Below are 115,343 nucleotides of genomic sequence, written 5' to 3' on the forward strand. Positions count from 1 at the left end.
CAGTTCACCCCCGACCTGCTTCCCAGCGACGTCACCGGCGTCAGCGTCTACAACCAGGAGACGCACGACTTCGAGTTCCGCCCCGGCGCGGTCTTCGCCAACCTGGTGGTCGGCGACGAGATCAACCGGGCCTCGCCGAAGACCCAGTCGGCGCTGCTGGAGTGCATGGAGGAGCGGCAGGTCACGGTCGACGGGGTCACCTACCAGTTGCAGACGCCGTTCATGGTGATCGCGACGCAGAACCCGATCGAGATGGAGGGCACCTACCCGCTGCCCGAGGCGCAGCGCGACCGGTTCACCGCCCGCATCGCCATGGGCTACCCGGACCCGCGCGCCGAGCTGGCCATGCTCGACGGGCACGGCGCCACCGACCCGCTGCCGGGGCTGCGGCCGGTCTCCGACGCGGCCACCGTCCGCCGGCTGATCGGCCACGTCCGGCAGGTGCACGTCGCCGACGCCGTCAAGCAGTACGCGATCGACCTGGTCACCGCCACCCGGGAGGCGCCCGACCTGCGCCTCGGCGCGTCCCCCCGGGCCACGCTCCAGTTGCTGCGCACCGCCCGCGCGGTGGCCGCCCTGGAGGGCCGCGACTACGTCCTGCCGGACGACCTCCAGGTCCTCGCGGTGCCGGTGCTGGCGCACCGGATCATCCCGACCGCCGACGCGCAGCTGGCCCGGCGCACCACCGACGCGATCGTCTCCGAGCTGGTGCACCGCCTGCCGCTGCCGCACGACCGGCAGCGGTCGCCGTACGACACCCGCCCCGGCGGCGGCAACAACGGCCGCGGGCCGTACGAGCCGCGGAGGCCGTGACGTGCGCGACGGCCTGCGTGGGCTGACCACCCGCGGCCGATCCTTCCTGGCGGCCGCGGTGGCCGCCGCGATCTCCGCCGGCATCCTCGGCGAGAAGGACCTGCTCCGGGTGGCGGTCCTGCTCGCCGTGCTGCCGCTGCTGGCCGCCGCATACGTCGGGCGCAGCCGGTACAAGCTGGCCTGCAACAGGTCGCTGGAGCCGCACCGGGTGCCGGTCGGCGCCAGCTCCCGGGTGGTGCTGCGGCTGCAGAACCTGTCCCGGCTGCCCACCGGCACGCTGCTGCTGGAGGACCGCCTGCCGTACGCGCTGGGCAGCCGGCCCCGGGTGGTGCTGGAGCGGCTCGGCGCGCACCAGGCCAGCTCGGTGGCGTACACGGTCCGCGCGGACGTGCGCGGCCGCTACGAGGTGGGGCCGCTGGTGATCCGGCTGACCGACCCGTTCGGCCTGTGCGAGCTGACCCGGTCGTTCCCCAGCACGGACCACCTCACGGTGATCCCGCAGGTCACCCCGCTGCCGTCGGTCCGGCTGCCCGGTGAGTACGCCGGCAGCGGCGACAGCCGGGCCCGCTCGGTGGCGGTGCACGGCGAGGACGACGCCGCCACCCGGGAGTACCGGATGGGCGACGACCTGCGCCGGGTGCACTGGAAGTCCACCGCCCGCACCGGTGAGCTGATGGTGCGCCGCGAGGAGCAGCCGTGGGAGAGCCGGGCGACGGTGGTGCTGGACACCCGCGCCGCCGGGCACCGGGGCGAGGGCCCGACGGCCAGCTTCGAGTGGGCGGTCTCGGCCGCCGCCAGCATCGCCGTGCACCTGCGCGAGGCCGGCTACAAGCTCCGGCTGGTCACCGGCAACGGCGCCGACGTCGGTGCCGCCGAGGCAGGCGGCGAGGGACTGCTGCTCGACCACCTCGCCGACGTGCACCTGGACCGGCGCGGCGAGATCACCACGCTGGTGCAGCAGGTCCGGCAGCGGGCCGACGGCGGTCTGATCATCGCGCTGCTCGGCACGCTCGGCACCGCCGAGGCGGAACTGCTGGCCGGGCTGCGCGGCAACGGGGCCACCTGCGTGGCGTTCCTGCTCGACAGCAACACCTGGCTCAACCTGCCCCCGAACGCCCGGACCGAGGCGGAGCGGGCGCACGGCGCCGCCGCGCTCGCGCTGCTGCAGAGCGGCTGGCGGGTCATCGGGGTGGAGCACGGCACCCGCCTGCCGATGCTGTGGCCGCAGGCCGGGCGGGGCTCGCAGGGCTTCGCGCTGCGGGCGGCCATGGCCGAGACGGTGGCCGGCGGACGACGATGACCGGAGGGATGGTCCTGTGACCCCGCACCGCAACATCGGGTTCGTCGCCGCGGCGGCGACGCTGCTGGCGGCGGCCCCGCTGTCGGCGATCTTCGAACGCTGGACCTGGCTGATCCAGGCCGCCGTCGTGGTCGCCGTGGTGGCCGGCTCGGCCGCGTTGAGCCGGCTGGGCCGGATGCCGCTGTGGGGGCAGGTGCTGGCCATGCTGGCCGGGCTCACCCTGGGCCTGACGTGGGTCTTCCCCGGCGGCACCGAACTGCTCGCGTTCGTACCGACCCCGGCCACGTTCGCCCACTTCGGCGACCTGCTCCAGACGTCGTTGCAGGACATGCGCTCGTACGGCGTGAAGGTGCCGGACGTCGACTCGCTGCTGTTCCTCGCGGTGCTCGGCATCGGCGCGGTCGCTGTGGTGGTGGACGTGCTCGCGGTCGGGTTGCGCCGTCCGGCGCTGGCCGGCCTGCCGATGCTCGCCATCTACTCGGTGCCGGTCGCGGTCTACGTGGACAGCGTCCCGGCCACCCCGTTCGTGGTGGGCGCCGCCGGTTACCTCTGGCTGCTGGTCACCGACAACGTCGACCGGGTACGCCGGTTCGGCCGCCGGTTCACCGGCGAGGGCCGCGACGTGGACGTCTGGGAGGCGTCCCCGCTGGCCGCGGCCGGACGGCGGCTCGCAGTGGTCGGCGTGATCGTGGCGGTGGCGCTGCCGCTCGCAGTGCCCGGGATGACCGGCGGGCTGCTGAACAACGTCGGCGCCGGGCCCGGCGACGGCAGCGGGCGGCCGGGCCAGGGCGGCAGCTCCGGCCGGGTCGACCTGTTCGCGGCGCTCAGCGGCCAGCTCAACCAGAGCGAGGAACTCGATCTGGTCAAGGTCAGCACCAACGAGACGACGCCGTTCTACCTGCGCCTGGGTGTCGTCGACGACCTGCGCCCCAGTGGCTTCCAGGCACGCGTGCCGACCGGGCGGCCGATCACCCGCCCGCTGCCCGACCCCGGGGAACGCGCCCCGCGCGGCGTCGACCAGCAGCGCTACCGCGCCACGGTCGAGGTGACGAAGAACCTGAACATGCCGTTGATGCCGGTCTACGCCGAGCCGGTCAAGACCGACGACCTCAACGGCAACTGGCTGTACGACCCGAACCAGCAGGTCGTCTTCTCCAACCGGGACAACGCCCGCGGCAAGAGCTACTCGTTCGACTACGTACGGTCCACATTCAGCCCGGCGGCGCTGCGCGCGGCCCCGTCGCTGCCCTCGGACAGCCCGGTGATGCGGCAGCAGACCGAGCGGCCGTCCGTCCCGGCCGTCGAGGAACTGGTCGCGCAGCTGGTCAAGGGCAAGTCGAACGACTACGACAAGGTCCGGGCGATCTACGACTACTTCTCCGTGGAGAACGGCTTCACCTACGCGCTGTCCACCCGCAACGGCAGCAGCGGCGAGGACATCACCGACTTCCTCGCCACCAAGGTCGGCTACTGCCAGCAGTACGCCGCGGCGATGGCCTGGCTGGTCCGGGCCGCCGGCATCCCGGCCCGGGTCGCCGTCGGGTTCACCAACGGCAGCAAGGCCGACAGCGGCACGTACGTGCTGACCAACCGCAACCTGCACGCCTGGACCGAGGTCAACTTCAGCGGGATCGGCTGGGTGCCGTTCGACGCCACCCCGGCGGCGGCCGTGACGGGCTCGGTCCGCTCGGCCTGGGCGCCGGACATCGACGCCCCCGAGGAGGTCACCCCCTCGACCGGCAGCACCAGCGCTCCCGACGCGGCCGGCCCGTCGGCCGGGCCGAACGAGGCGGACCGGCTCGACAAGGACACCGACCAGGGCCTGACGCTGAACCAGGGCGGCCCGGCCGAGGAGAGCCCGGTCTGGCCGTGGTGGCTGGCCGGCGCGCTGGCGCTGCTGGCGCTGCTCGCCGTACCGGCCCTGCGCCGCTCCGCCCTGCGCCGCCGCCGGCGCGTCCGGGCGGTCACGCCCGCGGCCACCGCGCTGCCGGTGCCGGGCCAGCGCGGCGAAACACGGCAGGTCGTCGTCGGTGTGGACGCCGAGGCGGCCCGCGCCGACGCGCACGCCGCCTGGGACGAGCTGCTCGACACGCTCGTCGACTTCCACGTCCGGGTGGACCGCACAGAGACCCCACGGGCCACCGCCGAGCGGCTGGCCCGGGAGGCGCTCGCCGAGAGGGGGGACGCCGCAACGGGGGTACGCCTGCTCGGCCGCGCCGAGGAACGAGCCCGTTACGCCCGTGACCCGCTGACCGACACGGAGTTGCAGCCGGCGCTGCGTACGGTCCGGGGCGCGCTGGCGGCGGGCGCGGACCGCCGTACCCGGCTGCTGGCCGCGCTGCTGCCCCCGTCGGTGCTGCAGCGTTGGCGTACCGGCCTGGCCGAGCGGTCGGCGAGGGTGGTCACCACGAGCGGCCAGGTCCGGCAGCGCATGTCGCGCTGGAGCCCGCGCCGCCTCCTGGCCCACCGCCCCGCCCGCCCCTCCCTGCCCTCCCCGTCCCGCCCCGTCCCGCCCCGCCCACCCCCGCGGCGGTGATCAAGGAGTTTGTGTCCAAATCCAGCCCTGCTGAAGACACAAACTCCTTGATCACCGCTTCTGGGCCGGGTGCGCACGAGATCTTGGTACGAAATGGCCCCCATAGGGGCGCTTTCCTTCCAAGATCTACGGCGGCTCCCGGGATACGGGAAGCGCATCCCGCCTGCCGAGCGAGCATGGCTGATCAGGCGAGCTGGGCACCCGCCCCGCCTCGGCGATCTTGCAGTTTGTGCCCAGGTGAACGGGACATCCCGGGCACCGCTCTGGCCGAAAGTGCAAGATCGCGGGTGAGGGCGGGTGTGCGCCTGCTGGTGAGCGGCGGGGAGGTGCTCGCCGTGCGCTGAGGCGGGGAGGCTTGGGCACAGGGGGTGAGCTGCCCCGCCGCGACCCGGGCGCGGTGCACATGCTCACGTGCGGGGCGACCCGGCGCGGTGCACACGCTCACGTGCGGCGCGACCCGGGCGCGGTGCACATGCTGACGTGGCGGGGCGACCCGGGCGCGGTGCACACGCTCACGTGCGGGGCGATCCGGGCACCATGTGCTGACGGAGGCGCCGGCGGTGTGCAGAGGAGGCGGACCGCCGGGGGCGCGCCGAGCGGCGGTCCGGACGGCGAGTGGCGGGACGGTGGGACCGATTACGGGCATGGCTGAGCGCGGGCTCTCGCCCGCGTTGCCACGGCGACCGGCAGCAGGTCACCCCGGCGGCGCTTGCCGGCCTGTTACGGAGGCGCCGCCGGTTCCCCGCCCCGGGTCAGGGGCGGGACGCGGTCAGCGGTGGCCCTCCGGGCGCTGCCGCCAGCGGTCCTCCATCCGGTCGAGGAAGGAGCCCCGGCGACCACCACCACTGCGGCCACGGGGACGACGCCGGCTCGTTGTGCCGCCGACCACGTGCAGGTCGGGCGACTGGGATCGGCGGTGCGACTGCACCGCGTAGCCCAACGAGCCCAGCATGACGACGAAACCCGCCACGGCCACCGCGGGAATCTTGATCACGGCACCGTAGATCAACAGGGCCAGACCAGCGACGACCACGCCGGCAGCGACGAGCACGCGACGCCGCGCGTGGAAACGCGGGTCGCTGGCGCGCACGGCCGAGGCGAACTTGGGGTCCTCGGCAAGCGACCGCTCGATCTGCTCGAACAGCCGCTGCTCGTGCTCCGAGAGCGGCACGGCACTCCTCCCCGGTCACGTTGGTCGGCCCGGGCGGGCCGACAGACCGTGGCAGCCAACCGGCTGCTTACCCGCAAGTCTACGAGGGCCCCCGCGCGTCGGAAAGCGGGACGACCTACGGCCGGGTCGGTTTTTCGACTTGTCGTGTATCACGACGGCCGAGAAGACTGGCCGGACCTATGACGGACCGCCCGAATCGGGCAGCCGCCGCATCGGCCGCCGCCTCCGCCTCGCGCCAGCCTCGCTCGGGCGCACCCAGGGTGAGCTGCTGCGGGGTCTCCCCTGCGGGGGCGAGACCTTCCATCCGGACCCCGACCAGCCGAACCGGCTCGCCGGGGGCCAGCGCGCCCCACAGCGCCCAGGCCGTGTCGAACATCTCCCGGGCGGTGTCGGTGGGCACGGCGAGCGTGCGGGAGCGGCTGATCGTCCGGAAGTCGGCGAAACGGACCTTGAGCGACACGGTACGGCCCACCTGCCCGGCCGCCCGCAGCCGAGCGCCGGCCTTGTCGGCGAGCGCGAGCAGGGACCGCCGGATCTCGTCCGGGTCGCTCACGTCGGTGTCGAACGTGACCTCCGCGCCGATCGACTTCTCCACCTGCTCGGGCGTGACTCCGCGCGAGTCACGCCCCCAGGCCAGCTCGTGCAGGTGGGCGGCGGACGCCTCGCCCACCGCCCGGCGCAGCAGGCCGGCCGGTGCCTCGGCGAGGTCGCGCACGGTGCGCAGACCGAGGCGGCGCAGCGCGTCCGCGGACCGCTCCCCCACGCCCCACAGCGCGGACACCGGCAGCGGGTGCAGGAACTCCAGCACCCGGGCGGCCGGGACCACGAGCAGGCCGTCGGGCTTGGCCCGGGTGGAGCCGAGCTTCGCCACGAACTTGCTCGGCCCCACGCCCACCGAACAGGTCAGCCGCTGTTCCTCGGCGACCCGGCGGCGGATCAGCGCGGCGATGTCGGCGGGCCGGCCGAACAGCCGTCGGGCGCCCGCCACGTCGAGGAACGCCTCGTCCAGAGACAGCGGCTCGACCAGCGGCGTGACGTCCCGGAAGATCCGCATGACCGCCCGGGACGCCTCGGTGTAGGCGGTGAAGTCGGGCGGGAGGTAGACCGCGCCGGGGCAGAGCGCCCGGGCGCGGGCGGTGGGCATCGCGCTGCGGACGCCGTACCGCCGGGCCTCGTAGCTGGCGGAGCTGACCACGCCGCGCGGGCCGACGCCACCCACCACCACCGGCCGGCCGCGCAACTCGGGACGGCGGCGCACCTCCACGGAGGCGTAGAACGCGTCCATGTCGACGTGCAGGATGGTGCAGCCGGTGTCGTCGGCGTCCGGCCCGAAGCGGGGGTCACCGCCTCGGGGCAACGACTGGCTGCGGCCCATGCCAGCAGGCTAGCCCGCCGGTCCGACAACCCCACCGCCCGCCGACCCCGCACGAGGCGGGGCCGACCCGGACCCGCGGCCACCAGCAGGGACGAACCGGGATCAGCCCCGGACCACCAGCAGCGGGACCGTCATCTCGGCGGCGGTGTCCGCGCCGTGATACGCCACCAGCCGCGACGCCATCGGCGGTTCGGAGCGGGTGGCGACCACCGCGTACGTGTCCCGGCAGACCACCACCACGTCGCCGATCCGGGTCAGGTGTGCCTCGGGCACCGGCCCGAACCAGCCGGTCGCCACCGCCTCGGCCCGGGTCAGCACCTGCGCGGCCGGGCCCAGCACCTCGGCCCAGGCGGCCACCACGTCGGCCTCGGCGCCCGGCTCGACGTGCAGGTAGCGGACCCGGGGCTCACCGGCGACCACCCGTACCCCGGCGCGCAGCCGGGGGTCGGTGTCCAGGTCGATCCGGTGCCCGGCGGGCACGTCGAGCTGGCCGTGGTCGGCGGTGACCAGCAGCGCGGCGTCCGGCGGCAGCCCGTCGACGAGCCGGGCCAGCAGTACGTCCACCTCGGCGGCGGCGGTCCGCCAGGGCGCGGAGTCGACGCCGCTGAGGTGCCCGTGCCGGTCCAGGTCGGGGTGGTAGCCGGAGACCAGTGCGGGACCGTCCCCGGCGGCCAGCGCCGCCAGCATCCGGGCGGCGAGCGCGTCCACGCCTGCCGCACCCCGGTAGTCGCCGCCCCGGTTGGCGGCGAGCGTCAGGCCGCTGCCGGCGAACTCGGGACGGCTGACCACAGTCACCGCGACCCCGGCGGCGCGCGCCCGCTGGTACCAGGTGGGCACCGGCTGCCAGCTCGCCGGGTCCGGGTCGCCGGTCCAGTCGACGTGGTTGAGCACCCGATCGGTGCCGGGCACCCGGACCGTGAAGCCGAGCACGCCGTGCGCGCCCGACGGGGTGCCGGTGCCGAGGCTGACCAGGCTGGTCGGGGTGGTGGACGGGAAGCCGGTGGTGAGCGGCCGGCCGACGGTGGCGGCCAGGCCGGCGAGCGTCGGGGCGTACGGAGCGGCGGTGGGGATCTGGTACCAGCCGAGGCCGTCGACGAGCAGCACCGCGATCCGGCGTACCCCGGCCAGGCGCGGGGCCAGGCCGAGCCGGTCGGTCGCGCCCGGTACGCCGAGCAGCGCCAGCGCGCTGGGCAGCACGTCGATCATGCTGCCGCCGTCGTAGCGCGGTGCCACCCGGTCGAGCGGGCCGGGCGTCGGACCGGGCGTCGGATCGGGAGCCGGGCCGGTCATGCCGGGCGGCGGGCGAACAGGTGCAACTGGGCGGCGAGATCGCGGTACGGGGACCGGGCGGCGAGGGCACGCTCCAGCTCCACCAGTGCGGCCTGCTGGCCGTCGGCCACCGCGGCCGGGAGCAGGTCGGCGAGCACCCGTACCCCGTGGATCTCCTCCACGACGAGGCCGGCGGCGGTGAGCAGCGCGCTCGCGTCGGCGGCGTCGTAGCGGCGGCGCAGCGTGTCCCGTCCGCCGGTGGTGCCGTGCGGGTCGGCGGCGAGCGCGGCGGCGGCGTCCAGTTGCCCGTTCATCGCCCGGCCGAACACGGCGGCGGCCCGGCCGGCGACCAGCACACTCGCCGCGCCATCCGGGCGCAACGCGGTGACCAGCGCGGACATCACCGGTTCCGGGTCGTCGACCACCTCGAGGACGGAGTGGCAGAGCACCAGGTCCACGGTGGCCGGCTCGACGAGTCCGGTGAGCGCGTCGGCGTCGCCCTGCGTCGCGCGTACCCGATCGGCGACCCCGGCCTCGGCGGCCCGGCGGGTCAGCGCGGCGAGCGCGTCGGGGCTGGCGTCGACCACTGTGACACGGTGACCGGCCTCGGCGAGCGGGACGGCGAAGCCGCCGGTCCCGCCGCCGACGTCGAGCACGGAGAGTCGTTCGCCGGCCCGCCGGTCCAGCTCGGCCCGGAGCACCGACCAGATGACGGCGGTGCGGGGGGTGAGGGTTCGGATCTGCTCCACGCGCCGAGCCTAGTCACCCCCCGGCCCGGGTTCAGGACTCGCCGCCGCCGGCGGGGTCGTCCTCGGCGCGGCAACGCTGGTGGTTGGCCACCGGGCCGTCGGTCACCTGGTATTCCCGCGGCTCGGCCTCGTGGGTGGGCGCCCAGTCGGCGCCGAGGCGGGTCCGTCGGGCGTTCGCCACGCCACCGGCGTTCGTACGGTGAAAGGTCATCGGTTCATCCCCCATACCCCGGGTGGGCCACTCTGCCCACCCGCGTCGGGAGTCTCCCGCCTCCGGCTCGGAGAAACCGTAATGTGGATCACTCCATCAACGGAAATCCCTGGATGCCGGTGTGACGGGGGGCTCGATCGCGTCCAGCCGGTCCGCGGTGAGGTTCGTGACGCCCTCGTGCCGCTGCAGCCGGCCCCGCACCACAAGTGCTCCGCTGGTGCGGGCGACTCGACGGTATCTCTGCCACAACCCCGGGGAGCAAGTGACATTGAGCATCCCGGTCTCGTCCTCCAGGTTGAGGAACGTGACGCCGCCGGCGGTCGCCGGGCGCTGCCGGTGGGTGACGATCCCGCCGACCCGGATCCGCTGTCCGGGTGGCACCTGGCCGAGGCGGGCGATCGGCACCGCGCCCAGTTCGTCGAGGCGGTCCCGGATGAACCGGGCCGGGTGGCTCTCCGGGGACAGGCCGGTGGCCCAGACGTCGGCGACCAGGCGGTCCACCGCGGCCATGCCGGGCAGGGTGGGCGGGTCCGCGCCGGTCACCGTGCCGGGCAGCCGGCCGGGCCGGTCCTGAGCCGCCGCGCCGGCGGCCCAGAGGGCCTGCCGCCGGGTCAGCCCGAAACAGGCGAACGCGTCGGCGGTGGCCAGCGCCTCCAGCTGCGCGGCGGTGAGACCGACGCGGCGGGCCAGGTCCGGCATGTCCCGGTACGGCCCGTGCGCGGCGCGTTCCGCCTCGATCCGCTCGGCCACGTCCTCGCCGAGGGTACGGACGCTGCCCAGCCCGAGCCGTACCGCCGGGCCGCCCAGTCCCCAGGCGTGCGGCGGCTCGCCCGGCACGCTGCCCCACCGGGTCTCCGGCGTGGACTCCAGCACCGCCTTGGCGCCGCTGGCGTTGATGTCCGGCCGGCGTACCTCGACGCCGTGCCGGCGGGCGTCGTCGGCGAGCGTCTGCGGCGAGTAGAAGCCCATCGGCTGGGCGTTCAGCAGCGCGGCCAGGAACGGGCCGGGGTGGTAGCGCTTAAGCCACGAGCTGGCATACACCAGGTAGGCGAAGCTCATCGCGTGGCTCTCCGGGAAGCCGTAGCTGGCGAACGCGGTGAGCTTGCGGTAGACGTCGTCGGCCAGTTCGCCGGTGATGCCCCGCTCGGCCATCCCGGCGTAGAGCCGGTCGGCGATCTGCGCCATCCGCTCCACCGACCGCTTCGCCCCCATGGCCCGGCGCAACTGGTCGGCGCCGGCCGCGTCGAACCCGGCCAGGTCGATGGCGAGCTGCATGAGCTGCTCCTGGAACAGCGGTACGCCGAGCGTCTTCTCCAGCGCGTTGCGCATCAGCGGGTGCGCGTACGTGACCGGTTCCTGGCCGTTCTTGCGCCTGATGTACGGGTGCACCGAGCCGCCCTGGATCGGGCCGGGCCGGATCAGCGCCACCTCGACCACCAGGTCGTAGAACTCGCGCGGCTTGAGCCGGGGCAGCGTGGCCATCTGGGCGCGGCTCTCCACCTGGAACACGCCCACCGAGTCGGCCCGGCAGAGCATGTCGTAGACCTCGGGGTCGTCCAGCGTCATGTCGCCCAGGTCGAGGCGGGAACCGATCAGATCGTAGCCGTAGTGCAGCGCCGAGAGCATGCCGAGACCGAGCAGGTCGAACTTGACCAGGCCCACGGCGGCGCAGTCGTCCTTGTCCCACTGGAGCACGCTGCGGCCGGGCATCCGGCCCCACTCCACCGGGCACACCTCGATCACCGGCCGGTCGCAGATCACCATGCCGCCGGAGTGGATGCCCAGGTGCCGGGGGAACGTCTGCAGCTCGTTGGCGTACGCGACCACCTGCTCCGGGATGTCCGCCACGTCGACCGCGGCGACCGAACCCCACCTGTCGATCTGCTTGCTCCAGGCGTCCTGCTGGCCGGGTGAGAAGCCGAACGCCTTCGCCACGTCCCGCACCGCCGACCGGGGCCGGTACGAGATGACGTTGGCGACCTGGGCGGTGTGTTCCCGGCCGTAGCGGGCGTAGACGTGCTGGATCACCTCCTCCCGGCGGTCGGACTCGATGTCCACGTCGATGTCGGGCGGGCCGTCGCGTTCCGGGGCGAGGAACCGTTCGAACAGCAGCCGGTGCCGGACCGCGTCCACGTTGGTGATGCGCAGCGCGTAGCAGACCGCCGAGTTGGCCGCCGAGCCCCGGCCCTGGCAGTAGATGTCCTGCGCGCGGCAGAACGCGACGATGTCGTAGACCACCAGGAAGTAGCCGGGGAAACCGAGGTCTTCGATCATCCGCAGCTCGTGTTCGAGCTGCGCGTACGCCTCCGGATGCGCCTCGGGCGGGCCGTAGCGCTCGCGGGCGCCGTCCATGGTCAGCCGGCGCAGCCAGCTCATCTCGGTGTGCCCGGGCGGCACCGGGTACGCCGGCAGCCTCGGCGCCACGAGCTGAAGGTCGAAGGCGAGTTCCGCGCCGTACTCGGCGGCCCGCGCCACAGCGCCCGGGTACGCGGCGAACCGCGCCGCCATCTCCGCGCCGCTGCGCAGGTGGGCGGTGGCCGCGGCGGGCAGCCAGCCGTCGATCTCGTCGAGGCTGCGCCGGGCCCGGACCGCCGCCACGGTGGTGGCCAGCCGACGCCGTCCCGGGGTGGCGTAGTGCACGTTGTTCGTGGCGACGGTGGGCAGCCCGGCCGCGGCGGCCAGGTCGGCGAGCGCGTCGTTGCGGTCGGCGTCGACCGGATGGCCGTGGTCGGTCAGCTCCACCGCCACCGTCTCCGCGCCGAACAGCGCGGTGAGCCGGTCCAGTTCCCGGGCCGCCGCGTCGACGCCCTCGGTGAGCAGCGCCGCGGGCACGTGCCCCTTGCGGCAGCCGGTGAGCACCAGCACGTGGTCGCGCAGCTCGGCGGCGAGTTCCTCCAGCTCGCCGTAGACCGGGCGGCCCTTCTCCCCGCCGCGCAGCTGGGCCCGGGAGATGGTGGCGGCCAGGCGCGCGTACCCCTCGTGGCCGTGCGCGAGCACCAGCAGGTGCCGGCCGAGCGGGTCGGGTTCGCCGTTCTGCGGGCCGGGCAGCCCGAGGGACAGCTCCGCGCCGAAGATCGTCGGCAGCCGCAGCGCGCGGGCCGCCTCGGCGAAGCGCACCACGCCGTAGAAGCCGTCGTGGTCGGTGACGGCGAGCGCGGTGAGCCCGAGCCGGGCCGCCTCCTCGGCCAGTTCCTCCGGGTGGCTGGCCCCGTCGAGGAAGCTGAAGTTGGAGTGCGCGTGCAGCTCCGCGTAGGGCACCACGCCGTCCGGGCGGGCCAGCTCCGGCGGCCGGTACTCCTGGCGCTTGCGGCTCCAGGCCGGTGAGTCGCCGCCGTCGGCGTCGACCGCGAGCGGGTCGACCACGTGCAGGTGCCGCTCGCCCCCGGCCCGGCCGGAGAGCACCTGCTCCAGCTTCGACCAGGGCATCTTCGGGTTGTGGAAGCTCACCCCGCGCTCCCCCGGCGCTCAGTCATAGATCGCCTCCACCAGCCACTGCCCGCCCTCGACCGCGAGCAGCAGGGCGGCGCCGTCGGCCAGGCTCACCTGGAACCGGGCCCGGCGGCGCGCCTCGGCCGGCGCCCACCAGCGTTCGTCCACCGGCCACGGGCCGGCCCACCCGGTGATCTCGGCCGGGCGGCCGTCGCCGACTGTGAGCCGGGCCGGCGCCGCGCTGACCGCCAGCCGGGCGCTCACCACGACCGGCTCCCCGGCGGCGTCACGCACGTCGGCCGGCAACGGGGTGGGCAGCACCACGGCCGGCGACGGTGGCGGAATCCGCCCCGGCCACGGCGGCTCGGCCACCGCCCGGCCCCGCCCGGCCCGTCGCCCCGCACCACCCCCGGCGGGTACGACGACAGGGGCGGACACGGCACCCGGAGCGGCCCCGGCGGGCGGCAGGGGTGGCGGGCCGGGACGTGCGGGCGCCCGCTCGTCGCCCCACGGGACCAGGCGCACCTGGTCGGCCGGGGACCGCCCGCCGCCGAGCACGGCGGTGACCACCGCCTCGGGGCCGAGGATGCCCTGCACCCGGCTGAGCGCCCGGTGCGCCCGCTCCCGCTCCTCACCGGTCTCCCCCCACAGCCCGGGTTGCAGCCCCGCCTGGGCGAGCACCCCGTCCGGCACCAGTCGCAACCGGACGATCCCGGCGGTGGGCCGGGCCGGACGCGTCCCGCCCCGGCCGTTGCTGCCGGAGAGCCAGCCGTCGAGCTGCCAGCGGACCCGGTCGGCGATGGCCGCGGCGGTGAGCAGGCCGTCGTGCCGCCAGACCCGGTGCAGCTCCTGGCCGTGGGCGGTGACCGCCTCGATGCCGAGGCGGGTGCAGGCCAGCCCGTACCCGGCCAGCCGTTCGTGCAGCCGCTCGGCGAGCATGCGGGCGGCGAACGCGGCGGCGTCGACCCGGTCGACCGGCTCGTCGTAGTCGGCGGTGACGGTCAGGTCGGCGGGCGGCTGCCGGACCGCCAGCGGACGGTCGTCCCGGCCACCGGCGAGCCGGTGCGCCAGCGCCCCGTCGAAACCGAACCGGGCCAGCACGTCCCCGGCCGGCAGCGCCGCGAACTCGCCGAGGGTACGGACGCCGAGCCGGCGCAGCAGGTCGGCCAGCGCGGGCCGGCCGAGCGCCTCGACCGGCCGGGCGGCCAGGAACTCGCGGGTGCCGCCGGGGGTCACGATCCGGCCCTCCCGGGCGGCCAGCCCGGCCGCGAACACCCCGTCGGCGATGCCGACCTGGCTCTCCACCGCGCAACTCTGCGCGACGTGCTCCACGATCCGCTCGGCCGCCGCCTCCTCGCCGCCGAGGTAGCGGCTCGGCCCCCGGGCCGCCGTGGCGCAGGCGCCGGGCCGGATCACCTCGACGCCGGCGACCACCTCCTCCACGGCGGCCACCACCGGCTCGAACGCCCGCACGTCCCGGCCGGGGTCGTGGTCGACCACGGTGAGGTGCGGGCAGCGCCCCTGCGCCTCGCGGCGGCGCAGCCCGCGCCGGATCCCCTCGGCGCGAGCCCGCTCGGAGCAGGCGATCACCCGGTTGGCGTGCAGCACCACGACCGGGTCGGTGGCGGGCACCCCGTCGACGATCTCGGCGGCGAGGACCGGCCAGTCCGGGCACCAGAGCAGCAGCGTCCGCTGCGGTTCGCCGCTCACGCCGGACCGGCCGCGGCGAGCGTACGGGCGGGTGGGGCGACCACGCGCAGCCGGCGCGACGGCGCGGCGGACGGGGCGCCGAGCCCGGCCGAGCGGGGGATCACCCGGGTCAGCTCGTCGCCGGGCAGCCACACCTTGATCTCCTTGGGACGGGCGGCGGCGCCCCGGCCCCGGGCCGAGACGGTCACCTCGCGGCGGCGCAGCCGCCCGCGACCGGCGCCGAGCCCCTGCCAGACGCCCCGGACCACCTGGAGTGTGACGTCCGCGCCGTCCCACCGTCCGTACGGGACGAGCACGCTTCCGCGCTGCCGGGCGCGGGCGGCCAGCCGGGTGGCGACCGAGGCGGAGACGGTGGCCGGCACGGCGGTGACCACCACGTCGACCCCGTCGATGAGCGCGGCGACCACCGTGGGCCACTCCGGGCCGGGGTCGGGCACCAGGGCCAGCCGGTCCAGGGCGATGCCCGCCTCGGCCGCGGCGCCCGCCCCGAATGTGGGTACGCCGACCACCGCGCACCACGAGCCGGCCCGGGACGCCTCGGCGAGCAGCGCGAGGATCAGCGAGGTGGCGCCGCTGCGCCGGGGCTGGCCGGCGCCGACCGCCACGGTGCTGCCACGCCGCAGACCGCGGTTGGGCAGCAGCCCGGTCAGCTCGGCCCGGACGGGCAGCACCCGGTGACCGCCGGCCGGGTCGGGCGCGCTCGCCGGACGGACCAGATCGGCCAGGGCGGCGGAACCGACCACCATGCGGCCCGCCATCGGACCAACCCCCCGTCGTGTTTCGCCACGGGCCTCGCCCGTGGATGGTGCTGTGGATCGTGTCGTGCGCGGCACGCGTGTGCCGTGGGTGCGGCGCCCGGCCACCCGGGGTCCCGCCGGTGGTGGCCGGGCGCCACGAATCAGGCGGCGGCTGCTCCGGGGCGGGGCGGTGAGTCGGAGGCGCCGAGCCGCAGCGGGCGGGGCAGGCCGTCGAGTGCCGGCTGGTGCGCCAGGCCGAGGGCGGTCTCCACCACCGTCACGAACTCCTCGGCGGCGCGCAGCAGGTCGTCGGCCTCCCGGGCGGTGACCACGCGGGGGATGCCGGCCTCGGCGGCGGCCCGCTTGCTCGCGCCGGCGGCGAAGTAGGCGGCCCACTCGTCCAGCTCGGGGGCGACGGTGGCGAGCAGCACCCAGACGCTGGTGATCCGGTGCCGGCGGGTGGGCGCGGGACGGGCCCGGGCGGCGAGCACGGCGGCGGCGGCGCGCAGCGCCGCCAGGTGGGCGGCGGCGTACCGGAGGCCGTCGGGGCGGGTGCGGGCGGCCTCGGCCAGCCCGTCGCGGGCCACCGCGAGCAACTGGGCGGGGGTGCGGTGCGGCAGCACGTGCGCGGGCACCGTGGGCGCCTGGGCCGGACTGGTCGGCATGGGTCTCTCCTCCGCGTGTGGCCGGGGCGGGCGGTCGCGCGACGGGGAACGTCGCCCGGTCGCCCGGAGCGGTCGGTGCGGAGGAAGACGCACCTTTCAGGTGGCGGCCGGCCGGATGTGGACGCTTCCCCACACCCACACCCGGCCGGCGTGCCGGCGGGTCCGTCGCCCGCCGCCCGGGGGTCGTGGGCGGCGGGCGACGACCTGCCTGACGGGCCCGGACTCGCGACTGTCCGAGACCCGGTGCGGCCCGCGGTGCCGCACCTCCCGGAAGCCGGTGCCGCGAAACACCGCTTCCGGAGCGTTCGACGAGTGCGCGACCGGCTCGGATCAGGCCGGGCCAGCCGGGGAGCTGAGCCGCTTGCCGTTCGGGTCGAACCGAACGTCGAGCGAACCTGACTTCGAGCCGGAATCGAACACTCGTTCTAACTACCCTGACAGTACACCTCCCCACCGACGAAAACGCAACGTGTGACGCGCCGGGGACGCACGGGAGGGCGACGGCCCCCGGGCGGGGCCGTCCCGGGGTGGGGGAAGAATGGGTACATGCAGCCACACCCGAACGTGCAGGCGGTGCAGCGCGCGCTCGACGACGCGGGCGCGCGGAACGGATCGGGCGAGGCCAGCCTCGTCCGACTGCTGCCCGACGCGGTGCACACCGCCGCCGCGGCGGCCGAGGCGCTCGGTGTCGCCGTCGGCGCCATCGCCAACTCGCTGATCTTCGACGCGGACGACGCGCCGCTGCTGGTGCTCACCTCCGGCGCGCACCGGGTGGACACCGCCGGGCTGGCCGCCACGCTGGGCGTGACCCACCTGCGCCGGGCCACCCCGGAGTTCGTCAAGCAGCACACCGGGCAGGTGATCGGCGGCGTCGCACCGGTCGGCCACCCCGCTCCGCTGCGCACCGTCGTGGACACCGCACTGGCCGGGTACGACGAGGTGTGGGCCGCAGGCGGCGTACCCCGGGCGGTGTTCCCCACCACGTACGCGGAACTGCTGCGGATCACCGCCGGCACCCCGGCCGAGGTGGCGTGAACCCCGGACTCGTCACGCTGCACGTGTGGCGTGTGCCCCGCCGGGCCGTACCCGGTGTGCTGGGCCGGATGGCCACCCACCCGGCACGGCTGCGCCGGCTGCCGGGCGTCCGCTTCGCCAAACTGCTCGGCACCGGGACCGGCACCGGCTTCGGCCCCGGCGACGCCGACCTGACCCGGTGGGCCGCACTCGTGGTCTGGGACTCCCCCGCCGACGCGGCCGGCTTCGACGCCTCCCCGGTCGCCCGCTCCTGGGCCCGGATCGCCCGCGCCGCGGTACGGGTGGACCTGCGCCCGCTGACCAGCCGCGGCCGGTGGTCCGGCCGCGAGCCGTTCGGCACGCCGTCCGGCGGACGGGTCACCGGGCCGGTGCTGGCGCTGACCCGGGCCCGGCTGCGGGCCCGCCGCGCGGCCACGTTCTGGCGGGCGATCCCGCCGGTCGCCGGCGCCCTGCACGCCGCATCCGGCCTGCTCGCCCGGTTCGGCGTCGGCGAGGCGCCGCTGGGCTGGCAGGGCACTGTGAGCGTGTGGCGCGACCCGGCGGACCTGGTCGCGTTCGCGTACCGTTCCCCGGAGCACCGCGCCGCGATCACCCGTACCCCCACCGAGGGCTGGTACGCGGAGGAACTGTTCGCGCGGTTCGCGGTGGGCGACGTGGTCGGCGACCGTACGGTGCTGGGCTGGGCCGCCGAGGGCGCCCCGGAGACGGCGAGAGGGCACGCATGAGGCTGGTGCGGTGGACACCGGAAGACCTGGTCCGGCGGCTGGACGACGTGGTGGCCGTCTACGGCGAGGCGATGGGCTACCGGCCCGACCTGCTGGAGGCCCGCCGCGGCTACATCGCCACCCACGTCCGCCGGCCCGGCTTCCGCGCCGTCGCCAGCCTGACCAACGAGGGACACCTGGCCGGTTTCGGGTACGGCTACCGGGGCGCCACCGGGCAGTGGTGGCACGACCAGGTGCACCGGGCGCTGAACGCGCAGGCCCGGCAGCGCTGGCTGGCCCACCCGTTCGAGGTGGTGGAGCTGCACGTCCGCCCGCCCGCGCAGGGGCACGGCCTGGGCGCCCGCCAGTTGCGCGCGCTGCTCGCCGTGGCCGAGGGCGACACCACGCTGCTGTCCACGCCGGAGGCCGACGAGGAGAAGTCCCGGGCCTGGCGGCTGTACCGCCGGTTCGGCTTCGTCGACGTCCTGCGCCACTTCCACTTCCCCGGCGACGAGCGGCCGTTCGGCGTGCTCGGCCGGGACCTGCCGCTGCCCCCACCGGATGCCCCGTGAGCGCGAGGAGTGAGCCGGGTTTGCGAGCCCCGCAGTCGCGAACGAAAGGGCGACACCGTGAGCGCGAGGAGTGAGCCGGGTTTGCGAGCCCCGCAGTCGCGAACGAAAGGCGGCACAGTGAAAGCCGCCCGGCTGCCCTGGGCGCTGCTGGCCGTGCTGGTGCTCGCCCAGATCTGCTACCCGCTCACCGGCGGCGCGACCCGGGCCGGGCTCACGGTGGCCACCGTGGTCCTCGGCTGGCTGCTCTCGGTCGGCCACGCGCTGCTCACCCGCGGCGTCCGTACCGCCGTCGCGCTGGTCGCGGTCGTCACCGGCGGCGGGTTCGCGGTGGAGGCGATCGGCGTGGCCACCGGGTTCCCGTTCGGCAGCTACGACTACTCCGGGGAGCTGGGCCCGAAGCTGGCCGGGGTGCCGCTGATCATCCCGCTCGCCTGGACCTGGATGGCCTGGCCGGCCTGGCTCACCGCGGTCCGGCTGGTCCGTTCCCGCATCGCGCGGATCGCGCTCTCGGCGGTCGGACTGGCCGCCTGGGACCTGTTCCTCGACCCGCAGATGGTGGCCGAGGGCTACTGGACCTGGCTCGACGCCACCCCGGCGCTGCCCGGGCTACCCGGCATCCCGGTCAGCAACTACCTCGGCTGGCTGGGCTTCGCGGTGCTGCTCGCAGTCGCGCTGCGCCCGCTCGCCGGGCCGTCGGCGGACCGGGTCGACGGCCGGGACGCCCCGATGTTCGCGCTCTACCTCTGGACGTACGCCTCCAGCGTGCTGGCGCACGCGGTGTTCCTGCGGCTGCCCGCGTCGGCCCTGTGGGGCGCGGCCGGGATGGCGGTGGCGGCGGTGCCGCTGGCGGTGACGCTGTGGCGGGCCCGCCAGCGGGACCGGGCCGGCGCGCCGGAGCCGGCGTCGCGCGTCGACGCCCCGGCATGATCGCCGCCCTCGCGCTGGCCGTGGCGGTCGCCGCGCTCACCGGGCACACGCTCGTCAACGCGCTCGCCTGGCTGCGCCGCCCGGCCACCGGCCCGGCCGAGGTGGACGAGCCGGTGGCGGTGCTGCTGCCGCTGCGCGACGAGGCCGAACGGGTCACCCCGTGCCTGCGCGCGCTGCTGGCCCAGCGCGGCGTACCGGACCTGCGGATCGTGGTGCTCGACGACGGATCGACCGACGGCACCGCCGACGTGGTCCGCGCGGTGGCCGGTGACGATCCCCGGGTCACGCTGCTCACCGGCGTCGCCCCGCCGCCGGGCTGGCTGGGCAAGCCGCACGCCTGCTGGCAGCTCGCCACCCGTACCGGCCCGGAACCGGCAGTGCTGGCCTTCGTCGACGCCGACGTGGTGCTCACCCCGTACGCGGTGGCGGCGGCCGTGACCGAGTTGCGCGCGGCTGACGCGGCGCTGCTGTCGCCGTATCCCCGGATCGTGGTGCGGACGGTGGGCGACCGGCTGGTGCAGCCGCTGTTGCAGTGGTTGTGGCTCACGTTCCTGCCGCTGCGCGCGATGGAACGCTCGCGGCGGCCCTCCCTCGCGGCGGCGGGCGGGCAGTTCCTGGTCGTGGACCGGGCCGGCTACCTGCGGGCCGGCGGGCACGCGGCGGTGGCCGACAAGGTGCTGGAGGACATCGAGCTGGCCCGGGCGGTGAAGCGGGCCGGCGGGCGGATCGCGCTGGCTGACGGCTCCCGGCTGGCGTCCTGCCGGATGTACGACACCTGGCCGCAGCTGCGCGACGGCTACACCAAGTCGCTGTGGGCGACGTTCGGGCACCCCACGGCGGCGGCGGCCGTGCTGGCGCTGCTGGTCGCGCTCTACGTCGCGCCGCCGCTGCTGGCCGCCGGGGCGCTGATCGCCGGCGCGCCGGCGGTGGCCGCCGTGGCGTTCCTGGCCTACCTGGCCGGCGTCGCCGGGCGGGTGGTCAGCGCCCGCGCCACCGGCGGGCGGGCGTGGCCCGACGCGCTGGGCCACCCCGTGTCGGTCGTGGTCCTCGGTTGGCTGACCGTCCGGTCGTACCATCTGCGGAAGCGACGCCGGCTCACCTGGCGGGGTCGCCCGGTCACCTAGGAGGGGCACGCCATGGCGCGCATCGTGGTCATCGGCGCCGGGGTGGGCGGGCTCGCCACCGCCGCCCGGCTCGCGGTCACCGGGCACGAGGTCACCGTCCTCGAACGGGCCGGCACGGTCGGGGGCAAGCTCGGCCGGTACGCCCACCACACCCCGGAGGGGGTGTGGCACTTCGACACCGGGCCGAGCCTGTTCACCCTGCCGCAGGTCTTCCACGACCTGTTCGAGGCGACCGGGGCGAAGCTCGACGAATACCTCGACCTGGTCCCGCTGGACCCGATCGTGCGGCACGTCTTCCCCGGCGGCGGGCAGGCGCTCGACTCCTGCGCCGACCCGGACGAGTTCGCCGCCCGGATCGGCGCCGCGTTCGGGGACCGGTCCGCCGCCGACTGGCGCGGGCTGTGGCGGCGCGCCGACCGGGTGTGGGCGGCCTCGCACCGGGACATCCTGCGCCGTACCGTCGACTCGCCCCGCGACCTGGCGGCGCTGGCCTGGCGGCTGGGCGACCTGGCCGCCATCGGCCCCGGCCGCAGCCTGCGCGGGCTGGGCCGCCGGCACCTGTCCGACCCGCGGATGCGGATGCTGCTGGACCGGTACGCCACGTACACCGGCGCCGACCCGCGCCGCGCCCCGGCCGCGCTCGTCGCCGTCCCCTACGCCGAGCTGGCGTACGGCGGCTGGTACCTGCGCGGCGGACTGGGCACGCTCGCCGACGCGCTGCTGTCGCGCTGCCTGGACCTGGGCGTGGTGGTGCGCACCGACGCCACCGTCACCCGGATCGACGCCGCGGGCGGGCGGGTGCACGGGGTACGCGTGGCCGGGGCGGCCGCACCGATCCCGGCCGACGTGGTGGTGGCGAACGTGGACGCGCTCACCGTCTACCGGGACCTGCTGCCCGACCCGCGCCGCCTGGCCGCGCTCACCGACCGCAGCCTGGCCGGGTTCGTGCTGCTGCTGGGCGTACGCGGCGACTCCGGGCTGGCCCACCACACCGTCTTCTTCCCCCGCGACTACGACGCCGAGTTCGACGCCGTGTTCGGTGACCCGGGTCGCGGGGTGCGTGCCCGCCCGGCGCCCGACCCGACCGTGTTCGTCACCGCCGCCGACGACCCGGCGGTCCGCCCGGACGGCCACGAGGCGTGGTTCGTGCTGGTCAACGCGCCCCGGCACGGCACCGCCGCGAGCGCCGTGAACTGGCGGCGGCCCGGCCTGGCCGAGGCGTACGCGGACCGGATCCTCGACGTGCTGGCCGAACGCGGTGCCGACGTGCGGGACCGGCTGGTGTTCCGGGAGATCCGCACCCCGGCCGACCTGGACGCGGCCACCGGCGCGCCGGGCGGAGCGATCTACGGCACCGCGGGCGGGCTGCTGCGCCCGGCCAACCGGGGTCCGGCGGCCGGGCTCTGGCTGGTCGGCGGCTCCAGCCACCCGGGCGGCGGGCTGCCCATGGTCACGTTGTCCGCGGAGATCGTCGCCGAGGCGGTCGGCCCGGCCTGGTGAGGGTGTAAGGAGGGGGCCCTTCTTAACGCCTCCGGTAGAGGAAGGGCCCCTTCTTAACACGGGCTGACCGCCGCGCCCGCTCCCCGGCTACGCGGGCGCGGGCGCGGCGGTCAGCCGGCGTCGACCAGGGCGCGGCGGACGGCGGAGAGCAACTGTCCCAGGCCGAACCCGGCGAGCAGCACCCAGACCGTGGTGGCCATGGTGATGGTGCCGGCGGTCAGGTCGGCGTCGATCAGCCCGGTGAGCCCGGCGACCAGCAGCCCGACCAGCGCGACGCAGACCCGGGTCGGCCGCTCCCCCACAGTCACCGCGCCGATCTCCCGCATCCCGGCCGAGACCGCGCGCGCCCGCACGTACTCGTGCAGCCAGGACAGCCCACCGGCCGCCGCGACCAGCGCGCCCGGCGCGCCGAGCAGCCAGAACGCGACCAGCCAGGCCACCTCGCCGAGCCGGTCGGCGACCGAGTCGTACACGTAGCCCAGCCGGGTGGTGCGGCCGGTCGCCACCGCCACCGCGCCGTCGACGCTGTCGGCCACGGCCGCCAGCAGCACGAACAACGCGCCCAGGAACGGCCCGTTGCCCGGCCGCTCCACGAACAGGGGTACGCAGAAGCAGAGCAGCACCCCGAACACGGTCACCGGGGTCGGGCCGACGCGCAGCCGGCCCAGCACGTAGCCCACGTGGTAGGCGAAGCGCAGCCAGGCGCGCACCACCGGCGCGGCGGTACGCGGATCGAAGCCGCCGTGCAGCCGCGCCCACGCGGTCGCGTACTGGTCCCAGTTCAGCTGTGTGCCCACCACGGATCAACCGTAGAAGCACGGCGCGGGTGTCGTGTGGCGGGTGGTCACACCCGTGCGGCGGCGCGCAGCCGCTGCCACACCTCCCGGGTCGCAGTGGACCGGTTGAGCGTGATGAAGTGGATCCCCGGCACGCCCTCGTCGAGCAGCTTCTCGCACATCTCGCTCGCCTGCTCGACGCCGAGGCGGCGGACCGCCTCCGGGTCGTCGGCCACCTGCTCGAACCGCTCGGCCAGCGCCGGCGGGAACGGCGCGCCGGACAGCTGCACCGAGCGTTCGATGGTGCCGATCTGGGTCACCGGCATCACCCCGGCCAGGATCGGCGTGTCGCAGCCGGCGGCTGCGACCCGGTCGCGCAGACGCAGGTAGTCGTCGGCGTCGAAGAACATCTGGGTGATCGCGAACTCCGCGCCGGCCCGGCACTTGCGGACGAAGTGCGCGGTGTCGCTGTCCACGTCCGGCGAGCGCGGGTGCTTGTACGGGAACGCGGCCACGCCGACGCTGAAGTCGCCGCTGTCGCGGACCAGCCGGACCAGGCCCTCGGCGTACCGGACACCCTCGGGGTGGGCGATCCACTCGCCGCCCGGGTCGCCCGGCGGGTCACCCCGCACGGCCAGCACGTTGCGCACCCCGACCGAGGCCAGCCGGCCGATCACGTGCCGCAGCTCGGCCACCGAGTGGTTCACCGCGGTCAGGTGCGCCATCGGCAGCAGCGTCGTCTCGGTGGCGATCCGCTCGGTCACCGCGACAGTGGTGTCGCGGGTCGAGCCGCCCGCGCCGTAGGTGATCGACACGAACGAGGGCCGCAGCGACTCCAGCTCGCGGATGGCCTGCCAGAGCAGTTTCTCCCCGGCCGGGGTCTTCGGCGGGAAGAACTCGAAGGAGAACGTGGGGCGGCCGTCACGGATCAGCTCCCCGATGGCCGGCTGGGGATTGGGAAGGACCGAGGGAAGACCGAGCGCCACAGACCGACTGTAACCGGGACGGCACGCCGCATCGGGAATCTTCCCAGCCCGCGAACACCTGTCCCGGCGCGACGTCGTACCCCGGGGGTAGAAATGCGGCAGCGCGGTGGGGCGGCCGACGGCCGTTCCGGGGGCCCGCGCGGGGGTCGCCACGACGGCGACGCGCCGGCGCCACCACTGGCCGGGCGTCCGCGTCGCCATCCGCGCCGTCGCCCCGGAGGTTCCGATGATCCCGTCCCCGCCGCCGGGCCCGCGCCTGCTCGGGCCGCTGCTGGCCGAGTTGCGGGCCGCCCGTGGCTGGAGCCAGCAGCGGCTGGCCGCCGAGCTGTGCGCCGCCTCCGGCGTGCCCACGCTGACCCGCAACGAGGTGTCCCGCTGGGAGCGCCAGCTGCGGCTTCCCGGCGACTTCTGGTCCGCCTGGCTGGCGACGGTCCTGGGGGTGCCGGGCGAGGTGCTGGCCGAGGCCGCCGCGCGCAGCCGCCGGCTGGGCGTGGCGCCTGCGGTGGTCGACCCGGCCGGGTCCAGGGCCCGGCTGGCCCTGCTCACGCTCGCGTACCGCTGGGCGGCCGACCCGGGCGGCCGCACACCGGCCGGTCCGTTCGCCGCCACGCCAACGCCGCTGCCCGGCCGTCCCGGACGGGACGACGAGCACCGGACCGGCCGTCCCGCCCCGCGCATGTCCGTCGCGGACGAGTCCGGGCCGCTCGGCGTCCACGTCCTGCGCGGGCCGGACGACGAGCCCACCGGTTCCGGTCGTGGTCACCCGGCGGACGGGGTGACGCTCGCCACGCTGCGGCGCTGGGACGACATGCTCGGCGGCGGCGACCTCGCCGGGCACGGCGCCCGCCGGCTGCGGCAGGCGGTCCGCGGCTACCGGCGCGCCGGGCCCGCCGGCCGTCGCGCGATGCTGCCCGCGCTCGCCGAGTCGGCGCAGCTCGCCGGGTGGCTGGCCGCCGACGCGGGCGACCTCGGCGGGGGCCTGGTCGCGTACCGGCTGGCGCTGCGGGCGGCGGTGGCCGCCGGGCAGGCGCCGCTGGCCGGGCACGTGCTCGCGTCGGCCAGTCACCTGCTGGCCGACGCCGGCGACCCGGCCGGCGCGCTGGTCCTGGCCCGGATCGGGTACGCCGCCGGCCGTGCCACCGCCTCGCCCGGCCTGCGGGCGCTGCTGCTGCACCGGGTGGCGCTCGCCGCCGCGCTCGCCGGGCGTCCCCGCGCGGCCGGGCAGGCGCTGGCCGGTGCCGATCGGGCCGGCACGCCGGAGCCCGGCCGGGAGCCGCCCTGGCTCTACTGGCTCGACGCGGCCGAACTGGCGGCGATGACCGGGCGCACGCTCGTCGCGCTGGGCCGTCACGCCGCCGCAGTGCCGCTGCTGACGCCGGTGGTGGGCGCGCGGGGCCGCCCGCGCCGGTCGGCCGTGTACGGCGGCTGGCTGGCCCGCGGGCACCTGGGCCTGGGCGCGGTGCCCGAGGCGTGCGCGGTGGCCGGCGAGGCGCTGCTCGACGCGGTCCGGTCCGGATCCCCGCGGGCCGTCGGCCAGCTCACCGCGTTCCGTCGCGGCCTGGCGCACGCGCCGCCCGGTCCGGCCACCCGGGGGTACGCGCGACTGGTCACCGCGGCCCGCCCCTACCTGCCGTCCGGCGTGCCGCGCCACCTGCGCGACAGTCCGCGCCGGTGAGCCACGAGGCACGCCGGGGCGGGGGCGCGGCGGGAACGGGTGCGAACCGCTAGCGTCGTGGCGTGACCCACGCTGCTCCCGTATCCCCCGTCGACCGTGCCGGCCTGCGCCAGCGGATCGACAAGGCGCTCACCGAGTTCCTCGCCGGCCAGCGCGGCTGGCTGACCGCCGTCGACGACGGCCTGCTGCCCGTCGCCGAGGCGATCGAGGCGTTCGTGCTGGGCGGCGGCAAGCGGCTGCGTCCGGCGTTCGGCTACTGGGGTTACCGGGGCGCCGGCGGGGTCGACTCCGACCAGGTCGTCGCCACCCTTGCCGCACTGGAGTTCGTGCAGGCCAGCGCGCTGATCCACGATGACCTGATGGACCGGTCGGACACCCGGCGCGGCGAGCCGGCGATGCACAGGCGGTTCGCCGCCCGGCACCGCACGGCCGGCTGGGGCGGCGACGCGGACTCCTTCGGCGACGCCGCGGCGATCCTGCTGGGCGACCTGTGCCTGGTCTGGTCCGACGAGCTGCTGCACTCCTCCGGCCTGCCGCCGGCCACCGTGGCCCGGGCCCGGCCGGTCTTCGACGAGATGCGTACCGAGGTGACCGTCGGGCAGTACCTGGACGTGCTGACCCAGGCCACCGGGGACACCTCGCTGGACCGGGCCGCCAAGGTGGCCCGGTACAAGTCGGCGAAGTACACGGTCGAGCGTCCGCTGCTGCTCGGTGCCGCGCTGGCCGGCGCGCCGCCCGAGGTGCACGCCGCGTACTCGGCGTACGGGCTGCCGCTGGGTGAGGCGTTCCAGCTCCGCGACGACGTGCTGGGGGTGTTCGGCGACCCGGAGCGCACCGGCAAGCCGGCCGGCGACGACCTGCGCGAGGGCAAGCGGACGTACCTGGTGGCGGCCGCACTGGAGGCGCTCGACCCGGCCGGCCGGGAGGCACTGCTGGCCGGTCTCGGCGTACCGGACCTGGACGCGGCCGGGGTGGACCGGCTGCGTGAGCTGATCACGACGAGCGGCGCGCTGGATCGGGCCGAGCGGCACATCACCGCGCTCACCGAGAGCGCCCTGGCCGCGCTCACCGCTGTCGACCTGGACACCGAGGCCCGCCAGGCCCTGGTCGACCTGGCCATCGCCGCCACCCGCCGCCCCGCCTGACCGCCCCCTCGCCCCCCCACCCCCCGCCCCACACCCGCCCCCGAAGCGGTCGATCATGAAGTTGGCGGCACTTTCGGAGATCGACTCCGCCGCCAACTTCATGATCAACGAGAACGGTGAGGCGGTCCTCGGGGTTAGAAGGCGACTGCCTGGGCTCGGCGTTTCACCTCTCGGGCCAGGTCGCCGCCGAGGGCTACGGCGGGGGTGCCGGGAAGAGTGGGGTCCTCCCGGTAGAGCCAGCGCAGCGCCTCCTCGTCGTCGTAACCGGCGTCGGCGAGCAGGTTGAGCACTCCGGGCAGGTGCTTGAGCACGGTGCGGTTGGCCACCAGGTCGGCCGGGATCCGGCGGACGCCGTCGCGGCGCACCGCGATCAGCTCACGGTCGCGGATCATCTGGTGCACCTTGCTGATCGACAGGTCCAGGCGCTCGGCCACGTCGGGCAGCGTCAGCCATCCGGCCGGGTCGGCCGGTCCGGCCAGCTCGGGGCCGGTCTCGGCGGGTACGGAATCGGTCACCCGACCACCCTGCCACGTGCCCGCCGGACCCGGTGCACGGCACCCCGCACCGCCGCCGGGAGCGCGGCGGTCCCCCCTTGTCGCAACCCGGCGGTAGCATCCTGTTCTACCTTCATCCCTCCGACACATAGACTGCCTGCCGATGGACACACAGGTCGCCGACACGTTGCTGGGCTCGCTGATCGAGGGGCGCTACCGCATTCGCGGGCGCGTCGCCCGTGGCGGCATGGCGACCGTGTACACCGCCACCGACGAGCGCCTGGAGCGCACCGTGGCGGTCAAGATCATTCACCCGACCCAGGCGCCGCAGGCCAAGGCCCGGATGGCCGGCTTCGTCGAACGCTTCACCGACGAGGCGAAGACGATCGCCCGGCTCACCCACCCGAACGTGGTGGCGGTCTACGACCAGGGCATCCACGCCGGCCTGCCGTACCTGGTGATGGAGTACGTCCGCGGCCGCACACTGCGCGACGTGCTCGCCGAGCGCCGCCGGCTCAACCCGGACGAGGCGCTCGCGATCACCGAGCAGATGCTCGCCGCGCTCGCCGCCGCGCACCGGGCCGGCCTGGTGCACCGCGACGTCAAGCCGGAGAACGTGCTCGTCGCCGAGGTGCCCACCGGCGGGAGCCGCAACCTCGTCGACAGCGTGGTCAAGGTGGCCGACTTCGGGCTGGCCCGGGCCGTCGAGGCCAGCGCCGAGGACGAGAACGGCAACCAGCTCATGGCGACGGTGGCGTACGTGGCGCCGGAACTGGTCACCCAGGGCCACGCGGACCCTCGCACCGACGTCTACTCGGCCGGCATCGTGCTGTTCGAGATGCTCACCGGCCGGGTGCCCTACGACGGCGACCGTCCCGTGGAGGTCGCGTGGCAGCACGTCGACCGGGACGTACCGGCGCCGTCGACGCTGGTGCCGACGCTGCCGCCGGCTCTCGACGCGCTCGTCGCCCGGGCCACGCGGCGCGATCCGGCCGGCCGCCCGGCCGACGCCGCGGCGCTGCTGAGCGAGGTGCAGGCGGCCCGCGAGGAGTTGGGCAACCCGCACGCGCACACCACTGTGCTGCGGCAGCTCAGCGACGACACGGCGGTCCTGAGCCAGCCGACCCAGGTGGTGGCCGCGCTCCAGCCGGTCGAGCGCCCGGCGTGGGCACGGCTGCCCGAGAGCGGCGCCGCGCAGCGCCCGCACCGGCGCCGCGCCGTCGAGGAGGACGGCCCGGGGACCGGGTTCGCCGCCCTGCGTACCCGGATCATGGGCTCGCCGCGCGGACGGCTGGCCGTCGCCGCGGCGGTCGTGGTGCTCGGCCTGGTCGCCGCGGTGGGTGGCTGGTGGTTCGGCGTGGGCCGCTACACGGTGGCGCCGCAGATGGTCAGCCTGACCAAGGCCGACGCGGAGGCGCAGGCCCAGCGCGGCGGCTTCACGCTGAAGTACGCCACCCCGCGCCACGACGAGAACGTCCCCAAGGACACGGTGCTCGGGCAGTCCCCCGGCTCGGCCGCGCGGATCGTCAAGGGCGGCACGATCACGCTGACCCTGTCGCTCGGTCCGGAGCGGCTGCCGGTGCCGGACGTGGTGGGCAAGGACTACGCGCTGGCCCAGGCCGAGCTGGAGGGCGCCAACCTGGTTGTGGCCAAGGGCTCCTCCCGGTACGACGACACGCTGCCCGCGGGTGTGGTGCTGGCCACCGACCCGAAGGTGGGCACGGTGGTCAAGCCCGGGGCGAAGGTGACGGTGATCCTCAGCAAGGGTCGCGCGCCGGTGACGGTGCCCAACCTGGTCGGCAAGAGCCTCGCCGAGGCGCGCACCATCCTCGCGCAGCTCGGGCTGAAGCCGGTGGAGAACGTCAAGGACTCCGACAAGCCGAAGGACGAGATCCTCGGCCAGAGTCCGGCCGACGGCACCGGCGTGGAGAAGGGCGCCCAGGTCAAGCTGGAGATCAGCAAGGGCCCGCCGCAGGTGGCCGTCCCCCGGGTGGTCGACATGCCCTGCCAGCAGGCCAAGCAGACGCTGGAGAGCCAGGGCTTCCCGGTCAACGTCCAGCTCAACCCGAACGGCATCGTCCGGATCCAGAACCCGGTCGAGAACACGCCGGTGCCGCCGGGTACGACGATCACTGTGACGTGCCTGTGAGCGGATGTGACGGACGCCGGCGGGTGGGGTCGCACACCCCCACCTCCGGCGGTCTGGCCCGGGCGGCCCTGCCGTACGCGGACGCGGCCGAGTCCGAGGTGGTGCAGGTCTACGTCTCGAACTCGCGCGGCTGGGCGCTGCCGGCCGGCGACCCGGCGCAGGACGCGTTGTTCCGCGACGGGTGCGGCGAGCGCGGGCTGCCCGTGTTCATCCACGCCTCGCTGCTGGTCAACCTCGGCTCCCCCACCCCGGCGACCGTGACCCGGTCGGCGGAGACGCTGGCGCACGCGCTGCGGCGGGGCCGGGCGATCGGTGCCGAGGGCGTGGTGTTCCACGCCGGCAGCGCTGTCGACGCCGGTCACGCCGAGGCGGCCCTGCGGCAGGTCCGCGCGGCGCTGCTCCCGCTGCTCGACGAGATCGCCGCCACCGGCGGGCCGATGCTGCTGGTCGAGCCGAGCGCCGGGGGCGGCCGGTCACTGGCGTCCCGGGTCGAGCACCTCGGCCCCTACCTGGACGCGGTCGACCGGCACCCGATGCTCGGGGTCTGCTTCGACACCTGTCACGCCTGGGCGGCCGGTCACGACCTGGCCGCCGAGGGCGGCATGACCGCCACGCTCGACACGCTGGTCGCCACGGTGGGCGCGGACCGGCTGCGGCTGGTGCACGCGAACGACTCGAAGGACCTGTGCGGCTCCACCCGGGACCGGCACGAGAACATCGGCAAGGGCACCATCGGCGAGCCGGCGTTCGCCGAGCTGATGCACCACCCGGCGACCGCCGGGGTGCCCGTGCTGGTGGAGACCCCCACGGAGAAGCACATCGGCCACGCCGCCGACATAGCCGCCCTCAAGCGCCTCCACCCCTGACGGGTCCGCCCGCTCCCTCCCCCCTCGCGGGGAGCGCGGGGCGCAGTGGGGCCGGGGGTCAGGCGCGCAGGGCGGTGTTCAGGATGGTGGCGGCGCGGTCGATCTGCGCGTCGGTGACGTCCAGGTGGGTGACCAGCCGGGCGGTACGCGGGCCGAGCACCGAGATCAGCAACCCCTCCGCCCGCGCGGCAGCCGCCAGCGCGTGCGCGTCCAACGGGTGCTTGGTCAGGTCCAGCGGCACGATGTTGGTCCGCACCACCGACGCGAGCACGCCGTGCGGGGCGACCGCCTCGGCCAGCCGGGCCGCCTTCACGTGGTCGTCGGCGAGCCGCTCGACGTGGTGCGCCAGCGCGTACCGGCCGGCGGCGGCGAGGATGCCGACCTGCCGCATGCCGCCGCCCATCCGCTTGCGCAGGAACCGCGCCCGGGCGATCTTCTCGGCACTGCCCACCACAAGCGAGCCGACCGGCGCGCCGAGGCCCTTGGAGAGGCACACCGAGAGCGTGTCGAACAGCACGCCGTACTCGGCCAGCGGCACCCCGTCGGCCACGTGCGCGTGCCAGATCCGCGCGCCGTCGCAGTGCAGGGCCACCCCGTGCTCGTCGGCGACCTCACGCATCCGGCGCAGCGTCGGCAGCGGGATCACCCCACCGCCGCCCCGGTTGTGGGTCTGCTCCACGGCGATCGCCCGCGTGGGCACCGCGAAGTAGCCGTCCGGCCGGATCATCCCGGCGACCACGTCGGGGTCCAGCTCCGCGCCCACCGCGGGCCAGGTCCGCGAGGAGATCCCGCCGTACGCGGCGGCGGCGCCGACCTCGTACGTGACGACGTGCGCGTCGGCGTCGCAGAGCAGCTCGTCGCCGGGTGGTACGTGCAGCTGGAGCGCGATCTGGTTGGCCATCGAGCCGCTCGGGGCGAACAGCGCCGCCTCGTGGCCGAACAGCGCGGCCACCTCGGCCTCCAGCGCGGTGACCGTCGGGTCCTCGCCGTAGACGTCGTCGCCCACCTCGGCGGCGGCCATCGCCTCCCGCATCCCCGGCGTCGGCCGGGTCACGGTGTCCGTCCGCAGATCGATCAGTTCGGGGCTCGCAAGCTCACTCCTCGCGTCAGCCACGGAGCATCTCCGCCACCAGGAACGCCAACTCCAGCGACTGCTGGGTGTTCAGCCGGGGGTCGCAGGCGGTCTCGTACCGGTCGGGCAGGTCGAGATCCTCGATGCCCTGGGCACCGCCGAGGCACTCGGTGACGTCCTCGCCGGTCAGCTCGACGTGCAGGCCGCCCGGGTGGGTGTCCAGGCCCCGGTGCACCTCGAAGTAGCCGAGCACCTCGTCGACGATCCGGTCGAAGTGCCGGGTCTTGTAGCCGTTCGAGGACTCGTGCGTGTTGCCGTGCATCGGGTCGCACTGCCAGACGACCTTCGCCCCGGCGGCGGTGACCTTGGCGACGATCGGCGGCAGCGCGTCCCGGACCCGGTGGTTGCCCATCCGGCTGATCAGCGTGAGCCGGCCGGGGATGTTGTCCGGGTTGAGCTTCTCGCAGAGCTCGATCGCCTCGTCCGGGGTGGTCGTCGGGCCGAGCTTGACGCCGATCGGGTTGGCGATGCGGGAGATGAAGTCGATGTGCGCCCCGTCGATCTGCCGGGTCCGCTCACCGATCCAGAGGAAGTGCCCGGACAGCCCGTACGCCTTGCCGTTGGAGATCCGGGTCAGCGCCCTGTCGTACTCCAGCGCCAGCGCCTCGTGCGAGCAGTGCAGCGTGACGGTGCGCAGCGCCTCGTCGTCGGTCATGCCGCAGGCGCGGATGAAGGCCAGCGCCCGGTCGATCTCGCGGGCGATCGCGTCGTAGCGCTCGCCGGCCGGGGACCGCCGGACGAAGTCCTTGTTCCAGTCGTGCACGGCGTGCAGGTCGGCCAGCCCACCGGCCAGGTACGCCCGGAGCATGTTCATCGCGGCGGCCGAGTTCGCGTACGCCCGGATCATGCGCTGCGGGTCGGCGACCCGCGCCTCCGGCGTGGCCTCCAGGGAATTGATCATGTCGCCGCGGTAGGCCGGCAGGCCCCGGGCGTCGGTCGGCAGCGACCGGGGCTTGGTGTACTGGCCGGCGACCCGGGCGACCTTGACCACCGGCAGCGACGCGCCGTAGGTGAGCACGATGGCCATCTGGAGCAGCGTGCGGGCGTTGGCGAGCAGGTGACTCTCGGTGTTGTCGGCGAAGGTCTCCGCGCAGTCACCGCCCTGGAGCAGGAACGCCTTGCCCTCGCAGACCAGCGCGAGCCGCTGCCGCAACTGGTCGACCTCGTAGGGCGCGACCACCGAGGGCACCGTGTCCAGCACCCGGCAGACCTCGGCGACCTGGGCCGGGTCGTCCCAGGGTGGGGTCTGCGCGCGCGGCAGCTCCCGCCATCGGTCGAGGCCGAGGGCCGCGTCCTCGGCGGAGTCGGCGGTCGGGCGGCTGGTCTGCAGACCAGGGCTGCCCACGGCGGGGTGACTCAGCTGATGCCACTCATGGCGCATGAAGGAAAGCGTACGGCGACCGTCGCGATCACTCACCGCCGAGGGGGATGGTTCCGGTCACTGGGAGGACACCGGCGAGGGCGCCATCGCCGGCGGCGGCGGCCCCGCCGGGTCGGCCGTCGGCTCGACCGCGCGCTTACCGGGCGCCTCGCCGGAGATGCACCAGTCCGCCCCGTTACGGGTGACGGTGAACAGCAGCGACCGGGCGGCCTTGCGCGAGCCGGCGGCAACAGTGATCGAGGCGCTGACCTCCTGACCGTTCGGGCCGGAGCGGACCTCGGTGATCGTCGCCTCGGGCACCGTGAAGTGGTCGGCGAAGTCGCCGTTCGGGCCGGTGGCGGCGGAGTCGAAGGCGGCGTGCATGGGCGCGCAGAGCTGGCTGCGGCCGGCGGCGGCGTCGCGGGCGGTCAGCGCGTCCAGGTACGCCTGCACCCGTTCCCGGCTCTTGGCCGCCGCCTCCTCGGCCGGAGCCTTCCCGGTGGGCGGGGTGTCGCCGCTCTGGCCGCCCGAGCCGCAGGCGGCCAGGGCCGCCGGCAGGAGCGCGAGGAGCGCGAGGAGCGCGAGCCCGGTGAACCGGCCCCGGTGGCTGCGACCCATCTGTCCTCCCGTCGCGTGGACTCGTCGAGCGGCGAGTGTGCCACATCCGGCCCGAGCGGCCGGTTGACTCCCCATCCTGACCCGGATCGGCGCGCTCGGCCAGGACGGCACGCGGGCGGGGAGGGGCCGGTGCGGCCCCTCCCCGCCGGGTGGGTGGTGCGTCGGCCCTCGGCTCAGCCGAGACCGCCCTTGATGGCGCCGATCAGCTCACCGTTGCTGGTGTCACCGGAGAGCTCCCAGAAGAACGCGCCACCGAGGCCCTGGCTGTTGGCGTAGCTCATCTTCCCGCCGATGGTCGACGGGGTGTCGTAGCTCCACCAGTTGCTGCCGCACTTGGCGTACGCCGTGCCGGCGACGGTGCCGGTGGCCGGGCAGCTGTTCTTGAGCACCTTGTAGTCCTCGATGCCCGCCTCGTAGGTGCCCGGGGCCGCGCCGGTGGCGCTGCCGCCGGGTGCGGCCTGGGTCACGCCGGTCCAGCCGCGTCCGTAGAAGCCGACGCCGAGCAGCAGCTTGCTGGACGGTACGCCCTTGGACTTGAGTTTCTGGATCGCCGCGTCCGACCAGAAGCCCTGCTGCGGGATGCCCGCGTAGGAGTAGAGCGGCGAGTGCGGCGCGGTCGGTCCCTGGGCGTTGAAGGCGCCGAAGTAGTCGTACGTCATCGGCATCAGCCAGTTGAGGTTGTTCGCGGCGCCGGCGTAGTCGGTGGCGTCGATCTTGCCGCCGTTGCTGCCGTCGGCGGTGATCGCCGCGGTGACCAGGAAGCTGGAGCCGAACTTGCTCCGCAGCGCCGAGACCACGTTCTTGAACGCGTTCGGGCCGCTGCTGTCGCACTGGAGGCCGCAGGCGTTCGGGTACTCCCAGTCGATGTCGATGCCGTCGAAGACGTCCGCCCAGCGCGGGTCCTTGACCAGGGAGTAGCAGGAGTCGGCGAACGCGGCCGGGTTCTGCGCGGCCTGGGTGAAGCCGCCGGACCAGGTCCAGCCGCCGAAGGACCAGAGCACCTTCAGGTTCGGGTACATCTTCTTCAGCTTGCGCAGCTGGTTGAAGCTGCCGCGCAGCGGCTGGTCCCAGGTGTCGGCGACGCCGTCGACGCTGTCCGCGGCGGTGTACGCCTTCTCGTAGTCGGCGTAGCTGTCCCCGATGCTGCACCGGCCGCCCGTGGTGTTGCCGAAGGCGTACAGGATGTGGGTCAGCTTCGCGGCCGAGCCGCTCGTGTGGATGTTCTTGACGTGGTAGTTGCGGGCGTAGACGCCCCACTCGGCGAAGTAGCCGACGATCTTCTTGCCGCCCGGCGGCGGCGTGGTGGGCGGCTGCGTGGTCGGCGGGGCGGTCGTCGGCGGCGCGGTCGTCGGCGGTGCCGTGGTGGGCGGCGCCGTGGTCGGCGCGGTGGTCGTCGGCGTGCCGCCGCCGGTGCAGGAGCCGCCGTTGATCGTGCAGCTCACCGGCGCCTTGTACGCGCCGGTGCCGTTGTAGCCCCAGCTGAAGCTGGCGCCCGGGGCGAGCGTCGCGGCCCAGCTCTTGTTGACCGCCACGTAGCGGTCACCGCTGCGGGTGATGTCGGCGTCCCAGGAGCTGCTAATCGAGGTGCCGGAGGGCAGCGTGAACTCGATGCGCCAGCCGTTGAGGGTGGAGCTGGTGCCGTTGGTGACGGTCACCCGTCCCTCGTGGCCGGTCCCCCAGTCCTGCACCTTGGCGAACGTGGCGGTGACGCTGCCGGCGGCCGACGCGGTGGTCATGGGCACCGCGGCGACCGCGAGCGCGACCACGGCGCCGGTGGCCCACAGGGCCCGGCGGAGCGATCTCTTCATACGGCGTCCCTCCAATAGTTAGGAAACCTTCCAAATTGATTGCTGAGACGCTACTCACGCCGTCACCACTTCGTCAAGATGTAGATGCATCGATTTCACGGGTGACGCGGGACGGTGGGCGCGAGGGCCCGTAGCCTCGTCCCATGACCGTTTTCGACGTCCAGATCGACGCCCTCACCGGCGGCCCGGCCGACCTCGGCCGCTACCGCGGCCGCGCCCTGCTCGTGGTCAACGTGGCCTCCCGCTGCGGCCTCACCCCGCAGTACGCGGGCCTTCAGGAACTCGCCGACACGTACGCCGGACGCGGGCTGACGGTGCTCGGGGTGCCGTGCAACCAGTTCGCCGGCCAGGAGCCGGGCAGCGCCGCCGAGATCGAGGAGTTCTGCCAGGTCAACTACGGCGTGACGTTCCCGCTGACGGAAAAGGTCGACGTCAACGGGCCGGACCGGCACCCGCTCTACGCGGAGCTGGTGTCCACGCCGGACGCCGAGGGGCACACCGGCGACGTGCGCTGGAACTTCGAGAAGTTCCTCGTCGCGCCGGACGGCACGGTGGCCGCCCGGTTCGGCCCGCAGGTCACACCCGAGGATCCCGAGCTGCGCGCGGCGATCGAGAAGGTCCTGCCGGCCTGACCGGCGCACCCGCCGCCGGGCACGGCGAAGCGGCACGCCCCCCGGGGAGGCGTGCCGCTGCCGCGGATCGGGTCAGCCGGCGGCGGCCCGGAACACCGGGTAGTAGCCGCCGGACTGCCCGGCGGCCGTCGGGTGGTACGACTTGCTCAGGCTCAGCACGTTGAGCGCGTGCAGCCACTTCGTCCCGTAGCTGCACAGCTGGTGGCCGACGAAGATGGAGCGGACGTCGGCGAAGGTGAAGCCGGCCGAGACGGCGGCCGTGCGGGTGATGTCGTCGAGCAGGTTGATGCCCTCGTTGATCTTCGCCCGGGACGTCGCGCTGAGCCCGACGCAGGGAGTGCCGAGCTGGTAGAAGACCGGGTAGCCGACCACCACGACGCGGGCCGAGGGCGAGCGGCTCTTGATGCCGTTGTAGACGTTGGCGAGCCGGCCCGGCATCGAGGTACGGGCCACGTTCATGGCGGACTGCACGGCCGCCACGCACTGGGTCTCCCCCTGGAGCACGCAGGTGCTCATGATGTTGGCGAAGCCGACGTCGTTGCCGCCCACAGTGACGCTGACCAGCGTGGTGGTCGACGAGAGCGCGGAGAGCTGACTGTTGATGACGTCCGCCGTGGTGGCGCCGGAGCAGGCGACCGAACGGTACGACGCGGGCTTGATGTTGGTGTTGTAGAGCGCCGGGTAGGCGTTCGTGCTGCGTAGACAGTTACCGCTCTCGGAGGTGTAGCTGTCGGCGCCGACGCCGGAGGCGTACGAGTCGCCGAGCGCGACGTAGCGGTCGGACGGGGCCGCCTGGGCGGGGGCGGCCAGAGACAGAGTGACCCCGACCGAGGCGGCCAGGGTCAGGGCGAGGGTGGCAAGACGGGATCTCCGCACGTCGCACTCCTGGGGGCGTGAAGTGGTGGTGAGAGATAGATATCAACAAGATCACAGGGTATGGAAGATCACCGATTTGCGGTCCGGCGCGTATAGCGACTTACGCCTACAAATCGCTGCCGGTTTCGCGGAGCGGGCTGAAGGATTCCGCCAGTGGGGGCAGATCGACGCAGATCAGGCGCGGACGGGTCGACTCAGACCGGGCGGCGGCCCGCTCAGACCGGACGGCGGCCGGCGAAACCGCACTCGACCCGGTGATACCACCGGATGTCGGTGTCGCCCTCCAGCCAGCACCAGAGCACCGCCCGGCCGTCGCGCTCACCGGGGAAGTCGAGCAGCACCGGGGCGATCCCCTTGACCGCGATCTCATGCTGGTGGAACTCGTCCACCACCACGTGCAGCCGCGCCTCCAGCGCCTTCACCTCGGCGAGCCCGCCGAGCGCGCTGACGCCGTGGTCGGCCAGGTCGACCCGCAACTCGGCCAGGTCGGCCCGCAGCCGGATCAGCTCGTCGACGCGCGGCCGCAGCGTGGCCACCAGGTGACGCGCCTGGGCGAGAGTGAACACCGGGCCAGTATGCGGCACGACCGTCCAGAGGGAAGCTTCCACACGGCACACGCCGCACCTCGATGCACGTCGTCAAACGCCGGGGCCTGGGCGTCACCGCCGCAAACCGGCGCCGGGTATCGGGCATGGTCGCGCTCGGGTATACAGATGGTTCCTCCCGGATCGGCCATCGGCTTGCCCGGACGCCCCTCGCCCGTCGTCGGAGGCTCACTGGCATGAGCGATCGTTCGCCCAGCTCCAGCACCCCGGACCCGCGGTACCTGTTCCGGTACCGGGACCTGGTCGCCGACACCCTGCCCGAGCATCGCGCCGTCCTGCAGGAGCGTGGTTGGTGCTGGTGGGGCTGGTGGAAACGACCCAACGAACCCGGCCGGCTGGAGGTGTGGAAGGCGCTCGAACGCGAGACGCTGGAGGGACGTCGGGTGCCGATCGGGCTGTTCCACTCCGGGACGGGCCTCGTTCATCCCGCCATCGTCGAACGCGTGATCCTGCCGCAGCCGGACGAACTCGGGGCCTTCACCTCGCTCAGTCCGCCCGACGCCGAACGGGACGGCGTTCCACCCTATTATCGGGCGAGTCGGCACAGCCGGGGCTGGCTACGGCTGGTGGCCCTGGCCGAGGAGCCGATGGAATTCTTCGGGAGGTTCTCCTTCGCCTCCGCACCGCCGTTGCCCCATCATCCACGGAGCCAACTGGAGCGGCTGGTGGGTAAGCGGATCCTGGACGCTGACGAGCTGCGCGCGATGGACACCACCATCTGGGAGATCCGGCCGGCCCAGCCGGCTGACTCCAGCGAGCGGTTCCTGACAGCGTCGCCACGCCAGGACGGCGCGCTGTCTCCCGAGCCGATCGCCTGCCCGGGGCCGTGGCTGCTGCACCTCACCGATCCGCACTATGCGGCGGGGCGGTTTCGGTCGGAGCATCAGTGGCGGCTGGAGACCGAGGACGGCGCTACCCGCCCGACCATGGTCGACGCGATCTCCGATGCCCTGGCTCGTGACCAGCGGTCGGTCGGAGCGGTCCTCGTCACAGGCGATCTCACCTATGTCGCCCACCGCGACGAGTTCGCGGCGGCGCGGGCTGGCCTCTTCAAGCTCACCAATGGGCTGCTCGGGCTGGGCATGGAGCACCTCGTCGTCATACCCGGCAATCACGACATCGCCTGGACCCGCGGTGACTCGTACGAATATGGAGCACCGGTCGAGGTGGCTCCGGCGGCGGCAACGGCCAACTACCGGGAGTTCTTTCGAGCGCTCTACGGATACCCGGCCTCGCCCCACCTCTCGATGGCTCGCCGTTTCATCTTCCCTGGCGGCAACCTTGTCGACATCGCCGCGGTCAACTCCAGCTCACTGGAACAGGGGCAGTCGTTCCTGGCGGGCATGGGCCGGGTGCAGGAGTCCGCGTACCGCGAGGTGACCAGCGCGCTCGCCTGGTCGAACCCTGGATCAGCCCTGCGCGTGCTCGCGCTGCATCATCATCTCGCGCTGACCGAGGACCTCGAATCGCCCGACGAGTACGCGACCGGTTTCGGGATCGCCATCGACGCACCCAGGATCCAGCGCCTGGCCGCCCGTGACGGGGTGCACCTCGCGGTGCACGGGCACAAACACCGCGCGTTCGTCTGGCGTACCGAGGCGTACCATCTCCCCGAATACAGCAACGAACGCTGGGACCTGGGACGCTTCAACATCGTCGGTGGTGGGAGCAGCGGCTCGAGATCGTCAGACGGGCGGCGTAACTTCTTCAACCTGATCCGGATGGCGGGTCCCGTCGTGGAGTTGGAAATGTACCGGAGTCAACAGCAGGGCTCATTCGAGCGCTTCATGACCTGGCGGGCCCCGCTGGTAACCGGGGCAGACGGCCGACTCGAGATTGCTCCCTGGAAGGTCGTTTCCCCATGACCACCAGGCGCCAGGTCGTGCACGCCCTCATCCTCGACATGGACAACACGCTGTACGACTGGGTGGCGTACTTTGTGCCCGCAGTGCGGGCGATGGTGGCCGTGGCCGCCGAGATCCTCGACGTGTCCGAGGACGAGTTGCGGAGCGACCTCCAGGCCGTGCACCGCAACCACGGCAATACCGAGCACCCCTTCGCGCTGCTCGAGACCTCGGCCGTCGAGCGACGCCTGCCCGGGATGAGCCAACGAGCACGACACGAGCACCTGCTTCCGGCCTTCGCCGCCTTCAACGAGGTCCGGCGACGCCACCTCCACCTCTACCCGGACGTGGAAAGCACGCTCCAGACTATCAAGGCCACAGGTTGTCACGTTGTGGGGCACACCGAGGCCAAGGACGTGAACATCAGCAGTCGAGCGAGGTCGCTCGGGTTGGACGCGATGTTGGAGGCGATCTACGCGCCCCGGTTCGTCGGGCCGCCTCACCCTTTGGGCGCCGATCGACGGTCTGTTCCGGCCGCAATCGAGGTTCGGGTACTGCCACCGACGGCACGCAAGCCCAATCCGGAGATCGCCCGTCAGATCGCCGAGCAGCTGGGCGTTCCAGCCGCCCACTGTCTGTACGTGGGCGACAGCTTGAGCAAGGACGTGGCAATGGCCAAGCGAGCGGGGATGCTCGCCGCCTGGGCCCGCTACGGCACCCACCACGATTCCGACCTCTGGCGCGGCTTGGTCGCGCTGTCCCATTGGGATCCCGCGGCCGTCACCGCAGCAGAAGCCAAGAGCGATGATCCGCCGCAATACGAGCCGGACGTAACGCTTGACGCATTTCACGAGTTACGCGAGCACTACACATTCCGTGCAGCATCGCAACCGAGGCGGCCTCAAGTGATATCGGCCTGCTTGCCGTCAGGGCCGGCCGATTGACCCGCTCCGACAGAGGGGTGACCCGTTGCGGGCGACCATCCGTTCCGCCGGTTCAGGTCGCCGATGTTGCTCCGGAACTCACTCAGCCACTCGCCGGTCTCCGCCTCGACCAACTCGGCCGTCCGCAGCACGAGCACGCGGATCAGTTCCTCGCGCCGCCGTAGCACCGCTTCCTCAGTGGCTGAGGTGCGCAGTTCCGTGGTCACCCAGTCCAGCCGGAACTCGGTGAGCGCCCGCTGAAGCGCCTGCGCGGTAGCGATGTCGCGCATCCAGGCCGAGGACAGGCCGAAGAAGTGATCGAAGGCCAGACAGCCACCGGCCATGGCGAGCAGGACATATCCCCAGCTGGCGCCGCTCCCAGCGCTCGCCGCGCTAACCAGGGGTACGACTCCGCCGGCGATCCCCAGCAGGATGGCGCAGCCGCGCAGCAGGCGGGAAATCGTGCGGCGCACCGCCTTGTCGCGCAGGTACCAGGCAACCGCGTCCTCGGCCTGCCCCTCCGCCCACCCACGCAAGCGATCCAGGACGGCCTCAGGCGGTTGGTCCGCCGCCAAGACGGGGAATGGGCGGATGATCATGTCCCGCCGCGGGACTCGACGGCTTGACCTGTCGAGTCGGCCATTGCTCGTTAGCACGAGCCGTCCGATCCCAGCGCACGGCGAGGGCCGTATCCGGGTGGCGGGTCGAGGTTCGGCAGATGCTGTCGCCCCATACGCACAGCCTGCGTCATCGCGTTCCAACACTCAAGGATCAGACGTCTCGATGTGCTTGCCGAGTGAGGGGACGGGTTACCAGACTCGAATCGATGGCAGGCACCCGCCTGTCAGGGTTGGACGCGTTCCGCCTCCTGCACGAAGGTATCGCTCCGCCGGGCCCCCATCCGGTCCAGTTCGTCCAGCACCGCACCCACCCCGTCCGCACCCACCAGCACTGTGACGCGCAGCCGGGCCGACAACGGCTGGTCCTGCCAGTAGCCGCGCGGCAGCAGGCTCGCCTGTGGCGTCGTCGTCGCCACGGCGGCGTCGCTGACGATGACCGAGATCGCGCCCGCGCGCAGCAGCGCGTCGCGCAGGTCGGCGCTGTTCGCGGCCGGGTCCGGTTCCAGCAGCGCGGTGACCACCCGTACCCGCTGACCGGGTGGCACGGACGCTTCGCCGGCCGGCGCCGCCGCGCTACGGCGCCGGGGCGCGCCCGGCGCGGTCAGGCTGGTCACGCCACCAAGGTGGTACGCGTCGGCGCCCTGCTGCGCCTGGTCCAGGCGTTCCTGATCGGCCGGCGGCACACGCAGGCCGATGAGCGCCTGCACCCCGGCGGCGATCAGCCAGGTCAGGACGAACGAGAACGCGACCACGCTCACCACGCCGACGAGCTGGCGCCACAGCAGGCCGCCTCCGCCGCCGAGGAACAGCCCGTCGGCGCCGAGCGGGTTGACCCCGCGGTTGCCGAACAGGCCGAGCAGGAGCGTGCCGAGCATGCCGCCGACGAAGTGCACGGCGAGCACGTCGAGCGCGTCGTCGAGGCGTAGCAGGTACTTCAGCTTCAGCGCGAAGTGGCAGACCAGGCCGGCCAGCGCGCCGATCGCGACGGCCGAGGCCGCGTTGACGTACCCGGCGGTCGGGGTGACCGTCGCCAGGCCCGCCACCGCGCCGGAGACCGCGCCCACGACGGTGCTGTGTCCGTCGGTGACGCGTTCCAGCGCCAGCCAGACGAGCATCGCCGCGGCGGCGGCGAGGTGCGTGTTGAGGACGGCCTGGGCGGCGAGGCCGTTGGCCTGGAGGCCGTCGCCGCCGTTGAAGCCGAACCAGCCGAACCAGAGGACGCCGGCGCCGACGATGGTCAGCGGGATCGAGTTCGGCGGCGCGGCGGTGTGCGGCCAGTCCCGGCGTCGGCCGACGACGAGCAGGACGGCGAGGACGGCGGCGCCGGCGCTGGCGTGCACGACCAGCCCGCCGGCCCAGTCCTGGGTGCCGAACTTCGCCAGCCACCCGCCGGGGTGCCAGATCCAGTGCGCGATCGGCGCGTAGACCACTATCGACCAGACCGCGAGGAACAGCACCCAGCCGCCGAAGCGCAGCCGGCCCGCGGTGGCGCCGGTGACGAGCGCGGGTGTGATCACCGCGAACATCATCTGGAACAGCACGAACGCCAGCGTCGGGATGGTGATCCGGCCGTCGACCACGTGCAGGTTGGGTGCGGGCGGCACCTTCAGGTCGGTGAGCCCGAACAGTTCCAGGTTGCCGAACAGCCCGCTGCCGGCGTCGTCGCCGAAGGCGATCGTGTAGCCGACGAGCACCCAGGTCAGGCTGACCACGCCGAGCGCGATCATGTTCTGTTGCAGCATCGCCAGCACGTTGCGGGTTCGGACCATGCCGCCGTAGAACGCGGCGAGCCCCGGCGTCATGAACAGGACGAGGCCGGCGCAGACGAGCACCCAGGCGGTGTCACCCGCGTTCGGAGCGGACACGGTTTCCCTCCTTCTATCGCAGGTTGACGGAGTCGCGGACGGTGTGCAGCACGGTGTCCTTCACCCGCTCGTGGTTCGGTACCGGCGCGAAGTGCCGGTCCGGCAGCAGCAACAGCCAGGTGGCGATGTTGAACGGCCCGGTCAGCACCGGGATGCCGAGCGGCGTGAGCATGGTGGTCAGCGCCATCTGCACGAACAGCGTCAGCGCGATGCCGAACAGCGTGTAGACGGTCACCAGCGCGCCGGGGCGGTTCGCGACAGCGCCCACCACGATCGCGGTCAGCACCGCGTTGAAGGCGAACAGCCCCTTGTCCAGGGACGCGCCGTCGGCGCCGAACCAGAGCGCCAGCAGTGTCGCGCCGACGGCGCCGATCACCGCGAACAGCGCCGACCACCGGGAGTTGATCAGCAGGGCGACGAGGATGAGCAGGCCGGTGACCCAGCTCTCGATCAGGTAGACCTGGGACACGCCCTTGAAGAAGACCGGGATGAGGCCCCAGTCGAACGTGCCGCCGGTCAGCGATCCCTCACCGGGGAACTTCGGCGTCAGCTTGGTGAGCACTGTGAACCTGTCGAACTGGTACGCCGCCATCAGCAGGAACCAGGTCGTGAGCACGAACGGGAACGTGTAGGCGGTCAGGTTCCAGCGTTTGAAGACGGCGTTGAGGGCGAGCGTGACCACCACCGTGCCGATCGCGCCGAGCACGAGGTAGAGCCACATCAGCGGGCGCTGGTCGAGGAACGTGGGCACCGCGAGCCCGGTCAGCAGCGGGCTGAAGCCGAACAGGCCCTTGCGCCAGCTCGACATGTCGACCCGCAGCGCCAGCGCGGTCGCGGTGCCCACGACCAGGCCGAGCACGCCGCCGCCGAACACGCGGGGCGTCCCGTTCTCGAACGCGCCCCAGGCGAGCGCGATCAGGATGAGCAGGCCGCTGAGCGGGTTGTTCTGGAGCACCACCTGCGCGGCGCCGCGCAGGCCGGCGTCGACGAACCGGACCAGCGGGTTCCGGTCGGCCAGGTGGCGCCAGCCTCGTCCGATGTCGGCCATGTCGCTGCCCTCCTCGCCTCAACGCCAGCTGAAGACCGGCGGGAAGGTGCAGCCGGTCACCTCTTCGCGGGCGGCAGTGCAGAACGCGCGTACCGCGGCGCGGACCGGTTCGGTCTCCTGACCGAGCACCTTGAACACCAGGCCGGCGTCGTTCGGCAGCCGGCTGACCGCGGTGGCCAGCGGTGTCTGCTCGTCCCACACCGGCGTCGCGGTCCGTTCGAAGACCCGGGCCGCCCGGTCCGGGTCGGTGAGCAGCACGACGTTGCCGAAGACGTGGAAGCGGTCCATCATCCCGATCCGCGACACCGGGAACCGGCCGGGCGTGATGACGAACTTCTCGACGAACAGCGGCCGCCCGTCGGGCCGCTGCGCCCGCAGGGTGGTGGAGAACAGGTCGTACGCGAAGATCTCGCCGTCGCGGTAGTACTTGCGGCCGGGCTGGAGCACCTCGGCGTACAGCATGGTGGCGGTCTCCGGCAGCCGGACCACGGTGTCGGAGACGAACCGGCTGCGCCGGAACGGGATCACCGGCTCGGGCAGGAACTCCAGGTAGGCGTCCTCGGCCAGGGTGAAGCTCTGGGCCTGGGTGCCGTAGTTGGCGTCCATCTCCTGGATCTTGGTGGCGGCCTGGGTGACCAGGTGCGCCTGCGCGCCCGGCCCCAGGTCGACGTCCATCCGGAGCCGGTCGCCCTGGAGCACGCCGCCGGAGGTGGTGAGGATCATGACGCAGGGCAGGCCCGGCATCTCCTCGTCCCAGTACAGCGCGCGCTGCACCAGCAGCGGGGACTGCCGGAAGACGTCGCGCATGATGGTCCGGTCCTCGCGCCGTTCGAACCCCAGCCGGAGGATGCCCACCTTGCCGTTCGCGGCAGCCGGCAGCTGCGCCGGCTGATCCTGGTACGGCGCGAGTTCCCGGACGGAGTCCAGAGTGGTCATGCGAGGACTTCGGCGTCGAAGAGCGCGTTGCGGCGGACCAGGTCCACCAGGTCGTCGATGCCCTCGCCGGTCTTGCAGTTGGTGAAGACGAACGGCTTGCCGCCGCGCATCAGCTCGGCGTCGCGGGCCATCACGTCCAGGTCGGCGTCGACGTACGGGGCCAGGTCGGTCTTGTTGATCACGAGGATGTCGGACTTGGAGATACCGGGGCCGTTCTTGCGCGGGATCTTGTCGCCGGCCGCCACGTCGATCACGTAGATGAAGTAGTCGACCAGCGCGGGGCTGAAGGTGAGCGTGAGGTTGTCGCCGCCGCTCTCGATGAGCACGACGTCGCTGTCCGGGAACCGCGCCTCCATGTCCTCGACCGCGGCGAGGTTCATGCTGGGGTCCTCGCGAACAGCGGTGTGCGGGCAGGCGCCGGTCTCCACACCGACGATGCGTTCCTCCACCAGCACGCCGGTCAGGGCGCGGCGGACGTGCTTGGCGTCCTCGGTGGTGACCACGTCGTTGGTGATGACCAGGATGCGCAGGCCCTGTTCGACCAGGCGGGGCACGACGGCCTCGATGATGGCCGTCTTGCCGCTGCCCACCGGGCCGCCGACGCCGATCCGACTCGCTGATTTCATTTCCGAAAGCCCTTCAGGTGGGTGAGCGCTCAGCTCATGAACATCCGTACGTGTGCGTGCTGGTGCGCGCCGGCCAGCACGTCGAGGTGCGGCGCGAAGCTCTGCATGTCGTCGAGCCCGGCGGTGCGCACCTCCTCGTAGTCCTCGCCGACCCGCTCGTTGACCGCGAAGAGGATCGACTGGGTGTCGAGGTGGTCCACCCGCATGAGCCGGACCGCCGCGCCGAGCACCATGGAGGCCGCGCCGTACTGGTGGGCGGCGAACGCGTCCGCCTCGCCCACGCCGAGTTCGGCGAAGAGCACGCCGAGCGCGACCGGGTAGGTGACCGGGACGCCGCCGCCGCTCTCCGCGACGCGCTTGCGCAGCAGGGACTCCCCCACCACCCGTTCGGCGGCCTCGGCCAGCTTGCGCCCCATGCGGACGGTCATCGTCCGCGTCTCCTCGTTGATCTTGCGCAGGTGTACGGCCTCGTCGGCCGCCCGGATCCGGTCGAGGTCACCGGCGCGGGCGGCGCGGTGCGCCACGAGCAGCGCCACCCCGTCGCCGGTGGCGGCGGCGCGCGTGACGGTACGCACGAACTCCTGCAACGTGGTCCGGTCGTGCACCGCCCCCTGCTCGACCGCCGTCTCCAGCCCGTTGGAGAAGGAGAAGGCGCCGACCGGGAAGACCGAGTCGCCGAACTGGAGCAGTTTCAGTGCCTCGGTCACCGTGGACACCCCGGCCCCTCAGTTCAGGTCGGCGGGCAGGTGCGTGTGCGGGGTCGAGTCGGCCCCGCCGAACAGCCGCCGCGACTCGTGCGGGGCCAGGTACGCGATGATCTCGGTGCCGGGCATGAACTCGTGGGTGAGACCGGTGAACGCGTGGGTCCGCATCACCGAGTCCATGACCTTGCGGTCCACAGTCAGCGGGACGTACATCTTGGTGCCCTTCACCACCGCCGGCCAGTGCTGGTTGCCGATCGCGTGGCCCAGTTCGACGGCCGAGCGGATCACCATGTCCAGCGACTCCCCGTGCAGCGTGTCGAGGTGCACGACCATCACCTCGCCGAGCGCGATCCGGGCCACCACCGCGGTCGCGGTGGCGTCGTCCCAGGCCAGCACGTCGCCGTCGCGCAGCCGTACGCCGCGGGCCAGGGACAGCGCCAGTTCGGTGCCGAGGCTTGTGGTCCGGCGCAGCCGGCTCTTCTGGGCGTCCCACTGGTCGAGGACCAGGTCGTCGACCTTGGCCTCCCGGAGCCGCTCGGTCCAGGCCGGCTCGTTCACGTTGCCGAGTACCGTTTCGACGAGCATGTGTTCTCCTTTCACGCGACCCCGCCACCGGCCCGGCCGGGGGCGGGCGCCGTGCCGGGTCAGCTGAAGAAGTAGAGCTGGCTGAGGGGGAGGTTCTTGGCCGCCGGCACTGTCGCGTGCACGCCGTCCATCTTCACGGCGAAGGTCTCCGGGTCGACTTCGAGCTTCGGCGTACGGTCGTTGCGCACCATGTCGCGCTTGGTCAGGTTGCGGCAGCCGTAGACCGGCATGACCTGCCGTTGCAGACCGAGCTGTTCGGCCACCCCCGACTCGTGCGCAGCCCGGGACACGAACGTCACGCAGTTCTTGGCGACCTGGGAGCCGGTGGCGCCGAACATGGGCCGGTAGTAGACCGGCTGCGGGGTGGGCAGCGACGCGTTCGGGTCGCCCATGATCGACCAGGCGATCATGCCGCCCTTGAGCACCATCTTCGGCTTCGTGCCGAAGAACGCGGGCTCCCAGAGCACCAGGTCGGCGAGCTTGCCGGGACTGACCGAGCCGATGACGTGCGAGACGCCCTGGGTGATCGCCGGGTTGATGGTCATCTTGGCGACGTAGCGCAGGACGCGGAAGTTGTCGTTGGCGTCGGAGTCCTCGGCCAGCTTGCCGCGGACGTTCTTCATCTGCCCGGCGAGCTGGACGGTGCGCAGCCAGGTCTCGCCCACCCGGCCCATGGCCTGCGAGTCGCTCTGCATCATCGAGATGACGCCCTCGTCGAGGAGCACGTCCTCGGCGGCGATCGTCTCGGTGCGGATCCGGCTCTCCACGAAGGCGACGTCCGAGGGCACCTTCGGGTTGAAGTTGTGGCAGACCATGATCATGTCGTACAGCTCGGACTGGCTGTTGATGCCGTACGGCACCGTCGGCGTGGTCGAGGCGGGCAGCACGTTCATCTGGCCGGCGACCTTGATGATGTCCGGCGCGTGCCCGCCGCCGGCGCCCTCGGTGTGGAAGGTGTGGATGGTCCGGCCCTCGAAGGCGGCGATGCTGTCCTCGATGTAGCCGCTCTCGTTGAGCGTGTCGGTGTGGATGCTGATCTGGACGTCGTACTCGTCGGCGACGGCCAGGCAGGACCGGATCACCGCGGGCGGCGCGCCCCAGTCCTCGTGGATCTTGAAGCTGGGCACCCCGGCCATGATCTGCTCGACGAGCGGCGCTCGGCCACTGCTGTTGCCCTTGCCCAGCAGGCCGATGTTGATCGGCAGGTTCTCGAACGACCGCATCATGTTGTGGATGTTCCAGGGACCGGGCGTGATGGTGACGCCGTTGGTGCTGTCGGTCGGTCCGGTGCCGCCGCCCCAGAGCGTGGTGACGCCGTTGCTGAGCGCGGCGTACACCTGCTGCGGGGTGACCAGGTGGACGTGCGCGTCGATGCCGCCGGCGGTCAGGATCAGGTGCTCACCGGAGATCGCGTCGGTGCCCGGACCGGTCACCAGGCCCGGGGTCACCCCGTCCATGATGTTGGGGTTGCCGGCCTTGCCGATCCCGGCGATCCTGCCGTCCTTGATCCCCACGTCCGCCTTGACCACGCCGAGCAGCGCGTCCACGACGGTCACGTTGGTGATCACCAGGTCCACCACGCCCTCGGCGCTCGTGGCCTGGCTGGCACTGCCCATGCCGTCGCGCAGGGTCTTGCCACCGCCGTACATGACCTCGTCACCGAGGACCCGCAGGTCCTTCTCGATCTCGATGTAGAGGTCGGTGTCACCCAGACGGATCTGGTCGCCCGTGGTCGGGCCGTACATTCCGGCATATTCCTGCCGTGAGATCTGACTCATGCGTTGTCGCTCCAGCTCTGGCGCGTCGAAGGATTGCCGGCTACTTGTCGCCCTTGCCGCTCTTGTCCTGGCCCTTGCCCTGACCCTTGCTCTGGCCCTTGCCCTGGTCCTGCTGCTGCGACGTGGTCTTGAAGCCGCGCGTCTGGGCCTGGTGGAGCGCCTCGGCCCGGTCCGGCCGGTAGCCGGGGATCGGCCCGTCGCCGGTCCAGCCCTGGACCAGGCCGTTGAAGCCGTACACCCGCTGGGAGCCGCCGTACGGGACGAGCTGGACGGTCTTGCGGTCGCCGGGCTCGAACCGGATCGAGGTCGTGGCCGGGATGTTCAGCCGCTTGCCGAACGCCGACGGACGGTCGAACTCCAGGAAGCGGTTGGCCTCGAAGAAGTGGAAGTGGGAGCCGACCTGGATGGGCCGGTCACCGGTGTTGTGCACGACCACCTCGGTCACCGGCCGCCCGGCGTTGAGTTCCAGAGGTTGGTCGCTGAGCTTGTAGCCGCCGATGGGCCGAAGGTGCTTGGAGTTCGGTCCCGGGTGTTGCTTCGCCATGTCGCCCCCGCTCTGCCGGAGACCGTGGCCTCCGGTCGCTGCTCTACTGGATGGGTGAGTGGACGGTGATCAGCCGTGACCCGTCGGTGAAGACCGCCTCGACCTGGAGCATCGGGATCATGTCCGCCACGCCGGGGATCACGTCGTCGGCGGTGAGCACGTGGCTCGCGTCGTTCATGACCTCCTCGACGGTCTTGCCCTCGCGCGCGCCTTCGAGCGCCGCGGCGCAGATGACCGCCACCGCCTCGGGGTGGTTGAGCTTGACCCCGCGCGCCTTGCGGGCGTTTGCCACCATCGCCAACGAGTGGATCGTCAGCTTGTCGAATTCCTTCGGCGTGAGATGCACTTCGCGATCCCTTCGTCCGCACCTTCTGTACGGTTTCAGCTATTGCGTCACGGTAAGAGCGGTTTGGTCAGCCCGCAGCCCGTTCAGGGAGATTTCAGGAACCGGTGTGGGCCCGCTCGCGCCGGTGGTAGTCGGCGACCCACATCTGCTGGATCTGCTCCAGCGTCCGGCCCTTGGTCTCCGGCAGGTAGCGCCGGACGAACAGGAAGCCGAGCACGCACAGCCCGGCGAAGAGCGCGAACACGCCCGACCGGCCCAGCGCGTCGAGCAGGCTCAGGAAGAACTGCGTGATCAGGTACTCGGTGCCCCAGTGGGTCGCGGACGCGATCGCCACGCACCGGCCGCGGATCGGACCGGGATAGATCTCGTTGATCACGGTCCACGCGCCCGGCCCGATCGACACCGCGTAGAACGCGACGAAGAAGACCACGCCGACCAGCAGGAACAGGCCCGAGGTGGTGATCCGGCCGTCGCCGCGCCCGGTGCCCGCGCCCAGGAAGCTGACGCTCACCACGGCGAGCGAGACCGCCATCCCGGCCAGGCCGACCAGCAGCAGCGGCCGGCGGCCGACGCGGTCGAGCAGGCCCACCGCGACGAGCGCGAACGCCGCGTCCACCGCGCCGATCGCCCAGGTGGTCGCGGAGAGCTGTGCCTCCGGGGTACGGAATCCGGCCGCCGAGAAGATCGAGTCGGCGTAGTAGATGATGCCGTTGATCCCTGTCGTCTGCTGGAACAGCGCCAGCCCGACGCCGAGCGCGAGCGGACGCCGCCACTGCGGTGACAGCAGCTCCCGCCAGCTCGCCGTGCGGCCGTGCAGACTCTTCTCGATCTCGCCGAGGCGCTGCTCCACCCGCTGCTCGGGAACGGTCCGGCACAGCGACTCCCGGGCGCGGCGCCGGTCGCCCCGCTTGAGGTACCAGACCGCCGAGTCCGGCACCACCACTGTCACCAGGATCAGCGCCACGCCCAGCACGACCGCCGCGCCGAGCAGGTAGCGCCACGACTCGCCGCCGGTGAACAGCTCGTCCGCCAGGTAGCCGATGAAGATCGCGAAGGTGGTCGAGAACTGGTAGACCGCGAGCAGGCCGCCGCGGATCCGTTCCGGCGCCGCCTCGGCCGCGAACATCGGCCCGGCGACCGAGGCCACGCCGATGCCCACGCCGAGCAGCAGCCGCGCGCCGAGCAGGGCGCCGATGGTCGGCGCCGCGGCCTGCACGATCGTGCCGACGACGTACGCCCCGGCGGCGACCCACAGCGCGCCGCGCCGGCCGATCCGGTCGGCGAGGTGACCACCGGCGAGCGCGCCCGCCAGCGCGCCGAGCGTCACCCAGCTCGCCGCCACCTCCACCTCGAAGGTGTCCACGTCGAACGTGTGCCGGATGTCGTGCAGGGCGCCGCTGATGACGCCCTGGTTGTAGCCGAAGAACGCGCCGGACAGGACGACGATCGACACGATCGCCACGAGGTTGTGACGGGGCGGCCGGCCGGCCGCGCGTCCGCTCGCCGCCATGTCACCCCGTCCGCCGGCGACCGCCCCCCGAAACGGCCGAAAACCTACATATGCGACATATAGTATGTTCGCCGCAGCGGTCCGACAGCGAAACGATGACGCTGCCGGGGTCGCTCCTGCACACGGACGGGGGAAGGGTGAACCGGTCGGCGCCGTACGGCCCCGCGGACTCCTACCGCGAGTTCCGGCACCCGCTCGCAGCGCTCGTGCTCGCCGTCGTCACCGCCGGCGCGCTGGACGCCTTCGCGTTCCTGCGGTACGGCGCGTTCGTCGCCAACCAGTCCGGCAACGCCATCTTCCTCGGCATGGGGCCGGCCGGCGGGCATCCCACGTGGCCCGTCTCGGCGGCCTCGATCGTCGCGTTCGCCACCGCCGCCGGGCTGGTGAATCTGCTCCGCCGCCGAACCCGGCCGACGGTGGCGCCGCTCGTCGACATCGCGGTCACCGAGGCCGCCATGATCGTCTGGGCGGTGCTCAACCTGGTGCTCGCGTACGGCCGGCACGGCACGGCGTCCCGGGTGCTGCTCGCCGCCGCGGGCGCGGTAGCCATGGGCAGCCTCACCACCCTGGCGAGCCGGACCGCGGGCATCGCGACGCCGATCACGTACCAGTCGGACACCACGACGAAGACCGGTGAGCGGGCCGCCCGCTGGCTGCTCGGCCCCACCGCGGGCCGGGGCCGGGCCCGGCGGGGCACCCTGCTCGGACTGCTCGCCCTGGTCAGCTACAGCGTCGGCGGCGCGGTCGGCACACTCGCCCAGCACCGGCCCCGCTGGGTGCCGCTGTGGGGGACGCTCGCGCTGGCCGTGCTGATCCTGCTGCTGCGCCGGCACCGGCGACCAGGACCGGCGTCGCGGCCCGGCTGAGCGTCAGTCCGCCTGGGCGTCAGTCGGCCTGGGCGTCAGTCGGCCTGGGCGGCGAGTTCCCGCGCCCGGTCCCGGGCCGCCTCCAGCGCCGCCAGCATGGCCGCGCGTACGCCGTGGTTCTCCAGCTCACGGATCGCCGAGATGGTGGTGCCCGCGGGCGAGGTGACCGCCTCGCGCAGCTTCACCGGGTGCTCGCCGGAATCGCGCAGCATCACCGCCGAGCCGATCGCGGTTTGCACGATCAGCTCGTGCGCCACCTGGCGCGGCAGGCCGAGCAGGATGCCCGCGTCGATCATCGCCTCGACCAGGAGGTAGAAGTAGGCCGGGCCGGAGCCGGACAGCGCGGTGACCGCGTCCTGCTGCGACTCGGGCACCCGGACGGTGGCGCCGAGCGGGGAGAACATCTCCTCGGCCAGCGCCAGGTGCTCGCCGGTGGCGTACGCGCCCGCCGAGATCGCGCTCATCGCCTCGTCGACGAGCGCCGGGGTGTTCGTCATGACCCGGACCACAGGGGTGCCCTCGGGCAGCCGGCGGTTGAAGAAGGCGGTCGGCAGACCGGCGCAGAGCGAGATGACCAGCTTGTCGGCCGGCACCTTCGGGCCGATCTCGTCCAGCAGCGCGGCGGCGTCCTGCGGCTTGACCGACACGGCCAGCACCTCGGCCTCGGTCACGGCGGTGAGGTTGTCCACCACCCGTACGCCGTAACGGTCGGCCAGTTCCCGCGCCCGCGCCGGCCGCCGCGCGGTGGCGAGCAGCCGCTCCACCGGCCAGCCGGAACGCAGCAGCCCGGAGAGCATCAGCTCACCGATCTTGCCGGCGCCGATCACCGCGACCGTGTGCACCTCGCGTGCCATCAGCCGTACCCCTTCCCGGGTCACGTGGGCACGGCGTGGCGGGCCGGGTCACCGGCCCGCCACGCCCGTGCGCCGTCGATCAGCTGCCGAAGAAGACCTCGGCCTCGGCGTACCGCTCCAGCGGCACGGTCTTCAGCTCGCGGGTGGCGTCGGCGAGCGGGACGCGGACGATGTCCGTGCTCTGCATCGCGACCATCTTGCCCCAGTCGCCCTCGTGCGCGGCGTCGATCGCGTGCAGGCCGAGCCGGGTGGCCAGCACCCGGTCGAACGCGGTCGGCGTGCCACCGCGCTGGATGTGGCCGAGCACCACGGTGCGGGCCTCCTTGCCGGTCTTCGCCTCCAGCTGCTCGGCCAGCCACTGGCCGATGCCGCCGAGACGGACGTGACCGAACGCGTCCAGCTCCTGGTTGTGCAGCACCATCTGGCCGTCGAGCGGCTGGGCGCCCTCGGCGACCACGACGATCGGGGCGTACTGGTGCTGGAAGCGCTTCTCGACGTAGCCGGCGACCTGCTCGACGTCGAACTGCCGCTCCGGCAGCAGGATCACGTTGGCGCCACCGGCGAGACCGGCGTGCAGGGCGATCCAGCCGGCGTGCCGGCCCATGACCTCGACCACGAGCGTGCGGTGGTGGCTCTCCGCCGTGGTGTGCAGCCGGTCGATCGCCTCCATGGCGATGTTGACGGCGGTGTCGAAGCCGAACGTGTAGTCGGTCGCACCGAGGTCGTTGTCGATCGTCTTCGGCACGCCGATGACGTTGACGCCCAGCTCGTGCAGCTTGGTCGCGACGCCGAGCGTGTCCTCGCCGCCGATCGCGATCAGCGCGTCCACGCCCTGGGCGGCGAGGTTGTCCTTGATCCGCTCCACGCCGTTCTCGATCTTGAACGGGTTGGTGCGGGACGAGCCGAGGATGGTGCCGCCACGGGGCAGGATGCCGCGCACCTCGGCGATGCCGAGCGGCTTGGTCAGGCCCTCGAGCGGGCCCTTCCAGCCGTCGCGGAAGCCCACGAACTCGTGACCGTAGGTGGCGACGCCCTTGCGGACCACCGCCCGAATCACCGCGTTGAGACCTGGGCAGTCGCCGCCGCCGGTGAGCACGCCGATACGCATGATCTGCTCATCCTCCTGGAGCATCAGGTGAAGCCCGGATAAGCCCCAGGATATGTGTCAGATCAGACCATCGGCGCCGTTGCCGGCCCGGGGCGGGCCGTCACTGCGCACTGTAGTCGGCGCAGGTGTACGCCGGCACCGCACCCCGGGCCGTTCCGGACGGCGGACGGGCTACCCGTCAGTAGCCGACCTCGTGGTTCTCCCCCACCTTCGGCGGCTTGCCGGTCACCGCCGCCTTGGCGAAGCCGAGCAGGTTGACCACGGTGCTGCCGGGCGAGTCCCAGTACTCCGCCGACCCGGCGTGCACCTTGATCAAGGTGATCCCGGGCGTGTCCAGCCCGTCCGGGAACCACGCCTTCAGCAGCGGGCTCCACAGCTCCTTCGCCCGGTCGGCGTCCCACTCCTCGGTGGCGGTGCCGGCCACCGACACCCAGGCATGGTGACGCTGGTCGGAGAAACCGACGTTCACCTGCGGGTTCACCCGGATCTGCCGGACCTTCGCCGAGTCGGCGTACGCGAAGAACCACAGGTCGCCCTCGAAGTCCGCCTCCTGTAACCCCATCGGACGGCTGACCAGACGCCCGTCCACGCCGGTGGTGGTGAGCAGGCAGATCCGGGCGTCCCGGATCAGCTCGGTGACCCGGCGGCGGGCGTCCGCGGCGTTGGTCGGCTCATTGCTCATGGGGCACTCCTGTCTCGGATCGGCGCAGATGCCGCTCCGGTGCCCTGGGCGGAACCGGTCAAACCTCCCGCGCCGTCATCGCCCGCCACCGCGCCAGGTTGTGCCGGGCGTCGACCAGCGCGTCGTGCCGGTCGGCCTCGGCGTCCGGCAGCCGGGGGCGTCCCCGGTCGTCCCAGAGCTGACGCAGCTCCTTGGTGAAGCGGGGGATCTCCCGCGGCAGCGCCGGCATCGCGCCCCAGAGCTGGGCCAGCACGACGTGGTCGTAGGCGGCGTACCAGGCCCACAGCTCCAGCTGCTCGCCCGGCCGGTCCCGCACCGGCTCCAGCAGGAACTCGTGCAGGTCGTCGCGGATGCGCGCGCGGGAGCGCCAGGCCCGGTCGGCCGGCGACGGGAGCTTGTCCAGCACGTTGCGCCGCACCCAGGGCACCGCCCGGGAGTCGTCGAACTCGGTGGAGACCGCGTAGAACTCGCGGCCGTACTCGTCGACGACGCCGATCGACACCAGGTCGACGATGCGGCCGTCCTCGATGAATTCGCAGTCGTAGAAATAGCGGTAGACCATCGCCCTCATCCTCGCCCATCACCGGCACGCGCCGGTCGCCGGGGCGTCCGCCGAGGTCGGCGGGCGTGCCGTCGGCGGCCGGGCATGGTCACGGAAGTGTTTCCGGGGGTGTACAGCACGCGACGAGAGCGTCATGATCTGATGTGTACCGCCGTCGGGCGCCGAACCGGTTGAGCTGCCTCGTACCGGGACTGACAGCTTCACCCGGTGTGCGAGTCGTGACTTCTGACCGGGGAGGGGTTGAGCCGTGGAGTCTCGCCTGCCGGAGCCGGGTGACGCGCTCACGGGTGTGGAGATGTTCGCCGGGCTTGAGCCGGAGGTGCGGCAGCGTGTCATCGCCGCGGCCGTACCGCGCACCTACCGCAAGGGCCAGCTGCTCTTCGTCGAGAACGACCCCGGCGAGTCGCTGATCGTGCTGCGCCGCGGCGCGGTGGCGGTGTTCCGCACCGCCCCGACCGGCGAGCGCGCGGTGCTGTCGGTGATCCGACCCCCGGACGTGCTCGGCGAGGTGTCCCTGTTGGACGCCTCCACCCGCTCGGCGTCGGCCGAGGCGATCGAGGACTGCGCCGCGCTCGCGCTGTCGCGGCCCGCGTTCATGGAGCTGGTGCACTCCAACCCGCGCATCCTGGACGCGGTGATGCGCTCGCTGGGCCAGCTGATCCGCCGGCTCACCGAGCAGAACGCCGACCACGTCTTCCTCGACCTGCCCGGCCGGGTCGCAAAGACGCTGGTCCGGCTGGCCGGCGAGAGCCAGGCCCCGATGATCACGATCGAGCTGAACCAGAGCCAGCTCGCCGAGATGGCCGGCGGTTCCCGGCAGAGCGTCAACCAGGCCATCGGCTCGTTCGCCAGCCGGGGCTGGCTGCGGACCGAGGGACGCCGCATCGTGGTCACCGACGTGGCCGCGCTGCGCCGCCGGGCCGGCATGAACGACCGCTGACACGACGACGGCGGGGGCCGGCGGTCGTCCCGCCGGCCCCCGCCGCGTTCGTCGTACGCCCGTTAGTCGTACGCCCGGTCAGTCGTTCGTGGTGTCGGCCGGGGGCGAGCTCGGCCCCGGGCCGATCTTCGACGGGTCGGTCTTCTTCGGCGGGGTCGTCGTGGTGGTCGTGGTCTCGGTCGATCCGCTACCCGCGGGCTGCTCCACCATGCCTTTTTCCTCCAGTTCGGCGAGGGTGACAGCGTCCACGTCGACCGTGTCACCGACGGCCCACACCGTCCCCCGTGGATCGGTCCATGAGGCGGACAGCCGGACGTGCACGGCAATCTCCCTGTCGACGGGACTTCCTGCTAGGGGAGACTAGACCCGGCCGAACAGCCGTGACGTCCCGCCGACCCGTCGGGTACCCGACTGCGCGGCCGCGCGGGACACTGGGGACCTCACGCGTACGGAGCCGGACATCGACCTCACCTGTGGACACTGCGCCCGGACCGCCGGGCCGGACGACCGTTTCTGCGGTGGGTGCGGCCGTCCGCTGGCCGCGGCCTGCCCAGGCTGCGGCCACGCCAACGACACCGGCGCCAACTTCTGCACCAACTGCGGTCAGCCGCTGCGCGACCACGCGGTCACGGTGCAGGAGGACCGCCGCCAGGTCAGCGTGCTCTTCATCGACATCGTCGACTTCACGACATACGCCGAGCGGGCCGACCCGGAACAGGCCCGCAGCCTGCAACAGGTCTACTTCGCCACGGTGCGCCGGCTGGTGCACCAGTACGGCGGCGTGGTGGAGAAGTACATCGGCGACGCGGTCATGGCGTTGTTCGGCGCGCCGGTGGCCACCGACAACGACGCGCTGCGCTGCGTACGCGCCGGGCTGGAGCTGCAACGCAGCCTGGCCCGGCAGCCGGCCGGACCACACCCGCCGCTCGGGTTCCGGGTCGGCATCGCCACCGGCGAGGCCCTGGTCGACCTGGCCGCGGCGCGCGACGGCGGCCAGGCGTTCGTCACCGGCGACGTGGTGAACACCGCCAGCCGGTTGCAGGGGCTCGCCCCGGTCGGCGGCGTGGTGGTCGACGAGAGCACCTGGGCGGCCACCCGGCGCGAGATGGAGTACGACGACCAGCCACCGGTGACGTTGCGCGGCCGGTCGTCGGTGAGCCGGATCTGGCTGGCCGTACGGGCCCGGCCCCGGCGCGACGGGCAGACCGCCGAGCTGACCCCGATGGTCGACCGGGACCACGAGCGGGGCCTGCTGGTCAGCGCGTTGCACCGCACGCTGACCGAGCGCACCTCGCAGCTGCTCACCGTCTTCGGCCCGGCCGGGGTGGGCAAGAGCCGGCTGCTGCGCGAGCTGGCCCGGCACGCCGCCAGCCTGCCCGGCACCCGGGTCACCTGGCTGACCGGCCAGTGCCCGCCGTTCGGCGAGAACGTCACCTACGCGGCGCTGGCCGACATCGTCCGGAGCTGGGCCGGGCTGACCGGCGCCGACGACCCGGCCACCATCCGGGACCGGCTGCGCGAGCGACTGGGCCACCTCGCCGACCCGCACGCGATACGGCTGGCCGAGGCGCTGGGCCCGCTCGTCGGCGTCTCCGGCGAACGGCTCACCTCGGCGGAGACCGAGGCGGCGTGGCGGCGCTTCCTGCTCACCCTGGCCGCGACCGGCCCCACGGTGCTCGTCTTCGAGGACATGCACTGGGCCGACGAGGCGATGCTGTCCTTCGTCGAGCAGCTCGGCGCGGCGGCCCGCAACGTGCCGCTGCTGGTCGTCGCGACCGCCCGGCCGGAACTGCGCGAGCGGCACCCGGCCTGGACCGGCACGATCAGCGGGGCGATGTCCATCTCGGTGCCGCCGATGCACGACGGGGACATCGACACGCTCTACTCGCTGCTGCTCGGCCAGGCCACGCTGCCGCAGGACGCACGGGCGCCGCTGATCGAGTTCGCCGACGGCAACCCGCTCTACGCCCAGGAGTACGCGCGGATGCTGCTCGACGGCGGGCTGGCCGAGCGGACCGCCGGGCTGGCGCTCGTCGACCCGGCCGGGGGCGCCGGGATGCCGCGTACTGTGCAGGCGGTCATCGCCAACCGGCTGGACCTGCTCGACCCGGCCGACCGCGCGGTGCTCCAGGCCGCCTCCGTCGTCGGCGTGCAGTTCTGGGCCGCGCCGGTGGCGCTGGCGCTCGGCCGCCCGGCGGAGTGGGTCGAACGCGCGCTGCACCACCTTCAGCGCCGTGACCTCGTCTACGAGCTGCCCGTGTCGACAATGCCCGGACAGGCGGAGTACCGGTTCCGGCACGTGCTGGTCCGGGACGTCTGCTATCAGCGGCTGCCCCGGGCCGAGCGGGTCGCCCGGCACCAGCGCACCGCCGACTGGCTGGAGCAGCTCGCCGACGGCCGGCAGCACGACCTGGCCGAGGTGCTGGCCAACCACAGGTGGGCGGCGCACGAGATCGCCCGTACGGTCGGGCTGGACCAGACCCCGCACGCCGCCGCGACCCGGTCCGCGCTGCACCGGGCCGCACGCCGGGCGTACGACCTGCACGCGCTGGAGACCGCGGCCACGCTGGTGGACCGCGCGTTGAGTGTGGAGTGCGGTCCGGACCCGGCGCTCGAGCTGTTCCAGGCCGAGCTGGCGTTCTACCGGGACCGGGACGGCTTCCTCGACGGCGGCGGGACGGCGCTGCTCACCACCCTGGCCGGCCGGCTGGCCGGCGCGGGTGACCGGCCCGGTGCGGCGAAGGCGTGGCGGCTGCTGGCCACTGCCGCCTTCGCGCGGGCCGACCGCTCGGAGTTGATGCGCTGCCTGGACCGGGCGATCGGGCTGCACGCCACGCTGCCGGACAGCGAGGACAAGGTGGGCGTGCTGCTGGAGCTGGCGCGGGCGCACATGCTCGACGCGGAGACCGAGCCGGCGTGCGTGGCCGCGCGCACCGCCGCCGAGCTGGCCGAGCGGCTGGAGCTGCGCGAGGCCCGGGCGAACGCGCGCATCACGCTGGCGGTGGTCCGTTACCAGGCCGGCGCCGAGGAGGCGTACGCCGAGCTGGCCGACGTGACCGAGGAGTGCCGGGTGGAGCGGCTGACCAGCCGCCGCCGCGCGGTGCACAACCTGGCCTGGGTGCTCCAGGAGGAGGGCGACCTGACCGGCTCGGCCCGGCTGGTCGACGAGCAGCGCTCGCTGGACCTGGCCGGCGAGCACGCCCTCACGGTGAGCTTCAGCGACCAGTGGGCCCGGTCGTACTACAGCGGGGACTGGACGTCGGCGCTGCGGATGGCCGAGGGGTCGACGCGGCGCCCGACCGACGAGTGGGACCTGCACATCGTGGCCGTGTCCGGCTGGATCCGGGCGCTCGGCGACGACCCGGCCGGGCCGGGCACCGGCGAGGACCTGGTGGACCAGGCGCTCGTCGCGGCCCGGCGCAGCGGCTTCCAGCGCGTGCTGCGCTCCACGCTGGCGCACGCCGCGCTCTGCCGCGCGGTGCAGGGCCGCCGGGACGAGACGATGGCGCTGCTGACCGAGCTGGACGAGGACTGGCGGCAGACCAAGATGATCCCGTTCGCCGAGTGGGTGCCGGCGGTCGGTCACGTCGCCGCGCTGCTCGGCGGCGACGCCGCGGTGCTGGTGCGCGACCTGCTGGCCCACGCGCCACGGGTGACCCGCTGGGCACGGGAGGCCGGGCGGTCGGCCGAGGCGGCGCTGGCCCGGGGCGACGGGGACGCCGCGCGGGCGGGCCGGCTGCTCACCTCCGCCGCCGAGGGGTACGCGGAGATGACCGACGTCACCGACCAGATGATCGCGTCCGCGCTGGCGGTCGGGCCGCTGACCGAGGCGGACCCGCCGGCCGCGGCGGCGACGCTGGCCCGGGTACGCGCGTTCGCCGGCCGGCACGCCGCCACCGGGCTGCTCCGGATCGCCGGGGCGGGCTGAGGTCAGGCCGGGACCGGCTGCCCCACCGCGGCGCTCTTGGCCTTCTGGGCGTACGTGTCGACGTACTCGCGGCCGGACAGCTCCATCAGCTCGTACATGATCTCGTCGGTGACCGCCCGCTCGACGAACCGGTCGCCGGCCATCCCGGCGTAGCGGGAGAAGTCCAGCGGCGGGCCGAAGCGGATCCGCACCCGGCCCAGGTTCGGGACGATCTGGCCGGTGGGCTGGATCGCGTCGGAGTTGAGCATGGCCATCGGGACGACCGGGGCGCCGCTCTCCAGCGCCAGCCGCGCCACGCCGGTCTTGCCCCGGTAGAGCCGGCCGTCGGGCGACCGGGTGCCCTCCGGGTAGATCCCGGCGATGCCACCGGCGCGCAGCACGGAGAGCTGGGTGTCGAGGGCGGCCCGGGCTGCCCGTCCGCCGGAGCGGTCGACCGGGATGGTGCCGGAGCCGACGAAGAACATCTTGGTGAGCCGGCCCTTGAGGCCCTTACCGGTGAAGTATTCGGCTTTCGCGATGAATGTAACTTTTCGCTTGACGATCAGCGGTGTGAAGATCGAATCCGAGAAGGAGAGGTGGTTGCTGGCCAGGATCACCGGCCCGGTCTCCGGAACGTGCTCCAGCCCTTCGACCTGCGGGCGGAAGATCAACCTCAGCAGTGGGCCGAGAACGACGTACTTCAGCAGCCAGTACAGCACCGGCGTCCTTCCCGTGTCGGTGGCGGCGGACGGGTCGCCGCGTGGCCCCGGAGGCGCCGGCGGCGCCCACGGGAGTCCGGGAAGAGGGTACGAACGACGAGCGGCACGCCACAACGCACTCCCGGAACCGGGTGCCGACGTGTCACGATTCAGGGCACGGGCAGGGATCGGCGAAGGGGGTGTCCGGTGTCAGGGGGCGGGCCCCGTCGGGGACGACGGGACAACGGGCTCGACGCGGCCGAGTACGCGATCGCGGGCGACGTCGATCCACGCGTCGGCGAGCACCTGCTCGACGTGCTCGCCGCCGGTGGCATCGCGGCCTACCTCCAGCCCTCGGCCGACCTGAACCCGGTGACCCGCACCACCACCGTCCCGGCCCGCCCGGTCGACCGGCTCTACGTCGACAGGTCGCACCTGACCACCGCCCGCGACTACCTGACCCAGCTCGCCGACGAGGGCGGGGGCGACCCGCCGCGCGCCGACGAGCCGGACATCGAGGCCGAGTGGGCGAAGATCGTCGCCGGTTTCCACACCGCGCCGAGCGCCGGCAGCCACCCCTGGCCCGCCGCCGAGGACGTGGACGACCCGCCCGCGCCGGGCACCGCCGCCGGCGGCCGGGCCGAGGAGCCCGCCGGCCCGACCGCCACCGACGTGCGCCGGCTGCCGTACGCCGCCGACGTCTCCGGTGTCTCGCTCAGCCGGGACCGGCACGACGAGCCCTCGCTGCTCGACGGCCTGGACACGTTCGGCGCGAACCTGCCCGACGAGGCGTCGGACGAGGAGCACTACACCCCGCCCCCGCCGCCCCCGCTGCCCCGCTTCTCCAAGTACGCGGTGCTCGGCGTGGCCTGCATCGTGCTCGGCTTCCTGCTGTTCCTGTCCCCCACCGTGGTGTCGCTGGTCGACCCGTCGGTGGTCACGCTGCTCGGCTTCACCGGCATCCTGGCCGGCTTCGTCATGCTGATCTGGCGGCTGCGCCCGGGCGACCGGGACGACCACGACCCGGACGACGGCGCGGTCGTCTGACGGCGCACCGGACGCTGCCCGGATGGCGGGACGCCGCCCGCCCTGGGCGGGGGCGTAACAAGCGTGTAACTTACAGTCAGTAGGAATAGGCCGAACGTCACGTCCCGCACCGGCTGTCCGGCTTGCGACTCCTCCGGGTTGCCGGTCCCCTGCTGAGCGGAATGCCCGAGATGCGACAGAGCCCCCTCGTGGTGGTGGCCAACCGCCTCCCCATCGACGACAGCGTGGCGCCCGACGGCGCCTTCGAGTGGCGCCGCAGCCCCGGCGGCCTGGTGAGCGCCCTGCACCCGCTGCTGCGGCACACACCCGCCACCTGGGTGGGCTGGGCCGGCGGCACCGGTCCCGCGCCCGACCTGCCGGACGTGGACGGCGTCCGGATGCACACCGTGCCGCTGAGCGCCGAGGACTTCCGCGACCACTACGAGGGCTTCGCCAACGCCACCCTCTGGCCGCTCTACCACGACGCCGTCGAGCAGCCGGAGTACCACCGCCGCTGGTGGGAGGCGTACCAGCGGGTCAACCAGCGGTTCGCCGAGGCCGCGGCCCGGGTGGCCGAGCCGGGCGGTCTGGTCTGGGTGCAGGACTACCACCTCCAGCTGGTGCCGGGTCTGCTCCGCGAGCTGCGCCCCGACCTGCGGATCGGGTTCTTCCTGCACGTGCCGTTCCCGCCGCCGGAACTGTTCATGCAGCTGCCCCGCCGGGCCGAACTGCTGCGCGGCATGCTCGGCGCCGACCTGGTCGGCTTCCAGCGGGCCCAGGCCGCGCACAACTTCGCCCAGCTCGCCGCCAAGGTGCTCGGCCTGCCCGCCACCGACCGGCGGATCGGTGTGGACGGCCGGGTGGTGCGCATCGGCGCCTTCCCGGTCGCCATCGACACCGCCGAGATGTCCGCGCTCGCCGCCCGCCCCGAGGTCGCCGAGCGGGCCCGCCGGCTGCGGCAGGACCTCGGCCGGCCCGAGCAGGTGATCCTCAGCGTCGACCGGATGGACTACACGAAGGGCATCGAGCAACGCCTCAAGGCGTACCGGGAGCTGCTCGCCAACGGCGACATCAAGGTCCGCGACACGGTGCTGGTCCAGGTGGCGGTGCCCAGCCGCGACCGGGTGGCGCAGTACCAGATCCTCCGCGACCGGGTGGAGCACCAGGTCGGCCGGATCAACGGTGAGTTCGGCCGGGTCGGCGAGCCGGCGATCCACTACCTCACCCAGCCGTTCGACCGCGCCGAGCTGGTGGCGCTCTACCGGGTCGCGGACGTGATGGCGGTGACGCCGCTGCGCGACGGCATGAATCTGGTCGCGAAGGAGTACGTGGCGGCCCGGGTCGACGGCACCGGCGCGCTGCTGCTGAGCGAGTTCGCCGGCGCCGCCTCCGAACTGGAGCAGGCGTACCTGGTCAACCCGCACGACCTCGACGGCCTGAAGCAGGGGCTGCTGGCCGCGCTGCGCGCCGGCCCGGAGGACGTCGCGGCCCGGATGCGCGCGATGCGCGAACACCTGGCCCACAACGACATCCACGCCTGGGCGGCGTCCTACCTCAGCGCACTGGAGGAGAGCGGAACGCTCGTCGGCCGCCGCCCCGCCACCCGGTGACCCGAGCCCCGGCGCTCACCCCTGGGCGGGCGCCGGGTCCTTGTCCAGCCAGTCCAGGATCGCGTCGATCGGCTCGCGCCAGCGGGCGTCGAGCATCAGGTCGTGCCCCATGCCGGGGAACAGCAGCGGCGCCGAGGCGTATCGCCGGGCGGCCCTGGTCAGCGCCGTGGCCGGCAGCACCCGGTCGTCCGGGCTGCCGAGCACCAGCACCGGCGGGCGGCCCACCGCAGGCTCCGGCGACCGGCCGGTCAGCAGCTGCCACTGCGCCCGCCGCCCGGCCCGGCCCAGCCGGGCCAGGTGCCGCCGCGCGTCGGCGTCCGGCAGCTCCCGGCTGAACAACTGCCGCCGGTTGAGTCGCAGTCCGGCGCCGAAGACCGCAGGCACCGTGCCGACCGGGTTGCGCCGCAACGCCGTCCCGAACGTCCCCCAGCCGCCGAGCACCGGCGCCACCAGCACCGCGGCCCGCGCCGGGTAGCGGGCCATCGCGTGCGCCACGACCCGGGCGCCGGCGCCGTGCCCCACCAGCACCGCCTGCCGCGGCAGGCTCGCCGCCACCTGCGTCACGTCATGGGTGTACGACCGCAGCGTCGCCTCCGGCGCCGGCTCGCTGCCGCCGTGCCCGCGCAGACTCAGCGCGTACGCCGGGAAGCCGCGACCGGCGGCGTGCCCCAGCCAGTGCTCGGCGAACGCCCACGCCCCGTGCCCGAACCCGGGCACGAACAGCAGCGGCGGCTTCGCCTCCTCCCGCTCCGGCAGGGCGGCGAGCACCTCGCGGCGGGCGGGCCGCTCCGGGCGGGCCCACTCCCAGGACCGGACCACCCGCACCTGCTCGGCCGCCGTCATTTACCCTCCTCCAGCTCGTGCAGCGCCCGCTGGAGCGCGCGCAGGTAGTCGGCGTGCCCGACCTCGAACCAGTGCCGGGTGCTGTCCTTGACCTTCGCCGAGTACCGCTCGCCCAGGCCGGCCCGGACCTTGCGGTCGAACGCGGCGGCCCGCTCCGGCCGGGTGGCGCGCAGCGTGAGCAGCCGGGCGAACAGCACGCTCTGCCAGTGCGAGATCGGGAAGATGCCGGAGTCGGGCTGCACCAGGCCGACCACCGCGAGCGTGGGGTGACCGGCGGTGAACGCGTTGAGCCACAGCCGGGGCCGCCCGGAGCCGTCCTCGTCGCCGAGCACCCGGCCCTTGAGGAACTCGAAGCGCGGCAGGTAGCCGGTGGCGAAGACGACCAGTTCCGGGTCTATCCGGCGGCCGTCGGTCAGCTCCACCGCGCGGTCGTCGAACCGGGCCACGTCCGGCACCGGGGTGACCTCGCCGTGGCCGACGTAGTAGACGAGCTGGCTGTTGGCGATCGGGTGCGTCTCGTAGACCCGGTGGTCCGGTTTGGGCATGCCGAACCGGGTCAGGTCGCCGACGGTCAGCCGCAGCGTCCAGTGGTAGAGCCACTGCCGTACGCGCAACGGCACCCGCAGCGCCAGCAGCGTGTCGTTCACCTGGTCGGCAGGGCGGCCGAGGACGTACTTCGGGGCGTACCAGTAGCCGCGGCGGGTGGAGTGCCAGCAGTGCGACGCCTGCTGGGCCGCCTCCACCGCGATGTCGCAGCCGGTGTTGCCCGCGCCGACCACGAGCACCCGCTTGCCGCGCAACTGCGCCGGGTCCTTGTAGGACGAGGCGTGCATGACCTCGCCGCGGAACTCCTCCAGCCCCTCGTAGCGGGGCAGCTTGGGCGACCAGTTGTGGCCGTTGGCGAGCACCACGGCGGCGTACCGGGAGGTGCGCTCGGGGCCGTAGCCGCCGGTGCTGCGCGTGGTCACGTCCCAGCGGTCCCCCTCGACCGGCTCGACGCGGACCACCTCGGTGCCGAACCAGACGTGCTGGCGCAGGTCGAAGTGGTCGGCGTACCGCTCGAAGTAGGACAGCAGCTGGCTGTGGTGCGGGTAGTCCGGCCAGTCGTCGGGCATCGGGAAGTCGGGGAACTGGGTGAACGGCCGGGACGAGATCAGGTGGGTGCTGGCGTACACCGGGCTGCGGTCGTGCCGCCAGTTCCAGGCGCCGCCGACGCCGGTCTCCCGCTCGTAGCAGTCCACGCCGAAGCCGGCCTCGCGCAGGTTCTTCACGGCGGTCAGGCCGCTGGCGCCGGCGCCGATCACGCAGACCGTGTCGCCCCGGTCGGAGACCGGGCGGTCGTCGCGGACCGGGACGTCCGTCCGGTCCGGATCGGGGCGGCCGGGGTCGGTGGAGGAGGACACCGCGAATTCTCCTTTGTGCGGCACGCGTGCCGGGTCGGAGCGAAATCCTGCCGAGAATGCCCGCCGTTGTCCAGCCATCGGATCCGGCACCCGGCGCCCGCCCGGCTCCCCTGACTCAGCGTCACCGCAGAGCCGGTCACCGAGCGTGAGTGGACCGGCGGCGCGGGAGGCGTACCCTCTTCCGCCCTTTGCTCTGCAGCCACGGACGCAGCACCGCCGGGAGCTGCGCCGATGTCTCGCGGCCGTCCGGCCGGGACGCGGCCCGCCGGTCACGGCGGGTAGCGGGTGCGTATATGGCGGCAGAGCAAAGGCGGCGAAGCGGTGGTCCTGCTGGCCGCCAGGCACCTGACCGTGCGTCACGGCCCGACGGTCCGGCCGCTGCGCAAGCGCGGGCGGACGCGCGGCGCAGGCGGGCGCGCGGCGTGGGCGCGGACAGGCGTTCGACGCGGGTGGACCGCCGGACGAGGTGCGGCCCGGCGGTCCGTGCCGGTCAGGCGGTGGGCAGCAGCAGGTCGACCAGGACCGGGAAGTGGTCGCTGGCCCGGCGGGCCGCCGGCGTGTCCACCACGTCGTAGTCGACCACCGTGATCCGGGGGTCGACGAACAGCGCGTCGATGCGGCGGCGCGGGTCGGCGCAGGAGAACGTGTGCCGGTCGGCCCGGTCGGCGGCGAGCGCCGTGTCGGTGAGCCCCTCGGCGAGCGTCTGCCAGGCCGGCCCGTCCGGGCCCTCGTTGATGTCCGCGCCGGCCACCACGGGCAGCGTGGACGCGGCCAGCTCACGCTTGAACGCCACCGCCTGGGCGGGCCGCTCGGCCGGGTCGGTGGACAGGTGCGAGCCGGCCAGCAGCACGTCGACGCCGCCCACACGGCAGTGCGCATACGCGGCGCCGCGCATGTGCCGTCCCGGCGTCAGCGGGTACCGCTGGCAGCTGGTGTCGACGACCCGCAGCCGCAGGCTGGTCAGCAGCACGTTGCCCAGCGACGGCAGGCCACCGGCCGCCACCACCATGCCGAACGACTCGGCCAGCGCGGCGGTCTTCTGCCGCCACCGGAACCGGCGCGGTCCCTCCTGGACGATCACCACGTCCGGGGCCGCCGTCCGGACCACCTCGGCCAGCGCGGCCGTGTCGTCGCGCTGGCTGTGGATGTTGTACGACACGACCCGCAGCGGCACACCCGCATCAGTCATGTCAGATCCGCCGGGCCAGGTCGGCGGCACCGATCACACCGGCGGTGTTGCCCAGCTCGGCCGGGCGCACCTCGGCGACGGGCAGGCGGCTGCGCTGGGCCAGCGCGTCGGCGAACGACCGCCGGGTCGGGCCGAGCAGCAGGTCACCGGCGTCGATCACGCCGCCGCCCACCACCAGCACCTGCGGGTCGAGGATCTGCGCCATGTCGGCGAGGCTGGTGCCGAGCCAGCGGCCGACCTGGGCGAACGCCTCGGTGGAGACCGGGTCGCCGCCCTTCGCGGCGGCGGTCACCATCGGACCGGTGATCGTCTCGGCCTCGCCCCCGGCCAGCTCCAGCAACGCGGCCGCCCGGTGCGGCTCCTGCCGGGCGGCGGCGCGGGCGAAGCGGACCAGCGCGCTGCCGCTCGCGTACTGCTCGATGCAGCCCAGCCGGCCGCAGCCGCACTGGTGGCCGTCCGGCACGGTGAGCATGTGGCCCAGCTCGGCGGCGATGCCGTTGGCGCCGCGGACCAGGCCACCGCCGAGCACGATGCCGCCGCCGACACCGGTGCCGATGGTGAACATGACCATCGAGTCGTCGGCGTCGCGGGCCGCGCCGTAGCGGAACTCCGCCCAGGCGGCCACGTTCCCGTCGTTCTCCACGATCACCGGCAGGCCGGTGGCGTCGCCGACGTACGCGCGCAGCGGCTCGTCCCGCCAGGCCAGGTTCGGGGCGAACAGCACGGTGGAGCGGGAGGCGTCGATCCAGCCCGCGGCGCCGATGCCGACCGCCTCCACGGCGTGACCGGCGGCCAGTTCGGTGACCACCTCGATGATGACGTCGCGGGTCTTGGCCACGTCGTCGGCGGGGGTGTCCCGTCGCGTCTGCACGAGTACCGTGCCGGCGTCGTCCACGACACCGCCGGCCACCTTCGTGCCACCGACGTCGACTCCGATGGTCAGCGTCACCGCTGCCACTCCCCTCTGCTGTGCTGCCCGGGGACCGGCCGAACCGGCCGTACGGTCCCGGGATGTCCGGTGGTCAGGCCCCGTCGCCTGGTGCGTCCGCGCCCACCTCTCCGGACGCCCGCGAGGCGGGCACCACGGGACGGCCGGCCGGTGTCCGGCTCGTGTCCGGCTCCGGCGGCCCGGCGGCGTCGGCGGTGGCACCCGAATCGGCCGCGCCCTCCCCCCGGGTGGCGGCGGACCACACGTCCTGCTCGGGTGCCGGCTGAGAATCATGCCCGGTACGGGTCGCCTCGCGCCACACGTGGTCCCCGGATCCGGCCGGTGCGGCGGTGCCGGCGTCGGCGGTTCGCTCCGGCTCAGCCGGGGTGAACGCGCGCAGCAGGCTGGCCACCCCGGCCGCCAGGTCCCCGGCACCGGTGGCAAGCCGCTCGGCGAACTCGGGACTTGGATCCCGCAACGCGGCGATACCGCGACAGACGGGGCAGACACAGCATTCCGGCGAGCCGGTGGCGAAACCGGCGGGCGCGGGCGTCTCCGGAGCGGGGCCGGCGCCGGGCGGGGTGTGACCGAGGACACCGGAGAGGATCCCACCGAGCGGACCCCAGGCGCCGGAGCCGGGTGCGGCGGCGGCCATCTTCGCGCCGGCGAGCAGTGTGGCGACGAGGCGCTCGGCCTCTTCCCGGGCCGAACCCGGATCAGTGGTGCCCATGGTTCGGCTCCTCCAGCGTGACTACCGGGACGACGGTCGGGTCATTGCGCCGCACCGGGTGCTTCTACCCGGCGCTTGAGCTGCTTCAACGCCGCGTCCATGATCATTTTCTCGGCCTTGCGGCGGAACATGCCGAGCATCGCCACGGACAGCTCCACCTCAAGGGTGTACGTCACCGTGGTCGTCCCGTCCGGGTTGCCCACCAGGTCGTACGACCCGCGCTGGGAGCGCTGCATCTTCGACGGGGCGACCAGGTGCCACTCGATCCGGGAGATGTCCTCGGCGTACTCGTATGCCAGCACGTACTCGTCGGCCATCACGCCCGCGTCGAGGGTGAACCGGACCTGGCTGGCGTAGCCGTCCTCGTACTCCTCGATCACCTCGGCCCGGCGTACCGCCTCGGCCCACTCGGGATAACTCGGGAAGTCGCAGATGACGGCCGCCACCCGGTCCGGTGACGCGCCGACGATGATCGACTGGGTGGAGGAGTCCGCCATGTGGGGAGGCTACCCGGCCGCCTCCCGCCCGGTCCCGCTCCACCCGCCGGACGGCGTCCCACCAGCCGGGCGGGCAACCTCCCTGGCAGACCCCCCGGGGTGTGCGGGTAGGTTTCGACAGAGCCGACCAGGCCGGCCCCCGCCGGTAGAGCACGAGGGAGTGCAGGTGCGCGAGTTCTCCGTCCCGCCGATCGTCACCGTCGGCGACGCGGCCAACCTGACCGACCCGGTCTGGGAAAACGCCGAGGTCGCCCCGAACACCGTGCAGTTCGTCCGCCCCGGCGCGGGAACGGACGCGCGCGAGGATGTCACCTGCCGCCAGTTCCGCGACGAGGTGGTGGCGGTGGCGCAGGGCCTGATCGCCGCAGGCGTCTCGCCCGGCGACCGGGTCGGCCTGATGAGCCGCACCCGCTACGAGTGGACCCTGTTCGACTACGCGATCTGGGCGGCCGGCGCGGTGACCGTGCCGATCTACGAGACCTCCAGCGCCGAGCAGGCCGCCTGGATCCTCGGCGACTCCGGCGCCGTGGCGGTGGTGGTGGAGAGCACCGCGCACGCCACCATGGTCGCCGGCGTCCGGGACCGGCTGCCCGAGCTGCGCGAGGTGTGGCAGATCGACCTGGGCGCCGTCGACGACCTGGTCGCCGCCGGTGCGTCGGTGGACCGGGCCGAGGTGGAGACCCGCCGCTCGCTGCTCAAGGCCGACGACGTCGCCACGATCATCTACACCAGCGGCACCACCGGCCGGCCCAAGGGCTGCGTGCTGACCCACCGCAACATCTACTCCGACATCGCCAACGCGGTGCCGGTGCTGCCGAACCTGTTCCGCCAGGGCGCCTCCACCCTGCTGTTCCTGCCGCTCGCGCACGCCTTCGCCCGGCTCATCCAGGTCGGCGTCGTGCACGCCCGGGCCACCATGGCGCACTGCGCGGACACCAAGAACCTGGTCGCCGAGCTGCAGGACTTCAAGCCGACGTTCGTGCTCTCCGTACCCCGGGTCTTCGAGAAGGTCTACAACGGCGCGCGGCAGAAGGCCGAGTCCGAGGGGAAGGGCAAGATCTTCGACCGCGCGGAGAAGGTCGCCATCGCGTGGAGCGAGGCCCAGGAGCTGCCGGGCGGTCCCGGCCTCGGGCTGCGCGCGCAGCACGCCCTCTTCGACAAGCTGGTCTACCGCAAGCTGCGGGCGGCGATGGGCGGCCGGTGCCGCGACGCCATCTCCGGCGGCGCGCCGCTGGGCGCGCGGCTCGGGCACTTCTTCCGCGGCGTCGGGGTGACCATCTGCGAGGGGTACGGCCTCACCGAGACCTCGCCGGCCGCCGCCGCCAACCTGCCCACCGGCACCCGGATCGGCACCGTCGGCCGCCCGCTGCCCGGCGTGACCATCCGCATCGACGACGACGGCGAGGTCCTGATCGCCGGCGACATCGTCTTCCAGGGCTACTGGCACAACGACGCGGCCACCGCCGAGGCGATCAGCACCGACGGCTGGTTCCGCACCGGCGACCTCGGGCACCTGGACGACGACGGCTACCTGAGCATCACCGGCCGCAAGAAGGAGATCATCGTGACCGCCGGCGGCAAGAACGTCGCCCCGGCGGTGCTGGAGGACCAGGTGCGGGCGCACCCGCTGATCAGCCAGTGTGTGGTGGTCGGCGACCGGCAGCCGTTCATCGCCGCGCTGGTCACCATCGACGAGGAGGCGCTGCCGAAGTGGCTGGCCGGGCAGGGGCGTCCGGAGACCACGAGCATGGCCGAGCTGCGCGACGACGCGGCGCTGCGCGCCGAGGTGCAGTCCGCGATCGACCAGGCCAACCAGGCGGTCTCCAAGGCCGAGGCGATCAAGGTGTTCCGGATCCTGCCGCATGACTTCACCGAGACCACCGGCGAGCTGACCCCGTCGCTGAAGGTCAAGCGTCAGGTCGTGCACAAGACGTACGCCTCGGAGATCGCCGAGATCTACCGGGGCTGACTACCATCCGTCACGTGCCCGCCTCCACATCCCGCCAGCCGTCGACGCAGCCCCTCGCGGCGGCGGCTCGCGCGGTCCTCCTCGCGCTGGTCGCCGCCCTGACCCTGTTCGCCACCCGCGACGCCACCCAGCTCTGGTGGATCGCGCTGCTGGGCGTCGCCGGCCTGCCCGCCGTGCTCGCCCCCCAACACCGGCTGCTCGCCCCGATCAGCCGCTTCGCCGAGGTGGTGGTGCTCGGGCTGGCCGCCAGCCAGGTCGCCGCCGACACCCATCTGTCCGGCGTGACCGGCGGGGTGGGCGCCTCGGCGGTGCTGCCGTACCTCGCCGTGCCGGTCACCGTGACCGCGCTGAGCCGCCGGTTCCGCGAGGGCGCCGCGCTGCTCGCCGTGGCGGCGGCGACGCTGCTGGCCAGCGCCGCGTTCACGCAGGTCGACGGCGGGCCGCAGCTCGGCCAGGTCGGCTACCTCGCGGTCTGTGCCCAGTGGCTGATCCTCGCCGGGCTCGGCCTCTACACCGCCGGCACGCTCCAGCGCGTCATGCGGGTGCGCGGCGAGGGCAAACCCCAGCCGTACGCCGAGGCGACCCGCCTGCTCACCCAGCTCCGTACGGTCGCCCGCCAGCTGCCCGGCGCCACCCTCGACCCGGGTGGCATCTCCGAGCACCTGCTGGAGGAGCTGCGGGTGGTGGCCAAGACCGACCGGGGCGCGGTGCTGTCCGCCAGCGGCGGCGGCCGGCTCGTGGTGCTCGCGCAGATCGGCGCGGACCGGGTCGACTGGGAGACCACGCTCGACGCCGACTCCGCCATCGCCGACGCCTGGGCCAGCCAGCAGCCGACCGTCTCGGCCCGCTCGCAGGCCCGGTCCCGGCGCTCCGGCGAGGTCTCCGCGCTGATCGTCCCGCTGGTGGCGGGCGTACGCACTGTCGGCCTGGTGGTGATCGAGGCGGACACCGCCGCCGCGTACCCGCCGCCCGTGGTGTCCCGGGTGACGGCGCTGACCGGCCCGGCGGCGCTGCGGCTGGAGGCCGCGCTGCTCTTCGACGAGGTGCGCTCGCTGGCGACCAACGAGGAGCGGCAGCGGCTGGCCCGGGAGATCCACGACGGGGTCGCCCAGGAGCTGGTCATGGTCGGGTACGGAATCGACAACGCGCTCGCCACCGTGCACGAGGACGCGGAGGAGACCGCCGACTCGCTGCGCACGCTGCGCCAGGAGGTCACCCGGGTGATCACCGAGCTGCGGCTGAGCCTGTTCGAGCTGCGCAGCGAGGTGGACCGGCACGGTGGCCTGGCCGCCGCCATCGCCGAGTACGCCCGCACCGTCGGCGCGTCCGGCGGCCTGCGGGTGCACCTGTCGCTGGACGAGTCCACCGCCCGGCTGCCGGCCGCCACCGAGGCCGAGTTGCTGCGCATCGCGCAGGAGGCGGTGACGAACGCGCGCAAGCACGCCGGCGCGTCGAACCTGTGGGTCACGTGCGAGGTGGATCCCCCGTACACCCGAATCGAAGTGTCGGATGACGGTCACGGCATCGGTGACCAGCGCCCGGACGGGCACTATGGCCTTGCGATCATGGCCGAGAGGGCGGAACGTATCCGAGGCCGGTTGGAGATCAGGCCGCGGCAGCCGAGTGGGACGACTGTGGCGGTGGTGCTCGGTTCGTCGCCCCGGCGCGATAAGGTGCGCGGCAGCGCCGCAGCAGCAGAAGGGGAGTAACCCGAGGATGACCAGCAGTCCGACACCGGCCACCCGTACCAAGGTTCTCCTGGTCGACGACCACGACCTCATCCGCAAGGGGCTGCGTCACGCGTTCGAGCGCGACCGTCAGTTCGAGGTCGTGGGCGAGGCGGCCACCGCTGCGGAGGGCGTGCGCCAGGCCGGCGCGCTCCAGCCCGACGTGGTGATCATGGACCTCCGCCTGCCCGACGGCAGCGGCCTGGAGGCCACCCGCGCCCTGCGCAAGTCCAGTGCGTCCATGGGCATCGTCGTGCTCACCATGTACGCCGGTGACGACCAGCTCTTCGGCGCCCTGGAGGCGGGTGCGAGCGCGTTCGTGCCGAAGACCGCCCCGGCCGACGAGGTGGTGGCCGCCGCCCGGCACGCCGCCTCCTCCCCCAGCGCGTTCACCGCCGCCGACCTGGCCGAGGCGATGAAGCGCCGGCTGGCGCCGTCCGGCCCGCAGCTGTCCCCCCGTGAGGGCCAGGTGCTGCGGCTGCTCGCCGACGGCATGAGCGTGGCCGGCATCGCCAAGCAGCTGTTCGTCAGCGAGTCGACCGCCAAGACCCACATCTCCAAGCTCTACGAGAAGCTGGGTGCCGCCAACCGGGCGCAGGCGCTGATGACCGCGCTGCGGCTGGGGCTGCTGGAGGCCCCGGACGCCCCGAAGTTCTGAGGCGTACCGCCGGAAGAGGCCCCGTCCACCACGGACGCGGGCCTCTCGGCGTTCCCGGCCACGTGTGGTCGCGTACGGTGAGCAGCCGGACGCGTAGCGACGGCGGTCTTTGCACCGCGACGGCGGAGGGGCAGAATACCCGGGTGATCCGCGCGGCGGTGATGACCGCGTGTCGCCGACACCCGAGGGGCAGGACATGCAGCGGCCGGACTGGGCACCCGAGACGATCGACATCGAGCGCCCCAGCGTCGCCCGCATGTACGACTACTACCTCGGCGGCTCGCACAACTTCGCCGCCGACCGGGCGGCCGCCCGCGCGATGGTGGAGGCGGTGCCGGAGGCGCCGCTGATGGCGCAGGCCAACCGCGCGTTCCTGCGCCGGGCGGTGCAGTACCTCGCCCAGGCCGGCATCCGCCAGTTCCTCGACATCGGCTCCGGCATCCCGACCGTCGGCAACGTGCACGAGATCGCCCAGCGGATCGACCCGGAGTCGCGCGTGGTCTACGTCGACGTGGACCCGGTGGCGGTGGCGCACAGCCAGGAGATCCTGGCCGGCAACGAGCACGCCGCGGTGCTCCAGGAGGACCTGCGCAACCCGGAGGCGATCCTCGCTCACCCGGAGGTCACCCGGCTGCTGGACTTCACCCGGCCGGTCGCCGTGATGGTCGTGGCGGTGCTGCACTTCATCCCGGACGCCGACCGCCCGGAGGAGATCCTGCGGACGCTGCGCGGGGCGCTGGCGCCCGGCAGCCACCTGGTGCTCTCCCAGGCCAGCGAGGACGGCCGCGCCGGCACCGGCGAACGGGCCGAGGCGGAGCGGGTCTACCGGCGTACCGACAGCCAGCTCTGGATCCGCAGCCGGGCCGAGATGACCGCGCTGTTCGACGGCTTCGAGCTGGTCGACCCGGGCGTGGTGTGGGTGCCGCAGTGGCGGCCGGACTCCCCCGACCAGGCGGAGAACGCCGAGCGGGCCGTCTTCATGGGCGGGGTCGGGCGGCTCGGTGGGTGACGACGCGGCCCGCAGCAGGCCCGGCGTCTTCGCCCGGGCCTGGGCCAAGGCGGTGTCCGGCACCAGCTACCTGCCGATGACCCAGTCGCAGCTGGAGGAGATGCTGCAACGGCTCACCGACCGGCTGGCCCAGGCGCTGCGCGCCGAACCGTTCGACCTGCGGATCGGCCAGCAGGTCGGCGCGGAGCTGGTGCAGGCGCACATCGCCTCCGCGGAAGGGCTGGGCCGCACCGTCGAGGTGATCCAGCTGCGCCTGGTCCGCGACCTCGACCTGGTCGTCGACGACGTCGAGGACCGGATGGCCCGGCTGCTCGCCACGGTCGCCACCGGGTACGCCCGCGCCCTGCGCGACCGCACGCTGGACGAGCAGGAGTCCATCCGCCGGGCCGCCATGATGGCCCGTGCGCAGGCGGAACGGGCGCTGCGCGACAGCGAGGCCCGGTTCCGGCACCAGGCCACCCACGACCCGCTCACCGGCCTGCCGAACCGCACGCTGTTCACCGAACGGCTGACCGCCGCGATCACCGCGCCGGGGCGGGGCGCCGACCGGGTCGGTGTCTGCTTCCTCGACCTGGACCGGTTCAAGGTCGTCAACGACTCCCTCGGCCACCAGATCGGCGACTCGCTGCTGGTGACGGTGGCGCAGCGCCTGCACCGGGCGCTCGGCGAGCACCTGGTGGCCCGGCTCGGCGGCGACGAGTTCGTGATCCTGGTCGAACGCACCGTCGGCACCGACGACGCGGTGAAGGTCGCCGAGGCGGCCCTCGCCGCGGTACGCGAACCGGCGCTCGTCGACGGCCACGAGCTGACCGTCTCCGCCAGCATCGGCATCGTGGAACGCCCGGTCGCGGGCACCTCGCCGATGGACCTGATGCGCGCGGCCGACAGCACGCTGCACTGGGCCAAGGCCGCCGGCGGGGCCCGCTGGTCGCTGTTCGACGCCGACCGCAACCGCCGCGACCTGGCCCGGTACGCGCTGTCCGCGGCGATCCCCGCCGCGCTGGACCGGGGCGAGTTCTACCTCGACTACCAGCCGCTGACGTCGTTGCGCGACGGGCGGGTGCTCGGCATGGAGGCGCTGGTGCGCTGGCGTCACCCGGAGCTGGGTGTGCTGCGGCCGGACAGCTTCATCCCGCTGGCCGAGGAGACCGGGTTGATCGTCCGGCTCGGCAGCTGGGTGCTGGCCGAGGCGTGCCGCGAGGCGGGCACCTGGCCGGACGCGGAGGGCGACGCGCCGTTCGTCAGCGTCAACCTCGCCGTCCGGCAGTTGCACCGCACCGACCTGGTGACCGAGGTACGCGGCGTGCTCGGGCGCACCGGCCTGCCGCCGCACCGGCTGCAACTGGAGATCACCGAGAGCACCATGATGAGCACAGTGGTCGAGCCGGTGCGGGCCCTGCGGGTGCTCGGTGACCTCGGGGTCCGGGTCGCCATCGACGACTTCGGCACCGGCTACTGCAACCTCGCGTACCTGCGGGACCTGCCGGTCGACGAGCTGAAGGTGGCGGGCGAGTTCGTGACCGGCCTGCGCGCGCCGGGCAGCGGCACCGACGAGCGGATCCTCGCCTCGCTCGTCTCGCTGGCGCACGCGCTGGACCTCACAGTCACCGCCGAGGGCGTGGAGACGGCCGACCAGGCCGACCGGCTGCGCGCGATCGGCTGCGACGCCGGGCAGGGCTGGCACTTCGGCCGTCCCGGCCCGGCCGCGCCGCACCTGGGCCGGGTGCCCGCCCACGTCGACGCGGCCTCCTGACGCGGCCGTCGCCCTGACCCGGCCGCCGCCCTGACCCCGCCGCCGCCTGACCCGGCCGGCCCGCAGTTGCCCTGATCCGGCCGGCACGCGGCCTGCCGGCCCGGCCCGCGCGGGGTCAGCCGGCCAGCAGGGCGGCCATCCGCTGTGCCTGCGTCTCCCAGCGCCACTCCCGCTCCACCCAGGCGCGCCCGGCGGCGCCGAACTGCCGGGCCAGATCCCGGTCGGCGAGCAGCGTGGCCACCCGGTCGGCGAGCTGTGCCACGTCCCGGCCCCCGACCACGTACCCGGTCTCCCCCTCGCGCACAGCGTCCGGCGCGCCGCCGGAGTCTCCGGCCACCACCGGCAACCCGGTCGCGCTCGCCTCCAGGTAGACGATCCCGAGGCCCTCCACGTCCAGCCCGCGGTTGCGGGTACGGCACGGCATCGCGTAGACGTCGCCGGCCGCGTAGTGGGCGGGCAGCTCGGCCGAGGGCACCGAGCCGGTGAAGACCACATCGCGTTCCAGCCCGGTCTGCCGGGCCAGCTTCTCCAGCGTCGACCGGTACGGGCCGCCGCCGACCACGAGCAGCGCGGCGTCCGGCACCCGCCGGCGGATCTCCGGCAGCGCGCGGATCAGCATGTCCTGGCCCTTGCGGGGCACCAGCCGCGACACGCACACCACCACCGGCCGGTCGGCCAGCCCGAGCCGTGACCGGACCCGCCCGCCGTCGACGTCCGGGTGGTAGGTGTCCACGTCCACGCCGGGCGCGAGCCGCCGCAGCTCGGTGAGCCCGTCCAGCACGCGGGCCAGCCGCGCCCGGGTGTACTCGCCGAGGTAGGTGGTCACGTCCACGCCCCGCCCGATCCGGCGCAACGCCGACCGGGCGCCTGGGAGCGCCGCCCAGCCGACCTCGTGGCCGTGGGTCAGCGCCACCGCCCGGCGGATCCCGGCCCGCCGCCGCAGGCCCGCGGCGAGCAGCCCCAGCGGGGCCGCCGCGCCGAACCACACGGTGTCGCAGTCGTACGCGCGCGCCAGCCGCGCCGCCCGCCGGGCGATCAGCGGGGTGGGCAGCAGCACCCGGGTCCGCTCCCGGACCACCTCGAACGGCTGGTCGGCGTCGAACTTCTCCGCCCCGCGCCAGCTCGACGCGTACACCACCACCGAGCCGGGCTGCTGGCGTACCGCGAGGTTGTGCACGAACGACTGGATGCCGCCGGGGCGCGGCGGGAAGTCGTTGGTGATCAGCAAGGTACGGCTCATCGGCCGGACTCCCTGGCGTAGGCGCGGGCGGCGGCCATCCGCTCCACGGTGGACGGGTGGGTCGCCGACCAGAGGCGCTCCCAGCGCGGCGGGTCGGGGTCGGCCAGGTTGACCCCGGCCAGTCGCCGCTGCATCGCCTCGAACGTCGCCGGGTCGCCGGTGAGCGCCAGCGCGTGGGCGTCGGCGCGGGCCTCGATCCGGCGGGAGACGAGCGCCTGCACCGGGGTGGAGAGCAGGCCGGCGACCGTGACCAGCACGACCAGCAGCGGGAACGCCCGCGGCTGGGCGATCGAGTCGACGCCGGCGAGCCGCAGCAGCGGCGTCCACGAGCCGATCAGGTAGAGCGCCACCACCGCGGCGGCGGCACCGAGCGCGCCGAGCACCGTGCCGGTCCACACGTCCCGGTCCTTCGCGTGCCCCAGCTCGTGGGCGACCACGCTTGTCACCTCGGCCGGTTCCGCCTCGCGCAGCAGCGTGTCGTAGACGACCACCCGCCGGGTCGGGCCCAGCCCGGAGACGTACGCGTTCACCGCACTGGTGCGCCGGGACGCGTCGGCGACGAGCACGTCGCGCACCGGTACGCCGTCCCGGGCGGCCATCGCGGTCAGCTCGCTGCGCAGCGGGCCCGGCTCCATCGGGGTGAACCGGTTGAACACCGGCTCGACCAGCACCGGCAGCACGAACGACAGCACCACCACCAGGACCGCCGCGCCGGCCGCGCCGAACGCCCACCACCAGCGCGGGGCGAGCCGTACCACTGTGTAGAAGCCGAGCAGGACCAGCGCGCCGATCACCGCGCTGACCGCGTACGACTTGAGCAGGTCGACCGCCCAGCCGCCCCAGGTCTGGGTGCTCAGCCCGTAGCGGACCAGCACGGTCCGGCGCCAGGCCGCGAACGGCAGCGTGAGCAGGTCGGCGAGGAACATGACGGCGAGCCCGCCGAGCACGGCCTGCGCGATCCAGTGCCCGCCGAAGGGCCGGCCGACCAGTTCGACAAGGCGCCCGCCCAGCGGGGTCAGCCCGAGCAGCAGCGCCACCACCAGCCCTACTGCGAGCGCCGACCAGGCCGCCGGGCGCAGCGCGCCGTGGAACGCCCGGCCCCGGGTCACCTGCTCGGCCGGGAGGTCTCGCAGTGCCGCGAGCTGGTCGGCGCGGGGCGCCGGCGGGCGGCTCCACGGCACCAGCAGCGCCACCGCCACGAGCAGCGCGACCACCAGGCCGCCCAGGGTCAGCAGCGCCCAGGCGCGCGGGGTCACCGACCCACCCCGCCGTCGTGCCCCGTCCGCGTCATGCCGCTCCCCTCCCGCCGTGACCGCCCATCCTATTGCCCGGCCCTCGATCGGGACCGCCGTGCCCGACGCGCGACCCGGCGGCGTGGCCCGGCATCAGTCGGGCAGGGCTCAGGCACGGCACCGGGGCCGGGGGGCGGGCAGCGGACGGCCGACAGAGCCCAGGGTCGACAGAGCCCGGGCAGGCAGGCGGTGTCAGGCGATTCGGCGACGGCCGCCACGGCGGGGCGCCGGTGCCCGTGTCTCAGCCGGTGGGGACGGCAGCACCTCCACGTCGAATCCGGCCCGCGCGAACACCTCGATCGCCCGGTGCTCGGCCGGGCCGAGATCGGCCGGGCCGGAGTCGAACAGGGCGGTCACCAGGCAGCCGGAGCAGCCGGCACCACGGTTGCCGCAGGTGTCGCAGTCGATCAGCATCAACGCCTCCTGACGGGTCGCCGGTGGCGGCCGGGGAAGGAGCCACCACCGTCGGTCACCACGACGCTAACGCTCGGGTACGACAGAACCGGACAACGAGGCAGCAGCCGCCGCGAAACCGAACCACTACGCCGAAGTGGCGCGATCAGCACGCGCGCGACCCCGCCACGTCCCCGAACTGGAGTCGATCAAGCGGCAGAAAGGACGGGCTCAGGAACGCGCCAGGCGCCGCAGCAGCGAGTCGGCGCCCAGCGGGTACGCGCCGTGCCGGCGTACCCCGTCGGCGACCTCGCGGTCCGAGGAGACCACGACCACCGGCCGCCCGGCCGGCTCGGCGCGGACCAGCCGGCGGATCAACTCGTCGGCGGTCTCCCCCTTGCGGGAGAACAGCACCCGCACGCCGCGCGGCGCCGGTGGCAGGCCGTGGATCCGCTCGGCGCCGTCGAAGACGACTGTGACCTCGTCCCCGGTCTGCGCGGCGATCCCGCCCAGCCCGGTGATGAGCCGCTTGCGCTGCTGCTCCAGCGACATCTCGCCGAAGCCGCGCTTGGTCACGTTGTAGCCGTCCACCACCAGGTGCGCCCGCGGCAGCGCGAGCAGCTGGTCGAGGCGGGCCGGGTCGTCGGTGTCGCGGGCCCGCGTCGACGGGCCGGCCGGTGCGGCGCCCGGCTGCTCGGCGAACGCGTCGGCGACGAAGTCGGCCGGGAGCTTGTCCACCGGGTCGAGCGCCAGCTCGCGGCGCAGCCCCACGGCGGCCTGGCCGATCGTCTCCAGCAGCAGCCACAGCCGCGCGTCGTCGACCGAGCGGGCCTCCTTGGCGCTGGCCCGGGCCACTCCGGCGGCGGCCTCCGCCTCGGCCAGCCGGGCCCGGGCGCGGCGCAGCTCGGCGTCCGCGTCGGCGGCGGCGCGGGCTGCCCGCCCCCGCTCGGTGGCGAGCATCTCGGTGGCCTTGCGCTCCCGGGCCTGGGTCTCCCGCAGGGTACGGGTCAGCTGGCGGGCCTCCTCGCGGAGCTGCCCCAGCTCCTCCCGGACCCGGGCCAGCTCGTCGCGCAGCTTCTCCGCCTCGACCCGGGCCACCGCACGGTCGTGCTCGGCGCGGGCGGCCCGCTGTTCGGCCTCGCGTACCAGTTCGGCCACTACCGCGCTGTCTGCCTCGGCGCGTACCGCCTCGCCGCTGGCGTCGATGAGTTCCCGCCAGCCGCGGGGCCGGGCCAGGTAGGCCAGGGCGGCCACCTCGACCGGATCGGCGGCGGCCGGTGCGGTGCCCTCGACCACAGCCGCGCCCAGGTCACCGGCGTCGGCGAGGACCCGGGCGGTGATCCGCTGCCGGAACAGCGGATCGGCGGTGAGCTGCGCGGCGATCGCGGGCGCGCCGAGGCGGGCGCGACGGTTGGGGGCGAACTTGGCGACCCGCCGCAGCGGCACCGGCACCTCGTCGGCGGGCAGGCCGGGCAGCACGGCGGCGGTCAGCGTGACGATCCGCTGCCGGACCGGCTCGGGCAGCACGGGCTCGGGCTCGATCGCGGGTGGCGCGTCCTCATCGGCGGGCACGCCGACCACCGGCTCCTCCACGGAGGAGTGGTCGTCGTACGGCTCGGTGAGGGGCATGAGGCAAGTCTCCCACCCCGAACGGGCCCACCGCCCGGTGAGTGAGCCGATCTCTCATCGTACCCCCGTGGTATCTCCTGGGGCGGCAGTGACAGGAGTGTCGGACCGTGCCGCTAGCGTCCCGCGGGTGACACGAGCGGAGTACGTCCAGGAGTCGCTGGCCGGCCTGGACCCGGCGGGCAGCGGTGTCGACCCGGCGCTGCCGCTCTACGCGACCACCTTCGTGGTGGTCGACCTGGAGACCACCGGCGGCGCTCCCGACGGCGGCGGGATCACCGAGATCGGCGCGGTGAAGGTCCGTGGCGGCGAGGAGCTGGGCGTGCTCGCCACGCTCGTCAACCCGGGCGTGCCGATCCCGCCGTTCATCACCGTGCTCACCGGCATCACCCAGGCCATGCTGCTGCCCGCCCCGCCGATCGAGCAGGTGCTGCCGAGTTTCCTGGAGTTCATCAGCGACGCCGTGCTCGTCGCCCACAACGCGCCGTACGACGTGGGTTTCCTCAAGGCGGCCTGCGCGAAGCACGGCTATCGCTGGCCCAACCCCCGGGTGCTGGACACGGCCGCGCTGGCCCGGCGGGTGCTCACCCGCGACGAGGTGCCCAACCGCAAGCTGGGCACGCTCGCCGCCTACTTCCGCACCGCGACCCAGCCCACCCACCGCGCGCTCGACGACGCGAAGGCCACAGTCGACGTGCTGCACGGGCTGATCGGCCGCCTCGGCGGGCACCGGGTCGGCACGGTCGGCGAGGCGATCGAGTTCGCCCGCGCGGTCACCCCCACCCAGCGCCGCAAGCGGCACCTCGCCGACGGGCTGCCGAAGGTGCCGGGCGTCTACATCTTCCGGGCCGCCGACGACCGGCCGCTCTACGTGGGCACGTCCGGCGACATCGCCACCCGGGTCCGCAGCTACTTCACCGCCGCGGAGAAGCGGGCCCGGATCTCCGAGATGCTCGCCGCCGCCGAGCGGGTGGAGGCGGTCGAGTGCGCCCACTCGCTGGAGGCGGAGGTCCGCGAGCTGCGGCTGATCGCGGCGCACGCGCCGCCGTACAACCGCAGGTCGAAGTATCCGGAGCGCCAGGTGTGGCTGAAGCTCACCGACGAGGCGTACCCCCGGTTGTCGATCGTGCGCGACATCGCGCCCACCGACACGGCCTACCTGGGGCCGTTCCGGTCCCGGCAGGCGGCGGAGCTGGCCGCCGCCGGCTTCCACGACGCGGTGCCGCTGCGGCAGTGCACGCACCGGCTCTCCCGGCGCACCACCATGCCGGCCTGCGCGCTGGCCGAGCTGGGTCGCTGCCCGGCGCCCTGCGAGCACCGGATCACCCCCGAGGAGTACGACGACGCAGCGGCGACGCCGTTCCGCACCGCCACCAGCGACGACCCCGGAGTGGTGGTGGACGCGCTGCTCGCCCGCATCGAGGTGCTGTCGGCCGCCCGGCGGTACGAGGAGGCGGCTGTGGTCCGCGGCCGGCTCGTCGCGGTGCTGCGCGCGGCGGTCCGGATGCAACGGCTGGCCGCGTTGACCGGCATCGCCGAGCTGGCCGCCGCCCGTCCGGCCGCCCGGGGCGGCTGGGAGCTGGCGCTGGTCCGGCACGGCCGGCTCGCCGGGGCCGGGGTGTCCCCGCCGGGTGTCCACCCGCGACCCACCATCGCGGCGATCCGCGCCACCGCCGAGACGGTGCTGCCCGGGCACGGTCCGGTGCCGGCCGCCACCGCCGAGGAGACCGAGCGGATCCTGTCCTGGTTGGAACGACCGGAGACCCGGCTGGTCGAGACGACAGACGGGTGGGCCTCGCCGGTGGCCGGTGCGGGGCGTTTCCGTGACCTGCTGACGAAGGCGGAGAACGGCGGATCCGCCAAACTCTCGACCGAACGCTCATGACCAACTGACCGATCGGACTACCTCGACTCCCTTAGTCTGTTAAAGGAGTGCAGACCTGCCCGATTCGCGGGCTCTGCTCCCGGTCGCCGGTTCCCGGTGGCCGAGGGCCGGGGTGAGGAGGTGTCCCAGGTGGACGTCGACGCCGGACACGGCGCCGCCCTGGGTGGCGCGCTCCCGACCCAGGGCGAACTACCGCTCACCCGCCGCCTGCGTTCCCTGCTCACCTGGCCGACGGCCGACGGCGACCCGGTCACCACACTGGTCCGCGCCCACCGTGGCATCCACGCGAGCGCCGACGCCTCGGTACTGCGCCGGGCCTACACGATCGCCGAGAACATGCACCGCGGCCAGTTCCGCAAGAGCGGCGAGCCGTACATCACCCACCCGCTGGCGGTGGCGCAGATCTGCGCCGACCTCGGCATGGACACCATCACCCTGGTCGCCGCGCTGCTGCACGATACGGTGGAGGACACCCGCTACACGCTCCAGGCGCTCCAGGAGGACTTCGGCCGCGAGGTCGCCCACCTGGTCGACGGCGTGACCAAGTTCGACAAGGCGTTCTACGGCAAGGCCGCCGAGGCGGAGACCGTCCGCAAGATGATCGTGGCGGCCGGCAAGGACGTCCGGGTGCTGGTGATCAAGCTGGCGGACCGGCTGCACAACATGCGTACGCTCGGCGTCCGCTCGGCCGCCTCCCGGGAGCGGATCGCCCGCAAGACCCAGGAGGTGCTGGTCCCGCTCTGCGACCGGCTGGGCATCCAGACGCTCAAACGCGAGCTGGACGACGTGGTGCTGCTGCACCTGCGGCCGGAGGAGCACGCGCGGATCGCCCGGTTCGTGCACGACCGGCCCGGCTGGGACGCCTACCTGGCCGACGTGGTGGCCCGCACCCGGGCGGCGTTGCGCCGCAACCGGGTCGACGCCGACGTCTCCCCCCGCCCCCGGCACCTCTACTCGATCTGGAAGGACACGGTCGCCGGCGACCACGCCGCCCCGTTCGACCTGCCCCGCATCGCGATCGTGGTGGACGGTCCGGCGACCGACTGTTACGCCGCGCTGGGCGCCGTGCACGGGCTCTGGCGGCCGGTGCCGGGCCGGTTCAAGGACTTCATCGCATCCCCGAAGAACAACCTCTACCGGTCGTTGCACACGAGCGTCTGCGGCCCGCAGGACCGCACGGTCGAGGTGCTGATCCGCACCACCGAGATGCACCGCTCCGCGGAGTACGGCGTGGCCGCCCACTACCGCTTCCCCCGGGCCGCGGGCCGGGGCGCCGACCGGGCGGACGAGCTGGCCTGGCTGCGCCGGGTGCTCGACTGGGAGCAGGAGACGGTCGACCCGACCCAGTTCATGGAGTCGCTGCGCTGTGATCTGTCCGAGGCGCAGATCCAGGTGGTGGCCGACGGGCGGCAGGTGGTGCTGCCGGCCGGGGCGACACCTGTCGACCTCGCGTACGAGCTGGGCACCGAGCGCGGCGACCACTGCCTGGCCGCCCGGATCAACGGCCGGCTCGCGCCGCTGTCCTCCGAACTGGAAGAGGGCGACGTGGTGGAGATCTTCACCGAGAACGACGCGGAGAGCGGCTTCGAGGCGGACGTGGCCCCGCGCGGCCCGCGCCGGGAGTGGCTGGGCTTCGTGAAGTCCCCGCACGCCCAGATGCAGATCAACCGCTGGTTCGCCGAGCACACCGAGCCGGGCATCTCGATCGCCGACAAGGTCCGGCTCGGCCGGGCCTCGATCGGCCTGGCGTTGCGCAAGCACAACCGGGGCCTGGCCAGCGACCTGCCGCTGCTGCGGCTGTCCGAGGAACTGGGCTACCCCGACCTGGAGACGCTGCTGGTGGCGGTCTTCGACCGCACCGTCGAGCCGGACACCGTGGTCCAGCAGTTGATCGATCTGGTCGACCACAGGCAGTAGACGGAGCCGGTCCGCGCCGGGACCACTAGCCTGGACGGCATGATCCCCCGCGCGCGTGCCACCGGACGGGCCCTCGGCTACCAGATCTTCTACCGGCTTCCGGTCCCGCTGCGACGGCGGCTGGTCCGGCTGGCCGTACCGAAGTACATCGTCGGCGCGGTCACGCTGGTCAAGGACACGGAGGCCACCGGCGCGGGCCGGATCCTGCTGCTGCGCCAGCCGCCCGGCTACAGCTGGACGCTGCCGGCCGGGCTGCTGCAACGCGGCGAGGCCCCGGTGGTCGGCGCCGCCCGCGAGCTGTACGAGGAATCAGGCGTCCGTCTGTCCCCCGACGCGCTGCGCCCGGCGGTGCCGAACGCGGTGGTGCACGCCAAGGGCTGGGTCGACGTGGTCTTCGAGGCGGAGGTGCCGGCGTCGACCACCGAGCTGAAGGTGGACGGCGCCGAGGTGTTCGAGGCCGCCTTCCATCCGCTCGACGACCTGCCCCGGCTCAGCCGCGCCACCGCCAACCTGCTCGGCTACTACGGCATCGGCCCGCGCGCCGGCGAGCACCCACCGGCCGCGTGAGCACCCCGTACGCGGGCACTGCGGCACCCGGGGTCGAGGTGTGCGCGGTGGTGCTGGCCGCGGGCGAGGGCACCCGGCTGCGCCCGCTCACCGAGCGGGTGCCGAAGGCGCTCTGCCCGGTGGGAAACGTCCCGCTGCTGGACCGGGCGCTGGCGCGGCTGGCCGGGCTCGGCCTGACCGGCCCGGAGCGGGTCGCGGTGAACGCCTGCTACCTGGGCGACCAGGTGGTCGCGCGGGTGGGCGGACGGGCCCACCTGTCGGTCGAGCCGGACGCCCCGCTCGGCACCGCCGGGGGTGTGGGCCGGCTGCGGGACTGGATCGACGGCCGGGGCGTGCTGGTCGGCAACGCCGACGCATACCTGGCCGACCCGCAGGCCCCGCCCGGGCCGGACATCGCCGCGCTGCTGGACGGGTGGGACGGGCACGGCGTACGCCTGCTCGGCCGTCCCGCCGACGACCCGCACGCCCCCGGGACCTTCGACGGCCACGAGTTCGTGGGTTTCTCGCTGCTGCCCTGGCGGCTGGTCCGCGACCTGCCACCCACGTTCGGCGACCTGGTCCGGGCGGTGTGGCGGCCCGCGGAGGCCGCCGGGGCGCTCACAGTCGTGCCCTACCGGGGGACGTTCTACGACACCGGCACCCCGGCCGACTACCTGGCCGCCAACCTGCACGCGGCGGGACCGGACGGACTGGTGGACCCGGCCGCGACGGTGGACGGCCGGGTCACCGGCTCGGTGATCGGCGCGGGCGCGCGGGTGCACGGCGACGTGGACCGGTCGGTGGTGTGGCCTGGTGCGACAGTCGCGGCCGGGGAACGCCTGCGCGAGGTGATCCGGGCCGGGGACGACCTGACCGTCCCGGCGGCGCGGTGAGGGGCGCGGGCTCTAGCATGGGCCTCGTCGCCGACGAACGGAGAACCGTCCCGTGATCACCGCGATCGTGCTGATCGACTGCGCCACCGACTCCATCCCCGAGGTGGCCGAGACCCTGGCCAACCTGCCCGGCGTCAGCGAGGTCTACTCGGTGGCCGGGCACGTCGACCTGATCGCCATGGTCCGGGTCCGGGAGTTCGAGCAGATCGCCCAGGTCATCGCCGGCAGCATCTCGAAGGTGCCGGGCGTGCTCAACACCGAGTCGCACATCGCGTTCCGCGCCTACTCGCAGCACGACCTGGAGGAGGCGTTCGCGATCGGGCTGGCGAACGCCGACTGACACGAGCCGGTGACCGGCCCGCCCTCGCGGGCGGACCGGCCACCGTCGACCGTGCGGTACGTCAGCTCTGGCTGGGCACCGGGGTCTCCGTGGTGCCCGGAGCGGGCTCCTCGGTCTCGGTGCCGCCCGGAGCCGGCGACTCGGTGCCACCCGGGGACGTGGTGCCGCCCGGGCTGGGCGTGCCGCTGGCGCTGGTCTGCGGAACCGGGACGCCCAGGGTCTGGGCCAGGGCCACGAGCGCGTCGTAGTGCGCCTGGAGGACCGGCAGCGCGTCCTGCGCGATCTGCACCACCGACTGCTCCGAGCCCTGCGAGATCTCGGTCTGGGTGGCCTGGATCGCCTGGACGTGGCCGGCGAGCTGCGCGGTCACCCACGCCTTGTCGAACTCGGCCCCGCTGAGGTTGTTCAGCTTGTCCAGGACCTTCTGCTGGTCGGCGGTCGGGTCGGCCGGCAACTGCACGTTGAGCTGCTGCGCGGTCGACTGCACCGTCTGGTCCAGCTGGGTGTGGTCCGTCACGAACATCTTGCCCAGGTCCTTGACCTGCTGGTTCTGACCCTTCTGCTGGGCCAGGTTACCGGCGGTGATCTCGAACAGGTTGACCTGGTGAACCGCCTGCAGGTACTGCGTGTCCTGCGTCGACGGCTGTGCCGCCGCCTGCGCCGCGGCGGCGGGCGCCAGCCCCACGACCACCAGCGCGGCCAGCAGGCCCAGGCGTTTGATTCCCAACATTCGTTCCTCCCCCATGAGACGTCGGACCGCACGGATACCCGGCTGACCGGGGTTATTCCTGCGATTCCACCCGTCCGTGTCGGGGGCGACGGCCGTCGGCGCACCGGCCTCCCGCCGTACGCGGGAGGGAACGGGACGACCGGTGCGGAAACGGCAGTGGCGCCCGCCGGAAGATCCGGCGGGCGCCACTGTCAGTCGTACCGGGGAGGGTCAGCGACGGCTCTCGCCGCTGCCGATCTCCTCCCGCTCCGGCCGGGCCTCGACCGGCGGGTGCCCCGGCGAGACCGGCGCCTCGGCCGGCTTCTCGATCGGGTAGAAGAAGCCCCGGATCGCCGGGCCGAGGGCACCGAGCCGGTTCATCTTCTTCGGCACCACCCAGCCAACGTAGTCCAGCGCCGGCGGGTGACCGTCGTGGCCGTCGGCCGAGGTGAGCGGCTGGTGGACCTCGACGAACCGGCCGTCGGGCAGCCGCTTGATGATGCCGGTCTCCACGCCGTGGGCCAGCACCTCCCGGTCGTGCTGCTGCAGACCCAGGCAGATCCGGTACGTGATGTAGTACGCGATCGGCGGCAGGATCAGCAGGCCGATCCGGCCACCCCAGGTCATCGCGTTCAGGCTGATGTGGAACTTGTCCGCGATGACGTCGTTGGCGCCGGAGAGGGTCAGCACAACGTAGAAGGCGAGCGCCATGGCGCCCACGGCGGTCCGGGCCGGAACGTCCCGGGGCCGCTGGAGCAGGTTGTGGTGCTTGTAGTCCTTGAGGCGGCGCGCCTCCAGGAACGGATACATCGTCGACAGGCCGACCAGGATTCCGGGTAGCACCACAGTCGGCCAGAACAACGGTGGGATGACGTACCCGTTGCCGATCGGGATGTGGATCTCCCAGCCCGGCATGAGGCGGGTCGAGCCGTCGAGGAACATGACGTACCAGTCGGGCTGGCTGGCGGCCGAGACCACCCACGCCTCGTACGGGCCGAACAGCCAGATCGGGTTGATCTGGAACATGCCGCCCATCAGCGCGATCACGCCGAAGACGACCATGAAGAAGCCGCCTTGCTTGAGCGCGTAGCGCGGGAACATCCGCTCGCCGACCACGTTGGAGTTGGTCCGGCCGGGGCCGGGCCACTGGGTGTGCTTCTGCTTGAACACCAGGCCGAGGTGCACGCTGATCAGCGCCACCAGCAGACCCGGGACGAGCAGCACGTGGGCGATGAAGAAGCGGCTGATGATGATGGTGCCGGGGAACTCCCCGCCGAAGATCGACGAGCTGACCCAGGAGCCGATCACCGGGATCGACAGGATGATCGCGGAGGCGATCCGCAGACCGGTGCCGGACAGGCCGTCGTCCGGCAGCGAGTAGCCGGTGAAGCCGGCCAGGAAGCCAACCCAGAACAGCAGCGAGCCGATGATCCAGTTGGTCTCACGGGGCTTGCGGAACGCGCCGGTGAAGAAGACCCGCAGCATGTGGACCACGATGGCGGCCATGAACAGCAGGGCCGACCAGTGGTGCATCTGCCGCATGATCAGACCACCGCGGACATCGAACGAGATGTCCAGGCTGGAGGCGTAGGCGGCCGACATCGGGGTGCCCCGCAGCGGCGCGTAGCTGCCGTTGTAGATGACCTCGGTCATCGCCGGCTCGAAGAAGAACGTCAGGAAGACGCCGGTGAGCAGCAGGACGATGAACGAGAACAGCGCGATCTCGCCGAGCAGGAACGACCAGTGATCGGGGAAGACCTTGTTCAGCAGCTTGCGCAGGGGCGTGGCCACCTGGAAGCGGTCGTCCACCGCCCGCGCGCTCTTGGCCGGCAGCGCTGCTGCATCAAACTTTCGGCGCTTCATGGCCGCTCCCAGAAGTCGGGACCGATGGTCTCGGTGTAGTCGGACTTCGCCACGAAGAAGCCCTCCTCGTCCACCTCGATCGGCAGCTGCGGCAGCGGCCGGTTCGCCGGGCCGAAGATCGGCTTGGCGTTGTCGGTGATGAGGAACTGCGACTGGTGGCAGGGGCAGAGCAGGCGGTTGGTCTGCTGCTCGTAGAGGCTGGCCGGGCAGCCGGCGTGCGTGCAGATCTTGGAGAACGCGACGTAGTTGCCCCACATGTAGTCGCCGTGGCCCTTGCGCTCGTTCGCGGCGCGCGACTTCTGCGCGTCGTCCTCCCGCAGGTGGATGAGCAGGGTCGGCGAGTCGGCGTGCAGGTTGCTCACGCCGCCGTCGATGCCCGGGAACACGGTGAGCTGGCCGCCGACGCTGACGTCGGCCGGGCGGATCGGGCGGCCGTCCTCACGGATCAGCCGGATCTTCTTGCCGCCCTCGCCCGGCTGGAAGCCGGTGGTGAACATCTGGTTGTTCTTGTGCGGCTGCTCGATCAGGCCACCGATCAGCGGGGCCGCGGCCACCGCGCCCACCGGCGCCAGGCCGGCGAGCAGCGAGATGCCGAGCAGCGGCCGGCGACGGACGCCCATCTCGTCGGCCAGGTAGAGCATGGTCTCGCCGGTGATCTTGCGACCCTCCGGGTCGTCGGCCTGGTCGTGCCGGTCCTGGATCGAGACCTCCTTGGGCAGCAGCTTCTTGCCCCAGGTCAGGATGCCGAAACCGATGCCCAGCAGCGCCAGGCCCAGCGTCACGCCGAGCAGCGGCGTGTAGAGCTTGTCGCCGCCGGTACCCGGCTCCCACTGCCACGGCCACCAGATGTAGACCACCAGGAAGGCGGTCGCGAAGACGCCGGTCAGCAGGAACATCAGGGCGACCGTGCGGGTCAGCCGGCGCTCGGCCTTGCTGCCCGGGACCACCTGCGGCTCGTAGTGGACGATCTCGATGTCGTCCCGCCGCGCGCCCTCCTGGACGATGTCGAACCGGGAGAGCCGGGGGTCGTTCACGTCGAGCGGCTCCGGGCCCTGCTGGGCCTGGTGCTCGGTGTGGGTGCTCATGCCGTCACCTCGCTACGGGTGACGCCGGGGGTCGGCGCCACAGCACTGGAAGCATTGATCCGTCCGGTCACGACTTGCCCGCGATCCACAGGCTCGCGAAGACCAGCGCGACGATGCCGACCAGGAAGATCGCGAGACCCTCGGTCGACGGGCCGTAGCGGCCCAGGTTGAAGCCGCCCGGATCGCCGTCGTGCTTCAGCGTCTCCTGGATGTAGGCGATGATGTCCGCCTTCTCCTCGGGCGTGATCTGGTTGTCGCCGAACACCGGCATGTTCTGCGGGCCGCTCAGCATCGCGGCGTAGATCTGCCGGTCGCTGGCCGGCGCCAGGCTCGGCGCGTACTTGCCGGAGGACAGCGCGCCGCCGCCGCCGCTGAAGGCGTGGCACTGCGAGCAGTTGATCCGGAACAGCTCACCACCGGTGGACAGGTTGGCGCCCTCACGCAGGTCGCCGTTGGGGACCTCCGGGCCGCCGCCGAGCTCCTGGATGTACTGCCCGAGCTGGCGCACCTGCTCGTCGGTGAACTGCGGCGGCTTGCGCATGGCCTGGGCCTCCTGCCGGGCCATCGGCATGCGACCGCTGCTGACCTGGAACTCGACCGAGGCCGCTCCGACGCCGATCAGGCTCGGACCGCGGCCCTCGACGCCCTGGGCGTTGCGACCGTGACAGGTCACACAGCTCACATCGAACAGCGCCTTGCCCTCGTTGCCTGCGGCGGTCAACGGAGGGTTGTCCTGCGCCTGCACGCCGGGGGCGAAGACGGTGTAGGCACCGCCGGCCAGCATCAGCGCGGCGAACAGCCGGACCGCGGCACCCAGCCGGCGGCGGCCCCTGCTGCGCGCTACGGGCCGCCCGCGCAGCCGCGCGAGCAGACCGCGTCGGCGGTCGTTGTCAGAAGTCATGACCTGTGTCCTTAACCGGTTGGACCTTGTCTCAGGGGACGGAGCAGCGGCGCGGTTCGTGACGCGCCAAGATCACTGGAGCCAGTAGATCATGGCGTAGAGCCCGATCCACACGACGTCCACGAAGTGCCAGTAGTAGGACACGACGATCGCCGAGGTCGCCTGGGCGGGGGTGAACCGGCCCATCGTGGTACGGATCATGAAGATCACGAAGGCGATGAGGCCGCCGGTCACGTGCAGACCGTGGAAGCCGGTGGTGAGGTAGAACATCGACCCGTAACCGTCTTCGTTGATCTTCACACCCTCGTGCACCAGGGTCCGGTACTCGTTCAGCTGACCGAGCACGAAGATCAGACCCATCACGAAGGTGATCGTGAACCACCGGCGCAGAGCGTGGACGTCACCGCGCTCGGCCGCGAACACGCCGATCTGGCAGGTGATCGAGGAGAGCACCAGGATCACCGTGAACGTGGTCGCGTACGGGATGTTCAGCACCTCGGTGTGCTTCTCCCACTGCTCCGGCGCCGCCGCGCGGATGGAGAAGTACATCGCGAACAGCGCCGCGAAGAACATGAGTTCGCTGGAGAGCCACACGATCGTCCCGACGCTGACCATGTTGGGTCGGGTCAGGGAGTGGATCCGGCTCTTGTCAATGGCTGGGGCCGCAGTCACGCGGTCATTATTGCCCCTGACCGGGACCGACGATCAGCGGGGTGCCAAACCGGTCCCTTCCGTGGCCCGATCGTGGTGGTCCGCTTCGCCTGACCTACCCTGAAAAGCGTGCTGCACGTCGATCAGATCCGCGCCGTCACCTCGGCTGTTCCGGCGACACTGGCGGCGGGAGGCGAAGGCGCCCCGCCGCCGTTCACCGTGACCCGGGTCCTCACCGAGACCCGGCTGGACAGCTGGCTCACGCTGGGCATCGTCCTGGCCGCCGGCCTCTACCTCTACGGGGTGCACAGGCTGCGGCTGCGCGGCGACCGCTGGCCGGTCATCCGTACCGTGTCGTTCCTCGGCCCCGGCCTCGGCGGAATCGCCCTGGTCACGCTCACCGGCCTCGGCGCGTACGACACCGCCCTGCTCTCGGTGCACATGGTGCAGCACATGGTGCTGTCCATGATCGCGCCGATCTTCCTGGCGCTCGGCGCCCCGGTGACGCTGGCGCTGCGCACGCTGCCGGTGCGGCCCCGCAAGCGGCTGCTCGCGATCGTGCACAGCAAGGTGATCCGGATCTACAGCTTCCCGCTCGTGGCGTTCGCCATCTTCGTGGTGAACCCGTTCGCGCTGTACTTCACCGACCTCTACGAGTTCACGCTGCGCCACGAGTGGGCGCACGAACTGGTCCATGCGCACTTCATCGCCACCGGCTGCGTCTTCTTCTGGCCGCTGCTCGGCCTGGACCCGCTGCCCGGCCGCTGGCCGTACCCGGGGCGCGCGCTGCTCATGCTGCTCTCGGTGCCGTTCCACACCGTCCTCGGCCTGACCATCATGCAGAGCACCACGCTGTTCGGCGGCGACTGGTACCCGTCGCTCAACCTGTCCTGGTCCGACCCCTGGAACGACCAGGTGGTCGCCGGCGGCATCCTGTGGGCCGGCGGCGAGTTCGTCAGCGTCACCATGCTCGCCGTCCTGGTCGTCCAGTGGGTCAAGCAGTCCGAGCGCGAGGCCCGCCGGCTCGACCGCGAGCTGGACCGCCAGGAGGCCCGCCAGCGCGCCGCGGAGGCGAGCACCTGACGGCACGTTCCGGGGTACGCCCCGAGCCCGCCGGGCGGGGCGACGGCCCGGATGTGACGACCGCTACGATCAGCGGGCAGCTACGAGGTGGGAGCCACGTCACGATGAGCGATCGTCTTTGCACCGTCCTGCTCTACAGCGACGACCCGAAGGTCCGCGACCGGATGCGGCTCGCCGTGGGCACCCGGCCGGCGCCCGGGATCGAGATCGAGTTCGTCGAGGCCGACGACTACAACGCCTGCATCCGGCTGGTCGACGACTACGAGATCGACCTGCTCCTGCTCGACGGCGAGGCGACCCCGGGCGGCGGCATCGGCATCGCCCGCCAGATCAAGGACGACCGGGACGACGCGCCGCCGACCTGCGTGGTGCTGGCTCGCGCCGCCGACCGCTGGCTGGCCGCGTACGCCGAGGTCGACGCCACGCTGACCCACCCGCTGGACCCGGTGGTCGCCGGCAGCACCGTGGCGGAGCTGCTGCGCCGCACCCACGCCGCGGCCTGATCCCTCCGGTCCTCGCGCGCCACGGCGACGCGGCCGTGGCGCGCCCCAACCGCTTTCCTCACGCCGCTCGGGAGGCCCGCCATGGGCGAACGGACCTGGCCGCTTCTGCTCAACGCGCTGCTGCGCGGCGAGGAGCTTTCCACCGCCGACACCGCGTGGGCGATGGGCGAGATCATGGCCGGCTCGGCCACCCCCGCGCAGATCGCCGGGTTCGCCGTGGCGCTGCGCACCAAGGGTGAGACCCCCGCCGAGCTGGGCGGCCTGGTCGAGGCCATGCTGACCCGCGCGGTGCCGGTGCACCTGCCCGAGGACGTACGCGCGACCGCGCTGGACGTGGTCGGCACCGGCGGAGACCTCGCGCACACGGTGAACATCTCCACCATGGCGGCGCTGGTGGTCGCCGGGGCCGGGGTCCGCGTGGTCAAGCACGGCAACCGGGCCGCCTCCTCCTCGTGTGGCACCGCCGACGTGCTGGAGCAGCTCGGCGTACCCCTCGACCTGGCACCGGAGCAGGTGGCCCGCTGCGTCACCGAGGCCGGCATCGGCTTCTGCTTCGCCGCCCGCTTCCACCCCGGCATGCGCCACACCGGCCCGGTCCGGCGCGAGATCGGCGTACCCACCGCGTTCAACTTCCTCGGCCCGCTGACCAACCCGGCGCGGCCCCGCGCGGGCGCCGTGGGCTGCTTCGACAAGCGGATGGCCCCGGTGATGGCCGCCGTCTTCGCGGCCCGTGGCGACTCCGCGATCGTGGTACGCGGCGAGGACGGCCTGGACGAGTTCAGCACCGGCGCCCCCACCCGGGTCTGGGTGGCGCAGCAGGGCAGCGTCACCGAGGCCGTGCTGGACGCGACGAACCTCGGCGTGCCCCGGGCCACCCTGGCCGACCTGCGCGGCGGGGACGCGGTCTACAACGCCGACGTCGTCCGCCGCCTGCTCGCCGGTGAGACCGGCCCGGTGCGGGACGCGGTGCTGGTCAACGCCGCTGTCGCGCTTGCCACCCAGGGTCCGCTCGACGGCGATCTGCACGAGGTGCTGCGGGCCAACCTGGACCGGGCCGCCGAGGCGGTCGACTCGGGCGCCGCCGCGGCCGCGCTGGAGCGCTGGCTCGAGGTGGCGCGCACCGCCTGACGGCGGCCTGGCGCGGGTGTTGTCGTACCCGCGTGCCAAACTACACGGGAGTTATTTTCCGTTTTCGGTCTTTCCGTTTTCGGTCTCTGGTCCGCCGGCCGGCGTCTCACCGCCTGGGCCGGCGCCCGGAGCGAGAGGAGCCTCCCGTGTCTGACCGCGAGCTGCACTGTGACACCTGCGAGGGCGTCGTGCTGTTCGAGGCGCCGCCGTGCGGCGACGGGCACGGCGCCGACTGCCCGGAGCTGATCTGCACCGGTTGCGGCGCGGCAGTGGTGATCGCCACGTTCACGTTCCGCGAGACCCGCCTGGCGAGCCGCCGCACACCCCGCCGGCCGTCCCACCCCCGGGCCGCCTGACCGCCGCTCCCTCCCGCCCTCCCGCCCTTCCGCCCGTCCGCGCCCTGTCGGCGCGCCGCGCCTGTCCGCGCCTCTTGGCGCCCCCGCGCCTGTCCGCGCCTCTTTGCGCCTCCGCGCCTGTCCGCGCCTCTTGCGCCCTCGCGCCTCTTTGCGCCCCCGTGCCGCGCGCGGCCGCCCACCCTTCTCCACTCCGCCCCGCCCCACCCCACCCCGCCCGACAGCCCAACCGTCCGCCGCTCGTGATCAAGGAGTTTGTGTCCCCCGCGGTCGCCCCGGTGGACCCAAACTCCTTGATCACCGCTTGGTGGCCGGGGTGGCGAGGGCTCTCCCCGGCCGAACCGGTGATCAAGGGGTTTGTGTCATCGACGGCGCGCGAAAGTGCCTCAAACTCCTTGATCAACGAGGCCGGGCCGGCGCGGGAGCGCACGGTGGCCGGCGCTCGCCTGGGCGGTCGGCGGTGCGCGCAAGGCGTGAGGGCGGGCGTCGGGCCTTCGGGCGTGAGGTGTCGGCCCTGACTCGTCACGGCACCCGGCCTTGAACGCGGACAAGCGGTGCGGTGAGCGAGATCTTGGAAGGAAAGGGCCCCTATGAGGGCGCTTTGCTTCCAAGATCTCCTGTGGTCCTGGCAAGTGGAACGGCGCTTCCGGTGAATGGAACGGCCCGGTGAGCGAGAACCCGGGTGGTGAGTGTCGGAGGTGGAGCGGGCACCAGGCCGACCGCACGGGCGACGATCATGAGGTTGGCGGGGACAAAAAGGACCGCCAGCGCCGTCAACTTCATGATCGACGGGGACGGGCGGGGGGTGGGGGGCGGAGGGTGGGGGGAAAGCGGCAGGCCCGCCTCCCCCGGTGGGGGGTGGCGGGCCTGCGGCGGTGGGTCTGTCAGTGCTCGGCGGTACGGCGGGTGCCCGAGTAGTACTCGAACAGCAGCCCGCAGGTGGCGAGGACGACCGCCACCAGGCCCAGTCCCAGCAGCCAGAACTGCCAGAACACCAGGCCGAGACCGGCGATCGCGGCGGCCAGCGCCAGCCCGAACGGCCAGTAGCTGCCAGGGCTGAAGAAGCCGACCTCACCGGCGCCGTCGGCGATCTCGCCGTCCGGCCGGTCCTCGGGGCGCAGGTCGATACGGCGGGAGACGAACCAGAAGAAGCCGCCGCACATCGCGCAGAGCAGGAAGGACAGCAGCAGCGCCACCGTGCCGATCCACTCGACGTGACCGCCGCTGTCGGCGTACGTCCAGGCGCCGTAGAGGATCGTCGCGCCGAGGAGGAACGTGGCGATGGTCAGGAAGATCTTCCACTCGGTCTTCATGCCGGACCCCTCAGCTTCCCGCGCCGGCCGTCGCGTCGGACGGGTTGAAGTTGTTCACGTCGCGCCGGGTGTCGAACGGCTTCGTCTCGGTGGCGTACTCTTCCTCACCGATCGCGCCGAGCGCCTCCTGGGTCGACTTGCCGGCCTTCTTGGCCGCCAGGAACTGGTCGTACTTCTCCGGCGAGACGACCCGCAGCTCGAAGTTCATGAAGGCGTGGTAGCTGCCGCACAGCTCGGCGCAGCGGCCGACGAACGCGCCCTCCTGGTCGATGCTGGAGACCTCGAACGTGTTGCGCACGTTGCCCGGCATGACGTCCCGCTTGAACAGCAGCTCCGGCACCCAGAACGAGTGGATGACGTCGCGGCTGGTCTCCTCGAAGCGGATCGAGCGGCCGCTGGGCAGCACCAGCACCGGGATGACCTCGCTGGTGCCGAGCACCGAGGCGACGGTGTTGGCCTCGGTGCCCTGGCCGTCGCGGTAGTTGAACTGCCAGTTCCACTTGAACGCGACGACCTCGACGGTGACGTCCGGGTTCTTCGACTGCTTGTTCACGTCGGTCTGCACGACCGCCGTGTAGTAGAAGAGCACGGAGACCACGAGGATCGGCGCGATGGTGTAGAGGAACTCCATCGGCAGGTTGTAGCGGGTCTGCACCGGCAGCTCGTTGCCGCGCTTGCGGTAGCGGACCACGCACCAGAAGATCAGGCCCCATACGAACACGCCGACGGCGAGCGCCGCGATGCAGGACGCGATCCACAGGTCGTACATGCGGTGCGACTCGGGCGTGATGCCGCCCTGCGGCCAGCCGAACCCGCCGAACGCCTTACCGACGTCACAGCCGGTGAGCGAGACCAGCAGCGCCGCCGCGCCGAGACCGAGCCCGGCGATTCGACCAGCACCACGCCGCCGGCGTCCACCGGCCCCCGGGGAAGCGCTGTGCCGTACGGCCGAGCGCCGTACCTCCGAACTCCTTGCGACCACCTGGTCCTGCCTCCCTAGCGCGCCGCGGCGGTTGTTCTCCTTGACACCGACGGCAAAGGCGTCACCGACGGTCGCAGATTACTCGACCATGACCGGCCAGGCCGTCTTGGGGTCGCTGTCCACCCCCATCGGGGGGATCTTGGGCGTAACCGGGCGATAGCGTGGAGCCTCATGAGCGTCTCCCCGGTCTACCTGGACGCCGCCAGCGCGGCGCCGCTGCATCCGGTCGCGCGGCAGGCGATGCTGGCCGCACTGGACGACGGCTGGGCGGACCCGGCCCGGCTCTACTCGGCGGCCCGCCGGGCTCGCCAGCTCCTCGACGCCGCGCGCGAGGCCGCCGCGCAGACGCTCGGCGTCCGCGCCGACGAGCTGTCCTTCACCCCCAGCGGTACGGCGGCAGCGCACGCCGCCGTACTCGGAGGCCTGGCCGGGCGGCGGCGGGCCGGGGCGACGCTGGTGCACTCGGCGATCGAGCACTCGGCGGTGCTGCACGCCGCGGAGCGGCACACGGCAGGTGGCGGCGCGGCGGTGTCCGTACCCGTGGACCGGTCGGGCCGGGTGGACCTGGACGCCTGGGCGGCGGCGGTGGCCGCGCCCGGCGTGGCCCTCGCGGCGTTGATCGGGGCCAGTCACGAGGTGGGCACTGTGCAGCCGGTGCCCGCGGCGGCGGAGCTGTGCGCCGAGGCGGGCGTGCCGCTGTACGTGGACGCGGCGCAGCTGGCCGGGCGGGCGCCGCTGCCGTCGGGCTGGTCGGTGCTGACCGCCAGCGCGCACAAGTGGGGCGGACCGCCCGGTGTCGGACTGCTCGTGGTGCGCAAGGGCACCCGGTGGGAGTCGCCGTACCCGGCCGACGAGCGGGAGTCGGGGCGTACCCCCGGGGTGGTGAACCTGCCGGCGGTGGTCGCGGCGGCGGCGAGCCTGCGCGCGGCGGCGGCCGACGCGGCGGCGGAGGCGGCCCGGCTGGGTCCGCTTGTCGACCGGATCCGGGCGCGGGTGGCGGCCGAGGTGCCGGACGTGGAGGTGGTCGGCGACCCGGTGGACCGGTTGCCGCACCTGGTGACCTTCTCCTGCCTGTACGTCGACGGCGAGGCGTTGCTGCACGCGCTGGACCGGCGCGGGTTCGCGGTGTCCTCCGGCTCGTCGTGCACGTCGTCGACGTTGCGCCCGTCACACGTGCTGGAGGCGATGGGGGTGCTGTCGCACGGCAACGTGCGGGTGTCGCTGCACCGGGAGACCACCGAGGCGGACGTGGAGCGGTTCCTGGCCGAGCTGCCCGGGATCGTGGCGAACCTGCGGGCGGAGGCGGGGGTGACGGACCTGTGAGCGAGCCGGACGAGGTGCTGGACTGCCGGGGGCAGCGCTGCCCGCTACCGGTGATCAATCTCGCCCGGCTGGTGCCCGGCCTGCCGGCCGGCGCGGTGGTACGGGTGCTGGCCGACGATCCGGCGGCGGCGGTGGACATCCCGGCGTGGTGCCGGATGCGCGGCCACGAGTTCCTCGCCGAGCGCCCGGGGCCCGCCTACGACGTCCGGGTGTAAGGAAGGGCCCCTTCTTAACGCCTCAGGTAGAGGAAGGGGCCCTTCTTAACGCCGGCCGACCGGCCGTCAGCGCAGGTACGCGAGGATGCCCGGCAGCGGGTCGGCGGCCACGGCGGTGTCGACCACCAGGCGCGGGCCGATCAGCGGCTCGTACTCGGCCCGGCGGCGCAGCGTCTGCTCCCAGGTGCCGTGTTCCTCGGGCGGGCGGGCCTCGACCCGGCGGCGGTGCTCCGCCTCGTCGCCGCAGTGCACCTCGATCACCCGCAGCGGCACGCCGGCCCGTTCGGCCACGTCGTGCCAGAGGCCCCGGGCGCTGGCGACCGGGTTCACCGCGTCGACCACCACGCTGAGCCCGAGGCCGAGCTGCACCTCGGCCAGCCCGGCGACCGCGCCGTAGGCGGCCATGCCGGGTACGTCGCCGGTGAGGCCGTAGCGGTGCAGGGCGCGCTCGACCGGGTCGACCGGCAGGACCGGGGCGCGCAGGGCGGCGCCGACCCGGGCGGCGAGCGTGGTCTTGCCCACGCCCGGCAGCCCGGCGAACGCGACGAGCACCGGACCGCCGCCGCCGGGGCGGACCTCCGGGTCCACCCCTCCGGCCGGGGCCGCCGGGCCGGTCACAGCAGGTGCGGCCGGACGTCCTCGGCGGCCGCGTCACCGTACGACTCGGCGAGTCGCTTCACGAACAGGTCGCGGCGGACCTCGTACTCCTGGCCGCCGAAGTTCTCCAGCACGAGCGTGGCCAGCAGGCAGCCGACCTGGGCCGCCCGCTCCAGGCCGACGCCCCAGTCGAGCGCGGCGAAGAAACCGGCCCGGAAGCCGTCGCCGACACCGGTCGGGTCGACCGCCTGCATCTCCCGCGCGATCGGCACCCGGATCGTGCCGATCTCCCGGCCGGCGATCTCCACACCCTGCTTGCCCAGCGTGGTGACCCGCACCTTGACCCGGTCCAGCAGCTGCTCGTCGGTAAGGCCGGCCTTGCTCTGGAGCAGCGACTTCTCGTACTCGTTGGTCATCAGGTAGTCGGCACCGTCGATCAGGCCGAGCACGTCCTCGCCGTCCATCCGGGCCAGCTGCTGCGACGGGTCGGCGACGAAGGAGTAGCCGCGGTCCCGGCACTCGCCGGAGTGCCTGATCATCGCGGCCGGGTCGTTGGCGCTGACCAGCACCAGGTCCAGACCGCCGAGGCGCTGCGCCACCGGGGCCAGCTCGATGTTGCGGGCCTCGCTCATCGCCCCGGCGTAGAAGGAGGCGATCTGGCACATGTCGGTGTCGGTGGTGCAGACGAAGCGTGCCGTGTGCGCGACCTCGCTGACGTGCACCGAGTCGCAGTCGACGCCGTGGCGCTCCAGCCAGGAGCGGTAGTCGGCGAAGTCGGCGCCGACCGCGCCGAGCAGCACCGGGCGCAGCCCGAGCTGAGCCATGCCGAAGGCGATGTTCGCCGCGGTGCCGCCGCGGCGGAGCACCAGCTCGTCGACGAGGAAGGACAGCGAGACCTTGTCGAGCTGGTCGGCGATGAGCTGGTCGGCGAATCGGCCGGGGAAGCTCATCAGGTGGTCGGTCGCGATCGAGCCGGTCACGGCGATCTTCATGTCAACCCTCGGGGTCGGGAGCACGGCGCGGTCAGCCTACCGGCCCCCGGGCCGCACGGACGGCGGTCGGTCACCAACCGGTCGATCGGCGCACATCCGGACGTCACGCGCAGGGGGTACGACGAAACGGCGGGCCGCCCCACCCGGGACGGCCCGCCGTTGTCGGTCGGTCTGTCGACTCAGCTGAAGGAGTCGCCGCAGGCGCAGGAGTTGCCCGCGTTCGGGTTGTCGATGGTGAAGCCCTGGGCGTCGATCCGGTCGGCGAAGTCGATGGTGGCGCCGGCCAGGTAGGGGGCGCTCATCCGGTCGACGACGACCTCGACACCGTCGAAGTCGGTGACGACGTCACCGTCGAGCGAGCGCTCGTCGAAGAACAGCTGGTACCGCAGGCCGGAGCAGCCACCCGGCTGCACGGCGACCCGGAGCCGCAGGTCGTCGCGGCCCTCCTGCTCGATCAGGGCCTTGACCTTCTGCGCCGCGACGTCGGTGAGGACGACGGTGCTGGGGGCCTTGGCCTCGGTCGACTCGGTCTGCGCTGGCGTGGTCACGTGGAAGTCTCCCTGCGCGGTATGAGGTCCGGACGTCCTGGCCAACGCCGCACGTCCGCCAGTGATTCCCGGTGTGGTCCGTCTTTCGATCGTACGCCGCCTCCGGCGTCACCACCCCGCGGCGTGACCAGCGGAACCGGTCAGCGGCTCCATTGCCGCGCCAGGCGGGCGCCGAGCGCGCGCAGCCCTTCGGCCGGGCGGGCCATCGCCGCGTCCACTCCCCCGTGCTCCTCGCCGCCGAAGTGCTCCACGAGGCTGTGCGCCTCGGTGACACCGGCCGCTGCCGCCTCCCGCCGCCCGGTGCTCACCCGTCCCGCCAGCACCACGCAGGGCACGCCCCGGTCCCGGGCCGCCCCGGCCACACCGGCGACCACCTTGCCGCGCAGTGACTGGTGGTCGAACGAGCCCTCGCCGGTGATCACCAGGTCGGCGGCGTCGAGCTCGGCGTCCAGCCCCACCGCGCGGGTGACCAGGCCGATGCCGGATTCGCACCGGCCGCCGAGCGCCAGCACCGCCGCACCGAGGCCGCCTGCGGCGCCGCCGCCGGGCAGCGCGCCCAGCCCGGACGGGCAGCCGGGCAGGCGCTCGGTCAGCACCTCCGCCCAGCGGGTCAACGCGGCGTCCAGCAGCAGCACGCCGGCCCGGTCGGCGCCCTTCTGCGGGCCGAAGACGCTGCTCGCGCCGTGCAGCCCGAGCAGCGGGTTGTCCACGTCGGTGGCGGCGACGAGCGTCGCGCCGCGCAGCCGGGGCTCCCCGTCGAGCGCGGCCACATCGGCGAGCGCCGCGCCGCCGTACGGCAGGGCCCGGCCGGCGCCGTCCAGCGGCGTGACGCCCAGCGGGACGAGCATCCCGGCGCCCCCGTCGTTGGTGGCCGAGCCGCCCAGCCCCACCACCACCGTCCGCGCGCCCGCCTCGACCGCGGCGGCGACGAGCAGCCCCAGCCCGTACGAGGTGGTGGCCTTCGGGTCGCGTTCGGCGGCGGTGAGCAGGTGCAGTCCGCACGCCTGCGCGCTCTCCAGGTACGCCGTGCCGTCGTCGGTGAGCAGGATCTCACCGGCGGCCGGGCGGCCCAGCGGGTCGACGGTGGGCACCGGCACCCGGCGTCCGCCGAGCGCCCCGGCGAGCACGTCGACGAACCCCGGCCCGCCGTCGGCGAGCGGCCGGGCCAGCAGGTCGTCGCCGGGCGCGACGTCACGCCAGCCGTCGGCCACCGCGGCGGCCACGTCGGGGGCCGACAGCGTGCCGGCGAACTTGTCCGGACAGAGCAGCACGCGCATGCGCAGCAGTGTGGCAGGCCACATCGGGGACGGCTGCGCGGTGGTCGCGCTGTGGGACCATGGGGGCGTGACTTCGACCTGGGTTGAGCCGTCCAACACCGCCACGGCGCTGCTGCTCCTCGGCCGCGGCAGCGACCCCGCCACCGAGCGTGGCGTGGAGTGTCCGGGTGATCTCCCCGCGCCGAGCGACCCCGACCTGGTGGCCCGTGCCGCCGCCGCGAAGGCCGCGCTCGGCACGAAGGTGTTCGTCCTGGGCCACCACTACCAGCGCGACGAGGTGATCCAGTTCGCCGACGTGACCGGCGACTCGTTCAAGCTGGCCCGGGAGGCGGCCGCCCGCCCGGACGCGGAGTACATCGTCTTCTGCGGCGTGCACTTCATGGCCGAGAGCGCGGACATCCTCACCTCGGACGCGCAGAAGGTGATCCTGCCCGACCTCGCCGCCGGCTGCTCGATGGCCGACATGGCGGTGCTGTCGCAGGTCGAGGCCGCGTGGGACACGCTCACCGATCTGGGCATCGCGGCGGAGACCGTGCCGGTGACGTACATGAACTCCTCGGCGGACATCAAGGGCTTCGTCGGCCGCAACGGCGGCGTGGTCTGCACCTCGTCGAACGCCAAGCGGGCCCTGGACTGGGCCTTCGAGCAGGGCCGCAAGGTACTGTTCCTGCCCGACCAGCACCTCGGCCGCAACACCGCGGTGCTGGAGATGGGCTTCTCGCTCGACGACTGCGTGCTCTACGACCCGCACAAGCCGAACGGCGGGCTGACCCCGGAGCAGCTGCGCGACGCGAAGATGATCCTGTGGCGGGGTCACTGCTCGGTGCACGGCCGGTTCACGCTCGACAGCGTCAACGACGTACGCGAGCGGGTGCCGGGCGTGAACGTGCTGGTGCACCCGGAGTGCCGCCACGAGGTGGTGAACGCCGCCGACCTGGTCGGCTCGACCGAGTTCATCATCAGGACCATCGAGGCGGCCCCGGCCGGCTCGGCGTGGGCGGTGGGCACCGAACTGAACCTGGTGCGCCGGCTCGCGCTGGCCCACCCGGACAAGCAGATCATGTTCCTCGACCGGGCGGTCTGCTACTGCTCGACGATGAACCGGATCGACCTGCCGCACCTGGTCTGGGCGCTGGAGGAGCTGGTCGCCGGACGCGTGGTCAACCAGATCACCGTCGACCCGGAGACCGCCCGACACGCCCGGTCGGCGCTGGACCAGATGCTCGCCCTTCCGGGAGCCTGATCACCGTCGGTGACCCCGCTGGCACGGAAACGCACCGGACACCCCGGTTCGTGCCCTCGCTGGCGATGTGACCGATTCCATTCCCGTCACGGAGGGCTATGCTGCCGGGGCGACGACACACGCGGCCCGTTTTCCCATGACCGCGTTCCGGGTAGCGATGAACTTCGTGCACCCATCACTAGACACGGCAGCACCCAACGCGCTGGAGGTTGCGTTGACCGACGACGTCCTGGTCGTACACGGAGGCACTCCGCTTGAAGGGCGGATCCGCGTGCGCGGCGCGAAGAACCTGGTGTCCAAGGCGATGGTGGCCGCCCTGCTGGGCGACACACCGAGCCGGCTGTTCGACGTGCCGCGTATCCGTGACGTCGAGGTGGTCCGCGGTCTGCTCGGCCTGCACGGCGTGAAGGTCAGCGACGGCGTGGAGGAGGGCGAACTCGTCTTCGACCCCACGAACGTCGAGAGCGCCAGCACCGACCAGATCAACGTGCACGCCGGGTCCAGCCGGATCCCGATCCTGTTCTGCGGCCCGCTGCTGCACCGGCTCGGCCACGCCTTCATCCCCGACCTGGGCGGCTGCCACATCGGCCCGCGCCCGATCGACTTCCACCTCCAGGCGCTGCGCGAGTTCGGGGCCACCGTCGAGAAGACGCCGGAGGGCCTGCACCTGTCCGCGCCCAACGGGCTGCACGGCACGAAGTTCGCGCTGCCGTACCCGAGCGTGGGCGCCACCGAGCAGGTGCTGCTCACCGCGGTGATGGCCGAGGGCGTCACCGAGCTGCGCAACGCGGCGGTCGAGCCGGAGATCATCGACCTCATCTGCGTGCTCCAGAAGATGGGCGCGATCATCAAGGTGCACACCGACCGGGTGATCGAGATCCAGGGCGTCAAGAAGCTGCACGGCTACACCCACCGGCCGATCCCGGACCGGATCGAGGCGGCCAGCTGGGCGGCGGCGGCGCTGGCGACCCGCGGTCACGTCGAGGTGCTGGGCGCCCAGCAGGCCGACATGATGACCTTCCTGAACATCTTCCGGTCGGTCGGCGGCGAGTACGAGGTCACCGACCTGCGTCCGCCGCGCGGCGGCAGCCCGGGCCAGGAGGGCGGCATCCGGTTCTGGCACCCGGGCGGTGAGCTGAACGCGGTGGCGCTGGAGACCGACGTGCACCCCGGTTTCATGACCGACTGGCAGCAGCCGCTGGTGGTCGCGCTCACCCAGGCCCGGGGCCTGTCGATCGTCCACGAGACGGTCTACGAGCAGCGGCTCGGCTACACCGAGGCGCTGAACACGATGGGCGCCAACATCCAGGTCTACCGGGACTGCCTCGGCGGCACCCCGTGCCGCTTCGGCCGGCGCAACTTCAAGCACTCCGCGGTGATCGCCGGGCCGAGCAAGCTGCACGCAGCCGACCTGGTCATCCCGGACCTGCGGGCCGGGTTCAGCCACCTGATCGCGGCGCTGGCCGCCGAGGGCACCTCCCGGGTGTACGGCGTGGACCTGATCAACCGCGGCTACGAGGACTTCGAGGCCAAGCTGGCCGACCTCGGCGCCCACGTCGAGCGTCCCTGACCGTCCCGTTCCGCGTCGCGACAGCGCCCCTGTCGCGGCGCCGCGACCGGAAGCGGCCGCGCCCGGTGCACCCGTGATGTGCACCGGACGCGGCCGGTTGGCTACCCTTGCCGCGTGCCGTCGCTGTTTCGCCGCAAGCCCGCCGACCTCGTCGAGGATTCCGTCACCACTGTGACGACCGACGAGGAGTCCGCCGCCCGCCCTCGGGGCTACACGCCCAGCAAGAAGGAACTCGGGCAGGTCACGCCGAAGCGTCCGGTCGCCGGTCGCCGGCCGACCGCGCCGGCGAAGCCGCTGACCAAGGAGGAGGCCCGCGCGCAGCGCCGCGCCGCCCGCGCCGAGGCCGCCGCCGAGTTCCGCCGCGAGGGCGGCCCGCGTGACCGGGGCCCCGAGCGGCTGCTGGCCCGCAACGTGGTCGACTCCCGCCGTACGATCGGCACCTGGTTCTTCGGCGGCGCGCTGATCGTGCTGTTCGGCTCCAACCAGGCCATGCCGCCGATCGTGCGGCTGCTGTCGAACGTGCTCTGGGGCGCGCTGGCGCTCGGCGTGCTGATCGACTCGGTGCTGATCTCCCGGAAGATCAAGCGGCTGGTCCGCGAGCGCTTCCCCAAGAGCACCGAGAAGCTCGGCTCGCTCTACTTCTACGCGATCATGCGGTCGATCACGTTCCGCCGGATGCGCGCTCCCGCGCCCCGCGTGAACATCGGCGACAAGGTCTGACCGGACCGGCCCCGACTCGGCCCCTCCCCGCCTCGGCGGTGAGGGGTCGTTCTCGTGCGAGGACCGGCCTCAGTCCACCCCGAGCAGGCGCAGCACCGCGGTGGTGGCCGCCGCCGCGACCACGACCAGCACGAACGGCGCCCGGCGCCAGGCGAGCAGCAGGCCGACGAGCACACCGGCGGGCCGGGCGTAGCCGGCGAAGCCGCCGGCCTCGGTGAGCGCCGCGGTGGCGGCGAGCGCGGCCAGCAACGTGGCGGCGCCGATCGGCAGCAGGTGACGGGACCACTCCGGCAGGTCCAGCCGGTCCCGCAGCAGCACCCCGGCGACCCGGAACCCGTAGGTGCCGGCGGCCAGCGCGAGGATCACGGCGATCAGCACGAGACCTCCCCGGCCCGTACGCTCCGGCCGTCAGCCGCTTCGTCAGCGGTCCCGTCCGGCGCGGCATCCGGATCGGGCGACGCAGCCGTCACATCGGACGGCGCGGCGGGTAGCCGGCGGCGGGCCAGCAGCGCCAGGGCCAGCGCGGCGAGCGCGAGCAGCACCGGCAGCCCGGCCGGCAGCAGCGGGGTCGCCAGCACGGCGAGGCCGGCGCCGAGGAGCGCCACCCGGCGGGTCTCCCGGTCGCGCAGGCTGGGCAGCAGCAGTGCTGCCAGCCCGGCGGGGAACGCGGCGTCGAGTCCCAGCGTCGCCGGGTCGCCGGCCGCGCCGCCGGCGAGCACGCCGAGCGCGGTGCCGGCGTTCCAGGCCAGGAACAGCAGCACCCCGGCGAGCCAGAACGCCCGGCGCCGCTCCGGCCCGGCCGGGCGGGCCAGCGCGAACGCTGTGGCCTCGTCGGTCATCAGGTGGCTGCCGAGCAGCCGATGCACGCGCCGCGGACCGAGCGCACCACCGAGGGCCAGGCCGAACGGCAGGTGCCGGGCGTTGAGCAGCAGACCGGCGAGGACCGCCGCGAGCGGGCTGCCGGCCGCGACGAGCCCGACGGCCATGAACTGGGCGCCACCGGCGTAGACGACCGCCGACATGGCGAGCGTGGCCCAGACGGGCAGGCCGGCGGCCACCGCCACGGCACCGAACGACGCGCCCACGGCGAGCATCGCCGCGCCGATGGCGGCGACGTCGCGGAGCACCCGGGCGTCGCCCGTTCGGTATGCCGTACGCATGTCCATTATCCTGAACGGGCGAACGCTGGTTCGTCAAACCGAACAAACCGACCGATGGAGCGAACATATGGCGATCGACCCCGCTCCCCCGCTCGCCACCATCGCCGCCGCGCTGCGCCGCGAGCGCGAACGCGCGGGCCTGTCGCTCACCGAGCTGGCCCGCCGCGCCGGGATCGCCAAGTCCACCCTGTCCCAGCTGGAGTCCGGGTCCGGCAACCCCAGCGTGGAGACGCTCTGGGCGCTCGGCGTGGCGCTGGACGTACCGTTCAGCCGCCTGGTCGAACCACCCACCGCCGCCGTCCGCGTGGTCCGGGCCGGGCAGGGGCCCCGGATCCGGTCCGAGCACGCCGACTTCTCGGCCACCCTGCTCGCGGCCGGGGCGCCGCACGCCCGGCGCGACGTCTACGTGATGGAGCTGGAACCCGGCGCGGTACGGCTCGCCGAGGCGCACACCCCGCGCAGCGTCGAGCACGTCGTGGTAGCCGCCGGGCGGATGCGCGTCGGCCCCGAGACCGACCTGGTCGAGCTGGAGCCGGGCGACTACGCCACCTTCCCCGGTGACACCCCGCACCGGTACGAGGCGCTGGCCCCCGGCACCTTCGCCGTACTCGTCATGGAGCACCCGTGACCGCGGATGGCGCGCGGTAGAGCCGGGTCACCACCTCCTCGATGTCCGGCTCCACGATCGAGATGTCCCGCAGCGTGGTCAGGCCGGCCAGCCCGGCCACCACCTCGGCGACGCTCGCCCGTTCCAGCGCGAAGACCAGCCGCCGCCCGTCCGCCTCCACCCGCTGCACCGGCGCGCCGGGCAGCACCGGCGGCTCGGGCAGCGCCGCGTCCAGCTCGGCGACCACCATGCGGCGCGAGCCGTACCGGCGGTGCAGCTCCGCGATCGACCCGTCGTGCACCACCCGCCCGTGGTCGATCACCACGAGCCGCCGACACAGCCGCTCGATGTCGGCCAGGTCGTGCGTGGTCAGCACGAGCGTGGTGTCCCCGGCCCGGCCCAGCTCGGCCAGGAAGCCGCGCACCGCCTGCTTGCTCACCACGTCCAGCCCGATCGTCGGCTCGTCCAGGAACAGCACCTCCGGGCCGTGCAGCAGCGCCGCGGTCAGCTCGCCGCGCATCCGCTGACCCAGCGAGAGCTGCCGGACCGGCGTGTCCAGGAACCCGTCCAGGTCGAGCAGCTCCCGGCAGCGGGCCAGCCGGACCGCGTGCTCGCCGGCCGGCACCCGGTAGACGTGCCGCAACAGGTCGAACGAGTCCCGCAACGGCAGGTCCCACCAGAGCTGCGAGCGCTGCCCGAACACCACCCCGATGCGCAGCGCCAGCCGGGTCCGGTCGGCCACCGGACGCAGCCCGCACACCCGGGCCCGCCCCGCCGACGGCGTCAGCACGCCGGTGAGCATCTTCAGCGTGGTCGACTTCCCGGCGCCGTTCGGACCGATGTAGCCGAGCATCTCGCCGCGCTCCACCCGCAGGTCGACCCCGTCGACGGCGGTCACCGTCCGCTTCTCACGCCGCAGCGGCCCGGCCTTCACCCGTACCGTGAACTCCTTGCGCAGCCCGTCCATCTCGATGACGCTCATGACCCCGTACTCCGGTAGTGACGGACCCCGACGCGCCAGGCCAGGGCGGCCAGCGCCGCGGCGACCACCGCGACGCCCGGCGCGGCCCACCCCGTCCAGGGCGGCAGGCCGAGCGGGTCGGCGCGGCCCAGCAGCGCCAGCGCCGGGTGGTAACTGACGAAGGCGAACCCCATCCCGTACGCGAACAGCGCGCGGAACCACCCGCCGTACACGGTGATCGGGTACGAGGTGAAGTCGCGCCCGCCGTAGGTGACCGCGTTCGCCAGCTCGCCCGAGTCGACCCAGTAGAACGACACGGTCGCGGTCAGCACGAAGACCGAGCCGAAGAAGACCACGGCGGCCGGCGGGGCGACCACCGCCAGCGCGACCCGCCCCGGCGTCCAGTCGATTCCGGCCGAGACGAGCGCGAACAGCAGCACGGCGAGCCCGAACACGGCCCGGGACAGCTTGCGCAGCGGCAGGTCCATCAGCAGCAGTTGCGGCAGCGCACCGAGCGGGCGTACCAGCACCGCGTCGAAGAGGCCGGTGCGCACGTACCGGGGAAGCCGTTCGATGTTGCCGACCAGCAGGTCGGCGGTGGCGAAGCCGCACGACGACAGGCCGACCACGACGAGCGTCTCGCGCAGCGTGAAGCCGCCCAGCTCCCGCGTCACGCCGAAGATCACCAGGACGGTGACCACGTCGAACACGGTGGCGCCCACGTTGCCGACCAGGTCCACCACGAACGACGTGCGGTACGCCGCCTGCGAGCGCGCCTGCGCACCGAGCAGCGCCCGGTACGCCCGTAGTTCACCCACCTCAGCCACCCTGGACCACCAGGCGGCGCTCGGCGCGACGCTGCACCAGCCGGCACAGCGCCAGCAGCAGCACCGCCCAGCCGGCCTGCACCGCGACCAGGGTGAGACCGGTGGCCATCGGCTCCCGCTCGACGAGCACGTCCAGCGGCACCTGGAGGATGCTGGGGAACGGGGTGGCGTACCGCAGGACCGCCTCCAGCGGGCCGGGCAGGAAGCCGAGCGGGAAGTAGAGCCCGGCCAGCACGCCGGAGCCGAGCGTCCACAGGATCATCGGGCCCCGCACGTCCTGCAACCAGTACGCGGTGGCGTTGACCAGGTAGCGGCAGCCGAAGCAGACCACCACCGCGAGCAGCGCGGAGAGCAGGAACAGCGGCACCGTGGCCCAGTGCCGGGGCACGTACACCGCGAAGAAGAACGGCCCGACCACCAGCGGCGGCACCAGCCGGGCCAGCGACGCGAACCCGGCCCGGCCCAGGTCGGTGGCGAGGTAGCTGGTCACCGGATGCACCGGCCGCAGCAGGTCGGCGGCGACCTCGCCGGTACGGATCCGGTCGGCCAGATCGGTCCAGCCCCAGATGGCGATGACCGCCAGCAGCCCCTGGCCGGCCCAGACGAACGTGGCGAGCTGCGCCCTGTCGTAGCCGGCCACGGTGCCCGCCGCACCCGTCGCCGCGAGGAAGATGTAGCAGCGCAGGAAGCCGAACACGGTGTTGGTGCACAACCCCGCCACGGCGGCCTGCCGGTAGGTCGCGTGCCGCCGGAACCCGGCCGCCGCGATCGCGCCGAATGTCCGAAACCATGGGGTAACGTGTGCGCCGGTGGGTGGTGCCACAGTGGCGGTGACCGAGCCCACGCCGTTACCCTCCTTCCGCAGCCACGACGTGCTGGACCGGGCGACTGTACCGGCACGTCCGGCGCCCCAGCGCGAGAATTTCCAATGAGGTGACACCGCCGTGAGCGAGCGACGCGAGCCGGCCCCGGGGCCGTCCCGCGCGAGCGGCCGGAGGGGTTGCCGATGAGTGGCTGGGGCAGCTGGCGCGAGCCGGCCGAACCGGCCTGGGCCGCCGAGCCAACCCACGAGTGGCAGCCGCAGTTCCCCGGGCAGCGCTACCCGGGTGACATCGGCATCGAGAACCTGACGCCGCGTCCGCGCCCCGTTGTCGGCCGCGCCGAGGTACGGCCGGTCAGCCCCGCGCCGGACGAGGACACGTACCCGGTGAGCCCCGCCGGTTCCCGGCCCCCCGGGCACGAGGGCGGACACCCGGCGGGTCCGGCCGGTCCACGCGACGCCTACCCGGTCAGTCCGGCCGGCGGTCATCCGGTCAGCCCGGCCGGCCCGCGCGGCGGTGAGCCCGTCAGTCCGGCCGGCCCGCACGGCACATACCCGACCAGTCCGGCCGGTCCGCACGGCACCTACCCGGTCAGCCCGGCCGGTCCGCACGGCGCATGCCCGATCAGCCCGGCGGTCCCGCGCGTTGGGTACCCGATCAGTCCCGCGGCCCCGCCCGGGGTGCACCCGACCAGCCCCGCCGGGCCACGCGGCGCGCATCCGGACGGAACGGCAGACCCACGCGGCGGGCGTCCGGACGGACCGCCAGGGCCACGCGGCGGGCACTCGAACACGCCAGCGCCACGCGGCGTGCATCCGGGCGGACCGGCAGGGCCGCGCGGCGGGCACTCCGACGGGCCGGCAGGACCACGCGGCACGTACCTGGACGGGCCGGCCGCCTCGCGCGGGGCGTACCCGATCGGTTCCGCCAGTTCCGGCGGACAGCGCCCCGCGGGGCCGGACGAGCGGCGCGGGCATCCCGACGGCCCCGGCGCGGACGGCCGTCGGCCCCACCGCCCCGGTCCGCCTCCGGAGCGGCTCGACCAACGCTGGGTACGCCCCGACGGCCCGCCGCGCCAGGCCGTCCAACCGGGCTGGATGCCGGAGCCGAACGAGACCCCGCACCCCGCTCCGCGCAGGCACGCCCCGGCCGACGGTCGTCCGGCGGCTTCCGGTGAACGATGGGGCACGCCACCCGACGCTCGCCAGGACCACTCCCCCGGCGGACGCCGCGAACCCCTGCCCGATGGTCGTCGCGGCCCCTTCGTGGAGCCGTCACCGGACGATCCGGCCCGTGGTCGGCGCGGTCCCGGCGTCGACGGGCGTGACCAGGCCGTGCCGCCGTCGGAGCGGAGCACTGCCGGCCGGGGCGAGCCGGGCCGACGTGAGCCAGGCCGGGCCGAGCCCGGCCGCGACGGTCGGCGCGAACCAGGCTGGAGCGAGCCGGGCCACGACGGCCGGCGTGAACCCGGTCGGGCCGGTTCGGGCCACGACGGCCGGCGTGAGCCCGGGCGTGACAGCTGGCGCGAGCCCGGCCCACGTCCCCCGGCGGACCGGCGCGACCCGGCCGGTGGCCGATGGGACGATCGTGCGCCGGGCCGCGAGGCCGCCGCCTACCCCGAGACCCAGCGCCGGGCACCCGAGAACGGGCGGCCCGCGCAGCAGGGCGAACCCGGCCGGTACGGCGCGCAGGGGCACCGTCCGGCTGACCCGCAAGCCTCCGCCCCCGCGCGGCCGGACGCCGACCAGCGTTGGCAGCGCCCGCCGGCCGACCGTCCCCGCCCGCACCAGGGCGAGTGGCCCGTCATCGAGCCCCGCCCCCGGCCGGAACCCGACGCGTACCGGCCGGACGACCGGCACCGCCCACCCGTGGACCGGCCGATGCCGCCCCGGCACCCGATGCCGCCCCCCGACGGTCCACGCCCCGACGCGCGCCGTCCCGAGCAGGACGGTCCCGTCCGTCCGGACCCACGCGACGCTCGGCCCGCCGGTCCGGGCGCGCAGCCCGACGGCACCGGTCCGCGTCCCCACGCCACCCGGCCGCCCATCGCCCCGACGCGCCCCGACGCCGCCCCGACGCGCCCGGAAGCCGGTCGAGCGCAGCCGGAGCAGGACCGTCGCCGGCCGGACGAGGTCGCCGCGCGTTCCGACGATTCCCGGACGGCGCGGCCGGACGAGCGCCGGACGCCGCCGGACGCACCGGGGACGACGCGGCCTGGGCGATGGCCCGATGCTCATCCGGTCCGCGGCGCCGAGGGCAGGAGCACGGCCCCGGCCGGGTCGGCCGGGCACCCGCGCCCCGACGACCGTCCCCGCCCTGTTCCGGCGGTGCCGGATCCGCTGTCGACACCGCGCACGCCCGCGCACTCCGGTGACGGCTCGCCGTCGACCGGCCAGGCCCCGCTGCGGCCCGTGCCACCAGCTGGTACGGACGAGCAGCACCGGATGCCGGCGCCGGGTCGGTACGAGGCGACCCGTCCGCCGGTGACCGAGCCCGGCCGACGCGTCGTCGACGGTGCTTCCGCACCGGCCGTTCCCGTCCGAGACGAGCCCGGTGCGTCCGTCTCGGGTGCGCCCGCCTCGGGTGCGCCCGTTTCCGGCGCACCGGTCTCCGGCGGGGTCACTCCCCCTGCGCCGGCTGTCGGCACGCCCAGAGGCGATGCGCAGGCTCCGACCGGCACGGGACGAGCGGAGCCCGTCCACCCCACGCCGCCGCATGGGCGGACCGAGGAACGTCAAGAGCTTCCTTCGGCCGGTCCCGTCCAGCCGACCGAGGCCGCGCCGGCTCGTCCCGCGCCGCCCACCTATCCGGGCCCTGCCCCGGCCCGGCCGACCACGCCACCACCGGTCGTCCCGGCGATGGGCCCTGCCAGCCCGGAAGCACAGGCGGCTCGGCCCACGACCGGCACGGGCAGCCGTCCCGCTCCGCACACGGACGCCAACCGTCTCGAAGCCGACGCCGGAGCGACCCCCGAAGTAGGCATCCGACCCGCGCCGGGCACGGGCACGAATACGGGCACGGGCACGGATACGGGCACGGGCACGGATACGGGCACGGGCACGGGCACGGGCACCGGCACCGGCACCGGCACCACGGGCGCGGGCGCGGGCACCAACGGTCCCGGATCCGGCGCGTACTCCGGAGCGACGCCCGGCACGAGCACCCGTGCGGTCCCGGGCGCGGACGCCGATCGCCCCGTAGCCGACCCGCGTCCCCGGACCACGCCCGGCACCCCGATCACGCCGAGCACGGACGCCGACCATCCGGTGGTCGACCGTCCGGTGGTCGACGCGCACGCCGGGACGACGTCCCGGACCGCCACCCACGCCACGCCGACCACCGGCCGGCCGCAGGCCGATGTGGACGTCCCAGCAGAGGAGGGCGGCCGGGGAGCCGACGCAGGCATACGGCCCGAGTCCCGCTCGGACGGAAGCCGGCCCGATGCCGGAGTGGACGTCCAATCTGTGTCCGGGGCGGACCTCGTCCGTCCGGAAGCCGACGCGGACACCCGGCCCACACAGGGCACGGACCGCCTCGGAGCCGGCACTCCCTCTGACCGGAGCGACATGCCGTCGGAGAACGGCCGACCGGCGGAGAAGACACCTCCACCGTCCCCCGGCGCCGAGGCGTGGTTCCGCCCGAACCAGCCCGCGGAAGCCCCGAAACCGCCGGAGATCTTGGACGATTTCGGCCCCTCTGGGGGCCCTTTCGTACCAAGATCTCTACCCGGCCAGGACTCGATCGCACCGTCGGGTGGCGAGCGCAGTGGGGTGCCGTCCGTCGAGACGTCGACGGCATCCCTCGGCGCGCCAACGCTGGGCACGCACCCGACCGTTGACGACGGGTCTCCAGCGGTGGCGGAGGCTTCGGAATCGGCGGCGAAGGGGCCGGAAGCCGCAACGACCACAGTGGAGACGAACGCAGCGGACGCGAGGAAGGCGCCGGAACTCGATGCCGCGGTGCCGCCAGGCGCTGCCGTGCTCGCCGTGCCCGGTTCGAGCGGCGGTCCAGCACCGGCGTCCACTGCCGATGCGAACGCACCCGCATCCACCAGCACCAGCGAACCCGCAGGCACCCTCGACGCACCGCCGACACCCGAACTGGCGCAGGCACCCGCACCTGAACCGGCGCCGGCACCTGCACCGGCACCGGCACCTGCATTGGCACCGGCACCGGCACCGGCACCGGCACCTATCGTCACCGCCTCCGCCGTGGACGCGTCGACCGTCGGCGCATCGGTCGATGCCGCAACGACCGCCGACTCACCGGCCGTACCCGTGCACGCGCCGATCACCCCGCCGCCGGCCGAGCCGACGACGGCGGACACCAGCGTTCCCGTACCCGACGGTCCGCGCGCCGAGCCCGAGCCGCACGGCGCGATGGCTGCCGCACCCGAGCGGCTCAGCCCTGCGCCGGAGCGCACTCCGAACGATGTCGCCGCCTCCGGCACCACCGAGACCCGGCAGGACGACGCGGCACCGGAGAGCACTGCCGACGAGACGACGCGCGAGACCACCGCCGACGGCACAGCCCAGGGACCAGCGGCGGCCGACGGCACCGGCCACTCCGCGCCCGCACCGTCCACCCCGGAGCCGGTCGACACGGCCGCTGATACGGACGCCACCGTTGCCGCACCCGCGCAACAGACGCAGGCCGACGACGCCGAACCGACCCCGACAAGCACCGAACACGACGCCGACCACGCCGGCGGCGCCGAGCACACCAACAGCACCGAGCACGCCGACGCCGACGACGCGCAGGATCGGCGTACCCCCGAAGAAGCCGGAACCGACGACGGCGCCGGACCTGCGGCGGACGCCGAGCCGCCGCCTCCTGTCGACCCGGAGCAGGCCCTCGCCGCGGTCGGCTGGGAGCTGGATCCGCGTACGCTGCGCGAGCAGGCCCCCGACCCGGCCCAGTTGCGGGTCATCCGGGACGGGCTCACCGGCAAGCTCGACACCACGCTCGACAACCGCAGCCGGGCCCGGCTGCTCAGCCTGCGCGCGGTGGCGTCCCGGGTCCTCGGTGACCTGGACGACGCGCTCGGGGACGCGCGGCTCGCCGTCACGTACGCGGAGGCCACCGGCGAGTTCCGGCGGACCGCGCTGGCCCGCGCGCGCCTCGCCGAGGCGCTGCGGTGGCGGGGTGACCACGCGGAGGCGGACCGGCTCTTCGCGGAGGCGAACTCGCCGGAGCTGCCGGACCGGCTGCGTGCGCTGCTGCACGAGCACGCCGGGCGGTGCTGCTACGACCAGGGCCGGCTGACCGAGGCGTGCCTGCACTTCGAGCGGGCGCTGGACCTGCGTCACGGCGAGGACGCGCAGCTCAACGCCCGGGTCGAGGTCGCGCTGGACGCGGTCGCGGAGCGGGCCGCCGCCGACGGCTTCGGGCCCGCGCCGCGCCGGCCCGAGGAGGTGCTCGGCACGCCGCGTCCGCCGGTGGCGACGTTCGACGAGGAGCAACAGCTCTGGGGGTACGCGGACGCCGACGGCGAGATGGTCATCGCGCACCGGTACGCCGAGGCGCAGCCGTTCCACGAGGGTCTGGCCTGGGTACGCCGGCCGGAGGCGTCCCGGTGGGCGCTCATCGACACGTCCGGCGCGGCGCTGATCGAGGCGAACAACGGCTACCGGGCGGTGGTGCCCTTCTCGGAAGGGCTGTCCTGGGTGTCGATGGACGGCAAGGGCCGGTGGATGGCCGTCGACCGGATGAACATCGTGAAGATCCCGCCCGGGTACGAGGAGGCCAGGCCGTTCCGCAGCGGCCTGGCGGCGGTACGGCAGAACGGCGGCTGGGGCGCGGTGGACCTGACCGGCGAGGTGGTGGTGCCGACCCGGTACCACCGTCTCGGCACGCCGCTCGCGGACGGTCGCGAGGTCGACGGGTTCACCGCCGACGGACTGGCGGTGGTCGAGCTGGCCGGTCGTCGGGGCGTGGTGGACCGGGCCGGCCGGGTGGTGGTGCCACCGGCGTACCCGACGGTGGTGGTGCATCCGGTGGCGTTCCTGGTCGCCACCGAGTCGGGCCGGTGGGGCGCGCTGGACCGGCGCGGCGAGCCGCTCATCGACCCGGTGCATCCGGGGCGCGCGGCGGTGGTCGCGGAGATCGACCGGCTGCTCGCCGACGCCAGCCCGGTGCTCTGACCCGCGCCCGGCACGCCACCTCGAGCGGCGGACCCGGCCCGTCAGCGTCTGGCAGCCCCGGCGACCCCGGGTCGGCCGCTCACGCCGTCGGCGGAGGGCCCAGCAGTTCGATGCCGTTGCGGGCTGCGGCGTGCCCGAGCGCTGCCGGGTCGATCGGCGCAGGGTCGGGCAGCCGGCGCTGCGGAGCCGGTACGCCTGCTTCCGCGGCGAACCGTTCGAACCCGGCCGGGGTGGTGATCTGGAGCGCGCGCAACGGCTCGTCCGGGCCGACCACGAACGTGTGCGCCAGGCCCACCGGCAGCAGGACGAAGTCACCGGGACCGGCGGTGAGCGTCTCGCCGTCGCAGTGGAATCGGGCGGTGCCGGAGAGCAGGTAGAACATCTCGTCCTCGACCTGAT

Annotated in this window: 105 protein-coding genes (2 of these 105 only partly in view); 42 read left to right on the top strand and 63 right to left on the bottom strand. The window is 73.6% G+C overall.

The annotated features are described in order from the left end of the window. The 3 genes in view from FB454_RS16675 to FB454_RS16685 are tightly spaced (at most 16 nt apart) and all read left to right on the top strand, a layout consistent with a single transcriptional unit that may run on beyond the window. Positions 1–813, top strand: the 3' portion of a protein-coding gene (locus FB454_RS16675; protein WP_013287615.1) for an AAA family ATPase. The gene continues 243 nt to the left of window position 1, outside the view; 813 of the gene's 1,056 nt are visible here — the last part of the coding sequence; the start codon falls outside the window, past its left edge; its stop codon occupies positions 811–813. A gap of 1 nt (position 814) precedes the next feature. After that, positions 815–2,113, top strand: coding sequence for a DUF58 domain-containing protein (locus FB454_RS16680; protein ID WP_030271900.1), 1,299 nt, complete (start codon positions 815–817; stop codon positions 2,111–2,113). A 16-nt stretch (positions 2,114–2,129) separates the two neighbouring features. After that, positions 2,130–4,649, top strand: a complete 2,520-nt coding sequence (locus tag FB454_RS16685; protein WP_145751812.1) for a transglutaminase TgpA family protein — start codon at positions 2,130–2,132, stop codon at positions 4,647–4,649. A 769-nt stretch (positions 4,650–5,418) separates the two neighbouring features. Here the strand turns inward: FB454_RS16685 and FB454_RS16690 are convergent. The 9 genes from FB454_RS16690 to FB454_RS16730 form a co-directional block, all read right to left on the bottom strand. Then, positions 5,419–5,820 carry a DUF3040 domain-containing protein gene (locus FB454_RS16690; protein ID WP_013287618.1) on the bottom strand — a complete coding sequence of 134 codons (402 nt, stop codon included), beginning with the start codon at positions 5,818–5,820 and terminating at the stop codon, positions 5,419–5,421. A gap of 115 nt (positions 5,821–5,935) precedes the next feature. Then, positions 5,936–7,195, bottom strand: a complete 1,260-nt coding sequence (locus FB454_RS16695; protein ID WP_071098316.1) for a DNA polymerase IV — start codon at positions 7,193–7,195, stop codon at positions 5,936–5,938. A 102-nt stretch (positions 7,196–7,297) separates the two neighbouring features. After that, a complete protein-coding gene (locus tag FB454_RS16700) occupies positions 7,298–8,485 on the bottom strand; it encodes an alkaline phosphatase family protein (RefSeq protein ID WP_145751810.1) in 1,188 nt (395 codons plus the stop codon). Continuing rightward, on the bottom strand, positions 8,482–9,213 hold the full coding sequence (locus FB454_RS16705) for a methyltransferase domain-containing protein (RefSeq protein ID WP_013475772.1): 732 nt from the start codon (positions 9,211–9,213) through the stop codon (positions 8,482–8,484). Before FB454_RS16705 ends, FB454_RS16700 begins: the two co-directional genes overlap by 4 nt. Before the next feature lie 31 nt (positions 9,214–9,244). Beyond that, positions 9,245–9,424, bottom strand: a complete 180-nt coding sequence (locus tag FB454_RS16710) for a hypothetical protein (protein ID WP_145751808.1) — start codon at positions 9,422–9,424, stop codon at positions 9,245–9,247. A 96-nt stretch (positions 9,425–9,520) separates the two neighbouring features. Next, positions 9,521–12,871, bottom strand: a complete 3,351-nt coding sequence (locus FB454_RS16715; RefSeq protein ID WP_013475771.1) for an error-prone DNA polymerase — start codon at positions 12,869–12,871, stop codon at positions 9,521–9,523. An 18-nt stretch (positions 12,872–12,889) separates the two neighbouring features. Beyond that, on the bottom strand, positions 12,890–14,563 hold the full coding sequence (locus tag FB454_RS16720) for a Y-family DNA polymerase (protein WP_145751806.1): 1,674 nt from the start codon (positions 14,561–14,563) through the stop codon (positions 12,890–12,892). Then, positions 14,560–15,321 carry a hypothetical protein gene (locus FB454_RS16725; protein ID WP_013287625.1) on the bottom strand — a complete coding sequence of 254 codons (762 nt, stop codon included), beginning with the start codon at positions 15,319–15,321 and terminating at the stop codon, positions 14,560–14,562. Before FB454_RS16725 ends, FB454_RS16720 begins: the two co-directional genes overlap by 4 nt. A 140-nt stretch (positions 15,322–15,461) precedes the next feature. After that, a complete protein-coding gene (locus tag FB454_RS16730) occupies positions 15,462–15,965 on the bottom strand; it encodes an SAV_6107 family HEPN domain-containing protein (RefSeq protein WP_013475768.1) in 504 nt (167 codons plus the stop codon). Positions 15,966–16,511: 546 nt separating this feature from the next. Between FB454_RS16730 and FB454_RS16735 the strand changes: the two genes are divergently transcribed. The 6 genes from FB454_RS16735 (at position 16,512) to FB454_RS16760 (ending at position 21,827) form a co-directional block, all read left to right on the top strand. Continuing rightward, positions 16,512–17,000 carry a YbaK/EbsC family protein gene (locus tag FB454_RS16735; protein WP_013287627.1) on the top strand — a complete coding sequence of 163 codons (489 nt, stop codon included), beginning with the start codon at positions 16,512–16,514 and terminating at the stop codon, positions 16,998–17,000. After that, positions 16,997–17,725 carry a monooxygenase gene (locus FB454_RS16740; protein WP_145751804.1) on the top strand — a complete coding sequence of 243 codons (729 nt, stop codon included), beginning with the start codon at positions 16,997–16,999 and terminating at the stop codon, positions 17,723–17,725. Before FB454_RS16735 ends, FB454_RS16740 begins: the two co-directional genes overlap by 4 nt. Beyond that, positions 17,722–18,276, top strand: a complete 555-nt coding sequence (locus FB454_RS16745) for a GNAT family N-acetyltransferase (protein ID WP_145751802.1) — start codon at positions 17,722–17,724, stop codon at positions 18,274–18,276. Before FB454_RS16740 ends, FB454_RS16745 begins: the two co-directional genes overlap by 4 nt. A gap of 117 nt (positions 18,277–18,393) precedes the next feature. Beyond that, positions 18,394–19,203, top strand: a complete 810-nt coding sequence (locus FB454_RS16750) for a carotenoid biosynthesis protein (RefSeq protein WP_145751800.1) — start codon at positions 18,394–18,396, stop codon at positions 19,201–19,203. Then, positions 19,200–20,327 carry a glycosyltransferase family A protein gene (locus tag FB454_RS16755; protein WP_145751798.1) on the top strand — a complete coding sequence of 376 codons (1,128 nt, stop codon included), beginning with the start codon at positions 19,200–19,202 and terminating at the stop codon, positions 20,325–20,327. The genes FB454_RS16750 and FB454_RS16755 overlap by 4 nt, the downstream gene beginning before the upstream one ends. A 12-nt stretch (positions 20,328–20,339) precedes the next feature. Beyond that, a complete protein-coding gene (locus FB454_RS16760) occupies positions 20,340–21,827 on the top strand; it encodes a phytoene desaturase family protein (protein ID WP_013475765.1) in 1,488 nt (495 codons plus the stop codon). Positions 21,828–21,937: 110 nt separating this feature from the next. Here the strand turns inward: FB454_RS16760 and FB454_RS16765 are convergent, their stop codons facing one another. Together FB454_RS16765 and metF are read right to left on the bottom strand one after the other, a co-directional pair. After that, complete coding sequence (locus FB454_RS16765) at positions 21,938–22,627, bottom strand: CDP-alcohol phosphatidyltransferase family protein (protein WP_013287633.1); 690 nt, start codon at positions 22,625–22,627, stop codon at positions 21,938–21,940. A gap of 44 nt (positions 22,628–22,671) precedes the next feature. Beyond that, positions 22,672–23,589: a methylenetetrahydrofolate reductase [NAD(P)H] gene (gene metF / locus FB454_RS16770; RefSeq protein WP_013287634.1), complete on the bottom strand. Its 918-nt coding sequence runs from the start codon at positions 23,587–23,589 to the stop codon at positions 22,672–22,674. Between the two features lie 226 nt (positions 23,590–23,815). On the opposite strand from metF, the gene FB454_RS16775 reads away from it, so the two are divergent. Continuing rightward, the gene (locus FB454_RS16775) at positions 23,816–25,264 is read left to right on the top strand and encodes a helix-turn-helix domain-containing protein (protein WP_145823163.1); all 1,449 of its coding nucleotides are present in this window, start codon (positions 23,816–23,818) and stop codon (positions 25,262–25,264) included. Between the two features lie 62 nt (positions 25,265–25,326). Beyond that, positions 25,327–26,409, top strand: a complete 1,083-nt coding sequence (locus FB454_RS16780) for a polyprenyl synthetase family protein (RefSeq protein ID WP_013287636.1) — start codon at positions 25,327–25,329, stop codon at positions 26,407–26,409. A 134-nt stretch (positions 26,410–26,543) separates the two neighbouring features. Here FB454_RS16780 and FB454_RS16785 read toward each other — a convergent pair whose 3' ends face one another. Then, the gene (locus FB454_RS16785; RefSeq protein ID WP_013287637.1) at positions 26,544–26,924 is read right to left on the bottom strand and encodes an Rv2175c family DNA-binding protein; all 381 of its coding nucleotides are present in this window, start codon (positions 26,922–26,924) and stop codon (positions 26,544–26,546) included. Positions 26,925–27,066: 142 nt separating this feature from the next. Here FB454_RS16785 and pknB point away from each other — a divergent pair, with 142 nt between their 5' ends. Both pknB and FB454_RS16795 read left to right on the top strand, forming a co-directional pair. Then, entirely contained in the window at positions 27,067–29,052 is a 1,986-nt protein-coding gene (gene pknB / locus FB454_RS16790) for a Stk1 family PASTA domain-containing Ser/Thr kinase (protein WP_145751796.1), read from the top strand. A gap of 23 nt (positions 29,053–29,075) precedes the next feature. Then, positions 29,076–29,918 (top strand): deoxyribonuclease IV, encoded by an 843-nt coding sequence (locus FB454_RS16795; RefSeq protein WP_145751794.1) that lies wholly within the window; start codon positions 29,076–29,078, stop codon positions 29,916–29,918. Positions 29,919–29,976: 58 nt separating this feature from the next. Here the strand turns inward: FB454_RS16795 and FB454_RS16800 are convergent, their stop codons facing one another. From FB454_RS16800 to FB454_RS16815, 4 genes are all read right to left on the bottom strand, one after another. Beyond that, the gene (locus tag FB454_RS16800; RefSeq protein WP_145752131.1) at positions 29,977–30,996 is read right to left on the bottom strand and encodes a threonine aldolase family protein; all 1,020 of its coding nucleotides are present in this window, start codon (positions 30,994–30,996) and stop codon (positions 29,977–29,979) included. Positions 30,997–31,024: 28 nt separating this feature from the next. Further along, positions 31,025–32,431, bottom strand: coding sequence for a class II 3-deoxy-7-phosphoheptulonate synthase (locus FB454_RS16805; protein WP_013475760.1), 1,407 nt, complete (start codon positions 32,429–32,431; stop codon positions 31,025–31,027). Between the two features lie 57 nt (positions 32,432–32,488). After that, positions 32,489–33,028 carry a hypothetical protein gene (locus tag FB454_RS16810; protein ID WP_145751792.1) on the bottom strand — a complete coding sequence of 180 codons (540 nt, stop codon included), beginning with the start codon at positions 33,026–33,028 and terminating at the stop codon, positions 32,489–32,491. A 173-nt stretch (positions 33,029–33,201) separates the two neighbouring features. Then, the gene (locus tag FB454_RS16815; protein ID WP_145751790.1) at positions 33,202–34,836 is read right to left on the bottom strand and encodes a glycosyl hydrolase family 18 protein; all 1,635 of its coding nucleotides are present in this window, start codon (positions 34,834–34,836) and stop codon (positions 33,202–33,204) included. A gap of 143 nt (positions 34,837–34,979) precedes the next feature. Here FB454_RS16815 and FB454_RS16820 point away from each other — a divergent pair, with 143 nt between their 5' ends. Further along, positions 34,980–35,468 carry a glutathione peroxidase gene (locus FB454_RS16820; protein ID WP_013287644.1) on the top strand — a complete coding sequence of 163 codons (489 nt, stop codon included), beginning with the start codon at positions 34,980–34,982 and terminating at the stop codon, positions 35,466–35,468. 72 nt (positions 35,469–35,540) lie between these two features. On the opposite strand, the gene FB454_RS16825 is transcribed toward FB454_RS16820, so the two are convergent. After that, positions 35,541–36,344 carry an SGNH/GDSL hydrolase family protein gene (locus FB454_RS16825; protein ID WP_013287645.1) on the bottom strand — a complete coding sequence of 268 codons (804 nt, stop codon included), beginning with the start codon at positions 36,342–36,344 and terminating at the stop codon, positions 35,541–35,543. A 215-nt stretch (positions 36,345–36,559) separates the two neighbouring features. Next, positions 36,560–36,910 carry a DUF2203 domain-containing protein gene (locus tag FB454_RS16830; protein WP_041784221.1) on the bottom strand — a complete coding sequence of 117 codons (351 nt, stop codon included), beginning with the start codon at positions 36,908–36,910 and terminating at the stop codon, positions 36,560–36,562. A gap of 215 nt (positions 36,911–37,125) precedes the next feature. Between FB454_RS16830 and FB454_RS16835 the strand changes: the two genes are divergently transcribed. Beyond that, positions 37,126–38,814 (top strand): anti-phage phosphoesterase, encoded by a 1,689-nt coding sequence (locus FB454_RS16835; RefSeq protein ID WP_030273914.1) that lies wholly within the window; start codon positions 37,126–37,128, stop codon positions 38,812–38,814. Next, on the top strand, positions 38,811–39,737 hold the full coding sequence (locus tag FB454_RS16840; protein ID WP_013287648.1) for an HAD family hydrolase: 927 nt from the start codon (positions 38,811–38,813) through the stop codon (positions 39,735–39,737). The genes FB454_RS16835 and FB454_RS16840 overlap by 4 nt, the downstream gene beginning before the upstream one ends. Here FB454_RS16840 and FB454_RS16845 read toward each other — a convergent pair. From FB454_RS16845 to FB454_RS16895, 11 genes are all read right to left on the bottom strand, one after another. Next, positions 39,695–40,315: an SLATT domain-containing protein gene (locus FB454_RS16845; RefSeq protein WP_013287649.1), complete on the bottom strand. Its 621-nt coding sequence runs from the start codon at positions 40,313–40,315 to the stop codon at positions 39,695–39,697. The two genes, FB454_RS16840 and FB454_RS16845, sit on opposite strands and share 43 nt — an antisense overlap. A gap of 245 nt (positions 40,316–40,560) precedes the next feature. Then, positions 40,561–42,201 (bottom strand): ammonium transporter, encoded by a 1,641-nt coding sequence (locus FB454_RS16850; RefSeq protein ID WP_030273916.1) that lies wholly within the window; start codon positions 42,199–42,201, stop codon positions 40,561–40,563. Between the two features lie 13 nt (positions 42,202–42,214). Then, on the bottom strand, positions 42,215–43,249 hold the full coding sequence (yut, locus tag FB454_RS16855) for an urea transporter (RefSeq protein WP_030273918.1): 1,035 nt from the start codon (positions 43,247–43,249) through the stop codon (positions 42,215–42,217). A gap of 18 nt (positions 43,250–43,267) precedes the next feature. Continuing rightward, the gene (locus FB454_RS16860; protein WP_047893003.1) at positions 43,268–44,185 is read right to left on the bottom strand and encodes an urease accessory protein UreD; all 918 of its coding nucleotides are present in this window, start codon (positions 44,183–44,185) and stop codon (positions 43,268–43,270) included. Then, a complete protein-coding gene (ureG, locus tag FB454_RS16865; RefSeq protein ID WP_013287653.1) occupies positions 44,182–44,811 on the bottom strand; it encodes an urease accessory protein UreG in 630 nt (209 codons plus the stop codon). The genes FB454_RS16860 and ureG overlap by 4 nt, the downstream gene beginning before the upstream one ends. 29 nt (positions 44,812–44,840) lie before the next feature. Next, positions 44,841–45,518, bottom strand: coding sequence for an urease accessory protein UreF (locus tag FB454_RS16870; RefSeq protein WP_223201363.1), 678 nt, complete (start codon positions 45,516–45,518; stop codon positions 44,841–44,843). Positions 45,519–45,536: 18 nt separating this feature from the next. Beyond that, positions 45,537–46,100, bottom strand: coding sequence for an urease accessory protein UreE (locus FB454_RS16875; protein ID WP_013287655.1), 564 nt, complete (start codon positions 46,098–46,100; stop codon positions 45,537–45,539). Between the two features lie 59 nt (positions 46,101–46,159). Continuing rightward, the gene (locus tag FB454_RS16880) at positions 46,160–47,878 is read right to left on the bottom strand and encodes an urease subunit alpha (protein ID WP_030273921.1); all 1,719 of its coding nucleotides are present in this window, start codon (positions 47,876–47,878) and stop codon (positions 46,160–46,162) included. 40 nt (positions 47,879–47,918) lie between these two features. Then, the gene (locus FB454_RS16885; RefSeq protein WP_030273923.1) at positions 47,919–48,422 is read right to left on the bottom strand and encodes an urease subunit beta; all 504 of its coding nucleotides are present in this window, start codon (positions 48,420–48,422) and stop codon (positions 47,919–47,921) included. A gap of 43 nt (positions 48,423–48,465) precedes the next feature. After that, positions 48,466–48,768 (bottom strand): urease subunit gamma, encoded by a 303-nt coding sequence (locus FB454_RS16890; protein ID WP_013287657.1) that lies wholly within the window; start codon positions 48,766–48,768, stop codon positions 48,466–48,468. A gap of 94 nt (positions 48,769–48,862) precedes the next feature. After that, positions 48,863–50,278 (bottom strand): sugar porter family MFS transporter, encoded by a 1,416-nt coding sequence (locus FB454_RS16895; RefSeq protein ID WP_013287658.1) that lies wholly within the window; start codon positions 50,276–50,278, stop codon positions 48,863–48,865. 137 nt (positions 50,279–50,415) lie between these two features. Between FB454_RS16895 and FB454_RS16900 the strand changes: the two genes are divergently transcribed. After that, a complete protein-coding gene (locus tag FB454_RS16900) occupies positions 50,416–51,144 on the top strand; it encodes a YoaK family protein (protein WP_236619233.1) in 729 nt (242 codons plus the stop codon). 35 nt (positions 51,145–51,179) lie between these two features. Here the strand turns inward: FB454_RS16900 and proC are convergent, their stop codons facing one another. The 4 genes from proC to FB454_RS16920 form a co-directional block, all read right to left on the bottom strand. Continuing rightward, complete coding sequence (proC, locus tag FB454_RS16905; RefSeq protein ID WP_013287660.1) at positions 51,180–51,998, bottom strand: pyrroline-5-carboxylate reductase; 819 nt, start codon at positions 51,996–51,998, stop codon at positions 51,180–51,182. Positions 51,999–52,077: 79 nt separating this feature from the next. Then, on the bottom strand, positions 52,078–53,106 hold the full coding sequence (locus FB454_RS16910) for a 6-phosphofructokinase (RefSeq protein ID WP_030273929.1): 1,029 nt from the start codon (positions 53,104–53,106) through the stop codon (positions 52,078–52,080). A gap of 178 nt (positions 53,107–53,284) precedes the next feature. After that, a complete protein-coding gene (locus FB454_RS16915; RefSeq protein WP_145751788.1) occupies positions 53,285–53,788 on the bottom strand; it encodes a pyridoxamine 5'-phosphate oxidase family protein in 504 nt (167 codons plus the stop codon). 58 nt (positions 53,789–53,846) lie between these two features. Further along, complete coding sequence (locus tag FB454_RS16920; protein ID WP_013287663.1) at positions 53,847–54,350, bottom strand: polyadenylate-specific 3'-exoribonuclease AS; 504 nt, start codon at positions 54,348–54,350, stop codon at positions 53,847–53,849. A 247-nt stretch (positions 54,351–54,597) separates the two neighbouring features. Here FB454_RS16920 and FB454_RS16925 point away from each other — a divergent pair, with 247 nt between their 5' ends. Further along, positions 54,598–55,290, top strand: a complete 693-nt coding sequence (locus FB454_RS16925) for a Crp/Fnr family transcriptional regulator (RefSeq protein WP_013287664.1) — start codon at positions 54,598–54,600, stop codon at positions 55,288–55,290. 78 nt (positions 55,291–55,368) lie between these two features. On the opposite strand, the gene FB454_RS16930 is transcribed toward FB454_RS16925, so the two are convergent. Then, on the bottom strand, positions 55,369–55,611 hold the full coding sequence (locus FB454_RS16930; RefSeq protein ID WP_013287665.1) for a hypothetical protein: 243 nt from the start codon (positions 55,609–55,611) through the stop codon (positions 55,369–55,371). A 139-nt stretch (positions 55,612–55,750) separates the two neighbouring features. Here FB454_RS16930 and FB454_RS16935 point away from each other — a divergent pair, with 139 nt between their 5' ends. Further along, entirely contained in the window at positions 55,751–59,218 is a 3,468-nt protein-coding gene (locus FB454_RS16935) for an adenylate/guanylate cyclase domain-containing protein (protein WP_145751786.1), read from the top strand. A 2-nt stretch (positions 59,219–59,220) separates the two neighbouring features. On the opposite strand, the gene FB454_RS16940 is transcribed toward FB454_RS16935, so the two are convergent. Next, the gene (locus FB454_RS16940) at positions 59,221–59,916 is read right to left on the bottom strand and encodes a lysophospholipid acyltransferase family protein (RefSeq protein WP_013475739.1); all 696 of its coding nucleotides are present in this window, start codon (positions 59,914–59,916) and stop codon (positions 59,221–59,223) included. A gap of 186 nt (positions 59,917–60,102) precedes the next feature. On the opposite strand from FB454_RS16940, the gene FB454_RS16945 reads away from it, so the two are divergent. Next, entirely contained in the window at positions 60,103–60,942 is an 840-nt protein-coding gene (locus FB454_RS16945) for a DUF308 domain-containing protein (protein ID WP_013287668.1), read from the top strand. Positions 60,943–61,112: 170 nt separating this feature from the next. Beyond that, positions 61,113–62,531, top strand: a complete 1,419-nt coding sequence (locus tag FB454_RS16950) for an alpha,alpha-trehalose-phosphate synthase (UDP-forming) (RefSeq protein WP_013287669.1) — start codon at positions 61,113–61,115, stop codon at positions 62,529–62,531. A 15-nt stretch (positions 62,532–62,546) separates the two neighbouring features. Here the strand turns inward: FB454_RS16950 and FB454_RS16955 are convergent, their stop codons facing one another. From FB454_RS16955 to FB454_RS16980, 6 genes are all read right to left on the bottom strand, one after another. Beyond that, on the bottom strand, positions 62,547–63,374 hold the full coding sequence (locus tag FB454_RS16955; protein ID WP_145751774.1) for an alpha/beta hydrolase: 828 nt from the start codon (positions 63,372–63,374) through the stop codon (positions 62,547–62,549). Then, a complete protein-coding gene (locus FB454_RS16960) occupies positions 63,371–64,777 on the bottom strand; it encodes a flavin-containing monooxygenase (RefSeq protein WP_013475736.1) in 1,407 nt (468 codons plus the stop codon). Before FB454_RS16960 ends, FB454_RS16955 begins: the two co-directional genes overlap by 4 nt. Positions 64,778–65,267: 490 nt before the next feature. Beyond that, positions 65,268–65,966, bottom strand: a complete 699-nt coding sequence (locus tag FB454_RS16965; RefSeq protein ID WP_145823164.1) for an endonuclease/exonuclease/phosphatase family protein — start codon at positions 65,964–65,966, stop codon at positions 65,268–65,270. A gap of 1 nt (position 65,967) precedes the next feature. Further along, positions 65,968–66,915, bottom strand: coding sequence for an ROK family glucokinase (locus FB454_RS16970; RefSeq protein ID WP_036311523.1), 948 nt, complete (start codon positions 66,913–66,915; stop codon positions 65,968–65,970). Between the two features lie 73 nt (positions 66,916–66,988). Further along, complete coding sequence (locus FB454_RS16975) at positions 66,989–67,624, bottom strand: hypothetical protein (protein WP_013475735.1); 636 nt, start codon at positions 67,622–67,624, stop codon at positions 66,989–66,991. A gap of 41 nt (positions 67,625–67,665) precedes the next feature. Then, positions 67,666–68,121, bottom strand: a complete 456-nt coding sequence (locus FB454_RS16980) for an SRPBCC family protein (protein WP_013287675.1) — start codon at positions 68,119–68,121, stop codon at positions 67,666–67,668. 166 nt (positions 68,122–68,287) lie between these two features. On the opposite strand from FB454_RS16980, the gene FB454_RS16985 reads away from it, so the two are divergent. The 5 genes from FB454_RS16985 (at position 68,288) to FB454_RS17005 (ending at position 75,237) form a co-directional block, all read left to right on the top strand. Next, entirely contained in the window at positions 68,288–70,090 is a 1,803-nt protein-coding gene (locus tag FB454_RS16985; RefSeq protein ID WP_145823165.1) for an AMP-dependent synthetase/ligase, read from the top strand. Positions 70,091–70,104: 14 nt separating this feature from the next. Then, on the top strand, positions 70,105–71,799 hold the full coding sequence (locus tag FB454_RS16990; RefSeq protein WP_013287677.1) for a sensor histidine kinase: 1,695 nt from the start codon (positions 70,105–70,107) through the stop codon (positions 71,797–71,799). A gap of 7 nt (positions 71,800–71,806) precedes the next feature. After that, the gene (locus FB454_RS16995) at positions 71,807–72,475 is read left to right on the top strand and encodes a response regulator transcription factor (protein WP_013287678.1); all 669 of its coding nucleotides are present in this window, start codon (positions 71,807–71,809) and stop codon (positions 72,473–72,475) included. A 196-nt stretch (positions 72,476–72,671) separates the two neighbouring features. After that, positions 72,672–73,484, top strand: a complete 813-nt coding sequence (locus FB454_RS17000; RefSeq protein ID WP_030273947.1) for an SAM-dependent methyltransferase — start codon at positions 72,672–72,674, stop codon at positions 73,482–73,484. Positions 73,485–73,560: 76 nt separating this feature from the next. Next, positions 73,561–75,237, top strand: a complete 1,677-nt coding sequence (locus FB454_RS17005) for a putative bifunctional diguanylate cyclase/phosphodiesterase (protein ID WP_255368363.1) — start codon at positions 73,561–73,563, stop codon at positions 75,235–75,237. Positions 75,238–75,352: 115 nt separating this feature from the next. On the opposite strand, the gene FB454_RS17010 is transcribed toward FB454_RS17005, so the two are convergent. The 4 genes from FB454_RS17010 to FB454_RS17025 all read right to left on the bottom strand — a co-directional run bounded on the left by FB454_RS17010 (position 75,353) and on the right by FB454_RS17025 (position 79,791). Beyond that, positions 75,353–76,477 (bottom strand): glycosyltransferase family 4 protein, encoded by a 1,125-nt coding sequence (locus tag FB454_RS17010; protein ID WP_071098291.1) that lies wholly within the window; start codon positions 76,475–76,477, stop codon positions 75,353–75,355. Next, positions 76,474–77,733 carry a M48 family metallopeptidase gene (locus FB454_RS17015; RefSeq protein ID WP_145823166.1) on the bottom strand — a complete coding sequence of 420 codons (1,260 nt, stop codon included), beginning with the start codon at positions 77,731–77,733 and terminating at the stop codon, positions 76,474–76,476. The genes FB454_RS17010 and FB454_RS17015 overlap by 4 nt, the downstream gene beginning before the upstream one ends. 228 nt (positions 77,734–77,961) lie before the next feature. Next, a complete protein-coding gene (locus FB454_RS17020) occupies positions 77,962–78,183 on the bottom strand; it encodes a hypothetical protein (protein WP_013287683.1) in 222 nt (73 codons plus the stop codon). A gap of 210 nt (positions 78,184–78,393) precedes the next feature. Beyond that, positions 78,394–79,791 carry an NYN domain-containing protein gene (locus tag FB454_RS17025; protein ID WP_013475730.1) on the bottom strand — a complete coding sequence of 466 codons (1,398 nt, stop codon included), beginning with the start codon at positions 79,789–79,791 and terminating at the stop codon, positions 78,394–78,396. Positions 79,792–79,918: 127 nt separating this feature from the next. Between FB454_RS17025 and FB454_RS17030 the strand changes: the two genes are divergently transcribed. The 5 genes from FB454_RS17030 to FB454_RS17050 all read left to right on the top strand — a co-directional run bounded on the left by FB454_RS17030 (position 79,919) and on the right by FB454_RS17050 (position 85,369). Beyond that, a complete protein-coding gene (locus FB454_RS17030; RefSeq protein ID WP_145823167.1) occupies positions 79,919–81,673 on the top strand; it encodes a DEDD exonuclease domain-containing protein in 1,755 nt (584 codons plus the stop codon). A gap of 129 nt (positions 81,674–81,802) precedes the next feature. Next, a complete protein-coding gene (locus FB454_RS17035; protein ID WP_013287686.1) occupies positions 81,803–83,590 on the top strand; it encodes a RelA/SpoT family protein in 1,788 nt (595 codons plus the stop codon). A 39-nt stretch (positions 83,591–83,629) separates the two neighbouring features. After that, a complete protein-coding gene (locus tag FB454_RS17040) occupies positions 83,630–84,157 on the top strand; it encodes an NUDIX hydrolase (RefSeq protein ID WP_013287687.1) in 528 nt (175 codons plus the stop codon). After that, the gene (locus tag FB454_RS17045) at positions 84,154–85,029 is read left to right on the top strand and encodes a nucleotidyltransferase family protein (RefSeq protein WP_071098283.1); all 876 of its coding nucleotides are present in this window, start codon (positions 84,154–84,156) and stop codon (positions 85,027–85,029) included. The genes FB454_RS17040 and FB454_RS17045 overlap by 4 nt, the downstream gene beginning before the upstream one ends. A 52-nt stretch (positions 85,030–85,081) precedes the next feature. Further along, entirely contained in the window at positions 85,082–85,369 is a 288-nt protein-coding gene (locus tag FB454_RS17050; protein ID WP_013287689.1) for an Lrp/AsnC family transcriptional regulator, read from the top strand. A gap of 61 nt (positions 85,370–85,430) precedes the next feature. Here FB454_RS17050 and FB454_RS17055 read toward each other — a convergent pair whose 3' ends face one another. The 5 genes from FB454_RS17055 to ctaE form a co-directional block, all read right to left on the bottom strand. Next, complete coding sequence (locus tag FB454_RS17055) at positions 85,431–86,099, bottom strand: DUF4142 domain-containing protein (protein WP_013287690.1); 669 nt, start codon at positions 86,097–86,099, stop codon at positions 85,431–85,433. Positions 86,100–86,309: 210 nt separating this feature from the next. Then, positions 86,310–87,941, bottom strand: coding sequence for a cytochrome bc1 complex cytochrome b subunit (gene qcrB, locus FB454_RS17060; RefSeq protein WP_013287691.1), 1,632 nt, complete (start codon positions 87,939–87,941; stop codon positions 86,310–86,312). Continuing rightward, a complete protein-coding gene (qcrA, locus tag FB454_RS17065; RefSeq protein WP_013287692.1) occupies positions 87,938–89,026 on the bottom strand; it encodes a cytochrome bc1 complex Rieske iron-sulfur subunit in 1,089 nt (362 codons plus the stop codon). Before qcrA ends, qcrB begins: the two co-directional genes overlap by 4 nt. Positions 89,027–89,093: 67 nt before the next feature. After that, positions 89,094–89,927, bottom strand: a complete 834-nt coding sequence (gene qcrC, locus FB454_RS17070; RefSeq protein ID WP_013287693.1) for a cytochrome bc1 complex diheme cytochrome c subunit — start codon at positions 89,925–89,927, stop codon at positions 89,094–89,096. Positions 89,928–89,999: 72 nt separating this feature from the next. Beyond that, a complete protein-coding gene (gene ctaE, locus FB454_RS17075) occupies positions 90,000–90,599 on the bottom strand; it encodes an aa3-type cytochrome oxidase subunit III (RefSeq protein ID WP_013287694.1) in 600 nt (199 codons plus the stop codon). Positions 90,600–90,707: 108 nt separating this feature from the next. On the opposite strand from ctaE, the gene FB454_RS17080 reads away from it, so the two are divergent. From FB454_RS17080 to FB454_RS17095, 4 genes are all read left to right on the top strand, one after another. Continuing rightward, complete coding sequence (locus FB454_RS17080; protein WP_013287695.1) at positions 90,708–91,661, top strand: cytochrome c oxidase assembly protein; 954 nt, start codon at positions 90,708–90,710, stop codon at positions 91,659–91,661. Between the two features lie 104 nt (positions 91,662–91,765). Next, positions 91,766–92,164 (top strand): response regulator, encoded by a 399-nt coding sequence (locus tag FB454_RS17085; RefSeq protein ID WP_013287696.1) that lies wholly within the window; start codon positions 91,766–91,768, stop codon positions 92,162–92,164. A gap of 81 nt (positions 92,165–92,245) precedes the next feature. Then, entirely contained in the window at positions 92,246–93,292 is a 1,047-nt protein-coding gene (gene trpD, locus FB454_RS17090) for an anthranilate phosphoribosyltransferase (RefSeq protein WP_145823168.1), read from the top strand. A gap of 146 nt (positions 93,293–93,438) precedes the next feature. After that, on the top strand, positions 93,439–93,648 hold the full coding sequence (locus FB454_RS17095) for a hypothetical protein (protein ID WP_013287698.1): 210 nt from the start codon (positions 93,439–93,441) through the stop codon (positions 93,646–93,648). 881 nt (positions 93,649–94,529) lie between these two features. Here FB454_RS17095 and FB454_RS17100 read toward each other — a convergent pair. Next, positions 94,530–94,958 (bottom strand): cytochrome c oxidase subunit 4, encoded by a 429-nt coding sequence (locus FB454_RS17100; protein WP_013287699.1) that lies wholly within the window; start codon positions 94,956–94,958, stop codon positions 94,530–94,532. Positions 94,959–94,968: 10 nt separating this feature from the next. Beyond that, positions 94,969–95,940 (bottom strand): aa3-type cytochrome oxidase subunit II, encoded by a 972-nt coding sequence (ctaC, locus tag FB454_RS17105; RefSeq protein ID WP_013287700.1) that lies wholly within the window; start codon positions 95,938–95,940, stop codon positions 94,969–94,971. A gap of 171 nt (positions 95,941–96,111) precedes the next feature. On the opposite strand from ctaC, the gene FB454_RS17110 reads away from it, so the two are divergent. Both FB454_RS17110 and FB454_RS17115 read left to right on the top strand, forming a co-directional pair. Next, positions 96,112–97,263, top strand: a complete 1,152-nt coding sequence (locus FB454_RS17110; protein ID WP_013287701.1) for a cysteine desulfurase family protein — start codon at positions 96,112–96,114, stop codon at positions 97,261–97,263. Beyond that, positions 97,260–97,478, top strand: a complete 219-nt coding sequence (locus FB454_RS17115) for a sulfurtransferase TusA family protein (protein WP_013287702.1) — start codon at positions 97,260–97,262, stop codon at positions 97,476–97,478. Before FB454_RS17110 ends, FB454_RS17115 begins: the two co-directional genes overlap by 4 nt. A 66-nt stretch (positions 97,479–97,544) precedes the next feature. On the opposite strand, the gene FB454_RS17120 is transcribed toward FB454_RS17115, so the two are convergent. From FB454_RS17120 to FB454_RS17135, 4 genes are all read right to left on the bottom strand, one after another. Then, positions 97,545–98,096, bottom strand: a complete 552-nt coding sequence (locus tag FB454_RS17120; protein ID WP_013287703.1) for a P-loop nucleotide/nucleoside kinase family protein — start codon at positions 98,094–98,096, stop codon at positions 97,545–97,547. Continuing rightward, positions 98,093–99,067 (bottom strand): carbohydrate kinase family protein, encoded by a 975-nt coding sequence (locus FB454_RS17125; protein WP_013287704.1) that lies wholly within the window; start codon positions 99,065–99,067, stop codon positions 98,093–98,095. The genes FB454_RS17120 and FB454_RS17125 overlap by 4 nt, the downstream gene beginning before the upstream one ends. A gap of 179 nt (positions 99,068–99,246) precedes the next feature. Then, positions 99,247–99,615, bottom strand: a complete 369-nt coding sequence (gene erpA / locus FB454_RS17130; protein ID WP_013287705.1) for an iron-sulfur cluster insertion protein ErpA — start codon at positions 99,613–99,615, stop codon at positions 99,247–99,249. A 140-nt stretch (positions 99,616–99,755) separates the two neighbouring features. Then, complete coding sequence (locus tag FB454_RS17135; RefSeq protein WP_145823169.1) at positions 99,756–100,916, bottom strand: glycerate kinase family protein; 1,161 nt, start codon at positions 100,914–100,916, stop codon at positions 99,756–99,758. A 43-nt stretch (positions 100,917–100,959) separates the two neighbouring features. Here FB454_RS17135 and nadA point away from each other — a divergent pair, with 43 nt between their 5' ends. From nadA to FB454_RS17150, 3 genes are all read left to right on the top strand, one after another. Further along, complete coding sequence (gene nadA, locus FB454_RS17140; protein WP_030273033.1) at positions 100,960–102,135, top strand: quinolinate synthase NadA; 1,176 nt, start codon at positions 100,960–100,962, stop codon at positions 102,133–102,135. A 214-nt stretch (positions 102,136–102,349) separates the two neighbouring features. Beyond that, a complete protein-coding gene (murA, locus tag FB454_RS17145; RefSeq protein WP_030273035.1) occupies positions 102,350–103,705 on the top strand; it encodes a UDP-N-acetylglucosamine 1-carboxyvinyltransferase in 1,356 nt (451 codons plus the stop codon). 114 nt (positions 103,706–103,819) lie between these two features. Further along, complete coding sequence (locus FB454_RS17150; protein WP_047894088.1) at positions 103,820–104,425, top strand: DUF3043 domain-containing protein; 606 nt, start codon at positions 103,820–103,822, stop codon at positions 104,423–104,425. 69 nt (positions 104,426–104,494) lie between these two features. Here FB454_RS17150 and FB454_RS17155 read toward each other — a convergent pair whose 3' ends face one another. Together FB454_RS17155 and FB454_RS17160 are read right to left on the bottom strand one after the other, a co-directional pair. After that, complete coding sequence (locus FB454_RS17155) at positions 104,495–104,803, bottom strand: AzlD domain-containing protein (protein ID WP_013475721.1); 309 nt, start codon at positions 104,801–104,803, stop codon at positions 104,495–104,497. Further along, on the bottom strand, positions 104,797–105,585 hold the full coding sequence (locus FB454_RS17160; protein WP_145823170.1) for an AzlC family ABC transporter permease: 789 nt from the start codon (positions 105,583–105,585) through the stop codon (positions 104,797–104,799). Before FB454_RS17160 ends, FB454_RS17155 begins: the two co-directional genes overlap by 7 nt. A gap of 67 nt (positions 105,586–105,652) precedes the next feature. Here FB454_RS17160 and FB454_RS17165 point away from each other — a divergent pair, with 67 nt between their 5' ends. Then, positions 105,653–106,213 (top strand): helix-turn-helix domain-containing protein, encoded by a 561-nt coding sequence (locus FB454_RS17165; RefSeq protein WP_013287712.1) that lies wholly within the window; start codon positions 105,653–105,655, stop codon positions 106,211–106,213. On the opposite strand, the gene FB454_RS17170 is transcribed toward FB454_RS17165, so the two are convergent. From FB454_RS17170 to FB454_RS17185, 4 genes are all read right to left on the bottom strand, one after another. Beyond that, positions 106,197–107,174: an ABC transporter ATP-binding protein gene (locus tag FB454_RS17170; RefSeq protein WP_030273040.1), complete on the bottom strand. Its 978-nt coding sequence runs from the start codon at positions 107,172–107,174 to the stop codon at positions 106,197–106,199. The two genes, FB454_RS17165 and FB454_RS17170, sit on opposite strands and share 17 nt — an antisense overlap. Continuing rightward, complete coding sequence (locus FB454_RS17175) at positions 107,171–107,971, bottom strand: ABC transporter permease (RefSeq protein WP_013287714.1); 801 nt, start codon at positions 107,969–107,971, stop codon at positions 107,171–107,173. Before FB454_RS17175 ends, FB454_RS17170 begins: the two co-directional genes overlap by 4 nt. A 1-nt stretch (position 107,972) precedes the next feature. After that, positions 107,973–108,824 carry an ABC transporter permease gene (locus FB454_RS17180; RefSeq protein ID WP_071098274.1) on the bottom strand — a complete coding sequence of 284 codons (852 nt, stop codon included), beginning with the start codon at positions 108,822–108,824 and terminating at the stop codon, positions 107,973–107,975. A 1,251-nt stretch (positions 108,825–110,075) separates the two neighbouring features. Further along, positions 110,076–110,660 carry a hypothetical protein gene (locus FB454_RS17185; RefSeq protein ID WP_145823171.1) on the bottom strand — a complete coding sequence of 195 codons (585 nt, stop codon included), beginning with the start codon at positions 110,658–110,660 and terminating at the stop codon, positions 110,076–110,078. Positions 110,661–113,078: 2,418 nt separating this feature from the next. On the opposite strand from FB454_RS17185, the gene FB454_RS17200 reads away from it, so the two are divergent. Continuing rightward, on the top strand, positions 113,079–114,944 hold the full coding sequence (locus FB454_RS17200; RefSeq protein WP_145823184.1) for a WG repeat-containing protein: 1,866 nt from the start codon (positions 113,079–113,081) through the stop codon (positions 114,942–114,944). Between the two features lie 79 nt (positions 114,945–115,023). On the opposite strand, the gene FB454_RS17205 is transcribed toward FB454_RS17200, so the two are convergent. Next, positions 115,024–115,343, bottom strand: partial view of a cupin domain-containing protein gene (locus tag FB454_RS17205; RefSeq protein WP_145823172.1) — the 3' portion only. Its footprint extends 160 nt past the window's final position; only the last 320 of its 480 coding nucleotides appear in the window; its start codon lies beyond the right edge, outside the window; it ends in the stop codon at positions 115,024–115,026.

It is taken from the genome of Micromonospora sp. CNZ297, assembly GCF_007827625.1.

Bases quoted from the DNA above. Each gene is read 5' to 3' on its own strand.
- FB454_RS16760 (WP_013475765.1), top strand. From the start codon at position 20,340: ATGGCGCGCATCGTGGTCATCGGCGCCGGGGTGGGCGGGCTCGCCACC.
- FB454_RS16885 (WP_030273923.1), bottom strand. From the start codon at position 48,422: ATGGCGAAGCAACACCCGGGACCGAACTCCAAGCACCTTCGGCCCATC.
- FB454_RS17160 (WP_145823170.1), bottom strand. From the start codon at position 105,585: ATGCGTACGGCATACCGAACGGGCGACGCCCGGGTGCTCCGCGACGTC.
- FB454_RS16895 (WP_013287658.1), bottom strand. From the start codon at position 50,278: ATGGCGGCGAGCGGACGCGCGGCCGGCCGGCCGCCCCGTCACAACCTC.
- FB454_RS16980 (WP_013287675.1), bottom strand. From the start codon at position 68,121: ATGGCGGACTCCTCCACCCAGTCGATCATCGTCGGCGCGTCACCGGAC.
- FB454_RS16735 (WP_013287627.1), top strand. From the start codon at position 16,512: ATGCAGCCACACCCGAACGTGCAGGCGGTGCAGCGCGCGCTCGACGAC.
- FB454_RS17000 (WP_030273947.1), top strand. From the start codon at position 72,672: ATGCAGCGGCCGGACTGGGCACCCGAGACGATCGACATCGAGCGCCCC.
- FB454_RS16845 (WP_013287649.1), bottom strand. From the start codon at position 40,315: ATGATCATCCGCCCATTCCCCGTCTTGGCGGCGGACCAACCGCCTGAG.
- FB454_RS16995 (WP_013287678.1), top strand. From the start codon at position 71,807: ATGACCAGCAGTCCGACACCGGCCACCCGTACCAAGGTTCTCCTGGTC.
- FB454_RS16810 (WP_145751792.1), bottom strand. From the start codon at position 33,028: ATGGGTCGCAGCCACCGGGGCCGGTTCACCGGGCTCGCGCTCCTCGCG.
- pknB (WP_145751796.1), top strand. From the start codon at position 27,067: ATGGACACACAGGTCGCCGACACGTTGCTGGGCTCGCTGATCGAGGGG.
- FB454_RS16835 (WP_030273914.1), top strand. From the start codon at position 37,126: ATGAGCGATCGTTCGCCCAGCTCCAGCACCCCGGACCCGCGGTACCTG.
- proC (WP_013287660.1), bottom strand. From the start codon at position 51,998: ATGGCACGCGAGGTGCACACGGTCGCGGTGATCGGCGCCGGCAAGATC.
- FB454_RS17110 (WP_013287701.1), top strand. From the start codon at position 96,112: ATGAGCGTCTCCCCGGTCTACCTGGACGCCGCCAGCGCGGCGCCGCTG.
- FB454_RS17170 (WP_030273040.1), bottom strand. From the start codon at position 107,174: ATGAGCGTCATCGAGATGGACGGGCTGCGCAAGGAGTTCACGGTACGG.
- FB454_RS16880 (WP_030273921.1), bottom strand. From the start codon at position 47,878: ATGAGTCAGATCTCACGGCAGGAATATGCCGGAATGTACGGCCCGACC.
- FB454_RS16875 (WP_013287655.1), bottom strand. From the start codon at position 46,100: ATGCTCGTCGAAACGGTACTCGGCAACGTGAACGAGCCGGCCTGGACC.
- yut (WP_030273918.1), bottom strand. From the start codon at position 43,249: ATGGCCGACATCGGACGAGGCTGGCGCCACCTGGCCGACCGGAACCCG.
- FB454_RS17125 (WP_013287704.1), bottom strand. From the start codon at position 99,067: ATGAAGATCGCCGTGACCGGCTCGATCGCGACCGACCACCTGATGAGC.
- FB454_RS17135 (WP_145823169.1), bottom strand. From the start codon at position 100,916: ATGTGGCCTGCCACACTGCTGCGCATGCGCGTGCTGCTCTGTCCGGAC.
- FB454_RS16815 (WP_145751790.1), bottom strand. From the start codon at position 34,836: ATGAAGAGATCGCTCCGCCGGGCCCTGTGGGCCACCGGCGCCGTGGTC.
- FB454_RS17085 (WP_013287696.1), top strand. From the start codon at position 91,766: ATGAGCGATCGTCTTTGCACCGTCCTGCTCTACAGCGACGACCCGAAG.
- FB454_RS16755 (WP_145751798.1), top strand. From the start codon at position 19,200: ATGATCGCCGCCCTCGCGCTGGCCGTGGCGGTCGCCGCGCTCACCGGG.
- FB454_RS16910 (WP_030273929.1), bottom strand. From the start codon at position 53,106: ATGCGTATCGGCGTGCTCACCGGCGGCGGCGACTGCCCAGGTCTCAAC.
- FB454_RS16725 (WP_013287625.1), bottom strand. From the start codon at position 15,321: ATGGCGGGCCGCATGGTGGTCGGTTCCGCCGCCCTGGCCGATCTGGTC.
- FB454_RS16975 (WP_013475735.1), bottom strand. From the start codon at position 67,624: ATGGGCACCACTGATCCGGGTTCGGCCCGGGAAGAGGCCGAGCGCCTC.
- ureG (WP_013287653.1), bottom strand. From the start codon at position 44,811: ATGAAATCAGCGAGTCGGATCGGCGTCGGCGGCCCGGTGGGCAGCGGC.
- FB454_RS16915 (WP_145751788.1), bottom strand. From the start codon at position 53,788: ATGAGCAATGAGCCGACCAACGCCGCGGACGCCCGCCGCCGGGTCACC.
- qcrA (WP_013287692.1), bottom strand. From the start codon at position 89,026: ATGAGCACCCACACCGAGCACCAGGCCCAGCAGGGCCCGGAGCCGCTC.
- FB454_RS17040 (WP_013287687.1), top strand. From the start codon at position 83,630: ATGATCCCCCGCGCGCGTGCCACCGGACGGGCCCTCGGCTACCAGATC.
- FB454_RS16955 (WP_145751774.1), bottom strand. From the start codon at position 63,374: ATGACGGCGGCCGAGCAGGTGCGGGTGGTCCGGTCCTGGGAGTGGGCC.
- FB454_RS17020 (WP_013287683.1), bottom strand. From the start codon at position 78,183: ATGCTGATCGACTGCGACACCTGCGGCAACCGTGGTGCCGGCTGCTCC.
- FB454_RS17010 (WP_071098291.1), bottom strand. From the start codon at position 76,477: ATGAGCCGTACCTTGCTGATCACCAACGACTTCCCGCCGCGCCCCGGC.
- FB454_RS16965 (WP_145823164.1), bottom strand. From the start codon at position 65,966: ATGACTGATGCGGGTGTGCCGCTGCGGGTCGTGTCGTACAACATCCAC.
- FB454_RS16745 (WP_145751802.1), top strand. From the start codon at position 17,722: ATGAGGCTGGTGCGGTGGACACCGGAAGACCTGGTCCGGCGGCTGGAC.
- FB454_RS16700 (WP_145751810.1), bottom strand. From the start codon at position 8,485: ATGACCGGCCCGGCTCCCGATCCGACGCCCGGTCCGACGCCCGGCCCG.
- FB454_RS16805 (WP_013475760.1), bottom strand. From the start codon at position 32,431: ATGCGCCATGAGTGGCATCAGCTGAGTCACCCCGCCGTGGGCAGCCCT.
- FB454_RS16695 (WP_071098316.1), bottom strand. From the start codon at position 7,195: ATGGGCCGCAGCCAGTCGTTGCCCCGAGGCGGTGACCCCCGCTTCGGG.
- FB454_RS16840 (WP_013287648.1), top strand. From the start codon at position 38,811: ATGACCACCAGGCGCCAGGTCGTGCACGCCCTCATCCTCGACATGGAC.
- qcrB (WP_013287691.1), bottom strand. From the start codon at position 87,941: ATGAAGCGCCGAAAGTTTGATGCAGCAGCGCTGCCGGCCAAGAGCGCG.
- FB454_RS16730 (WP_013475768.1), bottom strand. From the start codon at position 15,965: ATGCCGACCAGTCCGGCCCAGGCGCCCACGGTGCCCGCGCACGTGCTG.
- FB454_RS16820 (WP_013287644.1), top strand. From the start codon at position 34,980: ATGACCGTTTTCGACGTCCAGATCGACGCCCTCACCGGCGGCCCGGCC.
- FB454_RS17165 (WP_013287712.1), top strand. From the start codon at position 105,653: ATGGCGATCGACCCCGCTCCCCCGCTCGCCACCATCGCCGCCGCGCTG.
- trpD (WP_145823168.1), top strand. From the start codon at position 92,246: ATGGGCGAACGGACCTGGCCGCTTCTGCTCAACGCGCTGCTGCGCGGC.
- FB454_RS16950 (WP_013287669.1), top strand. From the start codon at position 61,113: ATGCGACAGAGCCCCCTCGTGGTGGTGGCCAACCGCCTCCCCATCGAC.
- FB454_RS17100 (WP_013287699.1), bottom strand. From the start codon at position 94,958: ATGAAGACCGAGTGGAAGATCTTCCTGACCATCGCCACGTTCCTCCTC.
- FB454_RS17055 (WP_013287690.1), bottom strand. From the start codon at position 86,099: ATGTTGGGAATCAAACGCCTGGGCCTGCTGGCCGCGCTGGTGGTCGTG.
- qcrC (WP_013287693.1), bottom strand. From the start codon at position 89,927: ATGACTTCTGACAACGACCGCCGACGCGGTCTGCTCGCGCGGCTGCGC.
- FB454_RS17025 (WP_013475730.1), bottom strand. From the start codon at position 79,791: ATGCCCCTCACCGAGCCGTACGACGACCACTCCTCCGTGGAGGAGCCG.
- FB454_RS17005 (WP_255368363.1), top strand. From the start codon at position 73,561: ATGACCCAGTCGCAGCTGGAGGAGATGCTGCAACGGCTCACCGACCGG.
- FB454_RS16710 (WP_145751808.1), bottom strand. From the start codon at position 9,424: ATGACCTTTCACCGTACGAACGCCGGTGGCGTGGCGAACGCCCGACGG.
- FB454_RS16775 (WP_145823163.1), top strand. From the start codon at position 23,816: ATGATCCCGTCCCCGCCGCCGGGCCCGCGCCTGCTCGGGCCGCTGCTG.
- FB454_RS16860 (WP_047893003.1), bottom strand. From the start codon at position 44,185: ATGACCACTCTGGACTCCGTCCGGGAACTCGCGCCGTACCAGGATCAG.
- FB454_RS16920 (WP_013287663.1), bottom strand. From the start codon at position 54,350: ATGGTCTACCGCTATTTCTACGACTGCGAATTCATCGAGGACGGCCGC.